Raw genomic sequence first — 115343 nt, forward strand, 5'->3', positions numbered from 1 at the left:
TTACTAGGCTCAATAATAAAAGAAAAAATATTTAAATTAAACAATATATCCATCCTTCTTTTTCTTCTTTTGACATTCTTTACATTAAGTAATATGCGAATAATTTCAGAGATGGGTATGTCATTCAGTCGATATCCGTATGGATTTATAGTGCACACTATTGGAGCGATGCTCGGGATAGCTATTGTATTCAGTATATCAAGTATTTTATCATCATCAACTTATAGTAAGACACTTGGATTAATAGGTGGGAAAAGCAAAGACATTATGACATTCCATATGCTTTCATTTACTATGATTGATATTTTCTTTATTATCTTTAATGTATATAAGCAACCAGAAGCACCTGCCATAACCTCTCATTTCCAAGATAATTATACCTTTCCTATATACCTGTTTGGATCAATTATCATTTCAATATTAATAGGCTATGTAATCAAGAAAATAACATTTTCATATATTACATAAAAAGGTATAACGGTCTCACTTAACTAAGTTATATATAACGCCCAGCGAAATGGGCATTATATATTTATTTTTTTAAAATCATTTAACTCAAATATTATAAAACTTCTGGACACCGTAAACTGAAATAAGAATATAGCCAGTTTACTCTCGCTGAGTATAACACGGTATTTCATTCATAATATAGCTTGTCATGGTGCGATGATATTACATTGGATGCTTGGGACTTTACGGCATAAGGGCTCATTAACCTTAATCTGACCGCACGGTTCATTTCAGGGCATACTGGAAGAGATTCATATGCAAGTTGGTTCTTATCAGAACATAATATAAGCGAGATCTTGGAGAAGCTAATCAACGAATTAAGCTAAGTTGGCTTATCATTACAGATAACGAAAGAAATTGGTCTCCCAGATGTTCCTTGCAACATCCCTGGCTAATACTGTTTTCATTCATTGGGAATAAATTATAACTGAGGGATTGGACAAAATCCCTCAGTTAAATAAAGTCTGAACTTACCAGTCAGGACTTCGTACTGTAATTGCGAAGTGCGTTACGTCCCAATACAAACCCCGCGCCAATGGCACCACCGAGTAAAATAGAAAGAATCATTATAATAGTACGTTTAGGGCTATCGCGGCGAATAGGTAGATCTGGTTTCATTACATAACGATAAACATGAATGGTCGCGGGATCAACATTTAGATTCTGGATGTCCAGAAGATTCTGTTTGGTCTGATAATAGGTTGAAGAGAATACCAGTGGGCGTGTAGACTCATGTTGAATCATAGAGTTAAGTGCCTCACTACCTAAAAGGAACATCGTTTCCTGCGTAACATCTTGGGTTTGCTGAACCTGCGGAGCAGTAATTTTAGCCGCCTGAGCGAACTTCAAAGCTTCGCTTATCTGTTTGATACGTAGATCTTTTTGTTCCTGAGATACTTTTTCCTGGTTTTGTAGAGAATCATTCAGTGTAATTATTTGTAGTTTAATATTGTCTTTAAGATCAATATCAAGCTCTTTCGCGGTCTGTTCATCGACCTGCTGAATGTATTGAGCCAGTTGTTTCTGCGCGGCTTCAGCGGTTTCCCCTGCATAGGTAACAACCAAGGGCAAAGACTGTCCCTTTACTGCTGAATCAATAGTTAACTTTTCCGGTTCTTGTTGATTGTCCAGAGATTGTGCCAATGCAGAAAATGCTGAGTTGAAACGTGCTACTACACGCAGTTGGGATTCCAGCATCGACGGCGCCGCATTACCGTAAAGAATGTTAAGAGCAGTGGTGTAGGTAGCAATTTGAGCGGCATCGGGCTGAGTGATAATCGCAGTAGAGGTCCATTTCTCCTTTGCAAAGGTCAAATAAACGCCAGCGAGAACAATAGCGACAGCGATAAATGCAGCAATCGTCCACTTCCCACGCCAAAGCTGCATTACTAAATCAATGAAATCAATCTGATCCGGGTCATTTCGGTTAATGACCTCGTTATGGCTATTCTGGGACATAAAATCCTTCAACAATAAAATCACAAAAAATATTATCTAGATAGTGTATCGCTTGCTGGCAATTTTTCTATAAGAATCCGATGAGAATCTGTCGACTGGTGAAGTTTTGCTTACTCCACGCTTAGAGGTATGATGTGCGCCATAGGTTTTACGCTTAACAGATAGCAGTTTTTGATTCTAAAGAGGATGGATATGAAATTTCTGGTCACTGGTGCAGCGGGTTTTATCGGCTCACACGTCAGTAAGCGTCTTTTAGACGCAGGGCATCAGGTTGTCGGTATCGACAATCTCAACGACTACTACGATGTCAACCTGAAGCAGGCGCGCCTGGATCTGCTGACATCCGGGAATTTCAGCTTTCACAAACTCGATCTGGCCGACCGCGAAGGCATGGCAGCCCTGTTTGCCGACGAGAAGTTTGACCGCGTCATCCATCTTGCCGCTCAGGCAGGCGTGCGTTACTCGCTGGAAAACCCGCATGCGTATGCAGATGCCAACCTGACCGGCCATCTGAACGTACTGGAAGGTTGCCGCCATAACAAGGTTCAGCACCTGCTGTACGCCTCCTCGAGTTCGGTCTATGGACTTAACCGTAAAATGCCCTTCTCCACCGATGATTCTGTAGACCATCCGGTTTCACTTTACGCTGCGACCAAAAAAGCCAACGAGCTGATGTCGCATACCTATTCGCATCTTTATAACTTGCCTACCACCGGCCTGCGCTTCTTTACGGTGTACGGGCCGTGGGGCCGTCCGGATATGGCGCTGTTTAAGTTCACCAAAGCGATGCTCGAAGGCAAAAGCATTGATGTGTACAACTACGGCAAGATGAAGCGTGATTTCACCTACATTAACGACATTGCCGAAGCCATTATTCGTCTGCAGGATGTTATTCCACAGGCAGATGAAAGCTGGACCGTTGAAGCAGGCACACCAGCAACCAGCTCCGCTCCCTATCGCGTCTACAACATCGGTAATAGCTCGCCTGTTGAACTGATGGATTACATTACAGCGCTGGAAGAAGCGTTAGGCATTAAAGCAGTTAAGAATATGATGCCGATTCAGCCGGGTGATGTACTGGAGACCAGCGCGGATACCAAAGCGCTGTACGAGGTGATTGGCTTTAAACCTCAGACCTCTGTGAAAGAAGGCGTGAAGAATTTCGTCGACTGGTATCGTGATTTTTACAAGGCTTAAAACAACAATGCCCGGCAGTGCCGGGCATTTTCTCGATGCGTTTAGCAACAAAGCTTAATCACTTCCGAACAGATCGCGGGTATAGACTTTATCCGCCACGTCCGCCAGCTCTTCTGCCATACGGTTTGAAATAATTACATCGGCGTCTTTCTTGAAAGCGTCCAGATCGCGAATGACCCGTGAATGGAAGAACTCGTCTTCTTTCATCGCCGGTTCATAAATAATTACCTGCACGCCTTTCGCTTTAATACGCTTCATGATCCCCTGGATGGAGGATGCGCGGAAGTTATCTGACCCGCTCTTCATGATCAGACGATACACGCCCACCACTTTCGGCTGACGCGCCAGAATGGAGTCAGAGATGAAATCTTTACGCGTACGGTTTGCTTCCACAATCGCGGAAATCAGGTTGTTTGGCACCGTCTGGTAGTTCGCGAGCAGCTGCTTGGTATCTTTTGGCAGACAGTAACCGCCGTAGCCGAATGACGGGTTGTTATAGTGGTTGCCAATGCGCGGGTCCAGACAGACACCTTCAATGATCTGTTTGGTGTTCAGGCCAAGGCTTTCCGCGTAGCTGTCCAGCTCGTTGAAGAAGGCCACACGCATCGCCAGATAGGTATTGGCGAAAAGCTTGATAGCCTCAGCTTCAGTGGTGTCGGTGAACAGTACATCAATATCTTTCTTGATCGCCCCCTCCTGCAACAGCGCCGCAAAGCGCTCAGCACGTGCGGAACGCTCACCAATAACAATACGCGATGGATACAGGTTGTCGTAAAGAGCCTTGCCTTCACGCAGGAATTCTGGAGAGAAGATCACGTTATCGATGCCCAGTTTCTCTTTAATTGACTGGGTGAACCCGACAGGGATAGTCGATTTGATGATCATCACGGCTTCAGGATTCAATGCCACTACATCTTTAATCACTGCTTCTACGCTGGAGGTATTGAAGTAGTTGGTCTTCGGATCATAATCCGTTGGAGTGGCGATAATCACATAATCTGCACCGCGGTATGCGTCTTCTTTATCGGTTGTTGCACGGAAGTTGAGCGGCTTGTTGGCCAGGTATTCCTCGATTTCTTTGTCAGCAATCGGGGAGATCTTCTGGTTAAGCATATCCACTTTGGCCTGCACGATATCCAGCGCCACCACTTCATGATTTTGTGCGATCAGAATACCGTTAGATAGACCGACATAGCCTGTTCCGGAGATTGTAATTTTCATTCGTTCAACTTCTTCAAGTATGAGTGTCAGGAGGCATCTACAATGCCACCGCTGTAAACAACTGTTGAGGTTTTTACCTCTTATGTTTATGCACTGTCAAGGCAAAGACCTTGCTACCGTAGCGGGATAACAGTGTCAATTATTCGGCAATTTTCGCATGAGACTGTGGAAAGCGAGGAGACACGGGGAAAGGAACAATAAAAAAGCCCGGTAACGATAACCGGGCCTTGCTATCAGACTGAGTTAAATCAGATTAATCCAGCCATTCGGTATGGAACACACCTTCTTTGTCAGTGCGCTTATACGTGTGTGCACCGAAGTAGTCACGCTGCGCCTGAATCAGGTTCGCAGGCAACACCGCTGCACGGTAGCTGTCGTAATACGCAACTGCAGCTGAGAAAGTCGGAACCGGAATACCGTTCTGGACCGCGTATGCAACAACATCACGCAGTGCTTGCTGGTAGTCGTCAGCAATTTTCTTGAAGTACGGTGCCAGCAGCAGGTTAGCAATGCCTGCGTTTTCCGCGTAAGCATCGGTGATTTTCTGCAGGAACTGGGCGCGGATGATGCAACCGGCGCGGAAGATCTTGGCGATCTCACCGTAGTTCAGATCCCAGTTGTTCTCGTCAGATGCAGCACGCAGCTGAGAGAAGCCCTGTGCGTAAGAGACGATTTTGCCCAGGTACAGTGCGCGGCGAACTTTCTCGATGAACTCAACTTTGTCAGCGGCAGGTTTAGCCTGTGGGCCAGACAGCACTTTAGAGGCTGCAACGCGCTGCTCTTTCAGAGAAGAGATATAACGTGCAAACACGGACTCAGTAATGAGAGACAGTGGCTCACCAAGATCCAGAGAGCTCTGGCTGGTCCATTTACCGGTACCTTTATTCGCCGCTTCGTCCAGAATCACATCAACCAGGTATTTACCCTCTTCGTCTTTCTTGGTGAAGATGTCTTTGGTGATGTCGATCAGGTAGCTGTTAAGCTCGCCAGTGTTCCACTCAGTGAAAGTCTGCGCCAGTTCTTCGTTGGAAAGATTCAGGCCGCCTTTCAGCAACGAGTAGGCTTCAGCAATCAGCTGCATATCGCCGTATTCAATACCGTTGTGAACCATTTTCACATAGTGACCCGCACCGTCTGGACCGATGTAGGTCACGCACGGTTCGCCATCTTCTGCAACAGCGGCAATTTTAGTCAGAATAGGCGCGACCAGCTCATACGCTTCTTTCTGACCGCCAGGCATGATAGATGGGCCTTTCAGGGCGCCCTCTTCACCGCCAGACACGCCGGTACCGATGAAGTTGAAACCTTCAGCAGAAAGCTCACGATTACGACGAATGGTGTCGTGGAAGAAGGTGTTACCGCCATCAATGATGATGTCGCCTTTATCCAGATACGGCTTCAGGGAATCGATAGCAGCATCAGTACCCGCACCTGCTTTCACCATTAACAGGATACGACGCGGCGTTTCCAGGGATTCAACAAACTCCTGTACCGTATAGAAGGGAACCAGCTTCTTGCCAGGGTTCTCGGCAATCACTTCTTCGGTTTTTTCACGGGAACGGTTGAAAACGGAGACGGTATAACCACGGCTTTCGATGTTGAGCGCCAGGTTGCGCCCCATCACTGCCATACCGACAACGCCGATCTGTTGTTTGGACATTACATACTCCTGTCAGGTGTGGTCACCGCGCAAGGTATGCGCGGCTTGAAATGTATGCCTGATGTTAACTCAGGAAACTCGATTTTGGATAGTAGCGTATTTAACCCACTGTGCCATTAATGATTTGGTGTATAAAAATCGTCCAACATCTGCGAATAAACTAGCCTTGACGGTTTCTAACAATCTGATACAAAGCTTTTTTCATTCTTCCAGGGGTGATACGGAAAACTGTTCGCAATAATGCGAATTTCAAAAATTGCGCTGTTGTAATAAAGTTAATGTTTCGCTGGAAACTCATAACCTGAAGCTCATATTTCAGATAGGAAATTCCACGGCGAGCCATCAGATCACGTCCGGATCTCATCTTTAGCAATACTTCCGGGATATTAGCAAATTTAGCATTATTGACGAGCAATAGACTCCACAACGCAAAATCCTGAGATTTTCGAAAGGATGGATAACCCCCAACTGAAAGTACTGTACTTTTTTTAAACATGACTGACGGATGACTAACGGCACTTCTCTTTTTGGCAAAGATAACAATATCTTTATGACTCAAAGGGACCTTGCGTGTTGAAATATATTCTTCAGAAGTGGTATCTATTTCATCAATATAGGTTCCACATACATCTATGTCTGGATGATGTTGAAAAAAATCAATTTGTCTTTCAAAACGAGCAGGCAGTGAAATATCATCTGCGTCCATTCGCGCGACATACTCATTACGGCAACAGTGGAGGCCAGCATTCAGAGCAGCAGCTAAACCAACGTTTTGTGGAAGTTGCACAAAAGTAATAAGCCTTTCTGATACCTCTTTCCCAAAACTTTCAATCACATCAATTTGTGCTTGCGCTAGCTGCCCGTCTGCAACAATAACAATTTGCTCAGGTTTACGAGTTTGAATGTCATATATTGATCTTAACGCAACCTCAAGATAGCGAGGTTCATCATCTTTGTAGATGCTGATTAATACTGAAAATTGTTCTGTCACTAGACTCATTTCATTATTCCACTACGCCCAGCAATACCATCAGATATTCCTTTGATGAAAAATTTTAAGCGTTCTTTGCCTTTTGGTAAGAACATTGGATAAAATATAACTTTCCCAGAAAGCTTAATTAGACTTGAAATTTTCCAAAAAAATGGCACATGCTTTTCATTTAATAAAAGGAAAATATTACGTGTAGCATAGTAATGCCTGAAAGGACTTGGCATACCAACGGATACTACATTCATTATTTTAAAACGGCCGTCACCTAATCGATGTGCAAGTAACGCATTTTTATTACGAATTACCTTGAAACCGGCATACCTAAGTCTCCAACAGTACTCATGGTCCACCGCATCTATGAAGAGATCGTCGCGCATGCCACCAATAACTTCCCAAGCTTTTTTTGGTATAAGACTACCTGAACTTAGCGTACTATCAACATCGAAATAGCTATCAGTGATAGGGGTACCTTTTTTTACTCGAGCCTGATTCACTTGCCCTGTTATTTTATCATAATCTTGTACACCAACCAAACCGGGATTTTCACCTGCAGAAACCATTTCGTTATAACAGTTAATCAGTTCTTGAACCATATTTTCATGCGGTGTACTGTCTTGATCCATTTGTAAAACAAAATTAGCGCCGTTTTCAAATGCCCATTTCATCCCAATAGTCTGAGCCTCAGCAATACCGAGATTTTTACCGAAGTTGATAATATGCAGTGATAAGCTTGTATTAATTTCATCCACTGAAATATCAAAATTTGAATTATTGGAAATAACTACAAAATCAGTTTGCCTTAATAAGTTATCAACTAAAACTCTCAGACTTTCAATTTCCGGTTGATATGTAGTAATTAAAGAAAATACCTTATCCATTAATAGCTCTCGGTTTTTGACTAGCAAATGCCATGAATCGTGAAATTCCATACAGGGGCAAATACACCATCATAATTGATATTAATTGCCCTATTGCATAGGTCATATCCTGCTCCATGTAAATAGTATTCGAAGCGAGCAAAACATAAAATATTAGCCCCAAAAAATCGGGTTTTGTTTTCAATAAAATTTTATTCCGAATAAAACTAAAGAGATATCCAATTACAAAAGAATAAAAAACAGACAATACAGGACCTAAATAAAATAATCCAAAAACATTATGTCTTGGATTCGGCCCGGAAACCATGTCAGTATTATAATGACTCCAAAACACCTGTAACCCGAGGTTAACTGGCAGTTTATCCCAATCTAATATCCTGAAAGCTCCAAAAAAATCCTTAAATAATGCCAGGAAAAAGTTACCAGATTCCATGTTTTCAATTTGCCCATACGGATAGGACATATAATATATATCCCCCGTATTAATAAATCTCATTGCAAGTACAGAAACAGCTGTGTTTAGATCAGAGTTCCCTGTTTGATATATGATAGTAATTACACCACCAAAAAAACCAAGAATGAATAAGACAAATGAAATTGTATTTATTTTTTTGAATACTCGCGGTGATACTGCGAACCTATGTGAAAAAATTGCAACGTAGCTTAGACTGAATATTATAAAGAGTACTGCAGCTTTTGATCCACTTAAAACAGCAACAAGTAAACCAAACATAATTACAATGAAATCAGTCATTTTATACAAAACTCCTTTATTAATAAAAAGGAGTCGATAGAATGCGACGGCTATAGCAATGACTTGTGTTACCTGTATCACACGGTTCACCATGCCAAACCCACCACCACCAGAAAATATTTCTAGCCGAGAAGCCATTAATAACGGAATACCACTGGTATAGTACACAACAAATTGACACACGATGAATAATATAACGGAAAGTGGATAAATTACTGTTATAAATCCAGAATACGTAGGCAGTGGAGCTAATTGAGAAGATCGAATTTTTTTCGCTGGAATTTTTCTATTCGATAATACTCCAAAAAAGAAAGCGATCTGAGTGGCAAGGAAAGAATAGAAATAGTAATCGGAAATATAACCAAGAGAGTACAAAAAGAAGACAACTGAATACCCTGAACCACCAGCAATGATCAGGAAATTTATTGGATCAAATAAGCTATAAATTTGTTTTCTTAATAAGAAATAAACAGAAAATATTGTTATTAATGTAATAGGTAAACCAAAACCAAGATGACTTGCATATAAATCCGCGAAAGTAGCCTTATCCATATAAACCTCGTAGAATATATAACATCTTAATAATCTTACGGATTTTAGAGGTTATAAACACAGGATATTTTTTCAAATCAAGCCAATAAGTTTTAAGATATATTCTTGCAAGGCCATTATATAAAACACTTGCAGAATAGTTTACTTTATTAAATTCTGCATTAGCTACTTTTAGATAGTCACCACTGCGGCTAGCATTATGCAAATGCACCCGATATCCAGCAATGCACCGTTTATTGAAAATAACTTTTTTATCTGCTAATAATCTAAGAAAATAATCCCGGTCCTCTGCTCTTAATGTCTCATTGTATCCACTCAATTCAACATATGTGGATTTTTTTTGCAATAATGCAGGCCCAGGAACAACCCAATTGAAAACTAGCTCTTCCGCTATATTTTTTTTCAGCCTTTTTATGGATGCATTCCGATATTCAAAAAAGGCACTTTGACAGATTACCGCATTATTTCCATCCACCACGATGCAATCGCTTATAACTGCATCTGCACGTGCTTTAAGCAACAACTTCATAGCCTGAGTTAAGCCACCTTCAAGGAGGTAATCATCGCTGGCAATTACATAAATATACTCAGAAGTAGCATAACCAGCACAAATATTTAATGTTTTTGTAACTCCCATGTTTACATGGTTTTTAATAAAAATAAAAGAAATATGACTATTATTATGAATGTTAATGTAGTTATCAATTATTTTAACGGAGTGATCTTTTGACTTATCATCGCAGATGATAACTTCAATTTCCCCGGAATACGACGCTCTAACACCGTCAAGACATTGTGCAATATATTTTTCATGGTTATAGCATGGTATCAATACGCTTACTTTAGGTAGATTCATAACTATCTTTTTTATCCCGGATAATATATTTCATGGCAAAAAAAACAAAAACTAAATAGATGATGTAATTTATTGCATACGCAATATTAGCGCCATTTGTTTCAAAATGAGGAACCAAAGCAGAAGTTAATAGCACTAATGACCCAGCAAAAAACACCTCACTACTTACAAACCATTTTGTGGCACCGCGGGATATCATCGGATAAGCATAAAGCCAACTTGTGATCTTCAGAACATCGCCTACAAGCTGGATAGCAAAGAGCTCTCGCGCAGCGCGAAATTTTTCAGTAAAAAGAATAGTGATCGCCAGGTCGCGAAACAAATACACACCGACAGCCATTAGAATAACAATTGGTATAATTATTATGGCAGTATTATTAATCTCAGCTCGTATATCGTTGTACGATTTGAGTTTCGCTAGCTGTGGTAAAAAATAAATCCCCAAAGCCATCGTCATTACACTGAGATAGACTTCTGAAATCTTCCACACTGCTTGCCATTGTCCGGCAGCATCCCAACCTACATGAGAAATAATAATTTTCCTAACAGCTATTAACGCCAATGGCATGCTAACTGCAGATGCAATTGCAATTAAAATATATCCACCGACTTTTTTTCTATTCTCTGATTCAGTTTCTCCCCACCAATATGTCAGCTTTAACCACGGTTGCCTTAAACAGGAGATAAGCATCACGATGCCAATAAGCCCTGACTGTACAGATGCAGCAATAAGTGCACCATTAACACCCCACATAATGATCAGAGCAACCATAATGGTTGTTGACATAATAACCGATATAATACCAAGTGTTACAAATCGTTTGTAATGTTGATGACCATTAATCACAGAATTTATTAACGTTGCCATTGCAGAAAATGGTAGCGTCAAAAACATTACGCAGATTAACCAGCCATAATTAGGAACTTCGAATAACCAGTTTGAAATATGCTTTGAGAGTAATAATCCAACAGGAACAAGAGAAACACAAAATACGGCCACCCATTGCACTGATGCTCGCCACCATGGCGAGCATGCAGTATAACCACTATCGCAATTTTCAGATGTATATCTTACAATGGCATTGCTTGTAGGTGCGTTGATAATTCCGTTGAGCATAGTAATCAGATTTTGCGCCTGACCCAACAATGCCATTCCGGTTGTTCCTGTATACACTGCAATGATTTTCGATACCAAAAATCCGGCCATCATTCTGCTTAAAGTAAGTAACCCCGTAAAAAAGGTTACACTCAACAGTTTTTTCATGCCTGAAACTCATTCAGTTTTTCAATGACATAATTTATTTGCGCATCATCCATAGTTGGATCGATCGGTATTGAAATTACTTCTTCATGAATGGATTCAGTCAGAGGGTAACTTAAATCATTATATTCTGAATACGCTTTTTGCTTGTGTGGTGGAATTGGATAATGAATTAAAGTCTGAATGCCAAGTTTAGCTAAGAAATCAGAGAGCTGTTTTCTAAATTTTGTTTTAATAACAAAAAGATGCCAGACGCTTCGCTCTTCAATATCATTAAGTGGCAACTGTAAATAAGGGTTTTTAATACCTGCTATATATTTCTCTGCAATTTTCTTTCGAATATCGGTATCTTCATCCAGGTATTTGAGTTTTACACGTAACATTGCAGCCTGCATTTCATCGAGGCGACTGTTAACACCCTTGAAAATATTCTCATATTTTTTGTGGGAGCCATAATTACGTAATGCACGCAGGACCTGATTAAGCTCATCGTCGTTAGTTGTTATTGCACCAGCATCCCCAAGAGCTCCCAAATTTTTACCAGGATAAAAACTAAAACCGCTAGCATGTCCCCATGAGCCTGCACGCTTGTTGCCGATGCTAGCACCATGAGCCTGTGCTGAATCTTCAAGAACCAGCAAGTTATTTTCTTTTGCAAAAGCCATAATTTCATCCATCGGGCAAATTCGACCATACAGATGAACAGCAATGATTGCTTTAGTTCTAACCGTTGCAGCTTTCTCTATACCGGCCAATGTCAGATTATATGTACTGGCGTCAGGCTCCACAAAAACTGGCTTAAGGCCATTCTCACTTATCGCTAATACTGTAGCAATATAAGTATTAGCTGGTACCAGAATCTCATCGCCTTCATGCAATTTACCGAGTAATTTCCATGCACGAATTGTCAGTATTAATGCATCCAGGCCATTGGCAACACCAACACAATGCTTTGAACCACACCATTGGGCAAATTCTGTTTCAAAGGAATCCAACTCCTTTCCTGCGATATACCAACCCGAATCGATGACCCTCGCGCAAGCGTCTTTTAATTCAGCATTAAAACGAGAATTTACATTTTTAAGACTCAGAAATTCAATTTCCATTTTTAGATATACCCATTATTTTAGCTGGATTACCATATACGATAGAATAATCTGCAACATCTTTTGTAACAACAGAACCTGCTCCGACCATACACTTTTCTCCTAAGGTAATTCCCGGAAGAATAGTGACATTAGCTCCGATGGAAGCGCCTTTTTTTACATGAATAGTGTCAAACTCTTTACTATGATTTTTGGAACGAGGATATTTGTCATTGGTAAAAGTGACACATGGGCCAATAAAAACGTCATCTTCAATAACGGTATTATCCCAAATATAGACCCCAGATTTAACTGTCACACGGTCACCTATTTCAACCTTACCTTCCACCAAGGTATGGGCACAGATATTGCAATCTTTACCGATTTTAGCGCCAGCTAAAATAACAGAAAATTGCCATATCCTTGTTCCTTCACCGATATCATTGGTCTGAACATCACTTAAGGGATGAACATACATTTTTGTTTACCTTATCCAGGAACGCATCGTAATCTCGAATATAGTCATTCTCATCATAGTGACTGTCTGCCAATACCATTAGCACGCAGTCCTCCGAAAAATCATACATTTCACGCCACATACATGAGTCGATAAGTAAACCTTGCGCTGGATTATCCAACAAAATTTCTACACGCTCCTTTCCATCATCTAAAACAAATCGACATGATCCACGCATCGCGATAGCAACCTGCTTAAGTTTCCGATGCGCATGCAACCCACGTCTTACACCTTCTTTGGTGTTGAACATGTAATAAACACGCTTGATTTCGAAAGGAATATTATTTTCTTCCTCTAAGGCAATCAGTGAACCTCGATCATCTCCATGAGCCTGGAGTGGGATAATTTTGATGTCCATTTTAGTTCCTGAATATTTGTGCTTCGTTAAAGAAACATGCCTGATTGTCTTTTTCTGAAATGATCAGTGGATCAATTGGCCATTCAATTGCTAATTGACTATCATCCCAACGAATTGCTCTTTCATTTTCTTTAGAGTAATAGTTATTTGTTTTGTACAAAATTTCCGAGTCATCCTTGAGAGCAATGAAACCATGTGCAAAACCTTCAGGAATCCAAATCTGCTTTTTGTTTTCAGCGCTGAGTTCTACACCAACCCAATGCCCAAAAGTTGAAGACCCTTCTCGGATATCGACTGCAATATCATAAATTGCGCCATGTAAACAGCGGACCAATTTTGCTTGTGCAGAAGGCGAAAGTTGATAATGCAGCCCCCGTAAAACACCTTTGGATGATCTAGAATGGTTATCCTGAACGAAATTTATTTGCCTTCCAACAGCTTGCTCAAAGACCCTTTGATTAAAACTTTCAAAGAAAAAACCGCGATCATCACCAAATACTTTCGGTTCAAAAATCAAAACATCTGGAATATCAGTCTTAATCACATTCATTAATTAATAACCTTTAATCATTTTCAGCAGGTACTGACCGTATGCATTTTTCTTCAACGGCTCTGCCAGTTTCTTAACCTGATCAGCGTCGATAAAACCTTTACGATACGCAATCTCTTCCGGGCAGGAAACTTTCAGCCCCTGACGCTCTTCAATTGTCGCAATAAAGTTACTTGCCTCGATCAGGCTCTGGTGTGTACCGGTATCCAGCCAGGCATAACCGCGTCCCATCATGGCAACTGAAAGACGCCCCTGCTCCAGATAAATACGGTTGATATCCGTGATTTCCAACTCACCGCGCGCAGAAGGTTTCAGGTTTTTCGCCATTTCTACAACATCGTTATCGTAGAAATAGAGACCCGTTACGGCATAGTTACTCTTAGGCTCCAGCGGTTTTTCTTCCAGGCTGATGGCCGTACCGTTTTTATCAAACTCCACAACGCCATAGCGTTCGGGGTCGTTAACGTGATAGGCAAATACCGTTGCACCAGCATCTTTATTCAACGCAGCTTCAAGTTGTTTTGGCAGGTCATGACCATAGAAAATGTTATCGCCCAGCACCAGCGCGCAGCTATCGTCACCAATGAACTCTTCGCCAATAATAAAGGCCTGCGCCAGACCATCAGGACTAGGCTGCACTTTATATTGCAGGTTCAGCCCCCACTGGCTGCCATCGCCGAGCAGTTGCTCAAAGCGCGGCGTATCCTGCGGTGTACTGATGATCAGAATATCTTTAATTCCCGCCAACATCAGTGTCGACAATGGATAATAAATCATTGGTTTATCATAGATAGGCAGCAATTGTTTACTTACCGCCATTGTCACAGGATAAAGACGAGTGCCAGAACCACCAGCCAGAATAATACCTTTACGCGTAGTCATCATTTTTCTCTATAAACGCAAAATGCCCTCTAAAGGGCATTTAAAATAATTAAATAGATTGAGCGGTAAACAGCTCAGCGAGCATACGTTTCACGCCAATATCCCAGGACGGCAATACTAGATCAAAGTTCCGTTGGAACTTTTCGGTGTTCAGGCGTGAATTTTGCGGTCGTTTTGCCGGAGTCGGATACGCTGATGTCGGAACGGCATTCAATTTTTCGATTGCCAATTCAATACCCGCTTCTCGAGCTTGTTCGAACACCAGTGCGGCGTAGTCGTACCAGGTTGTGGTATTTGATGCTACAAGATGATACAGCCCCGCCACTTCGGGTTTTGCCAGCGCCACTCGAATAGCGTGCGCGGTACAATCAGCTAACAGCTCAGCTCCCGTCGGGGCACCAATCTGATCGTTGATCACTGACAGCTCAGTCCGCTCTTTTGCCAGGCGCAGCATCGTTTTGGCAAAGTTGTTCCCTTTACCGGCGTATACCCAACTGGTGCGGAAAATTAGATGTTTAGCACAATTCGCCTGCAGCGCATTTTCGCCGTTAAGTTTAGTCTGACCATAAACGTTCAGCGGTGCCGTTGCATCGGTTTCCTGCCAGGGCGTCTCGCCGTCGCCAGGAAAGACGTAATCAGTGGAGTAATGAACAACCCAGGCACCAATCTTGGCAGCTTCTTTTGCAATCGCTTCAACACTTGTTGCATTCAGTAGCTCAGCGAAATCTCGCTCGGATTCGGCCTTGTCCACCGCGGTATGTGCGGCTGCGTTGACGATCACATCAGGCTTAATCGCACGCACCGTCTCGGCAATACCTTCAGGATTGCTAAAATCACCACAATAATCTTTGGAATGGACATCCAGGGCGATGAGATTACCAAGGGGAGCGAGGGCGCGCTGTAATTCCCAGCCCACCTGACCTGTCTTACCAAACAGGAGAATGTTCATTACTGACGCTCTCCATAATTCTGCTCAATCCAGGTTTTATAAGCGCCACTTTTCACGTTATTCACCCAATCCTGATTGCTGAGATACCATTCCACTGTTTTGCGGATCCCGCTCTCGAACGTTTCTTGCGGTTTCCAGCCCAGTTCTTCACCAATTTTATGGGCATCGATTGCATAGCGGCGGTCGTGTCCCGGACGGTCGGTCACATAAGTGATCTGATCGCGATAGGAGCCGTCTTTCGGTACGATTTCATCCAATAAATCGCAGATGGTATAAACGACATCAAGATTTTGTTTCTCGTTATGGCCGCCAATGTTGTACGTCTCACCAGGCTTACCCTGAGTGACAACGGCATAGAGAGCACGGGCATGATCTTCAACATACAGCCAGTCACGGATCTGATCGCCTTTGCCATAAATCGGCAATGCTTTACCGTCCAGAGCGTTGAGGATAACCAGCGGGATCAGTTTTTCCGGGAAATGATAGGGACCGTAGTTGTTAGAACAGTTAGTCACAATTGTTGGGAAACCATAAGTACGCAGCCATGCGCGAACCAGATGATCGCTTGACGCTTTGGACGCAGAATACGGGCTGCTCGGCGCATAAGCCGTTGTTTCAGTGAACAGCGGCAGCTCGGTGGAAGCCAGGTGCTCATCAGGATGGGGCAGATCGCCATACACTTCGTCAGTCGAAATGTGGTGGAAGCGGAATGCGGCTTTTGCATCTTCATTCAACGCAGACCAGTATGCGCGCGCGGCTTCCAGCAGGACATAAGTCCCGACTATATTGGTTTCGATAAATGCAGCAGGCCCCGTAATGGAACGATCCACGTGGCTTTCAGCAGCCAAATGCATGACAGCATCAGGTTTGTGCGCAGCAAAAATGCGCTCCATCGCCGCTTTATCGCAGATGTCTGCCTGCTCAAACGCGTAACGCTTGCTGTCACTCACTTCTGCAAGTGATTCCAGGTTACCGGCATAGGTCAACTTATCAACGTTAACCACTTCATCCTGGGTATTTTTAATAATATGCCGCACAACTGCAGAGCCAATAAAACCAGCTCCGCCAGTAACAAGAATTTTCACGTTAGCTATTCCGTTGATTGAATATATCGGGATATTGATGTTCTGAATTCAGAGTAATATGAGCGAAAACAGAAAATATGCACGCTACCGCCCCTGGCTTAACAGCTACCAGTGCACTGAGTAGATTCGCAAGATGTGTTCACTTATGGTCATTTTTTGGGCGTCAGACGCCACTGGACAACCATAGAAGTCCGTTAATTGTCGTCCTTATCGGCGTTAGAAACAAGTAGAAATCCTTATCAAGTCGCCCAAAAAAACATCAGCTAACTTATTGTAATATGAGAACTTTAAAAACAAAAAACGGCAACGAGCATTCTTGAGGATTTGCCTTCACTCAGAATGATCGGTTGCCGCTACTTTCGTGCTGCGCGCTTACGTGGCCTGTAGAATCACTCGCTCGTCAGCAGTTTCTCAATGCTCTTACGGAACTTCGCCCCTTCCTTCAGGTTGCGCAGCCCATAGTTTACAAACGCCTGCATATAGCCCATTTTCTTACCGCAGTCGTAGCTGTCACCGGTCATCAGCATCGCATCCACCGACTGTTTTTTCGCCAGTTCTGCAATGGCATCCGTCAGCTGAATACGGTCCCAGGCACCGGGTTCCGTTTTTTCCAGCTCGGCCCAGATATCAGCGTTCAGTACATAGCGGCCTACTGCCATCAGGTCAGAAGCCAGTGTCTGCGGCTGATCGGGTTTTTCGATGAATTCAACGATACGGCTCACCTGCCCTTCTGAATCCAGCGGCTCTTTGGTTTTAATCACAGAGTACTCAGACAGATCGCCTTTCATGCGTTTTGCCAGCACCTGGCTACGGCCCGTTTCATTGAAACGCGCTACCATAGCGGCGAGGTTATAGCGCAGCGGATCGGCTGAAGCGTTGTCCAGAATGATGTCTGGCAGCACCACGATAAACGGGTTGTCACCGACAACCGGACGCGCGCAGAGAATGGAATGTCCAAGACCCAGCGGCTGTGCCTGGCGCACGTTCATGATAGTCACCCCTGGCGGGCAGATAGACTGCACTTCGGCCAGAAGCTGACGCTTAACGCGCTGCTCAAGCAGCGCTTCGAGTTCGTAAGAGGTGTCGAAGTGGTTCTCTACCGCATTCTTGGAAGAGTGAGTCACCAGAACGATTTCTTTGATCCCTGCAGCAACAATCTCGTCGACGATGTACTGGATCATCGGCTTGTCAACGATCGGCAGCATCTCTTTAGGAATCGCTTTTGTGGCTGGCAGCATATGCATGCCCAAGCCCGCTACCGGAATGACTGCTTTCAAATTAATCATTATTTCTTCCACCTTAAAATGGTTGACGAATTATAGACTCTTACCGGAAAACAGCCTAGCTGAAGAGTCCTGATAAACGTCGCATGCGAATCACATTCTAACGAATACTCACTTAACTTACCCTTTACACGATAAGGTGAGAGCCAGAATTATCGGAATCCTGCAGGATAGATGTTACTCCACCTGTTTTTCCGAATAATCGTAGCTACAAGCCACTCATTCAGATACAAATGTGATGTCATCCTTTTTCTCGTGGACGAACTCGTGTTTCAACGTACGATCGAGACCCTGAGAAAGGGTGTAGGGTGCTCTAAAGCCAGAACTATGCACTTTCGTTGCATCGAATTGCGTTGTGGCACAGAACTTCTTAACACGAACAGAACTGATAGCGTACTTTTTGCCCGTAATTTTGCTCAATACGTCAAAGCAATACCCGCCTAACATACCTAATGGGTAAGGTAGATGAACCGACGGGATTTTTTTGCTCAGACTTTTCTCAACTTCTGCTACTAGCTGATTCATATTCAGATCAGGCTTGTCGACATAGTTATATACGTCATAGCCAGGCTTGACATTCGTGAGCTTAAATTTAATAAACTCAACGATGTTGCCAACATAAGCCATCGATTTATAATTCGTCCCTGCTCCAACCATGGCAAATTTACCCCCTGCAATTTGCTTCAGCAGATTGTAGACATTACCGCGGTTGCGCTCGCCGAAGATCACAGTTGGTCGAACAATGGTCAGAGAGCGTTCCTGAGGCGCTTTATCGAACCATTCACGCAACACCTCTTCCGCCTGCCATTTGCTCTTTCCATAATGGTTGAACGGGTCTTGCTGATGAGTCTCATCCGGATTCACTTTATTGAGTCCGTAAACGGCGACGGAACTGGTAAAAATGATGTTGTTTACATTATTTTTTTCCATTGCTGCTAGTACGTTACGCGTCCCCTGAACATTGACATCATAATAAAGTGACGTCGGGCTAACGTCATCGCGGTGCTCAGCAGCAAGCAGCACAACGGTGTTAAATCCAGCAAGCGCCAGGTCGAGTTGTTCCTGATTGCGAACATCACCAGACACAGTGATCTCAGGGTAAAAATGACTTTGTTGCTTGTCGAAATTGGTCACATCGAAATTTGCCTGAGAAATCTCAATCAGACGGGTCCCAACAAAACCAGATGCGCCAATAAATAAAACTTTATCGTTCATAAACCACTCAATAAGTTAGATGTAGAGCGTCCTCTGGTCATTTATACATCTATTCCCTGAGGTGCCAGCCTGTAGACCAGATAAACTTCAAACAGTAATGGCACGGATTATAGCCCCTAAGAAGAGTGACTTCAGTAACAAATTCTTAGGGGCTACGGTATTTTTGATGCAGCAGAAAAGTTATCTTTGCTTATGAGGAAGTGAAAAATTCAGCCTCTCCACATTCACCACCTGCTGATCCACCCGGTCGATATCCACCGAACTCTGCCCTTTTTCATTCACCGCATGGATATTTGCCAGTGAAAGCAAGGTCTCATCTTTCGCCATAAACTTGCCGCGCACGTCTTTGCGCAGGTCAAAATTCATCTTCAGCGCGGGCCCGACTGTCGCCTGCTGCATCACGTTGATGTTGCGTAAAAACAGGTGCTGCGGTTTGTTGTGCAACTCAAGCGTCGCGCGCTGCATCTCCACGTTGGTGATGGCGACAAATGAGGTCGCGTTGCCCGATGAAATCTGTATGCCGCGCAATTTGTACGCCAGCTGTCGATTATCCAGGCGGATATTGTTGAGCCTGAAGTTTTGCGGAATCGACAGGTAATCGCCCTTAACCACCCCGTAGCCGATCAGCATCCCGGCGCTGTTGACCATATCAACATTATCGATGACAAAGTTATCGCAGCCATAAATCGCCACCGTGGCGTTATCAATCCCGGCTTTTTTACTAAAATCCGGGGTGATGTTTTTGGCTTTCACATTACGAATAATAAAGTGCTTACCGTTTTCCACATGCACCAGTTGCCGACAGTTACTGCCCGTAATGTTCGCCACCACAAAGTTCTTCACGGTCTGCTTTTCCGGGTAGTCGTTATCGTAGGTACTCCCGGCGAGGCCAATACCGATGCCCCAGTTAATCTTGCCGTTGGTACAGTTGATATTGTCGATCACATGGTCAGAGATCAGGATATTGCGGTCGTTAATGGCGACGTTCCATTCGATCGCATCGCCTTGCAAATGGCTGAAACGGCTGTTCGTGATCCGCGCGCCGTCGACCTGATTATGGAATCCCTGACGCAGAATGGCGTAGTTGGCCTGCGACACGCTGATGTTATCGATCAGCAAATTCCGCATCACCCGCGGTTTTTTACCGCCGATGTAAATCTGCGTCACCGGGCCAAAGCCGCTCATCGCCAGCCCCTGAATCACGCAGTCAGAGCCGCGCACATCCAGGGTGATGTTTTCCGTGCGGCCCTTCCCTTCGCCGATCACTTTGCTACCCTCTTGTAACACAAAGCGCCCACGCCCGTTGCCGGTGAGCGCCCCGCGAATCAGCAGGGTTTTACCATCGGGGATAAATATTCCGGTGTTGATGTTCTCGCAGGTGAGTCCCGCCGGAACCACCACCGTATCGCCGTCGACAAAGGCCTGCTTAAAAGCAGCGATCCAGTCCTTGCGATTGTACTGACTGACATCGACCGTGCCGCTGCCCGCCGCGCGTGCGAGACGTGACGTGAGCAACGGCGTCGCGGCCAGCAGCGAGCAGGCGGTCACAAAGTTGCGTCGGGTTATTTTTTTCAGCATACCACCTCGGCTTATAGCGTTTGTAACAGGCTCGCTAACTGACGATTTATTACCTGCTGATTAAATTCGGTTTCGACTTTTTGCCGCGCGTTATGCAGCACCGGCGCCAGCTCCTGCTGGTCGATATCGCTGAACGCGGCCAGCCTGTCGGCAAGCGCGACCGCGTTATTTTCCGGCACCAGCCAGCCGGAATGGCCAGGCTCAATCAGCTCCGGGATGCCGCTGTGCACGGTGGAGACCACCGGAATACCCACCGCCATCGCCTCCATCAGGGCCACAGGAATGCCCTCCATATCGCCATCCGCACCGGTCACGGACGGCAGCAGGAACACATCGGCGTCGTCGAGCATGGCTTTGACTTCATGACTCGGCTTAAAGCCCGGCATCTCAACAAAACCTTCCAGTTGGTATTGCTCAATCAACGTGCGCAGGCGACGCTCCCACGGGCCAATCCCGAGAATACGGTAGTGAAAATCCACCCCACGTGCCCTGAGCTGACGGCAGGCTTCAATCGCCACGTGCAACCCTTTTTTCTCGGTGAGACGCGCCACAGAGATAATTTGCAGCGGTTTACCCGGCACTTTCACCGGGCGCTGGGTAAAGCGCTCCATGTTCACGCCCATCCGCGACACGGTAATTTTATCGGACGGACAGCCCATGGTTTTCAGCCGTCCGGCCCAGAGTTCGCTGATCGGCAGCATCATGTCGCCGCGACGAAACAGCTGCTGATATTCACCGGTGTAATGGTTCAACACTTCATGGCTGGAGATGTCGATCCCGTGGAAAATGGTCGCGATTTTGCCGTCAATCACCCCCAGCTCGCGCAGTTTTGCTGCCGTCACGCCTGCCGGGCCAAAGTGGGCGATAAACACATCGGCGCGAAATGGCCGGGCCGTTTGCCCGCGAATCGAGGAGAGGATCAGGTTGCGCGCTTCAGCGCCGTAGCGGGAAACGTTGAGCGCCCGCCAGGTTGATGTGCGATGCAGCCCGCGCAGCGTCTGGCCTGCACGAAAGCGCAGCTTCGCCAGGCGGCCCTGTGGCTCATCCTGCAGCCAGCGGGTTTTCGCCGCAAGATCATACTGCGTCCAGGCCGCATGGGTATTCTGCGTATCGCCCTTTTGCAGGGCGACAATCTCCACGTCATATCCCATATCGATAAACGCGGTGATTTGGTTCAGCACAAAGGTCTCCGACGAGAGCGGGAATTTCAGCAAGAAGAAACCAACCTTCATTTGCCCTCCCCGATGCGGTCGAGGACGGATTTGACCATATTGATCCCGTTTTCCCGCTCGGCTTTCACCGCGTGCGCCAGACGTTCATTGATTGCCGGAAGCTGGCCGAGCGTATCGCCCACCATCGCGCCCAGGGAACCGTCCAGCAGATGGCGAATATCCACTGCCATCTCCGGCATGCCCAGCTGCTGCATAATGCCCGCCGATTTGTGTTCATAGTTGATGGCGATAGCCGGTGTGCCAAAGTTCATGGAGATAATCGCAGAGTGCAGGCGCGTGCCCACCGTCAGGTCACAGGCGGAAAGCAGCTTGCCCATCTCCAGATCGTTAAGCTCATCCATCACCACGTGGTAGCGCGACGGATCGTTTACGAGGTTGCGCAGGTTCAGCGCCACCATCCGGTCATCTTTGTTGTAGCTGTCGATCCCGGTACAGGTGGAGAGCGCCAGCACCTGATAGCCGCTGTCGAGCACGCGATTCACCACGTCGGCAAACGCCTGCTCGTACGCCGCCTGAGTCGTGCCCAGACGCTTATCGAACGGCGCCAGTTCACGCAGGGTAATAGCGACGGTTTTCTGTTTGGCCGCCACGTTCAGCCAGTGCTGAACCGCATAGCTGGCCTCAAAGTTATCGTTCTGATGATCCACCAGCCAGGCCGTATCCACCCCGTGCTCAACTTTCGAAGTATCAATTTCGCTGCGCTTCATCAGATCCAGACTCACGGATTCGCGCAGGATTAACGCATCACAGTGGCCAAACACATAGTTCGCCAGCTGGTTAAACTGCGGGTCCTGGAATGGCCCGACGCTGTGACCAATCATAAACAGCGGCTTTTTCGCCATAAAGGTGCAGAGCGCATGTTCGAACTGCGGCACGCCGTACAGATCGACAAAGAACGACCCGCCAACCTGAATAATGGCGTCATAGCCCGACAGCAGGCGCACAAAATCGGTAAACCCCTGGGCGATAGCAATGTTGCGCAGCTTGCCGGTGTCGGTGACACGCGACAGCAGCACCTGATGCTGATAGCGGCGACGCAGCACTTTTTTCACGCGGCCCACAACGCCTGCGGCAGTGTTGTGCTGTTTCATCTGGCTGTAGAGCGGATCGCCCATCACCGGGCGGTTGAGTAACCACGACGAGCTCACCGGATAGCGGCTCATCACATCCACTTCTGTCTCAGGCTCGAGTGTGTTAATGGCATCCAGCAGACCGCGCAGAATGGCGCTATCGCCACGGTTGCCGCAGGTATGGTTGCCCAGAATCAATAATTTCATAATGACCTCTTAAAAAAAATCAGCCTGCACGAAGCAATGTTTTCATTTTTTCGCTGCGACAAAACTGGCGCTTCATCTCAACCACCAGCGCATTACGGGACAGCACAATCATCACCACAAACGCCAGCGCACCGGCGGCGATCTGCACCGCCAGCAACGCGCCCAGCGGCAGATGTCCGTTGAGCACAAACCCTAATCCGTAACTCACAGCCAGCGTCGGCAGCGACAGATAAAACGGCAGCCACAGGCTCAGGATGTACTGGCGATAGCTGGAGCCAAGCACCGGTTTAATCATCACGAAGTAGCTCAGCACGGTGTTGATTATCTGCACCAGCAGGAAGCCAAGCGTTACGCCAATCGCGCCCGCCATGTGCCCACCGACGATAATCGCCGGAATAAACAGGAACGTTTTAAAGACGTTGAATTTGAAGCTGATATCGACGCGCGCTTTGGCCATCAGCAGTGAACCAATCGGGTTACCGACGGAACGCAGCAGGCCCACCACGCACAACAGCTGCAGGATCGGGATAATCCCGCTCCACTTCTCGCCAAACACCAACGGAACAAAATTATTGGAGACCACCATCAGCCCGAGCAGCGCCGGGAAGTTAATAATCCCCACCACCGACAGCAGCTTGTAGAAGTTCACGCGCAGCTTGTCCGTGTCGTCCTGAATTTTGGCGAACGCCGGAAACAGCACGCGGGTAATGATCGGGTTGAGTTTCATTGGCGGAACAACCGCCACGTTGTACGCCAGGTTATAGCCACCCGCGACGCTGGCACCGAGAATACGTGCCAGCACCAGCGTGGAGAGATTGGTATTCACATAGTTGATAATGCTGTCGGCAGTCAGCCACGCGCCGAAACGCAGATTGGAGGAGACAGACGCCAGCGAAAAGTGAAAACCGGGACGGTAAATCTTTCGGCCAAAGAAGCCGAACAGCAGCGTACGCACCGCCGTATTGACCAGATACCCGAGGATCGCCGTCATCGCCAGCGGCCAGAAATGGGCGCTGACCACGGTGAAGGTAAAACCTGCCAGCACCGAGGTAGTCTCGATCATGCCGATCTTGTTGAATTCCAGCTCTTTTTGCATCAGCGCGCGGAACTGCTGACCGTGCGGGATCACCACAAAGGCAAACGACAGGGTGCGGATAAGCGGCGCGAGATCCGGGTTGTTCAGCACATCGCCGATAACATCACTCAGCAGAAACACCACCACAAACACCGCAATCCCCAGCCCAACGTTCAGCCAGTAAAGCGTCGTGAGTTCAAGATGACTGATCTCTTTGCGCTGAATAATCGAGTTGGCAATGCCGAAGTCCGACAGGGTATCCGCCAGCGCGATAATCACCAGCGAGACCGTCAGCAGGCCAAACTGGTGATTATCAATAATCCGCGCCAGCACCGTCATCTGCACCAGCCCGAGGCCGATGATGATGATGGTGGCCATCGCCGACCACTTGGCCCCGCTGATGGTTTTTTCACGTAAACTCATGACCACTCCTTTAAGCCTGTTCCATCAGGCACTTAATACGCGGCTTTATTGACAAAGCCCTTAAAGATGGTCAGAAACACGATTTTGATATCGAACCAGACGCTCCACTCGCGGATGTATTCCAGATCGAATTCAATGCGTTTTTCCATTTTTTCCAGCGTATCGGTTTCGCCGCGCCAGCCGTTGATTTGCGCCCAGCCGGTAATGCCTGGCTTCACTTTGTGACGCAACATGTAGCCCTCGATCAGCGCACGGTACTGCTCGTTATGCGCCACCGCATGCGGACGTGGCCCAACAATCGACATTCCGCCGGTCAGCACGTTGATAAACTGCGGCAGTTCGTCGAGGGACGTGCGGCGCAGGAAGTTGCCCACACGGGTGACGCGCGGATCGTTCTGCGTGGCCTGAGTCACGACCCTGTCGTTTTCCATCACCTTCATCGAGCGGAATTTCCATACCATGATCGGCTTGCCGTCCATCCCGTAGCGGGTCTGGCGGAAGATCACCGGGCCTGGCGAGGTGATTTTGACCGCCAGCGCAATGCCGCACAGCACCGGGGAGATCAGCAGCAAAATCAAAGAGGAGAGCACGATATCTTCTGCGCGCTTGAGCAGACGGTTGATCCCGGAGAGCGGCGTGTCATACAGCGGTACCACCGGCACGCCGTTCACTTCTTCAATACGCGAGTGCAGAATGTTGAAGGTAAACACGTCAGGGATCAGGATCACCGAGCAGGTGGTGTCGGCCAGCTCACGCATCAGGTGTTTGATACAAGACTCTTCGCTCATTTTCAGGGCGAGATAGACGTTGTGAATTTTGCCCGCGCGCGCATCTTCGATCAGCTGGTCGTAGTTACCCGCCCAGTCCGACGTCACGCCGCCCGGTTTGGCATCGTGATACACCCCCACCACGTCGAAGCCCAGCCACGGCTCTTTGCGAAAACTGTCCAGCAGCGCCTGCCCCACGGGCAGATCCCCGGCCACCGCCACGTAACGCTTGTTATAGCCGCGGTTACGCAGCCAGCCTGCGATAAAGCGGATCAGGGAACGGCAGACCACCATCCCGACGCTGGTTAACGCGTACCAGCAAAGATAGGTTTTCAGGCTGTTATCAAAGTCGCTGCTGAATGCCACCAGCCCGGCGCTGAAAATCAGGCTTAAGGTCCAGTTTTGCAGAAGTAACATCAGCTCGGTGGTGATTTTGACGCCACGGTAAGAGCGATAAAAATCGGTCATCCCGCCGATCATCTGAAAGACCACCAGCGCCAGCAGCGCCATCAACAGATGCATGTATAAAAACGACAGGTCGCTTAGCTGACACACCACCCACAGCCCACCGAACATGATGGTGATATCAGAAAAACGCTGCACCATAGAGATTAACGATGCATTCGTTTTGGCTCGCTCGCGCTTTTTTAGATTTGTCATCGTTGTTCCTGTTATCGGGTTCCCTCTCCCATCGGGAGAGGGCAATGATCACTGTTTCAACAGCGCCAGAATGTCCTGCGTTCGTGCCTCCATCAGCGGAACGTCGGCACGCGACTCCACGTTCAGGCGTACCACCGGCTCGGTGTTCGACGAGCGCAAATTAAAGCGCCACTGCGGGAACGACATGCTGATCCCGTCCGTACGGTCGATTTCGAGGGCGTGCAGGGCAAAATGCTGCTCGACGCGGGCGATAGACTCGGCAGGCTGTTCCAGCTTGCTGTTGATTTCGCCGCTCGCCGGGAACGCCGCCATGCGGTCGCGCACCAGTTCGCCCAGGGTTTGTCCCTTCAGGCACAGCAGCTCGGTCACCAGCAGCCACGGGATCATCCCGCTGTCGCAGTATGCAAAATCACGGAAGTAATGGTGGGCGCTCATCTCGCCGCCATAAATGGCGTCTTCTTCGCGCATGCGCTCTTTAATGAACGCGTGACCGGTCTTCGACATCACCGGCGTGCCGCCCGCAGCGCTGACCACATCGACGGTGTTCCAGGAGAGACGCGGGTCGTGAATGATTTTCGCCCCCGGGTTTTTCTCAAGGAAGGCTTCAGCCAGCAGGCCGACAATGTAATAGCCCTCGATAAACTGGCCTTTTTCATCGAACAGGAAGCAGCGGTCGAAATCGCCGTCAAAGGCAATCCCCATATCCGCACCGTGCTCGATTACCGCGTTGCGGGTATCGTCGCGGCACTCTGGCAGCAGCGGGTTCGGGATCCCGTTCGGGAAGTTGCCATCCGGGGTGTTGTGGACTTTCACAAAGGTGACCGGCACGTTCAGCGCCTTAAAACGGGCTTCAAGGGCGTCCACTACCGGACCCGCCGCGCCGTTGCCGGAGTTAATCACCAGCTTCAGCGGCTTGAGGTTTGCCACGTTGATATACCCCAGCAGATGGTCGATATACGCGTTGCGCAGATCAATCTGCTGATAGCTGCCGCGTGCGGCCTCGTTCACCGGGGGGAAGTCGTTGGCTTCCGCCAGACGCTGCACGTCGCGAAGCCCAGTGTCGCCGCTGATCGGGCGCGCGCCTTCGCGCACCAGCTTCATGCCGTTGTAATCCATCGGATTATGGCTGGCCGTGACTTCGATGCCGCCGTCCACGCCCAGGTGGAAGGTGGCGAAATAGATCTCTTCGGTGCCGGACAGACCGATATCAAGCACATCCACACCGGCGTCCTGCAGCCCTTTCGCCAGCGCCAGTTTCAGCGCTTCACTGGTGAGACGCACATCGCCGCCGAGCACAATGGTTTTCGGTTTCAGGTATTCGCCGTACGCGCGGCCAATGCGCCACGCGATATCTTCATTCAGCTCTTCACCCAATTTGCCGCGAATATCGTAGGCTTTGAAACAGGTTAACTTATTCATGTTTTTACCCTTCTTCAGGCAACAGTCGGCCCTGACCAGAAAGTGGCCAAAAATTATCGTTGTCGTTATTTGCCGGATGGCGCAGTGCCACCGGGCATTGTTAACCGGTGCTAAACCCGCCCGTACCGATCCTGGAACCGGACAATATCGTCCTCTTCCAGATAGGAGCCGGATCGCACTTCGATCAGATCGAGAGGAATTTTCCCTGGGTTTTCCAGACAGTGCGTCGCGCCCAGCGGAATATAGATAGATTCGTTTTCGCCAAGCAGTTTGATCTCACCATCAATGGTGACTTTCGCCGTCCCCGCGACCACCACCCAGTGTTCGGCGCGATGATGATGCATCTGCACAGAAAGCCCCTCGCCCGGTTTCACGGTAATGCGCTTCACCTGATAGCGCTCGCCCGCGTCGATGGAGTCATATTTGCCCCACGGACGGTACACTTCGCGGTGAATGTGATGCTCATGACGGCCATCAGCTTTAATCTGCTCAACGACTTTTTTGACGTCCTGGACGGAGTTTCGGTCGGCAATCAGCACCGCGTCTTTAGTCTGTACCACCACCAGATCTTTGACGCCGACAGTGGTGACCAGGCCGGATTCCGCATAGACATAGCTGTTTTCGGTTTTGTGGCTGATGACATCGCCATGATGGACGTTGCCTTCCGCCGTATGGGCGCTGATTTCCCACAGAGAGGACCAAGAGCCGACATCGCTCCAGCCCGCATCCATCGGCACCACCACCGCGTCCGCCGTGCGCTCCATTACCGCGTAATCCACGGACTCTTCCGGGCAGGCGAGGAACGCCGCTTCATCCACGCGGATAAAGTCGAGATCCGGGTCTACCACCGCCATCGCTTTTTCGCAGGCGCGGAGAATATCCGGGCGATATTTTTCCAGCTCTTCCAGATAACGCCCTGCACGGAACAGGAACATCCCGCTATTCCAGTAGTATTCGCCGCTGCCGACATAGGCCTGAGCAGTTTCCAGATTCGGTTTTTCGACAAACTGCGCCACGTTAAAGGCCACGCTGTCGCCTTCTCCGGTTGTTACGTCGCCGCGACGGATATAGCCGTAGCCGGTTTCCGGGAGATCCGGCACGATGCCGAAGGTCACCAGTTTGCCGCTTTCCGCGTAAGGAATCGCGGCGCGCACCGCGTTACGGAAGGCGTCTTCCTGCTGAATCACATGGTCAGCCGCCAGCACCAGCATCAGCGGATCGCAATCGGGGCTGCTGCGTCGCGCGGCCAGTGCCGCCAGAGCGATCGCCGGGGCGGTATTACGGCCTGCCGGTTCCAGAATGATGTTCTCCGTCAGCTTATTCAGCTGACGCAGCTGTTCGGCGACAATAAAGCGGTGCTGCTCGTTGCAAATCACCACCGGACTTTCGCACTCCACGCCGTTCAGACGAGACACCGTCGTTTGCAGCATGGTGAGTTCCCCTTTCAGGCAGAGGAACTGCTTGGGATAGAGCACGCGGGACAGCGGCCACAACCGACTACCGGAGCCACCCGCCATCACGACCGGGTACAATTTATTCTGACTCATTATTCATCCCCGTATATCTGCAATAAATTGGCTAAGCACGTTCTCTTTTTCGAGCGTGCGTTCGGCATAATCACGTGCCACCGTATTCTCTTTAGGCATCGCAAGAGCCTGTTCAATCCCGGCGACCAGCGCCGTTACCGACTCCGGCTCAACGCAAACGGCGATCCCCGGATAGCTGTCGCACAGCTGGCCTAACTCGGTCTCCGGCTCGGCGGTGATGACCGCATTGCCGCCGACGGCCAAAATGTTGGTCAGCTTGGAGGGCAGAACCGCATCTGCGGCGCCGCGCTTTTGCACGACCAGGTGGCAATCGCCCATCTTCAGCAGGGCTGGCAGCGCTTCATAAGACTGAAGCGGGAAAAATTTCACGTTGTTCAGGCCGCGTTCGCTGACCATTTTCTCAAGCCGGGCTTTGCCACCGCCCTGCCCGACAATCACAAACATCCACGGGTGATTGCGAAGCTGCTGCGCGGCGTCGATAACGCTTTCCAGCCCCTGTTTTTCCCCGATGTTGCCTGAGTAAAGAATGATTTTTTGATCAGAAGGCAGACCGAGCTGGGTACGTAACGCCAGCGCATCGCTCTCCGTTACGTCGCGAAAACGCGCCACTTCGGACCAGTTCGGGAAAAAGATCACTTTCTGCGCCGGGACGCCCTTCTCCTGCGCTTTGTTCATCATCGAGCGCGAGATGGTTGAGACGTAATCGACGTTATGCAGGCCGCTGCGTTCAAAGGCGCTGGCCAGTTTCGCGACTTTTCCGCCTTTGCCTTTCCCGGCCATACCGAGGCCGAGCATCGCGTCGACTTCATAATCCTGAATGTGCAGCAGGGTGCGTGCGCCCGATAGTTTGCCCAGCAGGCGCATGCCTGGCGTACAAAACAGCGTCGGCACCACGCCAATAATGCGATCCGGCTTCCAGCGACGCTGGGCCATCAGCGGGAAGAAACTGCTCAGTGCAAAGCTTCCCAAATGCAGCAGGCGTTTTAGCGTCGAGGGCTGTTTCGGCACATACAGCGGGCAGCGCCAGACGGTCGCGTCCCCCTGCTCGCGGCGATAGCGCCAGCTGGAGTAGCGCTCGCCAACTTTCCATTCCGGGTAGTAAGGCGGGGCCGTAATGACCCGCACCTCGTGACCCTGACGGGTCATCCATTCGACCATCTCACCGGTGTACTTACCGATACCGGTTAGCTCCGGCGAGTAGTTGATGCCGTAGACCAAAATCTTCATAGTCCCGGCACCTCAGCCTGATGTTCCGCCAGGAAGTAGGCGCGACTGTTGTCGTGAACGTTGTCACTGGCCAGCAGCGCGGCCTGTTCCAGCCAGCGGTAATCGTCGTGCTGAGAATCAGGCAGACGCAGGTCTGCCTCACTCACCTTCAGGCGAAAACCGAGCACCACGTAATGGGTGCTGAAACCGGTGCCGGAAAAGTTATCGTCATAGAAGTGCTGCCAAACCCCGTAAAACTGGCCTGCCGCCATCGGCAGACGCAGCCCCAGCTCCGCCAGGGTGAGACGTTCAAACGCAGTGTCTAACATCTCATCCTTTTGCACGCGTCCTCCCGGAACAAACCAGAACCCTTGTGCCGGGCGATTGGTGCGTTTACCGAGCAGAAACTCACCGCGTTCGTTCTCCACGATCAAATCGATGGAGATCAGCGGAGTGGAGCGGACTACCGTGGCAAAATCTTCCTGACTTAAAAACATGATTACCCCCGGAAGCGATGCTGGTTTTCCAGGAACCACTGGTACGTACTCGCCAGTCCCTGTTCGAGCGACACTTCGTGATACCAGCCGAGCTGGTGCAGACGCGTCACGTCCAGCAATTTACGCGGTGTGCCGTCGGGCTTAGTGGCGTCGAACACCACGCGGCCTTTGTAGCCCACCACCTGGGCGATGGTCTGCGCCAGTTCGCGAATGGTGCAATCCACGCCGGTGCCAACGTTGATGTGCGACAGCATCGGCTGGGTGTTTTCAGCCCACACCTCGCGATCCAGTTCCATCACGTGAATGCTGGCGGCAGCCATGTCATCCACATGCAGGAATTCGCGCATCGGCGTCCCGCTGCCCCACACCACCACATCAGGCGTGTTGGCGGCGGTCGCTTCGTGGAAGCGGCGCAGCAGCGCCGGGATCACGTGCGAGTTACTCGGGTGGAAGTTATCGTTCGGGCCGTACAGATTGGTCGGCATCACCGAGCGATAGTCGCGGCCATACTGGCGGTTATAGGACTCGCACAGTTTGATCCCGGCAATCTTGGCGATGGCATACGGCTCGTTCGTCGCTTCCAGCGTACCCTGCAGCAGCTCGCTCTCGGCGATCGGCTGTTTGGCCAGCTTCGGGTAGATACAGGATGAGCCGAGGAACAGCAGCTTATTCACGTTGTGCAGATGCGCCGCGTGAATGATGTTGCTCTCAATCATCATGTTTTCGTAGATGAAATCCGCTGGGTAGCTGTTGTTGGCGACAATGCCGCCCACTTTCGCTGCCGCCAGATACACCTGGTCAATGCGTTCGTTAGCAAAGAACTGCTGCACCGCCTGGCTGTCCAGCAGGTTCAGCTCGTCGCGGGTGCGAAGAATCAGCTCTGCATCGCCGCGCTGTTCCAGCTGGCGAACGATGGCCGATCCCACCATTCCACGATGACCGGCGACAAAAATACGTTGTTTGGTCATGACTCAGGACTCCAGCGCGATGGCAACCTCGTAGCCATGGGACTTCAGCAGGGAGTGTTTTTTCGCTGCTTCGAGATCGTGGGCAACCATTTCAGAGACCATCTCCTGCAGAGTGATTTCCGGTTTCCAGCCCAGTTTTTCGTGCGCTTTGGTTGGGTCGCCGAGCAGGGTTTCCACTTCCGCAGGACGGAAGTAACGCGGGTCAACCTGAACAATCACGTCGCCCGGTTTCACGCCCGGTGCATCGTGACCGGTCACAGAAACCACCACACCACGCTCTTCAACGCCGGTGCCTTCAAAGCGCAGTTTGATACCGAGCTGTGCGGCTGCCATTTCAACGAACTGACGCACGGAGTACTGCACGCCGGTGGCAATCACGAAATCTTCCGGTTTGTCCTGCTGCAGCATCATCCACTGCATTTTCACGTAGTCTTTCGCATGGCCCCAGTCACGCAGGGAGTCCATGTTGCCGAGGTGCAGGCAGGATTCCAGGCCCTGAGCGATGTTAGCGATCGCACGGGTGATTTTACGGGTCACGAAGGTTTCGCCACGGCGTGGGGATTCGTGGTTGAACAGAATGCCGTTACAGGCGTACATGCCGTAGGATTCGCGGTAGTTCACGGTGATCCAGTAAGCGTAGAGTTTGGCGACAGCGTAAGGAGAGCGCGGGTAGAACGGCGTGGTCTCTTTCTGTGGGATTTCCTGCACCAGGCCGTACAGCTCAGAGGTGGATGCCTGGTAGAAACGGGTTTTCTTTTCCAGACCCAGGAAGCGGATGGCTTCCAGCAGGCGCAGCGTGCCCATACCATCGACGTCTGCGGTGTATTCCGGGGATTCGAAGGAGACAGCCACGTGGCTCATTGCGCCCAGGTTGTACACTTCATCCGGCTGCACTTCCTGCAGGATACGGGTCAGGTTGGAGCTGTCGGTCAGGTCGCCGTAGTGCAGATGGAATTTCGGGTTTGCAGCATGCGGATCCTGATAGATGTGGTCCACACGCTCGGTGTTGAACGAAGAAGCGCGGCGTTTAATGCCATGAACTTCATACCCTTTCTCCAGCAGAAACTCCGCCAGATAAGAACCATCCTGCCCGGTAACGCCGGTGATGAGAGCGACTTTAGACATGTTTATATTCCTCTACTTATCGAATTTAATCAGTTTCAACGCGTTCGCGTATCACCACTGCGGGGTTGCCACGGCAAATCTTATTTGCCGGTAGCGATTTAAAAACGCTGCTGCGGGCGCCAATAACGGTGCCATCGCCAACAGAAACACCAGGTGCAACAAAAACATCTGTCGCCAGCCAGCATTTTTCGCCAATCACAATAGGCGTGGCGTTAATATCGAAATGCTGACTCATAAAATCGTGACTGCCGGTGCACAAATAACACTTTTGTGACACCACAGAGTGGGCGCCAATCGTAATATCGCCCAGGGTATATAACACCGCGTCATCACCCACCCAGGCGTAATCACCGAGGGTTAATTTCCATGGATAGGTAATTTTCACGGACGGGCGAATAACCACATTTTTGCCAATTTTTGCGCCAAATAAACGCAACAAAAAGGCTCGCCAGCGATACAGCACCTGCGGTGACCAGGCAAATAATGTTGCCTGAACCGCCCACCACAGCTGCACTTTTATTCCATTTCCACCGCGAAAACCTTTCGGGACGGTAAAACCACTGAGATCCTGCATCACCTTTCCTTATATTCAGGCTTTGTTATATAAGGCTTTCGTTTTGCCCGTCGTTTTCAGACGTAATAAATAGGATAATTCCGCCCAGAAGCCGGGTACGCGCAATATGTTGCGCTGGACTTTTTTAGCATCCTGGCATAATTCCAGATTATTCGAGGTTGACACCCCCCCCATCGAGAATTCCGATACCAGCCCTTTAATTCGACGGAACGGATAACCGGATTTATACAGACTGGCGGCCAGTGCATAATCAGATGACACTTTGTATTGCAAATCGTACGGGTGTTTTTTCAGGCCCGCCGTCGGGAAGAAAATCGCCTGATGGCTGGCAGGCAAACTGTGGTAGATATACCAGCCGCTTTTGGCGCTACGACGAATTTTAGTGCCATCGCCGAAATCGAGCAGCGCATCACCGATAAACATGGCTTCTTCTTTCTGGCGCGACAGCTGACGGGCAAACAGCGCCACATCGTCGTGGAAAACATCACCGGAATTGAGGAAGATCGCATAGCGTCCTTGCGCCATGTCGATGCCTTTATTCATCGCATCGTAAATGCCTTTGTCTTTCTCGCTGATGTAACGTAAGTTGAACTCACCGTTGAGTTTTTCCAGAAACTCCGCTGTGCCATCGTCAGAGCCGCCGTCGACCACAATCCATTCAAACGTGAGGCTGGGATCGCGGGCCAGATTGCGCAGCGAGCGCCAGGTTTTGACAACCCCTTCGTGATTGCGAAAAGCGACTGTAATGACGCTAAGAAACATAAACCACCTCGTTTCGTCATACGTTCGTAATATTAAGCGCTTTGCGCAGAATAAACGGACAGACAATTAAGAATGCATATTCCGGGCTAAATATTGACCCGGTAAAAAACAGCGACACCGGCGTAAAAAGATAAAGCTGCACACGGAAATTCTGATTATCACCAAACGCGTTAATCATCATTTTGAACACTTTAAACAGGTACCATGCTGTTAACAGTACAGCGAACCAGGAAAAGTAAATAATTAACAGATACAGCCCATTGTCTATGGTTTTACCGACATCCGCACCGTTAAAGATTCCGAATGATGCAACATATTCGTAAAGTGAGCCAAATCTGACTACGCCATCAATATGGGTTAATGAATACCCCACCATCACCAGTGGCCCAATGATACGATAATATGATGACGAACCTTCCGTGCCTAAATCACCGAGACGCGTGGCGATGTAGGGGAATGCAAAAACAATACCCACTAAAAATACGGCTAATGAAATGATAGCCAAGGGTAGTTTTTTCTTAATCGCGTCTTTATTCAGGTACTGAAAGGCCCACTCCAGCAGGTAAAACAAGATAAATGTCATTACCCCGGAGAAAGAGCCTGACAGAACAATCCCTGCAAGAATCATAGCATCGGTCTTAGGGGTTTTGATACCAAACTGTTTGATGCTGAGCCAAATTGAGATTAGTGCCAGAGCAAAAAACGCCGGTTCAAAATAAAGCGCAGTGGTGCGTTTGCCACCAAATTTAATGAAGTTCAGAACATAGCTATTACTGTAAATCAGATATTTCGAAATCATCTCCATCAGGCTACTGCCGCCGGTCAAAATAATTTGCGCCATTTCCATGGCGGCAAGCATAACAATGAACGCAACGGCAATATAAAAGAACCTAAGGATTTTCCGATAATTGTGCGGCGAAATAGTTTTAAACCGAATACTCCACACCATGCCAATAATAATGACGATATAGACAAATAACATGGTGGAGGTGACGTACTTGCTGGCATCCAGCGACTGACCAAAGATGTAGTTAAATGCCGTTAAGCCAAACCCCAGCCCCAGGGCAATCATCAGTTTCTTCACGCTAATTTTGTCGACATAGAGCAGCAACAAAAGCGGTAAGAAAGTCACGATGGTGATCGGGAAGCTTTCGCCGAGCTGGGCAATTTTGACGTTAACCAGCAGATAGATCAGCGGCAACAGCAGGTAGCTACAGATTCTGATAGAACGAGACATACTCCTCCAGCATCTGTTCACCGCTGTAAGCCTTGCGGCTGCGGTTGCGGAACGATTCCAGGCTGGTGTTAAAAACAGCCTGCGCGATCTCGGCTTTTGATCGTTGCACCAGCGGCAGCACCTCGTGCTCGCTGAAGGTTTTGCCGCCTGATTTCTCCAGCACTTCGCGCGCGGCGTCGCTGTGGGTGGCGATCACCGGCACGCCGATGGAGAGCGCTTCGCACAAAATCAGCGGGTAGTTGTCCACGCGAGAGCTAAACACCAGCGCGTCCATGCCGTTCAGGGCGCTCATCAGCTTGCGTTTATCCGTCTCAAAGCCGTGATTAATCACGTTCGGCCCTTCAAACGGCGAGAATTTGCCGAAGGTGTGCAGCTCAATTTTGTCGCCGAGCGCCATCATGTCGCGCACCAGCTGTTGATTGGTTTTGCCGTCATAGCGCAGATCGTGTGCAACCACCGCAATTTTCGGCTTACCCGGCGTTACTGCAACCGGTGTGAGTTCCGCCAGAATGTCTTCGGTCGCCACATCAATGCCGTTATTGATAATTTTGCAGCGCCCGACGCCATACAGGCTGTTAAAGGCATCCGCCACGTGCTGGCTCGGAGAGATAAAGTGGCAGCCGAGGGCCATCATATCGCGGAACAGCTGACGTTTTCCCGCCACCAGCTGGTGCGCGCGATCCACTTTCACCGGCGGATAGTTGCTGAGCGTCGGGCATTTCTGACAGTGCGTTTTCCAGCCTTCGCAGCCATCGGTGAACGCGCAGCGTCCGGTAACGCTCCAGTGATCGTGCAGGGTCCAGACAAACGTGGTGTCCGGCTTGTGCGCCTGCACGTTCTCACAAAAGGCAACCACCTCTTCGAGTTTCAGCCAGTAGCTGTGCATAACGTGGAAATGCAGAACCACCGGGCCGGGGGTGCGCGTCACGGTGCGGTAGAGGTTATTCAGATTGCCGAACAGATCGCGGTTGAACAGACGAAACAGCGCGATGTTGGCCACCGATGTCAGACGCGGGGTCTGCTTCAGGACGTGCGGATAGTTATCATGACTGACGCTTTTTTTACCGCCCTTGCCGTAGCCATACACAAAGCGGGACTTGAACCCTTTTTGTAGCGCACGCTGATGCAGATCCAGCGCCACACCGGCCGCCCCGCCTTCGGCAAGACGGACGTTAAATTGCAGAATATTCATTTCAACACCTTCACGCGGGCTTTTTCACCCACCACCAGCGCGTTATCCGGGATGCTGTCCAGCACCACGCTCCCCGCGCCAATAGTGACGTTGTTGCCAACGGTAATCTCACCAATCATCACCACATTGGCCCCCAGCTCGACGTTGTTGCCAATCACCGGGCAGGCCAGGCTGTCCGGGCCACGGTTACCAATAGTGACGCCGTGGCGAACGGTGAAATCATCACCCGCGACCACGAATTTATTGATAACGATGGCGTAGCCGTGGTGAATGGTAAAACGTCGTCCGATGGTGGCCGCCGCCTGGATTTCATAGCCAAACAGGCATTCAGTGATGATGCGGTACAGCACCAGAACCGGCGCTGCCCACAGGTTATTGAGCACATTCTTCTTGCGCCAGACGGAGCAGAAATGGGCGATGCGATACGCCAGAACCATGCAGCACGGGCGCAGGCTCCAGCTGTTTGCGCGGCAATCTTCCAGAATCATTATTTCCCCCGCAGCCCGTCGGCCAGACGCTTAGTGTTTCGCACGGAAAAGAGCGTCAGCAGCGTGCGCCAGTTCATGCGCTTATTGCGGATCTGATAGAGGGTAAACAGCTGATATTTACGGCTGGCACGGTCGAACTTGTCCTTGTGCTTGCGATAAAAGTGGAAGTAGCCGGAGAATTTTTTCGGCGATGAGGTGATCTGCATTTCACCGTGATTGATGTGCAGAATTTGCGTGGCGTCATCCACTTTCCAGGGTTCGCCATACTCCACCACCATGCGCAGGAAAATGTCGTAGTCCTGCGCCGCTTTCAGTTCCGTATCGAACAGGCACTCTTTGAAGCGCCATGCCCAGGTAAAGACCTGGTTGCCGATGATATTGCGTTTGTAAAACAGACGGCGCGAGTACGGTGATTTCGGGTACAGCGGCAGGCTGGCAGGCTGGGAGTAAACTTCGCCCTGGCAGACATAGTCGTTGGCATACAGAAACGCGTGGGTGACCAGCTGATGTTTATGCGCCAGAAAGGTCGACAGACGGTTGGGCGTCCACTCGTCGTCGTCATCGATTCCGGTCAGGAACTCCCCTTTCGCCTGCAAAATCGCCTGGTTGCGCACCGCGCACGCCCCGGAGTTGATGGCGTTGTGGGTATACATCACACGCGGGTCGTTCAGCTCGGTGACAAATTTTTGCAACTGCTCGAAGGATGACGAGCAATCATCCACGATGATCAATTCCCAGTGGTCATAGTCCTGACGTAAAACCGATTTAATCGCGCGGATCGCCAGCTGCTGACGATTCCAGGTTGGCATATAGATGGAGATCAAAGGGCGTGGTGTTGTCATTTTATTCCCCGGATGGCTTGTTGCCCTCACCCCTGCCCTCTCCCACTGGAAGAGGGAATTAAGGATAGGGTGAGGGAAAACGATTATTTACTGTCAGACTTATATTCGTACTCGTAATACCCGTAATCCTGGTACCCGGTTGCGCGGCGGAAGATAGAGTTCAGAATCACCCCTTTCACTTCGATGCCGTTCTGCTCGAAGCGACTCAGGCTGGTTTCCACCTCTTTCAGGGTGTTCACCGCATAGCGCGCCACCATCAGGGTGGTCCCGGCGTGGCGGCCCACAATCGCGGCGTCGGTGACGGCCAGAATTGGCGGCGTATCAATCAGCACCAGGTCGTAGTGTTCACTCGCCCATTTCACCAGTTGCGCGAAACGTTCGCTCATCAGCAGTTCGGACGGATTCGGTGGCACCTGGCCGCGCGGCACAAGGTCAAAATTGGTAATGGAGGTCGGCTTGGCGCACTGGCTGATCTCCCCTTTGCCGAGCAGAATTTCCGACAGACCGTTGACGTTGTTGGTGCCAAGCAGTTCGTGGGTGTAACCCTTGCGCATATCGCAGTCGATCAGCAGCACACGTTTGTTGGTCTGACTGATTACCGCCGCGAGGTTGGCACACACGAAGGTTTTACCAATCGACGGGCTGACCCCGGTGAGCATCAGGACGTTATTTTTGGCCTGCATCATGGCGAAGTGCAGGCTGGTACGCAGGCTGCGCACCGCTTCAATCGCCAGATCCGTTGGGTTACCCACGGCCAGCAGCTGGCTCTGTTTGTATCGTTTGACCCCTTTGACCGTTTTGACGCTATCGCGCGACTTCTGCCATTCCGACAGCGGAATGCTGGCATAGACGCTGATACCGTTCTCTTCGAGGACCTGCGGGCTTTCGATACCGCGGTTAAACAGGGAGCGCAGCAGCACACCGACGATGGAGAGCATCAGGCCGAGAATAATGCTGCCGAAAATGATCAGCGCTTTCTTCGGTTTCAGCACGCCAGGCTGGGTGATAGCGGAGTCAACGATGCGCACGTCACCGACGGTACTGGCTTCGGTGATTTTCAGCTCCTGCTGTTTATTCAGCAGCTGCATGTACACCTGCTGGCCCGACTCCACATCGCGCGTCAGACGCACAATTTCCTGCTGGGTTTTCGGCATCGCGGTGACGCGGTTGTTGAGTTTCGATTTCTCATCTTCCAGCGCCTGGCGTTTTTCCAGCAGCGTGCGGTAAGCCGGGTGGCGTTTGGTGTAAAGCTTGGAGATTTCCGCTTCTTTGAAGGTCAGCTCGTTTAACTGGGCATCGATGTTAACCATCGAATCGAGCACCGATTTCGCTTCCAGTGGCAGATCGACGGAGTCTTTCTGCTGGCGATAGGCGTTAAGTTTGTTCTCCGCGTCATCCAGACGGGTACGCACTTCCGGCAGCTGTTTCGCGAGGAAAGCGAGGCTCTTCGCCGCCTCTTCCGACTTGCGCTCCACGTTCTGCTCAAGGTAGTTACGGGTAATGCTGTTCAGGACGTTGCGGATCATCTCCTTATCTTCACCGGTAAAGCTCAGGCTCAGCACGCCCGTGTCTTTACCATTTTCGGTGACGGTCAGGTTGTTTTGCAGATTGTTGATCATGCCAAGCGTTGAAAATTTGCTGACGGTAAATTCACCGCCCTCAGCCGCCTGAATGGCGCTGACCATCATGGTGACACCGTTTTTAGACAGCAACTGCCCCACTTCGCCGCGTGCGCTAAAGCCCGCATCGCTGGTCAGTTCATACTGTTTGGGGCCGAGCACCGTCAGGGTGAACACCTGATCCGCCGAACCTTTTGGCAGGGTAAAGGTGGTGACTTTAACGGTATCGTTTTGACGCCCCATCAGTCGGTCCCAACCGGCACCAAACACCGGGAAGGTGTTTTTGCTGACGGCGATATCCAGGTCGAGATCGTCAACGGTTTTTCCGAGGACCATGCGCGACTGAATCAGCTGGATTTCCGCATCGGACGCCGGTGGCTTATTCGCCAGCGCTGAACCGATATCCTGCACCAGTGAGTTACCGGAGTTTTGCTCGATCTGCACCAGCGCATCGGCACTGTAGATAGGCGTAGCAAACAGGGTGTAGATCACGGCGGCGATCGCAAAAACCGCGGTAATGCCCAGCACCCACCAGCGCGCCTCGACCACCGTCCCGATCAGACGGCCAATATCAATTTCATCACTGCCCGAGATCGGGGCGGCAGAAGGTTTTGTTTTTTCTGTCATTGTTATCCCTGCTGAGCTTTCAGTGCCTGCGCCCACTGTTGGGCAGACTGGTCTAGTAAGGTATAAACCGCCTCAAATGCCTCACGGCTCTTGCGATACGGATCGGGAATTTCGCGCTCACTGTCCCAGTGACCAAACAGCATCACTTTGCCGCGCATCTCCGGTGCGATTTCGCACAGCGCACTAATGTGGCGTTTTTCCATCGCGAGGATCAGATCGTACTCCCGGCACATCCGGCCAGAGACCTGACGGGCCACGTGCCCGTCCAGGGAGAGGTTATGCGACTTCGCCACGCTCGTTGCGCGCTCATCCGCCCCCTTCCCCACCAGCGCCCCCAGCCCTGCGGAGTCCACCACCAGATCGGGCTGATAATTTTTCAGCAACCGTTCAGCCGTTGGGGAACGGCAAATGTTCCCCACGCACACCACCAGAATTTTGTTAAACATCGCGGGTTACCAGGTATGAATGTCGCGCGCCGTGTCCGTCATGTAGCGAACGCCACTGATGGTTGGCAGCAACTGGTTGATCAGACGGTTCCAGCGTGTGACTGGCGCGGTAGTGACATAGACCACATCGTATGGCTGCAGACGGAATTCCGTCGCCATCACCAGGGAGGTCGCATCGGACATATCCAGCTGATAGATGTTGGCAATCTTGCCTTTCGCACTGCCCTCGCCTTTCAGCGGACGGATCACGAAGATGCCGCTGGCGTTAGACGACGTCAGATCCAGACCTTCTGCATTCCCCAGCGCTTCAGTCAGGGTCATGCCGCTGAAGTCCATTTTGAGGGTGCTCTGTTTTTTAACTTCGCCCATCACGAACACTTTCAGATCGTCGTTGCGCGGCACAAACAGAATGTCGCCCGGATAGAGCAGACGGTTTTGGCTCAAATCGCCGTTCTGCATCAGCGCCTGGAGCGAAATGCGCTCCTCTTTGCCGTTATGCGTCAGCACCACGTTGCGCCAGTCGGCCGCGTCCGTTAACCCGCCCGCGGTGTTGATGGCGTCGAGAATGGTCAGCGGTACGTTGGTGATCGCCTGCTGGCCTGATTTATTGACCTGGCCGGAGACGTAGGCTTTCTGCGAACGGAATGCGGCGATATTAACGTCCACCTGCGGGTCAGCGATGTACTGCGCTAAACGGCCGGTAATATCACTACGAATTTCTGCGAGGGTTTTCCCCACGACGTGCACTTTACCGATGTATGGATAGAACATGGTGCCATCAGGCTGCACCCAGTTACCGGTGTCGCTGGAGCTGCGGTATTGCCCTGCGGGAGTGGTCAGTTCCGGGTGATCCCAGACGGTGACGCTCACAACGTCGCCCGGCCCCACGCGGTATTGATAAGAGGCAATTTCCTGATCCAGAGACATATTCGGCTGCGCAACATTCGGACGCGGGCGTAATTGTTCGACGATACGCGGCGTTAATGGATAAACATTCACCATTTTGTCGAGATCAAAATCAGCATCCTGTTGCTTGATCACATCCTTGCCCATTGTTGACATATTGCTGCCGGGAAAGACCGTACAACCACTCATCAAGGTCACAGACACCAATAATGGCATCAATTTCATTTTGGATTTCATCATTGATTATTTATCACTTTGGCAGAGTAATTATCCTGTGCAATTTAAATAAGCGCGGGTTGTTTAGGCAATCAGAATGCAGTTAATAAAATAGAAATATAACTGGCATCAATCCTAAAAAACGCTTATTCATCCATTGGCTATTGACAGAATAATCGAGGCTGATTCACACGCTTTCAGGCACGCTACCGCCCTTGGCTTTCAGTTACCAATCCACTGACGAAACAATGTATTATGGATAGACACCCTCTAAAATTAGGTCTTGCAGGATAAATATATCCGGCATTTTCAATGCCTGAGCGGTAATGAATGTTCGCTCTTAAGACCGTTACATAAATAGCAGCAAGAAGATTTAACATTTGATGCCTGGAGAATTGTTGCAGCTAACCTAATAGCAGGCAAGGAGACAACTGTCCTATTATTGGTTTTTAAGAATAATATTAAGCGCAAAGTTTTATGGTTTTAGGAATTTCTTTATATTGACAAAATTCAGACATAAAACATTTCATGCGATATTTCCTAATTATCCACATAACCGGATAATTTCACTTTCTTATAGAAATAACAGGGTTATTCGCCGTGACTATTTCCCGCGCTTTCATTAAGAGAAATCTCAAGCAGTCATTGCAATTTTTGCCAGCTTTATCCATGATCGAAGTGTGACAAATGTCATATCTTCAGAGGTACTGCTATTACTATGGAATGGATTGCCGATCCATCAATCTGGGCCGGGCTGGTGACGCTGGTCGTCATCGAATTAGTGCTTGGCATCGATAACCTGGTCTTTATTGCCATCCTCGCCGAAAAATTGCCCCCGGCGCAGCGCGACCGCGCACGCGTTACCGGTTTGCTGTTGGCGATGGTGATGCGTTTGCTGTTACTGGCGTCGATCTCCTGGCTGGTCACCCTGACCACTCCCCTCTTCTCGTTCCACGGCCTGAGCTTTAGCGCCCGTGACGTGATCATGCTGTTTGGCGGCCTGTTCCTGCTGTTCAAAGCCACCGTTGAGCTGAACGAACGGCTCGAAGGGAAAGACAGCGAGAACCCCACCCAGCGTCGAGGGGCGAAGTTCTGGCCCGTGGTCGCGCAAATCGTGGTGCTGGACGCGGTCTTCTCGCTGGATTCCGTGATTACCGCCGTGGGGATGGTTGATCATCTGCCTGTCATGATGGCGGCGGTGATTATTGCCATCACGCTAATGGTGATGGCGAGCAAGGCCCTGACGCGCTTTGTGAACAGCCATCCGACGATTGTGATTTTGTGTCTGAGCTTCCTGCTGATGATCGGCTTTAGCCTGGTCGCAGACGGCTTTGGCTTCCATATTCCAAAAGGCTATCTGTACGCGGCGATCGGTTTCTCGGTGATTATTGAATCCCTGAACCAGCTGGCGATTTTCAACCGCCGCCGTTTTCTCTCTGCCAATCAGACCTTGCGTCAGCGCACGGCGGAGACCGTTCTGCGTCTGCTTAGCGGTAAGAAAGAGGACGCCGAGCTGGATGCAGAGTCAGCGTCACTGCTTGCCGATCACGACGACAGCCAGATCTTTAACCCACAGGAGCGGCGGATGATTGAGCGCGTGCTCAATCTTAACCAGCGCTCGGTCAGCAGCATCATGACGTCGCGCCACGATATCGAACATATCGACCTGAATTCGCCGGAAGCGCAGATCCGCGCCCTGCTGGATAAAAACCAGCACACTCGCGTGGTGGTGACCGGGGGTGATGATGAGGAAGGTCTGCTTGGGGTGGTGCACGTCATTGACCTGCTCCAGCAGTCCCTGCGCGGTGAGCCACTGGATTTACGTGCGCTGATCCGCCAGCCGCTGGTGTTTCCGGAAACCCTGCCGCTGCTTTCGGCGCTGGAACAGTTCCGCAACGCGCGCACCCACTTTGCCTTTGTGGTCGATGAGTTTGGCTCCGTTGAAGGACTGGTGACGCTGAGCGACGTGATGGAAACCATCGCCGGTAATTTGCCTAACGAAGTGGATGAGATTGACGCCCGCCACGACATCCAGAAAAATGCCGATGGGTCCTGGACTGCCAACGGTCATATGCCGCTGGAAGATCTGGTGCAGTACGTTCCATTGCCGCTGGATGAGAAGCGCGAATACCACACGATCGCCGGTCTGCTAATGGAATACTTACAGCGTATTCCGCAGCCGGGTGAAGAGGTTCAGGTCGGGGACTATGTGCTGAAGACGCTGCAGGTGGAGAGTCATCGCGTGCAGAAAGTGCAGCTGATCCCCCTGCGCGGAGAGGATGATTTGGATTTTGAGGTTTGATCTCCAATCATCCCCCTCTCCCGTTCAAGGAGAGGGGGATGATTGGATCAGAGCTTATCTAAAAGCTTCTTCACATCTTTGCTGTTCTGCGAATCTTTATTCTTATCCGCCCACTCATTCAGACGGCGTTTTGCTTCATCCTGCAGATGTTTACGCAAGATCTGGTCAACCTGAAGACTGTAATTCAGCTCCTGCCATCTGCCGTAAACGTTGAGCGGGATAGCCGTCTCTTTCAGGACATCAATCAGCGGGCCTTCGCCTTCCCAGCCGGACATCACGCGGACGTTAAAGCGCGTATCCGTCGTCTCTTTCACCAAGTCCATCGTGCCTTTGCCCGTGACCGCCAGCATCGAGGATTGCCCCTGCATGTCATCGAGTGTGAGCTGCCCGTTGTCCAGCGTCAGATCGGTGGTAAAGGTGTCGAGTTTCGTCGCGCTGTCGAAGTTCTCTTTGGCTTTGATATTGCTGCTGCGCTCGACGGCCTGCTGCACCAGCTGTTGGAAGTTCAGCCCTTCCATGCGGCTGTTGGCGAGGTCAACGTGTGCCTGCCCCTGCCAGCTGTGACGGAAGGCGTCAGCGTCAATCTTATCGCCAGAGAAATCTCCCGCCATGGTCAGATTACCGGTCAGCGCGATAGGGTAATCGAAGGCTTTGAGGATAGTGCCAATCTCGATGTTCTCAAGACGCGGCTGGAACTCGGCCTTCGCCATATCCTTACGCACGTCCAGCATGCCAGGCAGAGAGATATGCCCCGCCCCCATCTGACCGCTTAGCTCGGAAATGACCAGTAAACCGTTGTGGTTCAACATTTGGCTACTGACGTTCGTGAAGTCGATGCCCCGCCAGCGCACCGCGTTGGCTTTAAGCAGAATATCCGCCGTAAAGCTGCGCAGCCCGTTGTAGTCTGGCGCGTCGACGTTTGACGCAATAACCGGTCGCATCTGTTTCGGCAGCCCGGGTGCCTGAGCGTCGTCACCCTCTTTCGCCGGGACCGGCTGCGGAGGCAACAGATTTTCCAGGTTGAGCTTGTCGAACTGAAGATCAAAGACCCATTTCGGCTCTTCGCCCAGCAGCACGCTGGCACGACCTTTTAATGAACTGTCATTCGCCTGCAGGTTGAGATTATTCAGCTCGAGCTGTTTTTGCTCTTCGCGCCACATCGCCTGCAGCGTGCCCTGGCCGGTGATCCCTTGTGTCGGGAGATCGGCGCCAGAGAGTTGCCAGTTCAGCTGTTGAATATCGGCGGTAAGTTGATGCGGGTAGTCCGACGCGTTGACGCGGGCATTTAGCGACAGAGTCAGGTCACGCTGATTGCGATTAATGCGACCTGAAAAATCAACCGTCGCCAGATGATGCGGGTCCTGTTCCATCGTCAGATTAATATTGCGCACGGTGACCTGGTCGTCATCCTCATGCTGGAAGACCAGCACGCTGTCCGCGACTTTCAGACTGGCGATATCAAATGACCAGCCCGCATCTTCGGGGACGTCGGGGAGTGAATTTGCGCGAGGGGCAACAGGCTCACCCGGTTTACGGACGGCTTCTGTTTGCGGCGTCAGCTGAATGACGGCACCTTTCAGCATCACCTGGCGCACCTGCAGCTGGTGCGAAAGCAGCGGCATTAAGGCGACGTCCAGACGCATATTGTCAGCAGAGACCACCGGCAAAGCGGCGCCCGGTGCAGTCAGTGACATGCGGCCAGACAGAATGCTGAGCTGCGGCCAGACATGCCAGCGAAGAGGCCCATCCAGCTTCAGTTCATACCCGCTTCGTGCTTCGACCTGGCGGACCATGTAGGCGCGGAAATCATTGGGGTTAACCAGCAGAACCAACGCTGAAAGGCCAGCAACCAGCACCACCAGCAAAATCATCAGCGTTGTAAGAACTCTTCTCATGGCATCCTCGATGAAGCCTAAATCAGTCTTTATCAATACGACTGGCAACCGCACCCTGCTGGTCGCGGTACTTCGCGTCCTGACGGCGGTTGTAAGGGCGCTCGGCCGGGCCGGTCAGCGGCTCGAAGCTCAGCGCACCAATCATCATGCCAGGGCGCAACGCCAGCGGTAATTTACCGGCATTAAAGAACTCAAGCACGATACGGCCAGACCAGCCGGGATCGATACGGTGCGCGGTGACGTGCACCATCAGCCCCAGACGCGCCAGAGACGAGCGGCCATCGAGCCAACCGACCAGATCGGCAGGCAGCGTGACGGATTCATAGGTCACCGCCAGCGCCAGTTCGCCCGGGTGCAGATAGAAAGCGTCGCCTTCCGCCAGCACAATTTCATCGCTCATGACGCGATCGAGCGCGGCGCTGACTTCGTCTTTCGGTCCGCTCAAATCAATAAAAGGTGCGGTGTGGCCGCTGAAAGTACGGAATTTATTGCCCAAACGCACATCAACGGTGACACCGTTAATGCGTTCTACTGGCGGACGCGGGGTGATAGACAGACGCCCTTCATCCAGCCAGGCTTCTATATCTCGGTCACAAAGACGCATGACACTTTCTCCTTTCGTGCATCAAACCCTGAAACCGCACTGGCTTCAGGGCAAACCCGGTTATCTCTGAACGGTACACAATTCGGGCGTATTATTCAAAAAACTGGCTAATTTTCGCTTTCAGGATATCGATAGCAATGCGGTTTTTACCCCCGCGCGGCACGATGATATCAGCGTACTGTTTGGACGGTTCAATAAACTGCAGGAACATCGGACGTACGGTTTTCTGATACTGCGCCATCACGGAGTCCATCGAACGACCACGCTCGTTCACGTCGCGCTTGATACGACGCATCAGACAGATGTCCAGCGGCGTGTCGACGAAAATCGAGAAGTTCATCGCTTCACGCAAGCGCGCATCGGTCAGCAGCAGGATGCCTTCCAGAATGATGACCTTTTTCGGTTCAATGTGAATCGTTTCTTGCGTACGCGTGTGGTCGACATAGCTATAGACCGGCAGATCGATAGGCGTGCCGCTTTTGATCATTTGCAAATGCTGGAACAGCAGGCTGTGATCCATGGCATTAGGATGGTCGTAATTCGTTTTTACGCGTTCTTCCATCGACAGATGGGATTGATCTTTATAGTAGCTGTCTTCGGGAATGACGCCGATGTGCTCATCACCAACTTGTTCGCGCAGTTCGCGATAAAGCGTACTGGCAATAAGACTTTTACCTGAAGCTGATGCGCCGGCGATGCCTATGATGACGCACTGATGAGACTTATCAGTCATAAATTTAGCGACCTGATTAACCTGGATGTAAAGGAAGGACGACGCCTGAGCGTCAAACGCGGCAATTATAGGGATTTCGCGTGCCTGATACTAGTGGAAAGGGCAGGTAATGCGAGAGTCATTCCAAATCCCTCTTTTCGCCCTGACCGAAATTTTAACGGTCATTTTTAACGCGTTAAACCTGAAATTTCTGCTGACTAAGTATTTAATAACTCTATGATGACAAATTATGAGCAGTCGGCATATGAATTGTAAATTGTTTGTACTAGCATAATCCAAATTAAAATTCTCATTCGTGCGGACCTTGTTCCTGGCAGCATGGCGTCTCTGGATAAAGCGGTAATGAATAAACAATACCAGCATGTTTTGGTGACTACCCCACATCCTTTACTACGGCTTGTCAGTCTTGGTCTGGTGACCTTCATCTTCACCCTTTTCTCGCTCGAGCTGACGCGTTTCGGTACTTTACTGGCACCGTTATGGTTCCCGACATCGATCATGATGGTCGCCTTCTACCGCCACGCCGGAAAGATGTGGCCGGGAATCGCCCTCGCCTGTTCGTTTGGTAACATTCTTGCCTCGTGGATGCTGTTTTCCTGGGAAACCCTCAGTTTCTGGTACACGGCCATCAACGTGATCGAAGCGTGCGTCGGCGCGCTGCTGCTGCGTAAATTATTGCCCTGGTATAACCCGCTCAAAAATCTTAGCGACTGGATTCGTCTGGCGATAGGCAGCGCCGTGGTGCCGCCGCTGTTGGGCGGTGTTCTGGCCTGGCTGCTGGTCCCCAGCGCCGAGCCGCTGCGTAACTTTTTTGTGTGGGTGCTTTCAGAATCTATCGGCGCGCTGGCGTTGGTCCCACTCGGTCTGCTGTTTAAACCGCACTATTTACTGCGCCACCGTAACCCGAAACTGCTGCTGGAAACCCTGCTCACCATGGCGGTCACGCTGGTGCTGTGCTGGGTGTCGATCACTTTCCTGCCCTGGCCGTTTACCTGCGTAATTGTGTTACTGATGTGGAGCGCGGTGCGTCTGCCGCGCATGGAGGCGTTCCTCGTCTTTCTGGTGACGGTGATGATGGTGTCGCTGATGATTGCGACCAAACCGGCGCTGCTCACGCCCCAGAGTACCGACGTGATGCTCAACGCCCCGTGGCTGCCTTTCCTGATGATGCTCCTGCCGGCGAACGTGATGACCATGGTGATGTACGCCTTTCGCGCCGAGCGCAAGCACATCACCGAGAGTGAAGAACGCTTTCGTAATGCGATGGAGTATTCCGCCATCGGGATGGCGCTGGTGGGCATTGAAGGGCAGTGGCTGCAGGCAAACAAGGCGCTGTGCCAGTTCCTTGGCTACTCGCAGCCTGAGCTGCAGGCCCTGACTTTCCAGCAGTTGACCTGGCCGGAAGATTTAAATTCCGACCTGAAAAGCCTGGAAGATTTGGTACGTGGCGACATCAACAGCTATTCGATGGAAAAGCGCTACTACACCCGCAACGGCGAGGTGGTCTGGGCGCTGCTGACCGTCTCCGTGGTGCGTCATACGGACGGCTCCCCGCTCTATTTCATCGCGCAAATCGAAGACATCAACGACCTCAAGCACACGGAGTGGGTCAACAAGCGCCTGATGGAGCGTATTACGCTCGCGAACGAAGCGGGCGGCATCGGTATCTGGGAGTGGGATTTACAGCCGGATGTGATCAGCTGGGACAAACGTATGTTCGAGATGTACGAGATCCCGTCGCATATCAAACCGACCTGGCAGCTGTGGCACGAGAGCATGCTTCCGGAGGATCGCGAGCATGCCGAACAGGTGATCCGCGATGCCCTGATGGCGCGCGTGCCGTTTAAGCTCGAATTCCGCATACGCGTTAAAGAGGGGGTGCGACATATCCGCTCGCTGGCGAATCGGGTGCTCAACAAGCAGGGCGAAGTCGAACGCCTGCTCGGCATCAATATGGACATGACCGAAGTTAAAGAACTTAACGAAGCCCTGTTCCAGGAAAAAGAGCGCTTGCATATCACCCTCGATTCTATCGGCGAGGCGGTGCTGTGTACCGATATCGATATGCACGTCACCTTTATGAACCCAGTCGCGGAGAAAATGAGCGGCTGGACGCAGCAGGAAGCGATGGGACAGCCCATCCTCAACGTGCTGCACATTACCTTCGGCGAAAACGGCCCGCCGATGGAAAATATTCACAGCGGCGATATGTCACGTTCTGATATTAATCAGGATGTGGTCCTGCACAGCCGCAATAGCGGCAGCTTCGATATTCACTACAGCATCACGCCGCTGAGCACCCTCGACGGGCAGAATATCGGCTCGGTGCTGGTCATTCAGGACGTCACCGAGTCGCGCAAAATGCTGCGTCAGCTAAGCTACAGCGCCTCTCACGACGCCCTCACCCACCTGGCGAACCGCGTCAGCTTTGAAAGCCATCTCAAGCGTCTGCTGCAAACCGTGCATGACACCCATCAGCGCCACGCTCTGGTCTTTATCGATCTCGACCGCTTCAAAGCGGTGAACGACACCGCAGGCCACGCGGCGGGTGACGCCCTGCTGCGCGAACTGTCGTCTCTGATGCTGAGTATGTTGCGCTCAAGCGACGTGCTGGCGCGACTGGGCGGCGATGAATTTGGCCTGCTGCTGCCGGACTGTAACGTCGAGAGCGCACGCTATATCGCGGGCCGAATTATTCATGCCATCAACGATTACCACTTCATGTGGGAAGGTCGCCTGCACCGCATCGGCGCCAGCGCCGGGATCACGCTGATTGACGACACCAACAGCCTGGCCGCAGAAGTCATGTCCCAGGCCGATATCGCCTGTTACGCCTCGAAAAACAACGGTCGCGGCGTAGTGACGGTATACGAACCGCAGCAGGAGAGAATTCACAGCGCGCGCAGCATGATGTCGCTGGATGAGCAATGGCACATGATCAAAGACAACCATCTGCTGATGATTGGCCGCAGCGTCGCGTCGCCGCGCATTCCGGAGAGCAGCAACTTCTGGCTGGTCTCCCTGCGGCTGTGGACCAGTCAGGGCGAAGTGCTCGAAGAACACGCGTTCCGCTCGGGGCTGGCAGAGCCGGATCTGCTGCATGCCCTCGACCGCCGTATTTTCCAGGAATTTTTCCGCGCCTTTGCCGTTCAGGTAGCCAATAAAGGGATGGGTGTGGCGCTGCCGCTCTCACCGGAAGGGATGTCCAGCTCAACGCTGGTAAATGAACTGCTCGATTTGCTGGAGAAAAGCCCACTACCGGGGCGTCTGCTGCATCTTGTGATCCCGGTCGAAACCCTGCAAAACCAGGATGCGACGATTCAGGACGGGCTGCAAAAACTGCGTCAGGCCGGTTGCCGCATTATTCTGAGCCAGGTCGGGCGCGATATGGACATATTTAACCACCTCAGCGCCCACATGGCGGATTACCTGCTGCTGGACCCGGAGCTGGTGACTAACGTCCACGGCAATCTGATGGACGAAATGATGGTGACCATTATCCAGGGCCACGCCCAGCGACTGGGGATGAAAACCATTGCCGGGCCGAGCAATCAGCCGCTGATGATGGATACCCTGTCCGGCATTGGCATCGACTTCATCTATGGCGATTCCATTGCCGAACCGCAGCCGCTGGAACTACTGCTGAACACCAGTTATTTCGCTATCAACTGAGGGTGCCCAGTTTTCCGTATACCAGATATGGAGCAGCGCATAAGACCGCCACGGCTGCCAGCGCAGCGCATACTTGCGGATCTGCGCCGGCGTCATGCCGGCGAAGCGCTGTTTGATCAGATAATCATCCGGCAAGAACACATCTTTCGCCTGCCAGCCCCGCAGGGCTAAGTAGTTAGCCGTCCAGCGCCCGATCCCGGGCCGCGCCTGAAGCGCCTTCATTCCGCTCTCAATATCTTCCGGCGGCTGGAGCGGAAAAGTGCCGTCAACGACCGACTGCGCAAGGTCAATCAGCGACTCCGCGCGTTTCACCGGCATCCCCAGCGCCTTGAGCGCCAGCGGATCGGCAGCAGCCAGTGCCGCCGGGGTCGGAAAGCAGGTGTAATCCGGGAATCCCTTCAGCGGTTCGCCGCAGAGCGCGACCACGCGCGCCGCGAGTTTCGCCGCCATCGACACACTCACCAGCTGCCCGAGAATCGCCCGCACACCTTGTTCGTACGCATCCATCGCCCCCGGCAGGCGTAATCCTGGACGTGCTGCGCCCAGCTCACCCAGCGTGGCAGCGATGTGCTGCGGATTGCAGGAGAGATCGAACAGGCGTTCGATACGCGCCAGGCAGTTCTGCGCGACCGGCACCAGCCCTTCGCTGAGCGTGACCTGCAGGGTGCAATCCGCCAGCGATGGCGTGACCCGAAACAGCCCCTGATGGCCGTCGCAGGTGAAACTGCGCTCGTAATAGGTATCGGTCACGGTCTCCACGCCCGCGACCGCACGCGCGCCAAGAAAGCCAAACATCCATTGCCAGTCGTAGGGGGGTTGCCAGTTCAGGGTGTACATCATCGCTCCTTTTGTTGTCTTCACAGCATAACCCGACCTTACGCGGCGTGCCTTGCTTTCATATTCCTGTTGTCGTGAGCGAGACATTTCGCTAAAGTCTCGCCCCTTCTCAACGGCATGGGGATTACGTCAGTGTTTATTGGTTTTGACTACGGTACGGCAAACTGCTCTGTGGCGGTGATGGATGACAACACGCCACGTCTGCTGAAAATGGAAAAAGAGAGCTCGCTGCTGCCGTCGATGCTGTGCGCGCCGACGCGCGAAGCCGTGAGCGAATGGCTGTATCGCCACCATCAGGTTCCGGCGACTGCCACAGAGACGCAGGCATTGCTGCGTCGTGCCGTGAATTTCAACCGCGACGAAGATATCGACGTCACGCCGTCCAGCGTACAGTTTGGCTTGTCCTCTCTGGCGCAGTACATTGAAGATCCGGAAGAAGTTTACTTCGTTAAATCCCCCAAATCCTTCCTCGGTGCCAGCGGGCTTAAGCCGCAGCAGGTAGCCCTGTTTGAAGATCTGGTGTGCGCGATGATGCTGCACATTCGCAACCAGGCGCAGACGCAGGTGTCAGACGCGATCACCCAGGCCGTCATTGGCCGCCCGATTAACTTCCAGGGGCTGGGCGGCGATGAAGCCAACCAGCAGGCGCAGGGTATTCTTGAGCGCGCGGCCCATCGCGCCGGTTTCCGCGACGTTGTGTTCCAGTATGAGCCGGTCGCTGCGGGTCTGGATTTTGAAGCGACGCTGCGCGAAGAGAAACGTGTGCTGGTGGTGGATATCGGTGGGGGGACTACCGACTGCTCCCTGCTGCTGATGGGGCCTCAATGGCAACAGCGCCGCGACCGGGAAAACAGCCTGTTAGGGCACAGCGGTTGCCGCGTAGGCGGTAACGATCTGGATATCGCCCTGGCATTTAAAAGCCTGATGCCGCTGCTCGGCATGGGCGGGCAAACGGAAAAAGGGACCGCCCTGCCGATTCTGCCATGGTGGAATGCCGTCGCGATTAACGACGTTCCGGCGCAGAGCGATTTCTACAGCACCGCTAACGGACGCTTCCTGAACGACCTGGTGCGTGACGCCCAGGATGGCGACAAAGTGGCCCTGCTGCATAAAGTCTGGCGTCAACGTCTGAGCTACCGTGTGGTGCGCAGTGCGGAAGAGAGCAAAATTGCCCTCTCCGATGCGACCGAGCACGCCGTCACGCTGCCGTTTATCAGCGACGAACTGGCGACCGCCATTTCTCAGCATGGGCTTGAGACGGCGCTGTCGCAGCCGCTGCAGCGCATTCTGGAGCAGGTCCAGCTGGCACTGGAAAACGGTAACGAGAAGCCGGATGTGATCTACCTGACGGGCGGTAGCGCACGTTCACCGCTGATCAAGAAAGCGCTGGCAGAACAGTTGCCGGGCATTCCGATTGCCGGTGGCGATGATTTTGGCTCCGTCACCGCCGGGCTGGCACGCTGGGCGAAGGTGATGTTCAGCTGATATTTGTCGGGATCTGTGTGGCCTGATGCTCTCCCCCCGCGCTCTCCCGGTGCCCGGTGAGAGCGAGAAATCCTCAAAACGGCAGCTCAGGTTGCCGTTTTGCTTTTATCTCTCAGACAAATCCAGACAGTCTTTCATATTTCCTCCATTATTCCACTGCGTTGCCTGACTAAACTAGTATCATTCCCCGAAGTGTTTCAGGAAGAGAACGTATAACGATGAAAGGCAGCAAAAAATTCCGCTGGGCAATCGCCGCCGGTGTCATTGTGGTGGCCCTTGCCGCCGCGTGGTACTGGCACAATCAATCGGCGCAGAGTGCCGCTCCGGCAGGCGCTAACGGCCAGACACAACGCCCTGCGGGCGGTGGACGCCACGGCATGCGCGGTGGCGCGCTTGCTCCGGTACAGGCCGCGACCGCCGTCAGCAAATCGGTTCCTCGTTATCTCACCGGTCTTGGGACGGTTACCGCCGCAAACACAGTGACTGTGCGCAGCCGCGTCGATGGACAACTGATGGCGATCCACTTCCAGGAAGGCCAACAGGTCAAAGCTGGCGATCTGTTGGCCGAAATCGATCCAAGCCAGTTCAAAGTGGCCCTCGCACAGGCGCAAGGCCAGCTCGCCAAAGATAAAGCAACGCTTGCCAACGCCCAGCGCGATCTGGCGCGTTATCAGCAACTGGTGAAAACCAATCTCGTTTCCCGTCAGGAGCTGGACACGCAGCAGTCGCTGGTGAGCGAAGCCCAGGGCACCATTAAAGCGGATGAAGCCGCCGTCGCCAGCGCACAATTGCAGCTCGACTGGAGCCGCATTACCGCGCCGATTGACGGACGCGTCGGCCTGAAACAGGTCGATATCGGCAACCAGATTTCCAGCGGCGACACCACCGGCATCGTGGTGCTCACCCAAACGCATCCGATTGATCTCGTCTTCACCCTGCCGGAAAGCGAAATCGCTACCGTCGTTCAGGCGCAAAAAAACGGCCAGACCCTGGCGGTAGAAGCCTGGGATCGCGCGAACAAAGCCAAGCTGAGCGACGGCCAGCTGCTGAGCCTGGATAACCAGATCGATACCACCACCGGCACCATCAAGCTTAAAGCCCGCTTTACCAATCAGGATGACGCCCTGTTCCCGAACCAGTTCGTCAACGCACGGATGCTGGTCGCTACCGAAGAGAATGCGGTGGTGATCCCAACGGCGGCGCTGCAGATGGGCAACGAAGGCAACTTTGTTTGGGTACTGAACAGTGACAATAAAGTCAGCAAACATCTGGTGAAACCGGGCATTCAGGACAGCCAGACCGTCGTCATCAGTGCGGGCCTTTCCGCAGGCGATCGTGTGGTAACGGACGGGATCGACCGTCTGACCGAAGGGGCCAAAGTCGAAGTCGTTGAAGCACACACGGATACGGCCACCAGCGAAAAACCGGCTAAACGTGAACACGTGAAACAGGGAGCGGCGTCCTGATGCAGGTATTGCCACCCAGCTCCACAGGTGGGCCATCACGCCTGTTCATTTTACGCCCCGTCGCCACCACGCTGCTGATGGTGGCGATCCTGCTGGCAGGGATTATCGGCTATCGCTTCCTGCCCGTGTCGGCCCTGCCCGAAGTGGATTACCCAACGATTCAGGTCGTCACCCTCTATCCTGGCGCCAGCCCGGATGTGGTGACGTCGGCGATCACTGCCCCGCTGGAGCGCCAGTTTGGGCAGATGTCGGGCCTGAAACAGATGTCATCGCAAAGCTCCGGCGGCGCGTCGGTGGTGACGCTGCAGTTCCAGCTCACCCTGCCCCTCGACGTGGCCGAGCAGGAAGTGCAGGCGGCGATTAACGCAGCCACCAATCTGCTGCCCTCCGACCTGCCCAATCCACCGGTTTACAGCAAGGTCAATCCGGCGGATCCACCGATCATGACCCTCGCCGTCACCTCCTCCGCCATGCCGATGACACAGGTGGAAGATATGGTGGAAACGCGCGTGGCACAGAAAATCTCTCAGGTCTCCGGCGTCGGGCTGGTGACGCTCTCCGGTGGTCAGCGTCCGGCCGTGCGCGTGAAACTGAACGCCCAGGCGATTGCCGCCCTCGGATTGACCAGCGAAACCATCCGCACCGCCATCAGCAGCGCCAACGTCAACTCGGCAAAAGGCTCGCTGGACGGCCCAACGCGCGCCGTCACGCTCTCGGCTAACGACCAGATGCAGTCCGCCGACGAGTATCGTCAGTTGATTGTGGCTTACCAGAACGGCGCCCCCATTCGCCTCGGCGATGTGGCCACCGTAGAGCAAGGCGCAGAAAACAGCTGGCTCGGCGCATGGGCCAACAAACAGCAGGCGATTGTGATGAACGTCCAGCGCCAGCCGGGCGCGAACATTATCGACACCGCCGACAGCATTCGCACCATGTTGCCGCAGCTGATCGAAAGCCTGCCGAAATCGGTGAGCGTCAAGGTCCTGTCGGATCGCACCACCAATATCCGCGCCTCCGTCAGCGACACCCAGTTCGAGCTGATGCTGGCGATTGCGCTGGTGGTGATGATTATTTACGTCTTCCTGCGTAATGTTCCGGCGACCATTATCCCTGCCGTCGCCGTTCCGCTGTCGCTGGTCGGGACCTTTGCGGTGATGGTGTTCCTCGATTTCTCCATCAACAATCTCACCCTGATGGCGCTCACCATCGCCACCGGGTTCGTGGTCGATGATGCAATCGTGGTCATCGAGAACATTTCGCGCTATATCGAAAAAGGCGAGAAGCCGCTGGCCGCAGCGCTAAAAGGCGCAGGCGAGATCGGCTTTACCATTATCTCACTCACCTTCTCGCTGATTGCGGTGCTGATCCCGCTGCTGTTTATGGGCGATATTGTTGGCCGTCTGTTCCGCGAATTTGCCGTTACCCTGGCGGTGGCGATTCTCATCTCCGCCGTGGTCTCTCTGACGCTGACGCCGATGATGTGCGCCCGCATGCTGAGCGCGGAATCCCTGCGCAAGCAAAACCGTTTTTCTCGCGCCTCCGAGCGCCTGTTTGAACGCGTGATTGCGGCCTATGGCCGAATGCTGACCAAAGTGCTCAATCACCCGTGGGCGACGTTGAGCGTCGCGCTGGGAACGCTGGCCCTGAGCGTGCTGCTGTGGGTGATGATTCCGAAAGGCTTCTTCCCGATTCAGGATAACGGCATTATCCAGGGTACGCTGCAGGCACCGCAGTCCGTCTCCTTCGCCAGCATGGCCCAGCGCCAGCAGCAGGTGTCCGAGGTGATCATGAAAGATCCGGCGGTCGAGAGCCTGACGTCGTTTGTCGGCGTGGACGGCACCAATCCGTCGCTGAACAGCGCTCGCCTGCAGATCAATCTCAAACCGCTGGACGACCGCGACGATCGCGTGAATACCGTGATCGAACGGCTGCAAACTGCGGTGGCAAGAGTGCCAGGCGTCGAGCTGTATCTCCAGCCGACTCAGGATTTGACCATCGATACCACCGTCAGCCGCACCCAGTACCAGTTCACCCTGCAGGCCACCAGCCTGGAGGCGCTTAGCACCTGGGTTCCACAACTGGTCAGTAAGCTCCAGGAACTGCCGCAGCTGTCGGACGTGAGCAGCGACTGGCAGGATCAGGGGCTGGCGGCCTACGTCAACGTTAACCGTGACACCGCCAGCCGTCTGGGCATTTCCATGGCCGATGTGGATAACGCGCTGTACAACGCCTTCGGCCAGCGCCTGATCTCCACGATTTACACCCAGGCCAACCAGTATCGCGTGGTGCTGGAGCACAACACTGAACAGACGCCGGGCCTTGCGGCGCTGGATTCGATTCGCCTGACCAGCAAAGACGGCGGGATGGTGCCGCTGAGCGCAATTGCCACCGTCGAGCAGCGCTTTACGCCGCTCTCCATCAACCATCTCGACCAGTTCCCGTCCACCACCATTTCGTTTAACGTGCCGGACAATTACTCCCTCGGGGAAGCGGTGGAGTCCATTCTCAACGCCGAGAAAACCCTCAGCTTCCCGACGGATATCCAGACCCAGTTCCAGGGTAGCACTCTGGCGTTCCAGGCCGCACTCGGGAACACCATCTGGCTTATCGTTGCGGCGGTGGTGGCGATGTATATCGTGCTCGGCGTGCTGTATGAGAGCTTTATCCATCCTGTCACGATCCTCTCCACCCTGCCCACGGCGGGCGTGGGCGCGCTGCTGGCGCTGATGCTGTCGGGCAGTGAGCTGGATGTGATTGCGATTATCGGCATTATTTTGCTGATCGGCATCGTCAAGAAAAACGCCATCATGATGATCGACTTCGCCCTTGCCGCCGAGCGCGAACAGGGCATGGCCCCGCGCGAGGCCATTTTCCAGGCCTGCCTGCTGCGTTTTCGCCCGATCCTGATGACCACCATGGCCGCCCTGCTCGGCGCACTGCCGCTGATGCTCAGTACCGGCGTCGGTGCGGAATTGCGCCGTCCGCTGGGGATCGGTATGGTCGGCGGTTTGCTGGTAAGCCAGGTGCTGACGCTGTTCACCACGCCGGTGATTTACCTGCTGTTTGACAGCCTGGCGCTGAGGCTCAAAGCGCGCTTCCCGAAACGTGAAGAGGAGGCGTAAGTGAAGTTTTTCGCCCTCTTCATTTACCGCCCGGTGGCAACGATTTTGATCTCCCTCGCCATCACTCTGTGCGGCGTGCTCGGCTTCCGGCTGCTGCCGGTGGCCCCGCTGCCGCAGGTGGATTTCCCGGTGATCATGATCAGCGCCTCCCTGCCCGGCGCGTCGCCAGAAACGATGGCCTCGTCGGTGGCCACGCCGCTTGAGCGCTCTCTCGGGCGCATTGCGGGCGTCAGTGAAATGACCTCCAGCAGTTCCCTCGGCAGCACGCGAATCATTCTGGAATTCAACTTTGATCGCGATATCAATGGCGCCGCCCGCGACGTGCAGGCCGCCATCAACGCCGCGCAAAGCCTGCTGCCCAGCGGCATGCCGAGCCGGCCGACCTATCGCAAAGCCAACCCGTCCGATGCGCCGATCATGATTCTGACGCTGACATCAGACACCTACTCTCAGGGCGAACTGTACGATTTCGCCTCAACGCAGCTGGCGCAGACCATCGCCCAGATCGACGGCGTCGGTGACGTTGATGTCGGCGGTAGCTCCCTGCCCGCGGTGCGCGTGGGCCTGAACCCGGAAGCGCTGTTTAACCAGGGGGTCTCGCTGGATGATGTGCGCAGCGCCATCAGCAATGCCAACGTGCGCAGGCCGCAGGGGGCGATTGAGGACAGCAGCCATCGCTGGCAGATCCAGACCAACGACGAGCTAAAAACCGCGGCGGAATATCAGCCGCTGATTATTCACTACAACAACGGCGCGGCGGTGCGTTTAAGCGATGTGGCCAGTGTCACCGACTCGGTGCAGGACGTGCGTAACGCCGGGATGACGAACGCCAAACCGGCAATTTTGCTGATGATCCGCAAACTGCCGGAAGCCAATATCATCCAGACGGTGAACAGCATTCGCGAGCGCCTGCCGGAACTGCAGGAGACGATTCCGGCGGCGATCGATCTTCAAATCGCCCAGGATCGCTCCCCGACTATTCGCGCCTCGCTGGAAGAGGTCGAGCAGACGCTGATTATCTCCGTCGGGCTGGTTATCCTGGTGGTGTTCCTGTTCCTGCGCTCCGGTCGCGCGACGCTGATCCCTGCCGTGGCGGTGCCCGTATCGCTGATTGGCACTTTCGCCGCCATGTACCTGTGCGGATTTAGTCTTAACAACCTGTCGCTGATGGCCCTGACTATCGCCACCGGATTCGTGGTCGATGACGCCATCGTGGTGCTGGAAAATATTTCGCGCCATCTGGAAGCGGGGATGAAACCGTTGCAGGCCGCGCTTCAGGGGACGCGCGAAGTGGGCTTTACGGTGCTCTCCATGAGCCTGTCGCTGGTGGCGGTATTTCTGCCGCTGCTGCTGATGGGCGGACTGCCGGGGCGGTTATTGCGCGAGTTCGCCGTCACGCTTTCTGTCGCCATTGGTATTTCGCTGGTGATCTCCCTGACCCTGACGCCGATGATGTGCGGCTGGATGCTTAAGCGCAGCAAGCCCCATTCCCAGCCGCGTAAAAAAGGCGTTGGCCGCCTGCTGGTGGCGATGCAGGAGGGTTACGGCAAGTCACTGAAATGGGTGCTGAACCATACGCGAATCGTCGGTTTTGTGCTGGTGGGCACCATCGCGCTTAACGTCTGGATGTACATCAGCATTCCGAAAACCTTTTTCCCCGAGCAGGACACAGGCGTGCTGATGGGCGGGATTCAGGCGGACCAGAGCATTTCATTCCAGGCGATGCGTGTGAAGCTGCAGGATTTCATGAAGATCATCCGGGAAGATCCTGCTGTTGATAACGTGACGGGCTTTACCGGCGGTTCGCGCGTTAACAGCGGGATGATGTTTATCACCCTGAAAGCACGCGGCGAGCGCAACGAAACGGCGCAGCAGGTGATCGACCGCCTGCGCGTGAAGCTCGCCAAAGAGCCGGGCGCGAATCTGTTTTTGATGGCCGTTCAGGATATCCGCGTCGGTGGGCGTCAGGCTAACGCCAGCTATCAGTACACCCTTTTGTCAGACGATCTGGCCGCCCTGCGCGAGTGGGAGCCGAAAATCCGCAAAGCGCTGGCGGCCCTGCCAGAGCTGGCTGATGTGAACTCGGACCAGCAGGATAACGGCGCGGAGATGAACCTGACCTATGACCGTGAAACCATGGCGCGGCTCGGCATTAACGTTGAAGCGGCCAACAGTTTGCTCAACAACGCCTTTGGTCAGCGCCAGATTTCCACTATCTACCAGCCGATGAACCAGTACAAAGTGGTGATGGAAGTCGATCCGCGCTACACCCAGGACATCAGCGCGCTGGATAAGATGTACGTTATCAACAACGACGGTAAATCGATCCCCCTCTCCTACTTCGCCAGCTGGCAGCCCGCCAACGCGCCGCTGTCGGTAAACCATCAGGGGCTGTCGGCAGCGTCAACGGTATCATTTAACCTGCCAACCGGCTCGTCGCTATCTGAGGCCAGCGATGCGATCAACCGCGTCATGACCCAGCTTGGCGTGCCGTCGACCGTGCGCGGCAGCTTTGCAGGCACCGCGCAGGTGTTTCAGGAGACGATGAACTCACAGGTGATTTTGATTCTGGCGGCGATTGCGACGGTCTATATCGTGCTCGGCATTCTGTACGAAAGCTACGTCCATCCGCTGACGATCCTCTCCACTCTGCCGTCAGCGGGCGTCGGCGCGCTGCTGGCGCTGGAGTTATTTGGCGCGCCCTTTAGCCTCATTGCGCTTATCGGGATCATGCTATTAATAGGCATAGTGAAGAAAAACGCGATCATGATGGTCGATTTCGCCCTCGACGCGCAGCGCAACGGCAATATGTCGCCGCAGGACGCCATTTTCCAGGCCTGCCTGCTGCGCTTCCGCCCGATTATGATGACCACGCTGGCGGCGCTGTTTGGCGCACTGCCGCTGGTGATTTCCGGCGGTGATGGCTCTGAACTGCGCCAGCCGCTGGGGATCACTATTGTCGGCGGGCTGGTGATGAGCCAGCTGTTGACACTTTATACAACACCGGTGGTGTATCTGTTCTTCGACCGCCTGCGGGTGCGTTTTTCACGTAAAAACAGAGAAACGGTAAGCGAGTAAATGACTGATCTGCCCAACAATGTTCGCTGGCAACTGTGGATTGTCGCCTTCGGCTTCTTTATGCAGTCGCTGGATACCACCATTGTTAACACCGCCCTCCCCTCGATGGCGAAAAGCCTGGGGGAGAGTCCGCTGCATATGCACATGGTCATCGTCTCCTATGTGCTGACGGTGGCGGTGATGCTGCCCGCCAGCGGCTGGCTGGCGGACAAAGTTGGGGTGCGCAATATCTTCTTCACCGCCATTATTCTGTTCACCCTCGGTTCGCTGTTTTGCGCGCAGGCCGACACGCTGAACGAGCTGGTGATGGCGCGCGTGTTGCAGGGCGTCGGCGGAGCGATGATGGTGCCCGTCGGCAGACTGACGGTGATGAAAATCGTGCCACGCGAGCAGTATATGGCGGCGATGACCTTCGTGACGCTGCCCGGCCAGGTCGGGCCATTGCTCGGCCCTGCCCTCGGCGGGATTCTGGTGGAGTACGCCTCCTGGCACTGGATTTTCCTGATTAATCTTCCGGTCGGGGTTGTCGGCGCAATCGCCACGCTGTGGCTGATGCCGAACTACAAAATGCAGACGCGGCGCTTTGATCTCTTCGGTTTTGTGCTGCTGGCAGCGGGCATGGCGACGCTGACCCTGGCGCTGGACGGGCAAAAAGGGCTGGGGATTTCCACCCTGACGCTGGCGCTGCTGGTGACTATCGGCGTTCTGTCGGTGCTGTGGTATCTGTGGCACGCCAGGGATAACGACCAGGCGCTGTTCAGCCTGTCGCTGTTTCGCAATCACACCTTCCGCCTCGGGCTGCTCGGCAGCTTCGCCGGGCGTCTTGGCAGCGGCATGTTGCCGTTTATGACGCCGGTGTTCCTGCAGATCGGACTGGGCTTTTCGCCGTTCCACGCCGGTTTGATGATGATCCCGATGGTGCTTGGCAGCATGGGCATGAAACGCATTGTGGTGCAGGTGGTGAACCGCTTTGGCTATCGCCGGGTGCTGGTCGCCGCAACGCTGGGACTGGCGCTGATTAGCCTGCTGTTTATGGCCGTGGCGCTGATGGGCTGGTATTACGCTCTGCCGCTGGTGCTGTTCTTCCAGGGGGTGATTAACTCCACGCGTTTCTCGTCGATGAACACCCTGACGCTGAAGGATCTGCCCGACGAACTGGCGAGCAGCGGCAACAGTTTGCTGTCGATGATCATGCAGCTCTCCATGAGCGTGGGGGTGACCGTCGCGGGCCTGCTGCTCGGCATGTACGGTCAGCATCATCTGGGCGCTGATACCGCTGGCGCGCATCAGGTCTTCCTTTACACCTATCTCAGCATGGCAGTGATTATCGCCCTGCCCGCCTTAATTTTCGCCCGGGTCCCGGATGATACCAGCAAGAACGTCGTCATCAGCCGACGTAAAAGGAGTGAGTCATGAAATTCTGGCGCCCCGGCATTACTGGAAAACTGTTTCTGGCGATTTTCGCCACCTGTATCGTGCTGCTTATCACCATGCACTGGGCCGTGCGGGTCAGCTTCGAACGGGGTTTTATCGACTACATTAAGCGCGGAAACGAACAGCGACTGCAGGGCTTGAGCGACGCGCTGGCCGATCAGTATGCCCTGCACGGCAACTGGCGCTTCCTGCGTAATAACGACCGCTTTGTGTTCCAGATCCTCAAATCGCTTGAGCACGATAACGACGACGATCGTCCGGGACCGGGTATGCCGCCACACGGCTGGCGCACGCAGTTCTGGGTGATCGACCAGGATAAATACGTGCTGGTCGGGCCTCGCGCGCCGGTTCCACCTGACGGTACCCGGCGGGCCATTATGTTTAACGGTGCCACTGTCGGCTGGGTGATCGCCTCTCCGGTCGAACGGCTGACGCGCAACACGGATATCAACTTTGATCGCCAGCAACGCCAGACCAGCTGGCTGATTGTCGCCCTCTCCACCCTGCTTGCGGCACTGGCGACGTTCCCGCTGGCGCGCGGCCTGCTGGCACCCGTCAAACGGCTGGTGGAAGGCACGCACAAGCTGGCGGCAGGAGACTTTACCACCCGCGTGGATACCCGTAGCCAGGACGAACTGGGCAAACTGGCGCAGGACTTCAACCAGCTCGCCAGTACGCTTGAGAAAAACCAGCAGATGCGCCGCGATTTTATGGCTGATATTTCCCACGAGCTGCGCACGCCGCTGGCGGTGCTGCGCGGTGAACTGGAAGCCATTCAGGACGGCGTGCGTCAGTTTACGCCTGAGTCCGTCACCTCGTTGCAGGCAGAAGTGGGCACCCTGACCAAGCTGGTGGACGATCTGCATCAGCTTTCCATGTCCGATGAGGGCGCGCTGGCCTATCAAAAAGCGCCTGTCGATGTGATCAATATTCTGGAAGTGGTTAGCGGCGCGTTCCGCGAACGCTTCGCCAGCCGGAATCTGAAAATTGAACTCTCCCTGCCGGATAGCGCCGTGGTCTTCGGCGATCCGGACCGTCTGATGCAGCTGTTTAATAACCTGCTGGAAAACAGCCTGCGCTATACGGACGGCGGCGGCGCACTGCGCATTTCTGGCCGCGTCGAAGACGGGCGCTTCGCCCTTACCTTTGCCGATTCCGCGCCGGGAGTGCAGGACGCGCAGCTGGAGAAACTGTTCGAGCGCTTTTACCGCACCGAAGGCTCCCGCAATCGTGCCAGCGGCGGTTCGGGTCTGGGGCTGGCGATTTGCGTTAACATCGTCGAGGCGCACGGCGGCACTATCCGCGCCGCCCATTCGCCTTTTGGCGGGGTTAGCATTACAGTAGAGTTACCGCTGGAACGCGATTTATCGAGAGAAGTATGACTGAGTTACCCATTGACGAAAACACGCCGCGCATTCTGATCGTGGAGGACGAGCCTAAGCTTGGGCAGTTATTGATCGACTATTTACGCGCGGCAAGCTATGCCCCCACGCTGATTAATCACGGCGATCAGGTGCTGCCCTATGTGCGCCAGACGCCGCCGCATCTGATCCTGCTGGATCTCATGCTTCCCGGCACCGACGGCCTGACGCTGTGCCGGGAAATCCGCCGTTTTTCCGACGTGCCGATTGTGATGGTGACGGCGAAAATCGAAGAGATCGATCGCCTGCTGGGGCTGGAAATCGGCGCTGATGATTACATCTGTAAACCCTACAGCCCGCGTGAAGTGGTCGCCCGCGTGAAAACGATTCTGCGCCGCTGCCGTCCACAGCGCGAACTTCAGGTGCTCGACGCCGAAAGCCCGCTGATTGTCGATGAGAGCCGCTTCCAGGCCAGCTGGCGCAGCAAACTGCTGGACCTGACACCGGCGGAATTCCGCCTGCTGAAAACCCTCTCTCACGAGCCGGGGAAAGTGTTCTCCCGCGAACAGCTGCTGAATCATCTCTATGACGATTACCGCGTGGTGACGGACCGCACCATCGACAGCCATATCAAGAACCTGCGCCGTAAACTGGAGGCGCTCGACGCCGATCAGTCGTTTATCCGCGCGGTGTACGGCGTGGGGTATCGCTGGGAGGCGGATGCCTGTCGGATAGCGTAAAAGAATTTCCCCCATCAAATCTGACCCGCCTGTTGGCGGGTTTTTCTTCACTAGAAAGTCTCACATTATCATCCATACTCTTCTTGTCGGTGCGTTTAGCTGTCGCCTGTTTCTCGTTAACTTTCCTCAAGGAGTGTTTTATGGCTGGTTGGTTCGAACTAAGCAAAAGCAGTGACGGGCAGTTCAGGTTTGTTCTGAAAGCAGGAAACGGAGAAATTATCCTCACCAGTGAGCTGTACACCACCAAATCCGCAGCAGAAAACGGCATTGCCTCCGTGCGTACCAATAGCCCGCACGACGAGCGCTATGAGAAAAAAACGGCGACCAACGGGAAATATCACTTCAACCTGAAGGCGGCAAACCACCAGGTGATTGGTTCAAGCCAGCTTTATGCTTCCGAGCAGACGCGGGAAAGTGGTATCGCCTCGGTGAAAAATAATGGCACCAGCCAGACGGTGAAAGATTTAACCTGACCCGCCAGACCCGCCGGGCAGGCTTTGCAGCCAACCGGCGCTTTACCTCCCTCCCCCGCAGCGCTACAATGCCCGCCCTTAAAGTAGGGGATCTCCCCTTACCGCTGCACCAGGTGCACGCGGATCTGACCTGTCATCAGAACGAGAACAAACATGTTTAAACCAGAACTCCTTTCCCCGGCGGGAACGCTGCAGAATATGCGTTACGCTTTCGCTTACGGTGCCGATGCGGTGTATGCGGGCCAGCCGCGTTACTCTCTGCGCGTGCGTAATAACGAGTTCAACCACGAGAATTTGCAGCTCGGCATCAACGAAGCGCATGCCCTGGGCAAAAAATTCTACGTGGTTGTGAACATCGCGCCGCACAACGCCAAGCTGAAAACGTTTATTCGCGATCTGAAGCCGGTTGTGGAAATGGGTCCTGATGCGCTGATTATGTCCGATCCCGGTTTAATCATGCTGGTGCGTGAGAATTTCCCGGAGATGGATATCCATCTTTCCGTGCAGGCCAACGCCGTCAACTGGGCGACGGTCAAATTCTGGAAACAGATGGGCCTGACGCGTGTGATTCTGTCGCGCGAGCTCTCTCTTGAAGAGATCGAAGAGATCCGCACTCAGGTGCCGGAAATGGAACTCGAAATCTTCGTTCACGGCGCCCTGTGCATGGCCTACTCTGGCCGTTGCCTGCTCTCCGGCTACATCAACAAGCGCGACCCGAACCAGGGAACCTGCACCAACGCCTGCCGCTGGGAATATAACGTCCAGGAAGGGAAAGAAGATGATGTGGGCAACATCGTGCACAAGCATGAACCGATTCCAGTGAAAACCGTGGAGCCGACGCTGGGCGTGGGCGCACCAACCGACAGCGTGTTTATGATTGAAGAGGCTAAACGTCCGGGCGAATACATGACGGCGTTTGAAGACGAACACGGCACCTATATCATGAACTCCAAAGACCTGCGCGCGGTTGCGCACGTCGAGCGTCTGACGCAGATGGGCGTGCACTCGCTGAAAATCGAAGGCCGCACCAAGTCTTACTACTACTGCGCCCGTACCGCACAGGTGTACCGTAAAGCCATCGACGACGCCGCAGCGGGAAAACCGTTTGATACCAGCCTGCTGGAAACCCTTGAAGGCCTGGCCCATCGCGGCTACACCGAAGGCTTCCTGCGTCGTCATACTCATGACGATTATCAGAACTACGAGCACGGCTACTCCATCTCCGAGCGCCAGCAGTTTGTCGGCGACTTTACCGGCGCGCGCAAAGGCCCGCTGGCGGCAGTGGCAGTGAAGAACAAATTCACCAAAGGCGACAGCCTGGAGCTGATGACCCCGCAGGGCAATATCAACTTCACGCTGGAGCATCTGGAAAACGGCAAAGGCGAAGCAATCACCGTCGCCCCTGGGGATGGTCACACCGTGTGGCTGCCGGTACCGGAAGAGGTGGAGCTGGAATACGCGCTGCTGATGCGCAATTTTGCTGGCGAAAGCACCCGTAATCCGCACAGTAAATAGTCAACTGTCGGGATTTTTTCAGCATGGGATAATTCTTAGAATCGGATCACATACCGCTTCGTTCAATACGGGTATTATCCCCTGCGCTGAAAAACATAACCCATAAATGCTAGCTGTACCAGGAACCACCTCCTTAGCCTGCGTAATCTCCCTTACGCAGGCTTATTTTTTGCCCTTTCATCCTGTTCTTACCCGCTTTTTCCCTCGCTGGGATACACTCTTGTTAGTGCTAAAAAAGGGAGCAACGCTGAATGGCGACATATCCGGATAGTTTATTGATCCTCAACGGCAAAAGCGCAGGCAACGACCTTCTGCGCCAGGCGATTGCCGACCTGCGTGATACTGGCGCGAACATTCACGTTCGCGTGACCTGGGAAAAAGGCGATGCCGCGCGGTATATCGACGAAGCCTGTCGGCTCGGGGTGGCGACGGTGATCGCCGGGGGCGGCGATGGCACCATTAACGAAGTCGCGACGGCGCTGATTGAACACGATAGTGCTCAGCGCCCGGTGATGGGCATTTTACCACTCGGTACCGCCAATGATTTCGCCACCAGCGCAGGCATTCCGGAGACGCTGGACAAGGCGCTCCAGCTGGCTATTGTCGGGAAACCGGCAGCAGTGGATATTGCCCAGGTGAACGACAAAACCTGTTTTATCAATATGGCGACGGGCGGATTTGGTACGCGCATTACCAGCGAAACGCCGGAAAAACTGAAAGCCGCCCTTGGCGGCGTGTCGTATCTGATTCACGGTCTGATGCGCATGGATATGCTCAAGCCCGATCGCTGTGAAATTAACGGTGAAAACTTCCACTGGCAGGGCGATGCGCTGGTGATCGGTATCGGAAACGGGCGTCAGGCGGGCGGCGGACAGCAGCTGTGTCCTGACGCGTTGATCAACGATGGGCTGTTACAGCTGCGTATCTTTACCAGCGACGGTATGCTGCCTGCCCTGTTCACCACACTGACCCGTCCGGAAGAGAGCCCGAACGTGCTCGACGGACAGTCCGCGTGGTTTGAAATTATCGCCCCACACGGTATGACCTTTAATCTCGACGGCGAGCCGCTCAGCGGGGAGCATTTCCGTATTTCCCTGCTTCCCGGTGCGCTGGAGTGCCGTTTGCCGCCGGATTGTGCGCTTCTGCGGTGATCGTTTTGCCTGGCGGCGCATCGCTTGCACGAGCCTGCACACCCGTAGGCCCGCAAAGGTGCAGCTCCCCCCGGCACCCACGCCACTCAATACGCCGCCACCTCGCGCGCCATCTCCCGGCTGTACTGCTGGCTGGCATTGACCAGCATCCGCGTATAGTCGGTTTTGGCGTTTCCGGCGACCAGTTCATCCACGCTCAGGGTCTCCAGGATCTTGCCGTACTGCATCACCGCCACTTTCTGGCACAGGTGCGCAATCACGCCCAGATCGTGCGTCACCATTAAATAGGTGAGATTCGATTCGCGCTGGAGTTCCGCCAGTAAATTCAGGATCTCCGCCTGCACTGACACGTCCAGCGCCGACGTCGGTTCATCGAGCAGCAACACCTGCGGCTCCAGAATCAATGCTCTGGCGATGGCCACGCGCTGACGCTGTCCACCGGAGAGCTGATGCGGATAGCGATCGCGAAACGCCCGGTTCAGCCCCACTTTATCCAGCAAACCGTGGATACGTCGGTCGCGATCCTGAATACCGTGGATTTGCAGCGGCTCTTCCAGAATATCGCCGATTGTATGACGCGGATGCAGCGATCCGTACGGGTCCTGAAAGACCATCTGCACGCGACGGCAACGCTCAGCGTTAATCTTTCGCCCCAGCGGTTTCCCGTCGATGGCAAGTTCGCCGTCCCAGTGGGTGAACAGCCCGGCCAGACATTTCAGCACCGTGGTTTTGCCGGAACCCGACTCCCCCACCAGCCCGTAAATTTCCCCTTCGCCGACGTGAATATTCACATCGCTCAGCACCTGATTGCGCTTTTCACCCTCGCCAAAGGCCAGGTTGAGGTTGTTAATCTCGATCATCTCTGCTCCTTACTCCGTAAGCCAGCTGGCCTGACGCTGCAATACCGGCAGCACCGGACGGCGGTGGTTAAGTTCCGGCAGGGCACTGATTAACCCCTGGGTATAAGGATGCTGCGCCTTGTGCAGATCGCAGGCGGCGATGGATTCCACCACTCGACCGGCGTACATCACCAGCACCCGGTCGCAGAAACTGCGCACCAGGTTGATATCGTGGCTGATAAAAATCAGCCCCAGCCCGCGGGATTTCACCAGATCGTCCAGCAATCCCAGCACCTGCAAACGCACAGAGACGTCCAGTGCCGAGGTCGGTTCATCGGCGATCACAAGCTCAGGATCGGTGATCAGCATCATGGCGATCATGATGCGTTGCCCCTGCCCGCCGGAAATTTCATGCGGATAGAGGTGATAGACCCGCTCCGGCTGGCGAATACGCACCACGTCGAGCATCTCCAGCACTTTGGCTTTGGCCTCGGCTTTGCGCCCTGGATGATGCGTCAGCCAGGCTTCGGCAATCTGATCGCCTACGCAGACGACCGGATTGAGAGAGTATTTTGGATCCTGCATGATCATTGAGATGCGCTTACCGCGAATGCCGCGCATTTGCGCCTCGCTGACGCTGCGCAGATCGACATCGCCAAACTGCATCCTGGTTGCGCCGATCCGCGCTTTTGCCGGGTGCAGGCGCAATAGCGCGCGCCCGACGGTGGATTTCCCGGAGCCGGACTCGCCGACAATCGCCAGCTTTTCGCGTCCGAGCTGGAAGGAGACGCCGCGCACGGCATGGGTCACCGCGCCGCCGTTGATAAAATCGACGTGCAGATCGCGCACATCGAGCAGTGGAGCGTTATTCGCTGCGAGGATCGAGGATGTCACGTAGGCCATCTCCTAAGAAATTGAACGCCAGGCTGTTGATCAGAATCGCCAGCCCCGGAATAGTCACTACCCACCAGCACTCCATCATGTAGGTGCGCCCGCTGGAGATCATCGCGCCCCACTCCGGCTCCGGCGGCTGCGCGCCCAGGCCGAGGAAACCCAGACCGGCAGCGGTCAGGATGATCCCCGCCATGTTCATGGTGATACGGATAATCACCGACGGCAGACACAGCGGCACGATATGACGCCACAGCACGCGGACGGGGGACGCGCCCTGCAGGCGTACCGCCGAGATAAAATCGGCCTGGCGCAGAGAGAGCGTTTCCGCACGCGCCAGGCGCGCTATCGGCGGCCAGGCGGTGAGCGTAATGGCAATCACCACGTGCTCCAGCCCCGGACCGAGCGCCGCCACGAACGCCAGCGCCAGCACCAGGCTCGGGAACGAGATAAAGATATCCGTCACCCGCATCAGCACCGCATCCACTTTGCCACCGAAATACCCGGCGGTGACGCCCAGCAGCAAACCGAGCGGCCCGACGGTGACCGACACCAGCAGCACGATATAGAGCGTGATACGCGAGCCGTACACAAGGCGGCTGAAAATATCGCGGCCAAACTCGTCGGTGCCGAACCAGTGCTGCGCATTCGGCGCGACCAGCGCATTGTTGAGGTCCTGCACCAGCGGGTTGTAGGGCGCAATCAGCGGCGCAAAGGCGGCCACGATCAGCAGCAGCAGAACAATTCCGCCGCCGATGGCAGTCAGCGGATTGCGCGCCATTTTGCCGACAAAACCGCCCGCCCGGTTCAGGGTGCGTTTAATACGCTGGCGACTTTCGCTGTTGCGCGCCCCCAGCGGCGTATCCAGAGAAACGGTCATGATTTCGTCCTCGGGTCAAAGAGTTGATACAGCATGTCGGAGAGCAAGTTGAGCATCACGAAGATCAGCCCGACCAACAGCACACAGCCCATCACCGCATTCATGTCGCCGAGCAGCAGGCTGCCGGTGAGATAGGAACCAAAGCCCGGCCAGGAGAAGACGGTTTCAATCAGCACCGCCCCTTCCAGCAGCGAGCCGTAGGCCAGCGCCACGACCGTTAACAGCTGAACGAGGATATTGCGAAACGCGTGATTCCAGATCACCTGACGCTCGGTTAAGCCTTTCACCCGTGCGGTGATGATGAACTCCTGGGATAGCTGCGCCAGCATAAAGCTGCGCGTCATGCGGCTGATGTAGGCCAGCGAATGGAAGCCCAGTAACGATGCGGGCAGGACCAGGTGGTTGATCGCATTCCAGAGCACAGCGCTGTTTCCGGCCAGCAGCGCATCGATGGTCATAAGCCCGGTCCGACGCGGCACAATACCGTCCAGCCCTAAATCGAGCCGTCCCGCGCCGCCCACCCAGCCGAGCCAGGCGTAGAACAGCAGCAGCCCCATCATCCCGACCCAAAAGATCGGCGTGGAGTAGCCCGCAAGGCTGATAATGCGCACCACGTAATCGGAAAGACTGTTGCGACGCGCCGCCGCCAGCACGCCAAGCGGAATGCCTAACCCCGCGCCGACGATAATGGCCATCGTCGCCAGCTCCAGCGTTGCCGGGAAGACGCGCAGAATATCGTCTGTGACCGGTTTACCCGTCAGCAGCGCGTTACCCAGATCGCCGTGCAGCAGGTTGTTCAGATAGATGCCAAACTGCGTCAGCAACGACTGGTCGAAGCCCAACTGGTGGTACACCTGCTGATAGGTGCTGTGGTCGGCATCCGGGCCGACAATCGCCAGCACCGGATCGACCGGCATCACGCGGCCGATAAAGAACGTCAGCAGCAGCAGGCCAAAAAGCGTCACCAGCACCTGCGTCAGTCGCTTTGAGAAACGGCGGGTCCGGGAGCCGGGAGAGAGGATTGCGACGCTCATTTTTCACCTCCGGTTTTGTAGACTTCACGCAGGAAAGTGGTGGCCGACGGGTGCGACTGGAAGTTTTTCACTTCATTACGCACGACAACGGAATCCACCATCTGCGACAGCGGGACCATCGCCGGAATGAGTTCGTCGTAGCGCACCTGGATTTGCTGATAATCCGCCACTTGCTTCTGCGGATCGCGCTCCAGCAGCGCTTTGTCGATCATCTCGTTCAGCGGCTTGTCGTAGAAACTGGTACGCCAGCCCTGGAAGTTGGTGAGCCGCGCTTCATCGCTGTTGTCCGGGTTATAGACCAGCGCACGCAGGCTGGAGTGCGGGTGCGGTTCGACGCCGCTCCCGCCGCGCCCGACCAGCATGTCGAACTTACGCTCGCGCATGGCGCCGTAGATCTGATTGCCGGTACCGGTGATGATTTTGGCGTTGATCCCCGCCTGCATCAGCGTCGACTGCACCGCGATGGCAATATTGAGGAACGGCTGATCCGCCAGCACGCGCAGGGTGGTGTCGAAACCTTCCGGATAACCCGCCTCTGCCAGCAGCTTTTTGGCGCGCGAAATATCCAGCTGGTAACCCGGATCAGGGAGCGTCGACGGCATACCGGCTTTGATTGGGCGCTGATGCAGCACACCGTAGCCCGGCATCAGGGCTTTGTTGATGCCCTGATAATCAATCAGATAGCGCACCGCTTCGCGCACTTTCGGGTTGGCGAAGTGCGCCTCTTTCATGCTCATCGCCACGTAATAGACCGTCCCCTTCTGCACGGCTTCAACCGTAAGCTGAGGGTCTTTGCGCAGGGCGTTGATATCCGATACCGCCATGTTACTGGCAATATCCAGATCGCCTTTCTCAATCATCAGGCGCAGGGTTTGCGACTCCTGGAAGTGGCGCAGCACGACGCGATTCATTTTCGGTTCATCGCGCCAGTAGTGCGGGTTGCGCTGCATGCGCAGCACATCTTTCGCCTGCCAGGTTTCCAGCATAAACGGGCCAGAACCGGCCTCGTTGGTGGTCAGCCAGCGGTTACCCCAGTCGTTATTTACCTCATGGGACTGCACCGTTTTGCTGTCGAGCACGCCCAGATTGCCGAGCGCCCCGAGAGAGTAAATCACCAGCTGCGGATCGTTAGGCTTGGGCAGCACGATCTGCACGGTGTAGTCGTCGGTCGCGCGGATTTGCTGGTCGATGTTTTTCTTCGAAAAGCCGTAGGATTTCCAGACGGACGCCTGCGCCAGATTGAGGTGCAGCAAACGGCGCATCGACCACACCACATCCTGCGCCGTGAGCGGATTGCCCGAGTGGAATTTGACGTTATCGCGCAGATGGAAAGTCAGGGTTTTGCCGTCTGGCGCAATATCCCAGGATTTCGCCAGCGCGGGCCTGACGTGGGTGAGTTCGTTCGGATCCAGCTCCACCAGCGAATCGTAGAGATTCACCACGATGCCAACCACTTCGTTGCCGGTCATCGCCGCCGGGTCGAGGGTCAGCAGGTTGTTCATGTTCATGCCGATGATGAGCTGGTCGGGCGGCGTTTTCGCGTACGCCGCACCGCTCCCCATCATCAGCGAGAGCGCGAGTACACACGCTCTGCACAGCGGAGTTTGTTTCATGTATATATCGCCTGTAGGGTACGTTTTTATGTGTCAGTCGTGGCTGACGATATTGGCTTCGATATACGCAAAATTAATGTCTTCGCCGAGTCCAGGGCGATTCGGCAGGCTGACCATGCCATGTTCATCCATCGGGTCGACCAGGCTGTGGAGATACGCCGCCGGTTGGTCGTAATCAAGGAACGGGTGCAGCAGGCCGCGTTCATACCAGCGGCAGTTTTTAATGGCGCCGATCACCGCGAGGCTTGCCGCGCCGTTACCGTGCACTTCACAGTCCATGCCGAAGGACTCCGCAAGGTTCGCCACTTTCAGCGTCGGTGATATCCCGCCCACGCCGTTAGCGCCCGCGCGCAGAATGTCGCACGCCCCCGCTTTCACCCAGTCGGCGCGGCTGTGGTGTTTTCCGCCCAGGCTTTCCGGGCCGATAATCGGGATCGACAGGTTTTCCGCAAGCCAGGCGTAGGAGGCCATGCTCTCCTCTTCCATCGGCTCTTCGAACCAGGCGAAGTTGAGTTTTTCCAGCTCTTTGCCGATATACAACGCTTCAGTACGGCTGTACCAGTGATAGCCGTCGATCATCAGATCGATATCCGGCCCGACCGCTTCACGCACGGCGGCGCAGGCTTTGACGTCCATTTTCGGGTTTGGCGCAAACGAGACGGGTGGCATCCAGGTGTGAAGTTTGATGGCTTTGTATCCGCGCGCCACCAGGGTTTCAGCGAAGCTCGCGTACTCATCCGGCGTCGACAGGCCGCCTGGCAGATCGTCGCCACACATTGTGCTGCCGTAGGCCGGAACTTTATCGCGATAGCCGCCAAGCAGTTTCCAGACCGGCATATTCAGTTTGCGACCAATCAGATCCCACAGCGCCTGCTCGACGAACCCAAGCGCGCGCTCGGTGAGCTGGTGCGCGCTCCCGCGCTGCCAGTGCGCCAGCTCCTGCCAGATTTTCTCGCGATTGAACGCATCCTGGCCGACCAGCACTTTGCGAAAGAAGGTATTGACCACAAAGGGGCGCACCACTTCCGGCGGCGCGAAAGAGTACCCTTTGGTGCCATCGTCTGCCGTGATCGAGAGCATCGCCATTTTGGCCATACTTTCCGGGCCAGGGTGCGAGTGCCCGGCGCTGTCGGAAACCCGGCGCGTCGGGTACTGGAAGACGGTGACGTTTACAGATTCAATTTTCATTATCAGTCCTTAAAACAACAGAGGTTCAGAGCGACTTCGTAATTTGAAAAGCTGTTTCGAAAGTAACTTTAAGCGCAAAATTCGTCCGCTGCCTTAGACAAATTCCGCTAAGCATCGACCATTTATTGGGCATATGCACGGTGAGAAGTGACAGTTTTCACAAAAGAGAGGGGAAGTGTGAAGTTGATCGGGATAAGGGTTTGGCTGAAATGAAACGGAGTTTTGGGTTATCTCTTTTCCCATAGAAATGAGAGGGAAATTATCGGATCTGATAAATCCCCTCTCCGTTCGGAGAAGGGATTGCAGTAAACCTACGCGATAGTGACTTTGGTATCCAGATACACGTCCTGCACCGCGTTGATCAGCTTAACGCCTTCGGTCATCGATTTTTTAAACGCCTTACGGCCCAGAATCAGGCCCATACCGCCCGCGCGTTTATTGATCACCGCCGTGCGTACCGCATCGGTCAGATCCGTTTCGCCGCCTGCCGCACCGCCGGAGTTAATCAGCCCCGCGCGGCCCATGTAGCAGTTGGCGAGCTGGTAGCGCACCAGATCAATCGGGTTTTCGCTGGTCAGCTTGCTGTAAACACGGTCGTCGGTGTAACCGAAGTTTACCGCCTTATAGCCGCCGTTATTTTCTGCCATTTTCTGCTTCACGATATCCGCGCCAATGGTCGCCGCCAGATGGTTCGCCTGGCCGGTGAGATCCGCAGAAACGTGGTAATCCACGCCATCTTTCTTGAAGGCGTTATTGCGCAGATAGGCCCACAGCACCGTGACCATCCCCAGCTCGTGGGCACGCTCGAACGCCGCGGAGATCTCCTCAATCTGACGACGGGACTGTTCAGAGCCGAAGTAAATCGTCGCCCCTACCGCCACCGCGCCCATGTTAAACGCCTGCTCGACGCTGGCGTACAGCGTCTGGTCGTATTCGGTCGGGTAGCTGAGGGTTTCGTTATGGTTCAGTTTTACGAGGAAGGGAATGCGGTGCGCGTAGCGGCGCGACACGGAGGCCAGCACGCCGTAAGTAGACGCCACGCAGTTACAGCCGGCTTCAATCGCCAGCTCAACGATATTCTTCGGATCAAAATAGAGCGGATTGGCGGCAAACGACGCTCCCGCAGAGTGCTCGACGCCCTGGTCAACGGGCAGAATGGACAGATAGCCTGATCCGGCGAGGCGCCCGGTGTTGTAAAGCGTCTGCATGTTTCGCAGAACCGCAGGCGGGCGATTGTTATCAATCATTACCCGATCAACGTAGTCGTGGCCCGGCAGGTAGAGCTGATCGGCTGGAATAGTCATACAACGATGCTGTAAAAGGCTGTCGGCGTCTTTGCCAAGCAGCTGCGCAATATCAGTCATAGCGATGCTCCCGTAAGTTCCGACATCGTGTCGGAGCGTGATATCCATACCCACATTTTTGTGAGCAGACTAAGCCTGGACCCGTCTTAGCCTATTTTCCAGCCTGAGTCTTTTTTTTCAGCACAATCTGCTGGCTCGTTTCGTGTACAACAAAACTGTTACATTGATCAAACAATCACCGCAAAGGTATTTAAAAGGTATTATTGAGTGGTATGTTAAAGGCGTACCCTCTCTGACATGCAGGATTAAACAATGAAAACGAAAGTCCAACTGTCATTCATGATGTTTGTTGAATGGTTTATCTGGGGCGCGTGGTTTGTGCCGCTGTGGCTGTGGCTGAGTAAAAGCGGCTTTACCGCCGGGGAAATTGGCTGGTCGTATGCCTGTACCGCTATCGCCGCGATCCTCTCGCCGATCCTCGTTGGCTCGCTGACAGACCGCTTCTTTGCCGCGCAAAAAGTGCTGGCGGTGCTGATGTTTGCCGGGGCAATTCTGATGTACTTTGCCGCTCAGCAAACGCAGTTCAGCGCCTTCTTCCCGCTGCTGCTGCTCTACTCTCTGACCTACATGCCGACCATCGCCCTGACCAACAGCATTGCCTTTGCGAACGTCGACGACGTGGAGGCCGATTTTCCGCGCATCCGCGTGATGGGGACGATTGGCTGGATCGCCTCAGGCCTGGCCTGCGGGTTCCTGCCGCAGATGCTCGGCTACAACGATATTTCTGACACCAATATTCCCCTGATGATGACGGCGGCCAGCTCTGCGCTTCTGGGCGTGTTTGCCCTGTTCCTGCCGAACACGCCGCCGAAGAGCACCGGCAAGCTGGATATCAAAGTGATGCTGGGGCTGGATGCGCTGATTTTGCTGCGCGATAAAAACTTCCTCGTGTTCTTCTTCTGCTCGTTCCTGTTCGCGATGCCGCTGGCGTTCTACTACATCTTTGCGAACGGATATCTCACGGAAGTGGGCATGAAAAACGCCACCGGCTGGATGACCCTCGGCCAATTCTCTGAAATCTTCTTTATGCTGGCGCTGCCTTTCTTCACCAAGCGCTTTGGTATTAAAAAGGTCTTGCTGCTGGGCCTGATTACCGCCGCCATCCGCTACGGCTTCTTTGTCCTCGGTGGCGCAGATCAGTACTTCACCTACGCCCTGCTGTTCCTGGGCATTTTGCTCCACGGCGTAAGCTACGACTTCTATTACGTCACCGCGTATATCTACGTGGACAAAAAAGCGCCAGTGCATATGCGTACCGCAGCGCAAGGGCTGATCACACTCTGCTGCCAGGGCTTTGGCAGTCTGCTGGGCTACCGTCTGGGCGGCGTGATGATGGAAAAAATGTTTGCTTATAAAGAGCCTGTGAACGGGTTGACCTTCAACTGGGCCGGAATGTGGGCGTTCGGCGGCATTATGATCGCCGTTATCGCCGTGCTGTTTATGCTGTTTTTCCGCGAATCGGATAAAGAGATCACCGCCATTGAGGTGGATGATGCCGATACTGCGCTGACACGAGGGGAAGTAAAATGAAAGCAGAACGTATTCTCGGTGCCCTGTACGGGCAGATGTTGGGGGATGCGATGGGCATGCCGTCAGAGCTGTGGCCAAGAAGCCGCGTGAAAGCCCATTTTGGCTGGATCGACCGCTTTTTGCCCGGCCCGGCAGAGAATAATGCCGCCTGTTATTTTGGCCGGGCGGAGTTTACGGATGATACCTCCATGGCCCTGAGCCTGGCGGATGCCATTATCGAATGCGACGGGCAGATTGATCCCGATGCCATCGGCAGGCATATCCTGCTGTGGGCCGAAGAGTTTGATGCTTTTAATAAGAATGTGCTCGGCCCGACGTCAAAAATTGCCCTGAACGCCATCCGCAGCGGTAAACCGGTGAGCGAGCTGGAAAATAATGGCGTTACCAACGGCGCGGCGATGCGCGCCTCACCGCTCGGCTGCCTGCTCCCGGCCACCCGCCTTGAGCATTTTGTTGAGCAGGTGGCGCTCGCCTCCAGTCCAACGCATAAATCGGATCTGGCGATTGCCGGTGCGGTGGTAATCGCCTGGGCAATCTCCCGCGCCATTGACGGGGAAAGCTGGCAGAACATCGTCGACGCCCTGCCCGGCATCGCGCGTTATGCCCAGGAGTCCAGATCCACCACGTTCAGCGCTTCTCTGGCTGCGCGTCTGGAACTGGCCCTTAAAACCGTGCGCGAGGCCAACGGCATCGACTCCGCAAGCGAGCAGATTTACCAGCTCGTCGGCGCAGGCACCAGCACCATCGAGTCCGTTCCGGCGGCGATTGCGATGGTGGAACTGGCCGGGACAGACCCGAACCGCTGCGCAATTTTATGCGCAAATCTCGGCGGGGATACGGACACTATCGGTGCGATGGCGACCGCGATTTGCGGCGCGCTGCACGGCGTGCAGGCGATTGATCCGGCCCTGAAAGCCGAGCTGGATGCGGTGAATCAGCTGGACTTTGGCTACTACTGCGAGCATCTGCTGCACTATCGGGAAGAAAGAGAGGGCGCATGAGAACCGAACTTTCTCACCAGCTTGAAACCTTAACGGCCCAGCGTCCGGTGACGGTACTGGGTGCGGCGGTCATCGACGTGATCGCCGATGCCTACGCCCTGCCCTGGCGCGGGTGTGATATCGAATTAAAACAGCAGGGCGTGAACATTGGCGGCTGTGCGCTGAACATCGCTATCGCCCTGAAACGCCTGGGGATCACGGCGCAAAACGCGCTGCCGGTCGGACACGGCGTGTGGGCCGATATCATTCGTAACGCCATGGCGAAACAGGATCTGCACAGCGCGGTGGAAGCCGAAAGCGGTGATAACGGCTGGTGCCTGGCGCTGGTGGAGCCGGACGGCGAGCGCACCTTTATGTCTTTCAGCGGCGTGGAAAACCAGTGGCAGCAGAGCTGGCTGGACGCGCTTGTGGTGCCGCCTCACAGCCTGGTATCGCTCTCAGGCTACCAGCTGGCCTCGCCGTGCGGGGACCTGCTGACACACTGGCTGGAAGGGCTTAAAGACGTAACGGCGTTTATCGATTTTGGGCCACGCATCGCGGATATTCCTGATGCATTGATGGCACGTATCATGGCCTGCAAACCGATTGTGTCGCTGAATCGCCAGGAAGCCGTTATTGCGGCGGAGCGTCTAGGTGTGTCCGTGGAAGCCCTCGGCAAGACGTGGCAGGCGCATTACAGCTGCCCGCTGATTGTGCGGCACGATAAAGACGGCGCAGAGTATTACGACGGTGAAAATGCCGGGCATGTTCCGGCATTTCCCGCCACGGTGGTGGATACCATTGGTGCGGGTGACAGCCACGCAGGCGGAACGCTGGCCGGGCTTGCGGCGGGTTGGGCGCTCCCGGACGCCGTATTACTCGGTAATGCGGTGGCCGCGTGGGTAGTTAGTCATCGCGGCGGCGACTGTGCGCCGACGCGCGAGGAACTACTCCTCGCACACAAAGACGTATAAATCGCTACGGCAGTAGCTAATGCTGTACTCAATCGGCCGGTGTTGCTGGTCAAGCGCGACTTGCTTGATCACCAGCACCGGTATTTTTTCGTCCATTTTGATGTGCATCTGGAATTCGCTGTCCGGCATCCGGGCGCTGACGCGCGAGCGGGTACGCTGCGGGAAAATGTTCTGGCTGCGGAAATAGTCGTACAGAGAAATACCGATGGCATCGGGGTCGTGGATCAGCCCAACCGGCACCCAGGACTCTTCAATCGACACGGCGTCGTCGTCGACGTAACGAATGCGTTTGAGCATAAACACATCGCTTTGCGGTGCGATTGATAGCTCCGACGCCACTTCATCCGGGCATTTGACGATCCGTTTGTTCACCCACAGGGTGTCAGGCTTTTTGCCGCGCAGGACCACCTGCTGAGAAAACCCGCGCGCCTCCTTGAGGGAATACTCAAAGATGTTATTAATCTGCGTGCCATAGCCCTGAGAACGCGTCACCACGCCCTCCTCTTCCAGCGCCTGCAACGCTTTGCGCACGGTAATGCGCGACACCCCGGTCAACTGGCTCAAATCGCGTTCGCCCGGCAAAATGTTGCCATGCTCCAGCATTCCGCTGCGCACGGCGTTTTTTACCGTCTCGGCAAATCTCAGATAAAGCGGGGTATTATCCACCGCCGCAAACCGTTCATTCAGTTGAGCAATTAACCGGGTATGCGCTTGTTCCATCTCTGTTTTCCTGGCAGAAAGTCCTTAATCAGTATACTCCTTCAGCGCTTTACCACCATGCATGAAAATGGTGAACCGGGCCAATACCGTGACCGACTTCCAGAGTATCGGCTTTGGCGAGCGCCAGTGAGAGCCAGGCTTTGGCGTCTTGCACCGTATCGGCCCAGTTTTCATGACGCGGACGCAGTGCCGCCAGTGCCGCCGACAGGGTGCAGCCGGTGCCGTGGGTGTTTTTGGTGATGACGCGCGGGGCGGTAAATCGCTGCGCACCGTCGCGGGTAAAGAGCCAGTCCGGGCTTTCGGCGTCGTCCAGATGACCGCCCTTTATCAGCACCGCTTTACAGCCCAGCGCCAATAATGCACGGCCCTGCTCTTTCATCTCCTGTTCGCTGCGGGCGTGCGGCGCATCGAGCAGCGCTGCCGCTTCCGGCAGATTCGGCGTAATGAGCGAAACCTGCGGCAACAGCTTTTTACGCAGGGTTTCAACGGCAGACGTTGAAAGCAGCGGGTCGCCGCTTTTCGCCAGCATCACCGTATCGAGCACCACGTTTTGTACCTGATAGCGCTTCAGCCGCTCGGCCACCGCTTCAACGATATCGGTTTCGGCCAGCATGCCGATTTTGGTGGTATCAATGCGTACGTCGCTGAACACAGAATCGAGCTGTGCCGCGACAAAATCTGGCTCAATGCGATAGACCGACTGCACGCCACGGGTATTTTGCGCCACCAGCGCGGTGATGACCGAGCAGCCATAAGCCCCGAGAGCGGAGAACGTTTTGAGATCGGCCTGAATACCCGCGCCGCCGCTCGGATCGGTCCCTGCGATGGTTAGTGCGTTGATACGTTTCATGCCTGCGCCTCCAGATTCCAGAGGGCGTCGATAAAGGCGCTCGCAAAACTGCCCGGCCCGGCGCTGTGTGCGGCGGCTACGTCTCCCGCGCGCTTCATCCATCCACAGGCGGCAGCCACATTATCCAGCCGATCGCCCGGCAGCGAGCAGCTTGCCGCAACCACCGCCGACAGGGCACAGCCGGTGCCGACCACGCGGGTCATCATGAGATCGCCGCCAGCGATGGTTTTCGTTCGCTGCCCGTCGGTGACGTAATCCACCTCCCCCGTGACCGCAACAATGGCGTTGGTCTGGCGTGCCAGTGCCTGGGCTGCGGGCAACGCGCTGGCAGCGGTATCGGTGGTGTCTACCCCGCGACCTCCCGCGCTCATGCCGGCAAGGGCAAGGATTTCTGAGGCATTCCCACGGATGGCGGCGGGTTTCAGAGTGAGAATTTGCTGGCAAAAGCGGGTGCGAAACGCCAGCGCACCGACCGCCACCGGATCGAGCGTCCAGGGCTTCCCTGCGGCAACCGCACGTTCAATTGCCCGGCGCATGGCCTGCGCGCGCGGCGAGGTGAGCGTACCGACATTGATTAACAGCGCATCGGCTATCCCGGCAAACTGCTCCGCCTCTTCGGCTTCGATAACCATCGCCGGAGAGGCCCCGAGGGCCAGTAAAACGTTCGCGGTAAAGGCCTGCACTACATCGTTGGTCATGCAGTGAGTAAGCGGAGAACGGGTACGGAAGTGGTGTAAGACGTGTAAATCGAGCAGGTCAGGCTGCATGGTTTCGCTCCTGCCTTGCGTCAAGAAGCGATAGCCGTGGGGGGCATCTGACTTCCCTACGCTGGCATTATCCAGATCAGGTGGTACGGGTATTTCTCAGCCTTCACAAAGAAGGGCACCCCGAGTCAACTTACTGAGCAGTTCAGTAATTTTAGCAGGGTAGAGCAAGCCATCGCCTCAGGCAAGCCTTCGCGAGCCGATTTCTGTCGTGCGTCAGGGAAAAAATATTAAAAAAATAGCCTCAACATTCATTTACTGTGTATACATTTAATCTCTTTGATTATTCAGATTTAATGTTTTTAACTCTCCGCTTCTCTTCGCACTACCACCTCGCAAACCAGGGTAACAATACAAATAAAAACAACGCTTTATGCAAAATTAATGTTTACTTTCAGCAACTTAGATATATGCATTGCACGTGATCTGCGTCAAAGTTCACACGCGTCAGTTAGACGATAGTTCAGCCCGGTTAATAAGATTGTGACCATCAAAAAAATACATCCTCTGGAGCAGACCTACTCGACTCGATTTTTCGCGTCGGTTTTTAGCTGCGTTATATCTAAGAATTATGCATTTATTGTTGAGATTGAGATCGTGAAATTAATGCTTACTCGTAAAACCCCTGTCGCTGTATTTGCGTTGACTCTCATCTGCGCCGGAAGCGTATTTGCTGCACCAATAGATTATTCTCAAGCGTGGGGTGATACCGTTGAAGCCGATCACCAGGCGGCTATCGGTCTTATCAACGATCATCAGAACCAGATTACCCAAAATAAAGTCGATAGCGAACAGGCTTTTCAGGGACTGAATACGCGTATCAGTGGCGTAGATGACGATCTGAATAGCACTAAAGATGCAGTACTGGTGGTCAACTATGATTTACAGCAGACGCGAGCAGATTTAAACACGCAAATTGATAATACGAATAATGCGGTCACTCAGCAGAAAATCGACATCGATAATGCACTGCAGCAGACAAACACGAACATCACTAACCAGATTACGACGGTAACAAATACCACCACGCAGCAAACAACCAATATTGAAAAAGATCTTCAGCAGACTAAGCAAGATGTGAATCAGCAGATTACGACGGTGAAGAACGCCAGCACGCAGCAGTCGACCAGCCTGAATAAAGATCTTCAGCAGACTAAGCAGGATGTGAATCAGCAGATTTCGACGGTGAAGAACACCAGCACGCAGCAGTCGGCCAGCCTGAATAAAGATCTTCAGCAGACTAAACAGGATGTGAATCAGCAGATTAACCATCTGCAGAGTGCCGCTGCCCAGCAGTCGGCGAGCGTCGAGAAAGACCTGCAAGACGCGAAACAGTCGTTTGCTCAACAGCAGTCCGCCAGTAATAGTCAGTTCAAAAACCTGAAAGATGAAGTGGACGATAACAAGAAAGAGTCCCGCAGCGGGGCGGCATCGGCCATCGCCATTGCATCGATGCCTCAGGTGCAGGTGGGCCAGCAGGTGATGTTTTCCGCAGGCGTCGGGACATTCAAAAATGAGCAGGCGCTGAGCGTGGGCGCATCATTCCATGCAGGCGACGCAACCGTGATTAAAGCGGGTGTCAGTGATTCCACCAACAACGATTTCGCGATGGGCGCGGGTATCGGAATTGGCTTCTGATAAATCTGCTCATCGTTATTAAAGAGTGATTTTGTACCTGTTGATGATAGCCATCATGATAAAAATAATAATATTTTCAGCTGTGCTTTATATTTTATTAATACTGACCGGATTTTGGCTCGGGACGATGTACAGAGATTATTTCTCCTGTCGCGATCTCATCTCATCTTTAAATTGTATCCAATGTGTTAGAGGTTATTAAATGAAGAAATTAATGATGGTCGCCATTGCTGTCTCTGCGCTTTCGGCCTGTTCCTCTCCGGCTGAGCGTATGGCGAAGTGTGAAGCGCAAGGCGTCAGCCGCGACACCTGTTATTTAGCGGAGCAAAACCGCACCACGACGATGAACGCCGTGGCCGAAAAACAGGCGCTTGAGAATGCCGCCAACGCCGTGCAACACGGTCAGAGCGCCAAAGTGCATGACCCGCTGCGTGAAGCTTCGTTCACGGCCAACGGGATCAAAGCCAGCGTCAGCAACGGCTTTTTCACCGCCAAAATCAACGGTAAGCAGGCGACGATAAAGCGTTTTAATGCGAATAGTTATGAGATTAAAGGCGCGGGTTACGTACTCTCCATCACCCTTGATGAAGACGGTATTACCGATGCGTCATGGAATAAAACCCATGGCCGCGATCATGGCTTACTGCAGTTCACGCAGAAGTAATGTTAAGGCGGCTAACGTGCCGCCTTTTTTGTATTGCGCGGGGTGAGGGCTTTTTGCGTCGAAGCGGCAGATTTTTGTTATCAAAAACATCGGGTTATTGAACGCTCTTTAACCCCCCTCTTTTGTAACAAAACAGTAAACAAATTAACCATTGAGCCACGCGCCAAAAGGCTCTATATTGGCCGCGTTTTTTACTCGCCCTATCCTTTACTAACTATTTATTCAATCGAGGCGCATAAGGCTGCCCCGGTTGTGGGAGTGATATGATGACGGATAAAGTCCGTATTGACACCGCAGATGCCCGCAAAAGCAACGAAACCTATCTGGCCCGTCAGGCCGAGTTTGAATCGAACGTCAGGAGTTATCCTCGCAAACTGCCTTTAGCGATCGCTAAAGCAGATGGCGTGTGGATTACCGATGCAGATAATAAAGAATACCTTGACTGTCTTGCCGGCGCTGGCACCCTCGCGCTTGGCCATAACCATCCTGATGTGCTGAAAAGCATCCAAAATGTCATTACCAGCGGCTTGCCGTTACATACTCTCGATCTGACAACACCGTTGAAAGACGAGTTCTCTGAGTATCTGCTCTCCCTGCTGCCAGGCCAGGGCAAAGAATATTGCCTGCAGTTCACCGGCCCATCCGGTGCCGATGCGGTAGAAGCCGCGCTGAAACTGGCGAAAAAAGTCACCGGTCGCAGCAGCATTATCAGCTTCTCCGGCGGCTATCACGGGATGACCCACGGCGCGCTCTCTGTGACAGGTAACCTGTCACCAAAAGAAGCGGTCGATAACATGATGCCAGAAGTGCAGTTCATGCCTTACCCGCACCAGTACCGCTGCCCGCTGGGTATCGGCGGTGACGCGGGCGTGAAAGCGCTGACCTACTACTTTGATAACCTGATCAACGACGTCGAAAGCGGCGTGCGTAAACCTGCAGCCGTGATTCTGGAAGCGGTTCAGGGCGAAGGCGGCGTGAACCCGGCTCCGGCTGAGTGGCTGCAGCGCATTCGTAAAGTGACTCAGGAACACGGCATTCTGCTGATCCTCGACGAAGTTCAGGCTGGCTTCTGCCGTACCGGCAAGCAGTTTGCCTTCGAACACGCGGGTATCGAGCCAGACATCATCGTAATGTCTAAAGCTGTCGGCGGCGGTCTGCCACTGGCTGTTCTTGGCATTAAAAAACAGTTCGATGCCTGGGCACCAGGTCATCACACCGGCACCTTCCGTGGCAACCAGCTGGCGATGGCAACAGGTCTGACCACGCTGAAAATTCTGAAAGATCAGAATATCGCTGACAAAGTGGCCGCTCAGGGCGAATGGCTGAAAGGCCAGCTGGTTGAGCTGCAGCAGCGTTATCCGGTGATCGGCCACGTGCGCGGTCTGGGCCTGATGATCGGCATCGAGATCGTGAAACCGAACGAAGCGGCAGATCACATGGGCTGCTTCCCGGGCGACGGCGATCTCTCTGCCCTGATCCAGAAGAAATGCTTCGAAGCAGGCCTGATTCTGGAGCGCGGTGGTCGTAACGGCGTGGTTCTGCGTCTGCTGCCATCCCTGCTGATTAGCGATCAGGAACTGAAAGTCTTCCTGGATAAATTCGAGCAGGCGCTGCTTGCTGCGGGCGTTCGCCCGGTCTAACGGAGTTAGGAAAAAGATGTCTGAGTCAAACCCAATTCTGTCGTCGTCGGCGCAAAGCATCGAGGCCTATCAGCAGGCCATCGAGCAAAGCTCTCAGGCGGTGATGCAGTGGCTGCAGCAGTCTGAGATGTATCAGGGGAAAACCGTCGCCGAGCTGCGCGAGAATATCTCCCTGAACTTCGGTCAGAAAGGCCTCGGCAACGAAGCGGCGATTGCCCGCGCGGTCGAGTACTTCCTGAAAGACAGTCTGTCGGTTCACCACCCGCAGTGTGTGGCGCACCTGCACTGCCCGAGCCTGGTTGTGAGCCAGGCGGCGGAAGTGCTGATCAACGCCACCAACCAGAGCATGGACTCCTGGGATCAAAGCCCGTCAGCAACCATCATTGAGATGAAGCTGATCGACTGGCTGCGTACCCGCGTGGGTTATCAGGCCGGGGATGCGGGTGTGTTCACCAGCGGTGGCACCCAGAGCAATCTGATGGGCCTGATGCTGGCACGTGACGCGTTCTTCGCGCGTCAGGGCCACTCCATCCAGCAGGACGGTCTGATCGGTGATCTGCGTAAGATCCGCGTACTCTGTTCTGAAAACGCGCACTTCTCCGTGCAGAAGAACATGGCGCTGCTCGGTCTGGGCTATCAGTCGGTCATTCAGGTGAAAACCGACGAGTGCTCACGCATGGATCTGAGCGATCTGGCGGCGAAAATTGCCCAGTGCAATGCCAACGGTGAGCAGATTCTGGCGATCGTCGCGACTGCCGGGACCACCGATGCGGGTGCGATCGATCCGCTGCGCGCTATCGCAGAGATGGCCGCAGAGCAGCAGATTTGGGTACATGTGGATGCAGCCTGGGGCGGCGCACTGCTGATGTCCGATAAGTATCGCGACTATCTGGACGGTATCGAACTGGTGGATTCCATCACCCTGGACTTCCACAAGCAGTTCTTCCAGACCATCAGCTGCGGCGCATTCCTGCTGAAAGAAGCGCGCCATTACGAGCTGATGCGCTACCAGGCGGCCTACCTGAACTCTGAGTTTGACGAAGAAGCGGGCGTGCCGAATCTGGTCTCCAAATCACTGCAGACTACGCGCCGTTTCGACGCGCTGAAGCTGTGGATGAGCCTGGAAGCGCTGGGTCAGGAGCAATACGCGGCCATTATCGATCACGGTGTGACGCTGGCGCAGGACGTTGCCGCGTACGTGAAAGATCAGGCGGTGCTGGAGCTGGTAATGCAGCCTCAGCTGGCGAGCGTGCTGTTCCGCTTCCGCCCTGAGCAGGCGCTGAACGATGCAGCTATCGCGCTGCTGAACCAGAAAATTGGTGACGCCCTGCTCGACTCCGGCCGTGCAAACGTCGGCGTGACCGAGCACAACGGCGTGACTTGCCTGAAACTGACGCTGCTGAATCCAACGGTAACGCTGGACGACGTGAAAGTCCTGCTGTCGCTGGTTGAACGCACTGCGTACGAGATTCTGGCGAAGTAAGTCCTTGCTCCCCGCACCCTCTGGTGCGGGGACAATTTTGCTATTCCGCTTTTTCCTTTGCCACTGCGATTTTCCCCGACCAGCTTACCCATAAATTCGCACACCTCTAATTCGTTATTTTCTCTGAATATTGAGATGCGATATGTCATTCAGCGACGTGGTTAAGAATTCGTGGGCAAAGCTGTTCAGATTTGTTACATTTTTTTTCAAACAAGTGCGACTGTGCCCCCTAAAATGGGCTGCTTGCCACGCTGTGACGCCACAGCGGGCTGAAGCATCAGCAAAACGGTTTAACTGGAGAAAAAATGGCTAAGAGTAAATTGCTGCTTCTGGGTGTGTTGATGTCACTGGCGGGTGCCGTATACGCCGCGCCGCAGCCTGCCGCTGCCCCTTCTGGTATCCAGGCATACGAAGAACAAGAGTTCATTGCCGATTTCACCAAATTCAAAATTGGCGACACCGCACCAGCTCAGTATCAAACGCCTGAATACACCATTAAACAGTACCAGCTGCGTAACCTCCCAGCGCCTGACGCGGGTACACACTGGACTTACATGGGTGAGAACTACGTTCTGATTGGTGATGCCGACGGTAAAATCCGTAAAGCCTACAACGGAGATATCTTCTATCACCGCTGATCCCCTCATCGTCCGGGCCTGGCAGGAAAGCGATCGCCCTTTCCTGCGCACCCTCTACTTACACGCCCGACGTGAAGCCTGGCCGTGGCTGGACAGCAGCGACTGGCAGCTAGAGGATTTCGACGCGGCAACGCGTGACGAGCAAATCTGGGTGGCGATGCAAGACGGCCATCGCGTCGGGTTTGCGTCGGTCTGGAGCAACGATAATTTTCTGCACAATCTGTTTGTTGACCCGCAGTATCAGCGTGCGGGCGCTGGCAGCCTGTTGCTCAAACGTGTGCAAGAGACGTTCACCAGCACCGGTTCGCTGAAGTGTCTGGTCAGAAATGAACGCGCGGTGGCATTTTACCAGCGACACGGCTGGCATATTGAGGCGACGGGAGATTCTCCGGACGGAGAGTATTACCTGATGCATTACGTTTTGCGGTAATAGCCCGCAGGCGCTGCGCTTGCGCAGACCCACGGAACAGCCTGTTGCAGGCCGGGTAAGCGAGTGCCCCCGGCCCATTACGGCTAATGCTTAGACTGCGCGGAACGCGATCTCGCTCGGAATCACTTCACCCTGCCAGTACAGCTGCGCGGCCACGCGCCCTGCCAGCTGGCGGTACATTCCCGCAAATTCACTCTCCGGACGGCCCACCACGGTCGGCTTACCACGGTCGAGATCTTCACGCAGGGTGATATGCAGCGGCATCTGCCCCAGCAGCTGAGTGTGATACTGCGCCGCCAGTTTCTCTGCGCCACCGGTGCCAAAAATCGGCTCGTGGTGACCGCAGTTGCTGCAAATATGCACGCTCATGTTCTCGACCACGCCGAGCACCGGCACCTCCACTTTCTCAAACATCACGATGCCTTTTTTGGCGTCGATCAGCGCGATATCCTGCGGGGTTGTGACCACAACCGCTCCCGTCACCGGGATATTTTGCGCCAGCGTCAGCTGGATATCGCCCGTGCCTGGCGGCATATCCAGCACCAGGTAATCGAGATCCGGCCACATGGTCTCCTGCAGCATCTGCAGCAGCGCCTTGCTGGCCATCGGGCCACGCCAGACCATCGCGTTATCGTCAGTCACCAGATAGCCGATGGAGTTAGTCGCCAGGCCGTAGGCCATGATTGGCGCCATGTGGGTGCCGTCCGGGGAGGTTGGACGTTGGTTTTCCGCACCCAGCATGTTGGGAATCGACGGGCCGTAGATATCGGCATCCAGAATACCGACTTTGGCCCCTTCTGCGGCCAGCGCCAGCGCAAGGTTCACGGCGGTGGAGGATTTCCCCACCCCACCCTTGCCGGAGCTGATGGCAATAATATTCTTCACGCCGTTAATGCCCGGCTGATTTTTCACGCGTTTGAGCGTGGCGATGGTGTGCGTCAGTTTCCAGTCAATCGCCTTCGCCCCGGTAATACGCAGCAGATCGGAACTGCACTGCTCTTTCAGGGTTTCGAAGGCGCTGGTCCAGACAAACGGCATCTGCAGTTCTACGTGCAGCGTGTCATCCAGCCATGCCACGTGGTGCAGCGCTTTTAGCGTGGTCAGATTGTGCTTCAGGGTTGGATGCTGAAAATTAGCCAGCGTCCCGGCAACCATTGCTCGTAAGGCTTCCGGTGATTTGGCCTGGGATTGAGAACTCATCCCGACTCCTTTGTTCTTGTGAATAAGACCTTAGTTGAACAAGTTTACCTGAAAGGCCGTGGTTTGTGCTTACTTAATAATGGCCCTTTTGTTACTATCAAAAACCCTTTTTACTGTTAAAGAAGTAATGCCCACTATGACTCAAGTCGCGAAAAAAATTCTGGTAACGTGCGCTCTGCCGTACGCAAACGGTTCAATCCACCTCGGCCACATGCTGGAGCATATCCAGGCTGATGTCTGGGTCCGTTACCAGCGAATGCGCGGCCACCAGGTAAACTTCATCTGCGCGGACGATGCTCACGGCACGCCAATTATGCTGAAAGCACAGCAATTGGGGATCTCCCCGGAGCAGATGATTACCGAAATGAGTCAGGAGCATCAGACTGATTTTGCTGGCTTTGACATCAGCTATGATAACTATCACTCGACGCACAGCGACGAGAACCGCGAGCTGTCGGAGCTTATCTACACCCGCCTGAAAGAGAACGGTTTTATCAAAAACCGCACCATCTCTCAGCTGTACGATCCGGAAAAAGGCATGTTCCTGCCGGACCGTTTTGTGAAAGGCACCTGTCCGAAGTGTAAATCCCCGGATCAGTACGGCGATAACTGCGAAGTGTGCGGCGCGACCTACAGCCCGACCGAGCTTATTGAGCCGAAATCCGTGGTGTCCGGCGCGACGCCTGTCATGCGCGACTCCGAACACTTCTTCTTCGATCTGCCGTCCTTCAGCGAAATGCTGCAGGCGTGGACCCGCAGCGGCGCGCTGCAGGAGCAGGTGGCGAATAAAATGCAGGAGTGGTTCGAATCCGGTCTGCAGCAGTGGGATATCTCCCGCGATGCGCCGTACTTCGGTTTCGAAATCCCGAACGCGCCGGGCAAATATTTCTACGTCTGGCTGGATGCGCCAATCGGCTACATGGGTTCCTTCAAGAACCTGTGCGACAAGCGCGGCGACACTCAGAGCTTCGAAGAGTACTGGAAAAAAGACTCCGACGCCGAGCTGTACCACTTCATCGGCAAAGACATCGTCTATTTCCACAGCCTGTTCTGGCCTGCGATGCTGGAAGGCAGCGGTTTCCGTAAGCCAACCAACCTGTTCGTGCACGGCTACGTGACGGTGAACGGCGCGAAGATGTCCAAATCACGCGGCACCTTCATTAAAGCCAGCACCTGGCTGAACCACTTCGACGCCGACAGCCTGCGCTACTACTACACCGCGAAGCTCTCTTCCCGCATCGACGATATCGACCTGAATCTGGAAGATTTCGTGCAGCGCGTGAACGCAGACATCGTGAATAAAGTGGTCAACCTGGCGTCCCGTAACGCGGGCTTTATCGCCAAGCGTTTCGACGGCGTAATGGCAGCTGAACTGGCCGATCCAGAACTGTATAAAACCTTTACCGACGCGGCCGTCACTATCGGCGAGGCGTGGGAAGCGCGCGAGTTCGGTAAAGCAGTGCGCGAAATCATGGCTCTGGCCGATCTGGCAAACCGCTATGTGGACGAGCAGGCACCGTGGGTTGTCGCGAAGCAGGAAGGCCGCGATGCGGATCTGCAGGCGATCTGCTCCATGGGCATCAACCTGTTCCGCGTGCTGATGACCTACCTGAAGCCGGTTCTGCCGCAGCTGACGGAACGTGCAGAAGCCTTCCTGAACACCGAGCTGACCTGGGATGCTATCCAGCAGCCGCTGCTCAGCCATAAAGTGAACACCTTCAAAGCGCTGTATAACCGCATTGAGATGAAACAGGTTGAAGCGCTGGTTGAAGCGTCGAAAGAAGAGGTGAAAGCCGCCGCTGCGCCAGTCACTGGCCCGCTGGCAGACGATCCGATTCAGGAAACAATCACTTTTGATGATTTCGCCAAAGTTGATATGCGCGTTGCGTTGATTGAAAACGCGGAGTTCGTTGAAGGCTCTGACAAACTGCTGCGCCTGACGCTGGATCTGGGCGGTGAGAAACGTAACGTCTTCTCTGGCATTCGCTCTGCGTATCCGGACCCGCAGGTGCTGATCGGTCGCCAGACGGTGATGGTCGCCAACCTTGCGCCGCGCAAAATGCGCTTCGGCATCTCGGAAGGGATGGTGATGGCCGCCGGTCCTGGCGGGAAGGATATCTTCCTGTTAAGCCCGGATGACGGGGCGAAACCGGGTCAGCAGGTGAAATAAACAAAAAAGCCGGAGCGTTCTCCGGCTTTTTTTATGCCTTGTTTACCGGCTCCCGGCCTACAAAGCGTAGCGTAACGCCAACAAACTTAGGCTGACGGCTTCGCGCTATGCACACGGTGAGTCAGCCCGCGCAGGAAGTAACGCATAAACTGATCGCCGCACTCACGGTAGTTCTTATGATCCGGCGCGCGCATCATGGCGGTGATTTCCGGCATCGACACGCGGAATTTTTGCTCGGTCATGATCGCCAGCACATCGTCAGATTTGAGGGAAAACGCGATACGCAGTTTTTTCAGCACGATGTTGTTATTCACGCGACGCTCAGGCGACAGCACCGGGGCAGACTCATCCTTGCCGCGTTTATCGTAAATCAGGCCATTCAAAAACGAAGAGAGAATGATATCCGGGCAGCGAACAAAGCCCTCTTCGTCCTCTTTGGTGATCCAGCTGGCGATATTCGCCGGCGTGGTCTCGACCTCGGCCAGCGCCAGAATACGAACCAAATCGTTATTGTTGGATTTCAGGATGTAGCGCACGCTACGAAGAATATCGTTACTTAACATAGAGCCTTCAGCTGTCGGTGATGCGATGGGGCGCAGTGTACCAGTTTTACAGTCCAATCGCCTCTTTCAGGCTCTTCAGATAGCGCCGACTCACCGGCACCGTCTGCCCGGCACGCAGCACCAGCTCCGCCTGACCGTTCTCTTCAAGACGAATTTCTTTCAGATGCGCCATGTTCACCAGATACTGGCGGTGACAGCGGATCAGCGGCGTACGGCTCTCCAGCGTGCGCAGCGTCAGCTCTGTAAAGCCCTCCTTGCCTTCAGCGCTGGTGACGAACACCCCGCTCATGCGGCTGCTGACAAACGCCACGTCGTCCATCTGCAACAGGTAGATGCGGCTATGGCCGGTACAGGGGATAAATTTCAGCGCCTGCTGGTTTTCCGGCAGAAGCGAAACGTCCTGCACGCTGCGCTCCTGGCGCAGGCGGTTGAGGGTTTTCTCCAGCCGCTTCTCTTCGATGGGTTTTAGCAGATAATCGAACGCATGCTCTTCAAACGCTTTCACCGCATATTCATCAAACGCCGTCAGAAAAACGATGTACGGACGATGCTCCGGGTCGAGCATTCCGACCATCTCCAGGCCGCTAATGCGCGGCATCTGGATATCGAGAAACAGCACGTCAGGGCGCAATTTATGCACCGCACCAATGGCTTCGATGGCGTTGGCGCACTCTCCCACCACCTCAATGTCGCTCTGTTCCTGCAACAGAACCCGCAGGTTTTCCCGCGCTAACGGCTCATCATCGACAATCAGCACTCTTAGCATGCGTTTTCCTCCAGGGGCAATCGTAAGGTAATACGGGTAAAACTGTCCGGCTCGCAGTCGACGGTGATACCGCAATCATCACCGAAATGCGCGCGCAGACGTTTGTCGACCAGGCTCATCCCCAGCCCGCCCGACTCGGCGCCAGGCTGATAAAGCCCGGCGTTATCTTCAATGTCCAGCACCAGATGGTGATTAAAACGGCTGGCAGAAATATGGATTTCGCCGGTGCCCAGCAGCTGCGAGGTGCCGTGTTTAATGGCATTTTCCACAATCGGCTGCAGGGTAAACGCCGGGAGATGCTGATGGGCCAGTTCGTCCGGCACGGACAGTGACACCTGCAGTCTCGACTGGAATCGCGCCTTTTCGATTTGCAGATAGGCATTCACATGTTCGATCTCATCGGCGAGGGTCACAATCTCTGAAGGGCGCTTCAGGTTTTTGCGGAAAAAGGTCGACAGAAACTGCACCAGCTGCGTCGCCTGATCGCTGTCGTGGCGGATCCCCGCCTTGAGCGTGTTCAGCGCATTAAACAGAAAATGCGGATTCACCTGGGCGTGCAGGAGTTTGATTTCCGACTGTGTCAGCAGCGCCTTTTGCCGCTCGTACTGCCCCGCCAGGATTTGCGCCGACAGCAGCTGGGCGATCCCCTCCCCCAGCGTGCGGTTGATGGAGCTGAACAACCGGTTCTTGGCTTCGTAGAGCTTAATCGTCCCCATCACCCGCTGATTCTCACCGCGCAGCGGGATCACCAGCGTTGAGCCGAGTTTGCACTGCGGGTGCAGCGAGCAGCGGTACGGCACTTCATTCCCGTCGGCATACACCACTTCGCCCGTTTCTATGGCGCGCAGTGTATACGTCGAAGAGATCGGTTTGCCGGGCAGATGGTGATCGTCACCGGTGCCGGTAAACGCCAGCAGCCGTTCCCGATCGGTGATCGCCACCGCGCCGATATCCAGCTCCTGATAGAGCACCTGAGCCACTTTCATGCTGTTCTCTTCGTTAAAGCCCTGGCGCAGAATGCCTTCCGTCGAGGCGGCGACCTTAAGCGCCGTGGCCGAGAACGCCGAGGTGTATTTTTCAAACATCGCGCGCTTATCTAACAGGATACGCATAAACAGCGCCGCGCCGACGGTATTGGTGACCATCATCGGCGCGGCGATGCTGCTCACCAGATGCAGAGCATCTTCAAAGGGACGCGCAATCAGCAGGATAATCAGCATTTGCGCCAGCTCTGCCACCAGAGTTATTGCCCCGGCGGTGAGCGGGCTAAAGACTTTATCCGGGCGGCCACGCTTGATCATGTAGCTGTGAACCAGGCCGCCGAGCAGCCCTTCGACAATCGTCGAGATCATGCAGCTCAGGGCCGTCATGCCGCCCATGGAGTAACGATGCAATCCGCCCGTTAACCCGACTAAACCGCCGACCACCGGGCCACCCAGCAGCCCGCCCATCACCGCGCCGATAGCGCGGGTGTTGGCGATCGAGTCTTCAATGTGCAGGCCAAAATAGGTGCCGAGAATGCAGAAAATCGAGAAGGTGACGTAGCAGAGAAGTTTGTGCGGCAGGCGTACCGTCACCTGCATTAGCGGAATGAACAGCCGCGTTTTGCTCATCAGCCACGCGATGACCAGAAAAACGCACATCTGCTGAAGCAGCAGCAACACCAGATTAAATTCGTACATGACCGCAAACCGCACTTTCTAAAAACGCGTAACATACACTGATACACATTAACTTTCTTTGAAGCATTCCAAAAAAGCTGCAATTCGTGCCCGTCATCACATCGTTTAGCGCAAGATATTCCACCCTTCGCATTATTTGTTCAAAAAACGGTCGATTCTTCCTGGTTCGCGAATCAACGACTACAGTTACTCTGGGGATGCGCAAGCCAGGGGGCGAACATGGCGCTTTACACGATAGGTGAAGTGGCACTGCTTTGTGATATCAATCCTGTGACGCTGCGGGCATGGCAGCGGCGGTACGAGCTGCTTAAACCGCAGCGAACGGACGGAGGGCACCGCCTGTTTAACGAGGCGGATATCGATCGCATTCGCGAAATCAAAAGCTGGATCGACAACGGTGTGCAGGTCAGTAAGGTCAAATCGCTCTTATGCGAACACGATCCCGACAGCCTGGCCGAGTGGCGCGAACATCAGGAAACCCTGCTTCGGCTGTTGCAGGCCGGTAACTTTCAACGTCTGCGAACCTGGATCAAGGAGCAGGGTCGGGATTATCCCGCCCAGACGTTAATCGCTCATCTTTTTATACCGCTTCGCCGCCGTCTGCAGTCTCAGCAGCCGGCATTACAGACGCTGCTAAGCATGCTGGATGGCGCGTTAATCAATTACATTTCCGTGTGCCTGTCGACGGCACGCAAGAAGAGCGGAAAGGACGCGCTTGTGGTCGGCTGGAATATTCACGACACCACCCGCTTATGGCTCGAAGCCTGGATCGCCACGCAGCAAGGCTGGCGAGTAGACGTGCTGGCACATTCATTAGCGCAGTTTCGCCCGGAGCTTTTCGAAGGGCAAACCCTGCTGGTCTGGTGCGGAGAAATCCCCACTGCCGCCCAACAGCAGCTTCTGAGCGAATGGCGCGAACACGGCTACCCCGTCATTACCCTCGGCCCGTAAATGTCTTAACGGCATTTAATGGTTCATTAACAGGTGTGCTTCACCGTATAATTGGGCGGTTAACAAAAGGAGCACATTATGAAGGCAACCAAAGTGGCCGTAATTACCCTCTTCGCCTTAATGGCCATCAGCGGCATTGGCGGCGTAATGCTGGCTGGCTACTCATTTATCGTACGTGGCGGTGTCGGCTGAGATACTGCGCCAGCCGTTCAAATCCGCGATCAACCACGATCGCCGCCAGCGCAACCAGCACCGCGCCCTGCACAATATAAGCCGAGTTAAACCCGCTCAGGCCGATAATGATCGGCGTGCCTAAGGTATTGGCTCCGACCGTTGAGGCAATGGTCGCCGTCCCGATATTGATAATTACCGACGTGCGCACACCCGCCAGAATCACCGGCGCGGCAAGCGGCAGCTCAACTTTACGCAGACGCTGCCCCGCACTCATCCCCATGCCTTCCGCCACGCTGCTCACCGCCGCCGGAACCGCTGTCAGCCCGGCCAGCGTCGCCTGTAAAATCGGCAGGACGCCGTACAGAATCAACGCAATGATCGCCGGTTCCTGACCAAAACCGATCACCGGCACCGCAATCGCCAGCACCGCCACCGGCGGGAATGTCTGCCCGATAGCGGCAATGGTCTCCACCAGCGGGCGAAACTCTCGGCCCGCCGGGCGCGTCACCGCAATCCCGGCCCCGACGCCGATCACAATCGCCACAGCGCTTGAAATCCCCACCAGCCAGAAATGGGCCAGCGTCAGGCTGATAAAACTCTCCTGCAGATAAACGGGGCGCGGGAGGCCTGGAAACAACGCGCCAAACAGCCCGCCGCTGTAGGGCATCAGCCACAGCAGCGCGACAAACAGCAGCACCAGCCACAGGAGCGGATCACGTAGCCATTTCACGTTCCACCTCCCCGGCCAGTAAATCGCGAAAATGCAGGGTGCCGCAGGGCGCGCCGTGCTCATCGACCACCGGTAACACCTCGCACTGCCGCGCGACAAACGCAGAGAGCGCATCGCGCAGGCTCATTTGTGCCTGAAGGGGTTCGCCGTTAACGGCAGGATCTTCCCGGCGCAGATACTCCCCGACCGTGCGCAGCGACAGCAGGCGTACGCCCAGTTCGCTGCGGCCAAAGAATTCGCGCACAAAATCCGTCGCCGGATGGGTTAACAGCTCAAGCGGCGTCCCCTGCTGCACCACTTCGCCGTTGTCCATCAAAACCAGGCGGTCGGCGAGGCGCAGGGCTTCGTCGATATCGTGAGTCACCAGAATAATCGTGCGTCCCAGAATGCGGTGGATGCGGGTCATCTCCGTTTGCAGCGCGCTGCGGGTAACCGGGTCCAGCGCGCCGAAAGGCTCATCCATCAGCAGCACTTCAGGATTCGCGGCCAGCGCGCGCGCCACGCCGACGCGCTGCTGTTGCCCGCCGGAGAGCTGATGCGGATAGCGCTCGCGCAGGGCAGGCTCCAGCCCCAGCAGCGCCATCAGTTCGTCCACGCGATCCGCAATCTTCTGCCGCGACCATTTTTGCAGCTGCGGCACGGTGGCGATATTCTGCGCCACCGTCCAGTGCGGGAACAGGCCGATGGACTGAATGGCGTACCCCATCCGGCGGCGCAGTTCCAGCACCGGCAGGCTGCGGATCTCCTCGCCAGCAAAACGAATTAGCCCGCTATCATGCTCCACCAGCCGGTTGATCATCTTCAGGGTGGTCGATTTTCCCGAGCCGGAGGTGCCGATCAGCACCGAAAAGGCCCCTTCTTCAAAACGCAGATTCAGGTTGCTGACAGCCATCTGCCCGGCAAATTTTTTGTTCACATCGTGAAATTCAATCATCATTTTTCCCCTTCAGCAGGGCCAGCCACAGGGCAAAAAGCGCATCCACCACCACCGCCAGCGCGATGGTAGGAATCACACCGAGTAAGACCAAATCCAGCGCGCTGCTCAGCAGGCCCTGGAATACCAGTGCCCCAAAGCCGCCAGCGCCGATCAGCGCTGCAATCACCGCCATGCCGACGGTTTGCACTGCCACCACCCGCAGGCTGCGCAGCAGCAGCGGCAGTGCCAGCGGCAGTTGGATTTTCCAGAATCGCTGGCGGGCGCTCATCCCCATCGCGCTGGCACTCTCCAGCACTTCAGGGGAAACCTGGCTTAGCCCCGCCAGCACGCCGCGCGCCAGAGGCAGCAGCGCGTACAGCACCAGCGCAATGAGCGCGGGCGTCAGTCCGGTTCCGGCGATACCGAGCGAGGCGAGCGCAGGAAAGCTTTTCACCAGCCCGGCGAGCGGCGCAATCAGCAAGCCGAAGAGCGCCACGGAAGGGATTGTCTGAATCACGTTCAGCACGGTAAATACCGGTCCCTGGCGCGTAGGGTGGCGGTAGCACCACAGGCCGATGGGCACGCCGATAAGCAGCGCAGGCACCAGCGTGCCAAACAGGATAGTCAGATGTTGCAACAGCGCATCGTTAAAAATCTCCTGGCGGTTAGCGTACTCTTTGAGCAGAGAAAGGGTATTCAGTTCGCCGCTGAACAGCAGCGCCAGCGGCAGAACCCAAATCTGCGCGTGGAGCAGCCAGCGCCAGAGCGGGTGTTGCGTCAGACGGCGGATCGCATCGCTACAGGCGAGCAGGCACAGGGCCATCCACAGCCACAGCCCGCTGCCTGCCGAGGTGCGCGCCAGCGGTGTTTCGGCGGTGGCGAGATGCGTCGCCGCCTGCCCGGCACTCCAGGTCAGCAGCACAACTAACGCTTCGCAGAGGATCAGCGTGAAAATGAGCGGCAAGCGCCCACGGCAAAAGGCCAGCACGGCAGCCAGTAGAAGGGACAGGGCCAGCAGGAGGGGCGAAAACGCCCACACCTGCCAGACGGACAGCCCCTCGCCGGACACCAGCCGATTAGGGGCAAAGTTCACAAACGGAAGCGCGCACGCCGCCAGCGCGACAAACGCGAGCAGCAGCAGTACGCGGTTATGACAGGTTATCGGCACAGCATTATCCTGTTACTTCACAAGTCCTTTTTGCTTCAGATAATCTGCCGCCACTTTTTTGGCATCCAGCCCTTCCACCGCTATGCTCGCATTGAGCTGTTGCAGGGTTTTCTCATCGAGAGTTTCAAACACCGGCTTCAGCCAGTCGCCGATCTGCGGATAGGCTTTCAGCACCGCTTCACGCACCACAGGCGTAGGGGCATAGATCGGCTGAACGCCTTTCGGATCGGTCAGGGTTTGCAGACCGAGCGCCGCCACCGGGCCGTCAGTGCCGTAGGCCATCGCCGCATTTACGCCGGAGGTTTTCTGAGCAGCAGCTTTGATCGTCACCGCCGTATCACCGCCCGCGAGCGACAGCAGCTGGCTCTGGTCGAGTTTAAAATCGTAGGCTTTTTCAAAGGCCGGAAGCGCGTCCGGACGTTCGATAAATTCCGCCGAGGCCGCCAGTTTGAAATCGCCCTTCTCTTTCAGATAGCGACTTAGATCGTCAAGAGAGGTCAGCTTGCCTTTCTCAGCGATATCCTTGCGCACGGCGATGGTCCAGGTGTTGTTGGCGGGCGCAGGGGTCAGCCAGATAAGCTTGTTCTGCTCGGCGTCGAGTTTTTTCACTTTCTCGTAGCCTGCGCTGGCATTTTTCCACGCCGCATCGTTTTCATCTTTAAAGAAAAACGCGCCATTACCGGTGTATTCCGGGTAGATATCCAGCTCGCCGGAGGTGATGGCCCCGCGCACCACGGGCGTGGTACCCAGCTGGACTTTATTGACTGTTTTCACCCCGTGGCTTTCCAGCACCTGCAGGATGATATTGCCGAGCAACGCCCCTTCCGTATCGATCTTAGACCCCACCTTTACCGGCTCTGCCGCCTGTAAAGGCAGGCTCAGCGCCGCCAGTAACGCCGCTGAACCCCATATCCCCTTTGTGATTGTCATTCTGCTTTCCTCATTAATTTGCCGCCTTTATCAGGGGCTTGAGAGAAAAGCGTAGCCTAAAATTGAGGAATCATCCTTCTTCCGGCAACCTCAGCGGGACGGTTAGCAGGCTGGCGGCAAAATAGAGCAGCGCGATCACCCACAACGTCCCCTCCGCACCAAACGGCGAAACGCAGAGCGTGACGATAAGTGGACCGGCGAAATTGCTCAGCCCCGACCCAAGATTCAGGCAGGAGATGGCAGCGCCTTTGTTCTCCGGCAGCAGGGACGGAATCAGCGCGCTCAGCGGGCCAAAAGCACCCAGCCCGATGGCGTAAAGGGCCAGAGCCAGAAACAGCGCCGTTTCGCTGTCACCGAACAGTACCGGCGCGTAGCACACCGCCAGCATCGCCAGACCGCACAGGGTGCCGGAGAACCAGGCCACCGTCTTGCGCCAGCCGATGGTATCGCCGAGCCAGCCGAAGAAGTAGTTAGCGAAGATATTGACCACGTTCACCAGCCCCCAGATGGTCAACCACTCGGCGATGCTAAATCCGAAACGCGGCAGGTAGACCGGCATCAGGATCACCAGCGAAAACTTGCCGATATCGTTGATGGTTTTGACGATCACCGCCAGACGCATTTTCGGCTCGCGCACCAGCACCATCATCCCTTCGGCAAAGGCTGCGCCGAGATGCCCGTTGCTTTGCACGTGCGGGCGATCGCGGTTGAGCACCAGCGCGCAGAATGCGCCGAGTGCCACAAAGATAAACCCGCTCAGCAGCGTCGAGGTTTCGCCGATCAGGGGCAGCATCAGGCTTGAGTACCACGGCCCGACGATGGTCATGCCTACGCCAAACGCAATCCAGAACCAGGAGACGGCGCGCCCGAGAATACCTGGCTCGCAGCGCTGGTTAATCCACACCAGAAACGAATAGGCGAACAGCGGATACGCCACGCCGCGCAGGGCGTAGCTCGCCACCATCAGGGGATAATTGCCCTGCGGCAGCGCGTAAGCGATAAAGGGAATTGAACCGATAAAGTAGAACAGCGTCGCCGCCCACATCAGGCGGCGCAGGCCGAGTACGCCCGCCCCTATTCCGGAAAACCACGATACCGCCGCGACACACAGCCCAAACACCGATGACAGCAGGCTGATGTGCATGGCATCAAAACCGCGATGCTGAAGCATCGACGCCAGCCAGCTTTGCTCGATGGTGGCGCCGGTGATAAACAGGAAAATCCCGACAAAGCCCCAGCACAGTTCACGAGGCAATCCCAGCCTGGCCCACAGGCCCTGCTGGATAAATACGCTCTGCTCCGTCATGCCATTTTGTCTCGCAGTGCGCGCACATTCATGCGTTTACGATTCAGATAGCCGACGCTGTTTTCCCCCCAGCAGTGGTCGTACGGCATACCGGTGAGGCTTTCGATCACCGCTTTGTTTTCCGCGCTGACGGTCGCCTTGCTGCCGCCCTGTTTCAGACGCGCCACTTCTTCGTTCAGAATCGCGTGGGTACGGCTGTTGACCTTAAACTGGAACGCCGACCAGATCCCCCACAGCGTCAGTGCGACCGGCAGCACAATCATGATGATTAAAATCATGTTGATGGCCGACTGCGGCTGGGCGTTTTGCCCGGAGACAAACCCGGACATCTGCAGGGCCACGCCGACGAGGAAAATCGACAGGGCCTGCGACGCCTTTCGCAGCAGGCTCATAAAGCCCGCGAAAATCCCCTCGCGACGACGGCAAGTGAGGATCTCATCCACGTCGGCGACAAAGGTGTAGTTATTCCACGGAATAGCGTAGATACCGCCGCGCGCCAGCCCGGCGACCGCCGCACCGACGTACAGCAGGGTCATCCCGCCGGTGCCGCTAAAGTACGCGGACACAAACAGGGCAAACGCCACCAGCGCCATCGTGGCCTGGGTCGCAAAGGCGCGCGACGGGGAGTAGCGCAGGGTCAGCCAGGTGGCAATCCCCACACCAAAGAACTGCAGACCGTTTACGACGCCCAGCAGATTGGAGGCCATTACAGACGAGGTCATCAGGGCGAAGACCACAAAGTAGGTAAAGACCGAGTTAAAAATGTCCTGCGCCACCGAGCCGCCGAGATACATCCCCAGATGCGAGCGGAAGGTTTTGATTTTTAACGTTGAGACGAAATCGTAATAGATATGGTATGCGCGCGTGGCGAATGGCTCTTTTTCGTCGTCTTCGTCGTGGTGCTCATTCTGCTGGATCTCTTCCAGCGAGCGCTCCCAGGTGCCGAAATAGACAAAGAACAGCACAATCATAAAGGAGACGGTGAAAATCGCCCCGGTATAGAAGAAGGAGTCGGAAGAGTCCGGGCCGAAGTACGCCACCAGACGCCCCGGCAGGAACGCCGCCGCAAATCCCGCGAGCTGGGCGATATACATACGGGCGCTGGTCAGTTTTGAGCGCTTTTTGAAATCCGACGTCATCTCAGCCGAGAGCGTGTCGTACGGAATAATGATCATGGTGTAGACGATTTCAAACAGGATGTAGAACAGCAGGTACATCCAGTAGTTGAACCCTTCCACCCACAGCAGGCTGTAGACCGACACCAGCGGAATACTGGCCAGCAGGAAGAAACGGCGACGGCCAAAGCGGCGCCCCAGGCGCGTTTTGTGGAAGTTATCAGAAACGTAGCCGATCACCGGACACATGATCACATCGACAATTCTCGCCACCGCAAACAGGGACCCGGCCTGGATCGGCGTCAGGCCACAAAAGGTGGTTAAGAAAAACAGCAGCCAGGCGCTGACCAGGGTAAAGGCCCCCGAGCCAATCACATCCGCCAGCCCGTAGCACACGTAGTTCCGCAGCTTTATTTCCCGCACTTTTTTGATCATTTTGCACTCCGGATTTTTTCACTATCCCAGCCCGCAGGCAGCGGCGACGGGCGCGTAATGGTGATGGCATGCAGATGCAACCCTTCGACGCCGCAGGCGTAAAGGGCCGGCAGCCCGTGCGGATATAACTCCACGCCGTGAGCGCGCCCGGTTTGCGTATTCACACGATAGGCATTGTCCAGCCCCATTCCGGTCGGGCGCTCTGGGTTACACGGCGGGCGAACGTCGTAGCAGCCCTGTTCATCGGAACGGGAGGCAAGCTGGCTGAACGCCAGGCCGTTGAAGGTGATATCGCGTATCGCACCGGGCGTTTCGCTGTGCAGATTTATCGCCCCCTCCCCCGTCCCGTTCAGGCCCGAGAAGGTGATCTGGCTGATCGTGCCTGGCGTGATGTCCGGCGCGCGATGGCGTACGGAGATAAACACCGGGTCAGCTTTGCCCCAGTGACACGGATGGCCGTGGCGGCAGTCGAAGAGAATGTTGCTGAAGCTCATCTTGCTGAATTGGCCGCCGTCGCGGGAGATCAGGCCGATGCCCCGGTTAGAATCGAAAATCACGCAGTTGCTGACCGTCAGATGGGTGATGTCGGCGAAGGTTTCGGTCCCGACTTTAATTGCGCAGCTTTTGGAGCGAATGATGCAGTTACTGATCGTGACGTTGTAGATAGGCTGCTGGAGTTCGGGCGCTTTGGCCGTGGTCTTCAGGCAGATGCCGTCGTCGGCGGCGCTGAAGTAGCTGTCGCTGATGAGCACATGCTGACAGCTGTCGATGTCCAGCGCGTCGGTGTTAGCCAGCGCCAGATCGTTATCAATGGTGATATTGCGGATGAAAACATGGTTGCAGCTCACCAGATGCGCGGTCCACATCGGCGAGTCGCACAGTGTGATATCCGTCAGCCGTACCTGTTCGCACCCTTCCAGCACCAGCAGGCGTGGGCGCTGGGGTTTTGGCTGACGATACCCCTGGTCATCCATCTCTGCGGCAAACCAGGCCGTGGCGTTGCCGTCGATCCAACCCGCGCCGCCGAGCGTCAGGTTGCGCGCATCGCGGGCGTAGATGAGTGCCATGCGCGACAGCTCGGCTGTGCTCTGGGTTTCTGCGGCGCGGTAATCATCCACATTCTGGCTGGCGAGCAGGCGCGCGCCCGCTTCCAGATGCAGGGTGAAATTCGACGGCAGCACCAGCGTTCCGGTCAGGTAGATGCCTGGCGTGACCACCAGCGTGCCTCCTCCGTTCACGGCAAGCGTATCGATGAGTTCCTGCAGCGCGGTGGTGACGGGGGTCGACCCGCTTCGATCGAGGGAGATGTTTTCTAATGAGAGCTTCATGTGATTACCTGTCAGCTGTGATGTGACAGGCATTACACGGCTTTTCTGCGGCGTGTTTGTGGCGTGTTTACCGGGCTTTTTCGCGAAGAGTGAAGAGAGTCACGCCTGCCGGGTGTGGCGGGAGTGAGTTTTGATCGTCCTCACGATTTCATCTGCGGGATAAAAATGAACTGTGAAAAAGGTCACATTTAACGGCGAGTAAGAGACAAGAAAAGAGGGAATCAAAGCAATCAGGCAGGAAAGGCGCGAAACCTTGCGGGATACGTCACGAAACCCGCACAACGGCGGGTTTCGTCTCTTGTCGTTAAAGCAGGTCGAACTCGCCTTTATTCACTCGCGCAGAGTCCACGCCGATAAAGACGTTAAACTTCCCTGGTTCCGCGTCATATTTCATCTGCTGGTTCCAGAACTTCAGCGCATCGACGTCAATCGGGAAGCTCACGGTTTTGGTCTCGCCCGGCTTCAGGTCAACCTTCTCGAAGCCGCGCAGCTGTTTCACCGGGCGGCTCATGGAGGCCGTCACATCCTGCACGTACATCTGGATGACCGTGGCACCGTCGCGTTTACCGGTGTTGGTCACTTCCACGCTGGCGGTGACTTTGCCGTCACGCTTCAGGGTGGGTGCAGACATTTTCACGTCAGAAACCTTGAAGGTGGTGTAGCTCAGCCCATAACCAAACGGATAAAGCGGACCATTGGCTTCATCGAAATAGCGTGAGGTGTACTTGTTCGGCTTATCGGCGTTGTATGGGCGACCGGTATTCAGGTGGCTGTAGTAAACCGGAATTTGGCCGACTGAGCGCGGGAAGGACATCGGCAGTTTGCCAGACGGGTTGTAATCGCCAAACAGCACATCAGCAATGGCGTTACCGCCCTCGGTCCCGGCGAACCAGGTTTCGAGCAGCGCATCAGCCTGCTGATCCTCTTTCACCAGCGCCAGCGGGCGGCCGTTCATCAGCACCAGCACCAGCGGTTTACCCGTCGCTTTCAGGGCGCTGATCAGATCGCGCTGGCTCTGCGGGAGGGTGATATCGGTACGGCTCGACGCTTCATGGGCCATACCCTGCGCTTCACCGACGACCGCCACCACCACATCAGCCTGTTTCGCCGCGTTGACCGCTTCGTCGATCATCTCTTTCGCCGAACGCGGATCAACCTTCACCGCCTCTTCGTACTGGTTCAGGAAGGTGACGATATCCTTGTCGTTAGTGACGTTAGCGCCTTTGGCGTAAATCACTTTGCCCTTTTCACCCAGCGCATTTTTGATCCCCGTGAGCACGGTGACGGACTGATCGGCCACGCCCGCAGCGGACCAACTGCCCATCACGTCACGCTTGCTGTCGGCCAGTGGGCCAACCACGGCGAGGGTGCCGGATTTTTTCAGCGGCAGCGTTTCGAGACGGTTTTTCAGCAGCACGAGACTTTCGCGCGCCACTTCACGGGCCTCTTTACGATGCAGACGGCTTTCGGCATTGGTATCCGCCGGGTCGGACTCTTTCGGCCCTAAGTGGCTGTACGGATCGTTAAACAGCCCCATGTCATATTTCACGTTCAGCACATGGCGGGTGGCGTCGTCCAGCTCTGCCATGGTTACTTTGCCGGTTTTCACCAGGTCCGGCAGGTATTTGCTGTAATACTCGTCGCTCATGCTCATGTTGATACCGGCTTTGAGCGCCACGCGCACGGCGTCTTCCGGATCGGAGGCGGTGCCGTGTTTGATCAGCTCTTTAATCGCGCCGTGATCGGACACGGTAATGCCTTTAAAGCCCCACTGGTCGCGCAGTACGTCTTTCAGCAGCCAGGAATCGGAGGTCGCCGGGGTACCGTTGAGGGAGTTCAGGGCCACCATCACCGCGCCGCTGCCCGCGTCCAGCCCGGCTTTGTAAGGCGGCATGTAGTCGTTGAACAGGCGCTGCGAGCTCATGTCGACGGTGTTGTACTCTTTCCCGCCCTCTACCGCGCCGTAGGCGGCAAAGTGTTTGACGCTGGTCATCACCGAGTAGCGATCCGCCGGGCTTTTGCCCTGCATCGCTTCGACCATGGTTTTGCCGAGGGTGGCGGTTAAATAGGTGTCTTCACCAAAGCCTTCTGAGGCACGGCCCCAGCGCGGATCGCGCGAGACGTCGACCATCGGCGCCCAGGTCATGTTCAGACCGTCATCGGCGGCTTCATAGGCCGAAATGCGCCCGACGGTTCTGACCGCATCCAGGTTAAAGGAAGAGGCTAAACCGAGGCTAATCGGGAAGACGGTACGCTGGCCGTGGACCACGTCGTAGGCGAAGAAAAGCGGAATTTTCAGGCGGCTGAGCTGCATCACCTGGTCCTGCATTTTGCGGATATCTTCGCGGGTGACAGTGTTAAAAATCGCCCCGACCTGGCTCTCCTTGATCATCTCGCGGATCGCCTCTTTCGGGTTATCCGGCCCGACACTGATGAGACGCAGCTGGCCGATTTTTTCATCGACCGTCATTTTGGTGAGCAAGTCCGTGACGAAGGCGTCGCGGGCTTCCGGGGTTAATGGGTGGTTGCCAAACAGATCTTCAGCCAGCGCGGGTTGCAGCGCCAGGCTTACTGCGACAGCTACAGAACAAAGCCATTTCATGTGTTGTACTCTCTCATCATTAACCGCCGGAAAACTCGGCCAGACCGTGCGAAAAGCGCAGTGTGCCACAAACCCTTTCAACCTTGCAGGGTTATTCTCTGATTTTTCTCATGAATACTTGTTCGCTTAACAGTTAATCGCGCTATGCTTTACAGCGAGAAATTTGCCCCACCACAAGGAGTGGAAGATGACTTCTGTTCGCACACAAAATAACAACACTTTTATTAACGAACTGTCTCGCCTGGTCGGTCACTCACACCTGCTGACGGACCCGGAAAAAACCGCCCGCTATCGCAAGGGCTTCCGTTCCGGCCAGGGTGAAGCGCTGGCGGTAGTCTTCCCCGGCACGCTGCTGGAGCTGTGGCGTGTGCTGAGCGCCTGCGTTAACGCCGACAAAATCATTCTGATGCAGGCGGCCAATACCGGCCTGACGGAAGGCTCGACGCCAAACGGCAATGATTACGACCGGGATATCGTCATTATCAGCACCCTGCGTCTCGATAAACTGCATCTGCTGGACAAAGGTGAGCAGGTGCTGGCCTATCCTGGCACGACCCTTTATTCGCTGGAAAAAGCGCTCAAGCCGCTGGGTCGCGAGCCGCACTCGGTGATTGGCTCCTCCTGCATTGGCGCGTCGGTGATCGGCGGGATCTGCAACAACTCCGGCGGGTCGCTGGTGCAGCGCGGCCCGGCGTACACGGAAATGTCCCTGTTTGCACGCATTGATGAGAACGGAAAATTACAGCTGGTGAATCATCTGGGGATCAACCTGGGTGTCACGCCGGAGCAGATCCTGAGCAAGCTCGACGATGAGCGCGTGAACGACGCCGACGTGCAGCACGATGGCCGTCACGCCCACGATCACGATTACGTCGAACGCGTGCGCGACATTGAAGCCGATACCCCGGCGCGCTATAACGCCGATCCGGATCGTCTGTTTGAATCTTCCGGCTGCGCGGGCAAACTCGCGGTGTTTGCCGTACGTCTGGACACCTTCCCGGCGCAGAAAAATCAGCAGGTCTTTTATATCGGCACCAACCAGCCGGAAGTGCTGACCGAGATCCGTCGTCATATTCTGGGCGAGTTCACAAATCTGCCGGTCGCGGGTGAGTACATGCATCGCGATATTTACGATATCGCCGAGCGCTACGGCAAAGACACCTTCCTGATGATCGACAAGCTCGGCACCGACAAAATGCCGTTCTTCTTTACGATGAAAGGCCGCGCCGACGCCATGCTTGGCAAAGTGTCCCTGTTCAAACCGCACTTCACCGATCGCTTTATGCAGAAGCTGGGCACGGCTTTCCCGGCGCACCTGCCGCCGCGCATGAAGAGCTGGCGCGATAAGTACGAACACCACCTGCTGCTCAAAATGTCGGGCGACGGGATTGCCGAGGCGCAAATCTGGCTGGCGGAATACTTTAAAACAGCCGAGGGCGATTTCTTTGCCTGTACGCCGGAAGAAGGCAACAAGGCGTTCTTGCACCGCTTCGCCGCGGCGGGCGCCGCGATTCGCTATCAGGCGGTTCACGCCGACGAAGTGGAAGATATTCTGGCGCTGGATATCGCCCTGCGTCGTAACGATACGGAGTGGTTTGAACACCTGCCGCCGGAAATCGACAGTAAGCTGGTGCATAAGCTCTACTACGGCCACTTTATGTGCCACGTTTTCCACCAGGATTACATCGTCAAAAAAGGCGTTGATGCGCATGCCCTGAAGGAGCAGATGCTCGAACTGCTGCGCGCGCGCGGGGCACAATACCCAGCCGAACATAACGTCGGGCACCTGTATGAAGCGCCAGAAACGCTTAAACGTTTTTATCGCGAGAATGACCCGACAAACAGCATGAATCCCGGCATTGGTAAGACGACGAAGCATAAATACTGGAAAGAAGCGGTCCAGACAGAGCGCGACGAGACGCAACCCTCTGATCAAACACTATAGCCACACTGAAATTATTGTTAAGCCAGTAACAATCGTACTAGAGTAATCTCACCCCGCCGGAGAACCGCTTCTCCGGCTTTTTTTTCCTGAGGAGCCCGCTCATCATGTCGGCCGTTGATATCCTGTCCGCTTCCGAAGTCGAGGTGCGCGACGCCCAACCTGACGACGTACATGCCATTGCCGCGATCTACGCCTGGCATGTGCTTAACGGGCGTGCATCGTTTGAAGAAGTTCCCCCCACCATCGAAGAGATGCGCCAGCGCATGAGCACGATTGCCGCCGAAGGGTTGCCGTGGCTGGTGGCGCTCTATCGCGGGGTGGTGGTGGGATACTGCTATGCGGCGCTGTATCGCGCGCGCCCTGCCTATCGCTATACGCTTGAAGAGTCGATCTATGTGGATGCCAGCGCCACCGGACGTGGTTTTGGCAGCTCGCTGATGGATGCCCTGATTGAACGTTGTGAGCAGGGTCCGTGGCGGCAGATGATTGCCGTGGTCGGCGACGGGCATAACAATGCCGGTTCAATTCGGCTGCATAAAAAGCATGGGTTCGAGGTGGCCGGGCAGTTAAGAAGCGTGGGCTATAAGAAGGGAAACTGGCGGGATACGCTGATTATGCAGCGCCCCCTGAACGACGGTGACTGGACGCTGCCGGAGTAATTCGCGAGGCAAAACGTTTTGCCGGGCAGCACTGCGCCTGCCCGGCCTGCAAACCGTGGATTCACCTGCCTCACGATCAGTCGTTCTGTGCGGTTTCCATCTGCGCCGCTTTTTGCTTTTTATAGCTCAAGGCCGCCGCCGGAACTGGCATCACTTTTCCGGTTTCAATCCAGGTACGCAAACGGCTGGCATCAGCGAAGTGAGTGTATTTGCCAAACGCATCCATCACCACCAGCGCCACCGGTTTGCCGTTAAACACGGTACGCATCACCAGACAGTGACCAGCCGCATTGGTAAAGCCGGTTTTCGTCAGCTGGATGTTCCAGTTTTCGCGATACACCAGATGGTTAGTATTGCGGAACGGTAAGGTGTACGCCGGATTCGCAAAGGTCGCCATCTCTTCACGCGTGGTACTCAGCTGACCGATCAGCGGGTACTGTTTGCTGGCGATCAGCAGGTGGGTCAGGTCGCGTGCGGTGGAGACGTTGTGAATCGACAGCCCGGTTGGCTCGACAAAACGGGTGTTGGTCATGCCCAGGGATTTGGCTTTGGCATTCATCGCCCGGATAAATGCGTTGTATCCGCCCGGATAGTGGTGCGCGAGGCTCGCGGCAGCACGGTTTTCCGAGGACATCAGCGCCAGCAGCAGCATATTTTTACGGCTGATTTCGCTGTTCAGACGCACGCGGGAGTATATCCCTTTCATCTCTGGCGTCTGGCTGATATCAACTTTCAGTTTCTCATCCAGCGGCAGTCGTGCATCGAGCACCACCATCGCGGTCATTAATTTGGTAATCGACGCGATCGGACGCACCAGATCCGGGTGACTGGAATAGATCACCTTGTTGGTATTCAGATCGACAATCATCGCGCTTCCGGAGGCGATTTCCGGCTGAGCGGCAGTGGTCACTGCGGTTGTTTTGGCAATCGCTGGCGCGGCAACGGGCACAGCCAGGATCAGCGCAAGGCTAAGTAAAGAAACTCGGAATTTCAGCATGGTGAGACTTCTGATAATTATTCATGCACGTGATGACGTACGCCTCCCGTTACAACGAGCGAAACAGGCTGGCAAAGGCATCATAGCTGCCCTGCTGAGTTGTCGCCAGCGGAGAATCGTGAACAGATGCTGCATTGCTGGCATTTACGCCAGCAATGCATTTACCTCAGAAGAGACGATAGCCGTAGCCCCACAGGATCACCGTGAGCGCCAGCAGCGCCTCCAGCACCAGCACGCCAATCGCGAGGGTTGAACTGGAGAAACTTAAGCCTTCTTCTTTGTTAATGTTGAGGAAGGTCGGAATCCCCACATACAGCAGATAGCCGGTGTAAAACAGCGCGATGGTACCCACCAGCGCACACAGCCAGACCAGCGGATAAAGCGCCACGATGCCGCTCATGAAAAGCGGTGTTGCCACGTATCCGGCAAAAACCATGCACAGGGTGAGCGAGGGACGCTGAGGATAGTTTCGCGCCATCCAGTAGATCACCCGCCCCATCACCGCCACGCCTGCCAGCATTAAACCGTAGAAGACCACCGCCAGTGCCAGCCCCGTCATCCATGAGAGCGTCACGACGTTGCCATCGCCAAAATTCCAGCCGATTTGTGTTGTGCCAATAAACGCGCAGATCACCGGTACGGCAGCCATGAGCAGGACATGGTGCGTGTAGTGATGCGCGACCGTTTCGTTCTCGCTTCTGATGACATGCATCTCACGATCGGGATGGGAAAACAGCCCCCAGACATGGTTCATACAGCCCCCTCATTGTCGGCCCGCAAGGCGATACTGTAAGTATAATGCAGCTTTAGATTATTTTATGACCAGCGGCAAAATTGCCGCTTCGGGGAAATCGTCCTGGTTGCCACACCATTGATTCACAGGGTGTATGCTTAAGGAAGGTTTACACAGGGAGACACCGCTGAACTCATGGATATCAATAGTCTGATTGAACAGTACGGATATGCGGCGCTGGTGATAGGGAGCGTGGCGGAAGGGGAAACCATCACCCTGCTAGGCGGGGTGGCCGCACATCAGGGGCTGCTTCGTTTCCCGCTGGTGGTCGCCGCGGTAGCGCTGGGTGGGATGATTGGCGATCAGTTGCTCTATCTGCTGGGATTGCGCTTTGGCCCCACGCTGCTCAAACGTTTTGCCCGACATCAGAAAAAAATCAACCGCGCGCAGCGGCTGATTCAGCGTCACCCTTATCTGTTTGTGATCGGTACCCGGTTTATGTACGGCTTTCGCATCATCGGCCCGCTGCTGATTGGCGCCAGCCGCCTGCCGCCGAAAATCTTTCTGCCGCTAAACATCATCGGTGCCATCGCCTGGGCGCTGATATTCACTTCGCTCGGCTATGTGGGCGGCGAAGTGATTGGCCCCTGGCTGCACAACCTCGACCAGCATCTGAAGCACTGGATCTGGCTGGTGCTGGTGGTGGCAGGCGTCATTATCTGGCGACTGTGGCGCAAGCATCGGGAAAACGATCGCGACTAGCGTCGTTACTCCGCCGGTTTAAACTGCGGATTCGCCAGCATAAAGCCGCCGTCGACAATAAACGATTGCCCCGTGGTGTAGCTGGCGTCCGTGTCGCACAGCCATGCGACAAGGCTTGCGATCTCATGGGTTTGCCCAGGTCGACCGAGAGGGATCTCGGGCATGGAGCCTTCTTCGACTTCGCTGTCATCCATGCCGTTCATCGGCGTGGCGATAGCGCCAGGGGCAACCGCATTGACCAGGATCTTGTGCTGCACCAGCTCAAGGGCCATCGATTTTGTCAGGCCACCCAGCGCGTGTTTCGCTGCGGTATAGGCGCTGGCCTCCGGTAGCGGGGTGTGCTCATGCACCGAGGTAATATTCACAATCCGCCCACCCTGCCCCTGCTTCACCATCTGCCGGGCGGCAAGTTGTGAGCAGAGAAACGCGCCATCCACATCCACGGTAAAAATCCCGCGCCAGTCGTCAAACGTCATATCAAGAAACAGGGCTTTGGCCATCGCGCCAGCGTTGTTGACTAGCGCATCCAGCCGACCAAAGCGGGCGATAAGCGTCTCAATGGCTTTCGCCCCCTCGGGCAGGTGGCTAAGATCCAGCTGTATCGCCTCGGCGCGACGCCCCAGGGCTTCTATTTCACGACAGGTCTGGAGTGCCCCCTCTTCATCCGAATGCCAGGTCACGCCAATATCAAACCCGCGCTCCGCCAGAAGTAGCGCCGTTGTTTTACCGATTCCGGAATCTGATGCCGTAACAATGGCCACGCGCTGAACTGATGCCATACCTACCTCCGCCATAACGCAAAAAGGTAAGTATAGATAACGTCCTGTTAACCGTGGTGATACCCGCCACCCAGGGCGGAGGTCAGCTGCAGGGTGGCGTCCACATATTGCCCCTGAAGCGTCAGGCTCGCGATGTGCTCCTGCAACGCCGGTATTTTCGCTTCGCTCACGCGTGAGCCGGCGATGATCCCCGCACGAAAACGGGCCTGCGCCTGGGCCACCACCCGTGCGGTATCGGCTTCAACCTGCTGCTGTTGCTGATTTTTGTTCATCAGCGTCTCCACTTCGCTGGCCGTGCGCGCCACCTGATTCACTGCATCGACCACCGCTTTGTTGTAGTTCGCGACGGACAGATTGCTCTGCGCCTGGGCGATGTCGAGATTCGCGTTGAGGCGACCGCTGTCGAAGATCGGCAGCGTCAGTCCGGCAGTGACCCCCATCTGCTGGGCCGATGAGCGGAACAGATCGCTTAAGTGCAGGGCGTCCTGCTGCAGGAAAGCCATCAGATTAACATCCGGATAAAATGCGGCTTTCGCTGCATCCACGTCATTCATGGACGCCTCAATGTACCAGTGCGCCTCCTGAAGATCGGGACGACGGGCCAGCAGGTCATAGCCCAGCGTCGGCGGTAGCGAAGCGTCGATTTTCGGCAGCGGGTGCGGTGTGAGCGTCACTAAGGTGGTATTGGTCAGCGCCTGCAACCGCGCCTCAATGGCTTTCATTTTGCCACTGACTTCCGCCCTCTGTTCCTGCGTTTTGCTGGCATTGATATCGGTGACGACACCTTCTACGGAGGAGGTAATGCCGTGCTGGTAGAGTTCACGATCGACGGCAATAATCGACTCTTGTTCCTGTTTGATGTCCGTCAGCACATGACCAATCTCGGCCTGCGTTTGCCACTCCCAGTACAGGCGCGCCACGCTGCTGGCGAGAAGCTGGCGGGTCTGTTCCATCTCCGCTTTCTGCGCATTGACTTTGCCGATCCGGGCCTCGACCTGGGAGCGGTTTTTCCCCCACAAATCCAGATCCCATCCCGCCGTCAGACCGAAGGTGCCGTTGGTGTACCACGGCCCGGTGGTGCCCGCCGCAGGATCGGTCTCGGCAAACGGACCCATCAGCCCTTCTGCCGACATTTTTTGCCGCTCGGCGTCCGCCGAAAAATCAATCTGCGGGCCGCCCGCAGCCACAGCCATTTTGGCCTGAGCTTCCGCAAGGGCGATACGCTGGTGGGCAATCTGCATATCCGGCGCATCGGCCAGCGCTTTGGCAATCAGGGCGTTCAGCTCCGGGTCGTGGAAATCTTTCCACCACTCATTTTTCGGCCACTGGGTGTGGGCCAGCTGAGTGTTGATTTTCGCCACGGGAGCCTGCTGATGCAGAGACGCCGCCGTGTCGTGGCCCGGCGCACAGGCCACCAGCAATAAAGAGAGAGGTAAGCTAAAAGAGAAAATAACTGAAGGTTTCATTACGCCATTCACGCAAAAAAGAAAGGGGCAAATTACGCCTGCTGCTTTTCTTTTTTTTAGTAACGCGTGGCAACCCTTACTTTGTCATACATTCACACACTCAGAAAAATATTCCCCTTACGAATTAGATAATTACATTCATTCACAGCACTTATTAATTAAGCCTTTGATGCGGCTGCTACACTTAAATAGACGTAAGCCCAATAGCAAAGTTGAAGGAGAAGGGAATGAAAATATTACTGTGGGTTATTTTGATTATTTTCTTAATAGGTTTACTGGTGGTGACGGGCGTATTTAAAATGATTTTCTGATGATTTGCCCGACCGATTTTTACCGGTCGGGCAAAGAGTAGTGTCATTACGCTTTTAGCGAAGCGCCTTTGGTCGAAATGACCTCTTTGTACCAGTAGAAGCTTTTCTTACGGCTGCGGGCCAGCGTGCCATTACCGCTGTCGTCACGATCGACGTAAATAAAGCCGTAGCGTTTGGACAACTCAGCTTTCGACGCGCTCACCAGATCGATAGGTCCCCAACTGGTGTAACCCATCACCTCTACGCCGTCTTCCATTGCCTCACGCACCTGCACCAGATGATCATTGAGATAGGCAATACGGTAGTCATCCTGCACGACACCGTCGGCATCGGGTTTATCTTTCGCGCCCAGACCATTCTCGACAATAAACAGCGGCTTCTGATAGCGATCCCACAGCACATTCAGCAGAGTACGCAGGCCGACCGGGTCAATCTGCCAGCCCCACTCTGAGCTTGCGAGATGCGGGTTTGGCACCATGCTTAAAATGTTGCCGCGCGCCTGCTGGTTTAACTCTTCATCCGTGGTCACACAACCGGTCATGTAATAGCTGAAAGAGATAAAATCTACGGTCGATTTCAGCGCCTCGCGATCGGCATCGGTTACGTCAAGCTGGATACCGTTATCGCGGAAGAAACGCAGCATGTAGCCCGGATAAGCGCCACGGCACTGCACATCACCGAAGAACTGCCATGCACGGTTCTCCTGCAAGGCTTCAAGCACATCGTCCGGCTTGCAGGTGAGCGGATAGACCAGCCCTCCCAGCAGCATATTGCCAATTTTGCCTTCCGGGACAATCTCATGACAGGCGTTAACCGCCAATGCGCTGGCCATCAGCTGATGATGGATTGCCTGATAGACTTCCGCTTTACTGCTGGTTTCCGGCAGGCCGACGCCCGTCATTGGCGCATGCAGGGACATATTGATTTCGTTAAATGTCAGCCACAGCTTCACCTTCTCTTTGTAGCGGGTAAACACCGTGCGCGCATACCGCTCGAAGAAACCAATCACCTGACGACTGCCCCAGCCACCATACTGTTTCACCAGGCCCCACGGCATCTCATAGTGCGACAGCGTTACCAGTGGAGTGATATTGTGCGCGGCCAGTTCGTCAAACAGTTTGTCGTAAAACGCCAGACCCGCTTCATTCGGCTGCGGCTCATCCCCGTTCGGGAAAATACGCGTCCAGGCGATAGAGACACGCAGGCAGCTAAATCCCATTTCAGCAAACAGCTTAATATCGTCCGGGTAGCGATGATAAAAATCGATCGCCACATCCTTAATTCCGCTGTCGCCCGGAACGCGCTCTACCACCGGGCCAAATACCCCTTTCGGCTGGACGTCCGACGTTGACAGGCCTTTGCCATCTTCAAGGTAAGCGCCTTCTACCTGGTTGGCAGCAACCGCGCCGCCCCATAAAAATGTATCCGGGAAAGTTTTCATCACGTTCTCCTGTTATTGATGGCTGACGGTCAGCAGCGGCGAACCGGCGTTGACGGCGCTGGCCGCCACGGTGATCACCTCTGCATAACTGTCGCTGTTACTGATAATAATCGGGGTGGCCAGATCGTATCCGGCGTCAAGAATGGCCTGTCTGTCGAATTCCAGCAGCAGATCGCCAGGCTTCACTTTATCGCCCACGTTCACGTGAGCGGTGAAATGCTTGCCGTCGAGCTTGACGGTGTCGATACCGACGTGGATCAGCACTTCAATGCCGCTGTCGC

At 54.5% G+C, this 115343-nt stretch carries 98 protein-coding genes and 1 riboswitch (2 of these 99 running past the window's edge); of the genes, 29 read left to right on the forward strand and 69 right to left on the reverse strand.

Annotated features, from left to right (window positions below; genetic code table 11):
* On the forward strand, nt 1–468 hold the 3' portion of the coding sequence (locus tag F153LOC_RS12885; RefSeq protein ID WP_102104068.1) for an acyltransferase family protein. 582 nt of this gene lie to the left of the window's left edge; 468 of the gene's 1050 nt are visible here — the last part of the coding sequence; the start codon falls outside the window, past its left edge; it ends in the stop codon at nt 466–468.
* Between the two features lie 519 nt (nt 469–987).
* Here F153LOC_RS12885 and wzzB read toward each other — a convergent pair.
* Complete coding sequence (wzzB, locus tag F153LOC_RS12890; RefSeq protein WP_102104069.1) at nt 988–1968, reverse strand: LPS O-antigen chain length determinant protein WzzB; 981 nt, start codon at nt 1966–1968, stop codon at nt 988–990.
* 192 nt (nt 1969–2160) lie between these two features.
* Here wzzB and F153LOC_RS12895 point away from each other — a divergent pair, with 192 nt between their 5' ends.
* The gene (locus F153LOC_RS12895) at nt 2161–3165 is read left to right on the forward strand and encodes an NAD-dependent epimerase (RefSeq protein ID WP_102104070.1); all 1005 of its coding nucleotides are present in this window, start codon (nt 2161–2163) and stop codon (nt 3163–3165) included.
* A gap of 54 nt (nt 3166–3219) precedes the next feature.
* Here F153LOC_RS12895 and ugd read toward each other — a convergent pair whose 3' ends face one another.
* From ugd to F153LOC_RS13075, 36 genes are all read right to left on the reverse strand, one after another.
* Nucleotides 3220–4386: a UDP-glucose 6-dehydrogenase gene (gene ugd, locus F153LOC_RS12900; protein ID WP_102104071.1), complete on the reverse strand. Its 1167-nt coding sequence runs from the start codon at nt 4384–4386 to the stop codon at nt 3220–3222.
* A 253-nt stretch (nt 4387–4639) separates the two neighbouring features.
* A complete protein-coding gene (gndA, locus tag F153LOC_RS12905; RefSeq protein ID WP_100779638.1) occupies nt 4640–6046 on the reverse strand; it encodes an NADP-dependent phosphogluconate dehydrogenase in 1407 nt (468 codons plus the stop codon).
* A 160-nt stretch (nt 6047–6206) separates the two neighbouring features.
* A complete protein-coding gene (locus F153LOC_RS12910) occupies nt 6207–7046 on the reverse strand; it encodes a glycosyltransferase (RefSeq protein WP_102104072.1) in 840 nt (279 codons plus the stop codon).
* Nucleotides 7043–7915: a glycosyltransferase family 2 protein gene (locus F153LOC_RS12915; protein WP_102104073.1), complete on the reverse strand. Its 873-nt coding sequence runs from the start codon at nt 7913–7915 to the stop codon at nt 7043–7045. The genes F153LOC_RS12910 and F153LOC_RS12915 overlap by 4 nt, the downstream gene beginning before the upstream one ends.
* On the reverse strand, nt 7908–9221 hold the full coding sequence (locus F153LOC_RS12920; protein ID WP_146003466.1) for an O-antigen polymerase: 1314 nt from the start codon (nt 9219–9221) through the stop codon (nt 7908–7910). The genes F153LOC_RS12915 and F153LOC_RS12920 overlap by 8 nt, the downstream gene beginning before the upstream one ends.
* Nucleotides 9214–10077, reverse strand: a complete 864-nt coding sequence (locus F153LOC_RS12925) for a glycosyltransferase (RefSeq protein ID WP_102104075.1) — start codon at nt 10075–10077, stop codon at nt 9214–9216. Before F153LOC_RS12925 ends, F153LOC_RS12920 begins: the two co-directional genes overlap by 8 nt.
* Nucleotides 10064–11341 (reverse strand): O-antigen translocase, encoded by a 1278-nt coding sequence (locus F153LOC_RS12930; protein WP_102104076.1) that lies wholly within the window; start codon nt 11339–11341, stop codon nt 10064–10066. Before F153LOC_RS12930 ends, F153LOC_RS12925 begins: the two co-directional genes overlap by 14 nt.
* Nucleotides 11338–12444, reverse strand: a complete 1107-nt coding sequence (locus F153LOC_RS12935; protein WP_102104077.1) for a DegT/DnrJ/EryC1/StrS aminotransferase family protein — start codon at nt 12442–12444, stop codon at nt 11338–11340. The genes F153LOC_RS12930 and F153LOC_RS12935 overlap by 4 nt, the downstream gene beginning before the upstream one ends.
* Entirely contained in the window at nt 12434–12901 is a 468-nt protein-coding gene (locus F153LOC_RS12940) for an acyltransferase (protein ID WP_102104078.1), read from the reverse strand. The genes F153LOC_RS12935 and F153LOC_RS12940 overlap by 11 nt, the downstream gene beginning before the upstream one ends.
* Complete coding sequence (locus F153LOC_RS12945; protein ID WP_102104079.1) at nt 12879–13298, reverse strand: FdtA/QdtA family cupin domain-containing protein; 420 nt, start codon at nt 13296–13298, stop codon at nt 12879–12881. Before F153LOC_RS12945 ends, F153LOC_RS12940 begins: the two co-directional genes overlap by 23 nt.
* Before the next feature lies 1 nt (nt 13299).
* Nucleotides 13300–13848 carry a dTDP-4-dehydrorhamnose 3,5-epimerase gene (gene rfbC, locus F153LOC_RS12950; protein ID WP_102104080.1) on the reverse strand — a complete coding sequence of 183 codons (549 nt, stop codon included), beginning with the start codon at nt 13846–13848 and terminating at the stop codon, nt 13300–13302.
* Nucleotides 13849–13851: 3 nt separating this feature from the next.
* Entirely contained in the window at nt 13852–14730 is an 879-nt protein-coding gene (gene rfbA / locus F153LOC_RS12955) for a glucose-1-phosphate thymidylyltransferase RfbA (protein WP_102104081.1), read from the reverse strand.
* 49 nt (nt 14731–14779) lie between these two features.
* Nucleotides 14780–15679: a dTDP-4-dehydrorhamnose reductase gene (gene rfbD, locus F153LOC_RS12960; protein WP_102104082.1), complete on the reverse strand. Its 900-nt coding sequence runs from the start codon at nt 15677–15679 to the stop codon at nt 14780–14782.
* Nucleotides 15679–16764 carry a dTDP-glucose 4,6-dehydratase gene (gene rfbB, locus F153LOC_RS12965; protein WP_102104083.1) on the reverse strand — a complete coding sequence of 362 codons (1086 nt, stop codon included), beginning with the start codon at nt 16762–16764 and terminating at the stop codon, nt 15679–15681. The genes rfbD and rfbB overlap by 1 nt, the downstream gene beginning before the upstream one ends.
* A 389-nt stretch (nt 16765–17153) precedes the next feature.
* Nucleotides 17154–18050 carry a GalU regulator GalF gene (gene galF / locus F153LOC_RS12970; protein ID WP_102104084.1) on the reverse strand — a complete coding sequence of 299 codons (897 nt, stop codon included), beginning with the start codon at nt 18048–18050 and terminating at the stop codon, nt 17154–17156.
* A 216-nt stretch (nt 18051–18266) separates the two neighbouring features.
* On the reverse strand, nt 18267–19262 hold the full coding sequence (locus F153LOC_RS12975) for an NAD-dependent epimerase/dehydratase family protein (protein ID WP_102104085.1): 996 nt from the start codon (nt 19260–19262) through the stop codon (nt 18267–18269).
* A gap of 180 nt (nt 19263–19442) precedes the next feature.
* Nucleotides 19443–20840 carry a colanic acid biosynthesis protein WcaM gene (wcaM, locus tag F153LOC_RS12980; RefSeq protein WP_102104086.1) on the reverse strand — a complete coding sequence of 466 codons (1398 nt, stop codon included), beginning with the start codon at nt 20838–20840 and terminating at the stop codon, nt 19443–19445.
* 11 nt (nt 20841–20851) lie between these two features.
* Nucleotides 20852–22072, reverse strand: a complete 1221-nt coding sequence (wcaL, locus tag F153LOC_RS12985) for a colanic acid biosynthesis glycosyltransferase WcaL (protein ID WP_102104087.1) — start codon at nt 22070–22072, stop codon at nt 20852–20854.
* The gene (gene wcaK / locus F153LOC_RS12990) at nt 22069–23349 is read right to left on the reverse strand and encodes a colanic acid biosynthesis pyruvyl transferase WcaK (RefSeq protein ID WP_102104088.1); all 1281 of its coding nucleotides are present in this window, start codon (nt 23347–23349) and stop codon (nt 22069–22071) included. Before wcaK ends, wcaL begins: the two co-directional genes overlap by 4 nt.
* A gap of 19 nt (nt 23350–23368) precedes the next feature.
* On the reverse strand, nt 23369–24847 hold the full coding sequence (gene wzxC / locus F153LOC_RS12995) for a colanic acid undecaprenyl disphosphate flippase WzxC (RefSeq protein ID WP_102104089.1): 1479 nt from the start codon (nt 24845–24847) through the stop codon (nt 23369–23371).
* A 32-nt stretch (nt 24848–24879) separates the two neighbouring features.
* Nucleotides 24880–26274 carry an undecaprenyl-phosphate glucose phosphotransferase gene (wcaJ, locus tag F153LOC_RS13000; protein ID WP_100779619.1) on the reverse strand — a complete coding sequence of 465 codons (1395 nt, stop codon included), beginning with the start codon at nt 26272–26274 and terminating at the stop codon, nt 24880–24882.
* Nucleotides 26275–26322: 48 nt separating this feature from the next.
* Entirely contained in the window at nt 26323–27693 is a 1371-nt protein-coding gene (gene cpsG / locus F153LOC_RS13005; protein WP_102104090.1) for a colanic acid biosynthesis phosphomannomutase CpsG, read from the reverse strand.
* Nucleotides 27694–27803: 110 nt separating this feature from the next.
* Complete coding sequence (gene cpsB, locus F153LOC_RS13010; RefSeq protein WP_102104091.1) at nt 27804–29240, reverse strand: mannose-1-phosphate guanyltransferase; 1437 nt, start codon at nt 29238–29240, stop codon at nt 27804–27806.
* Nucleotides 29241–29243: 3 nt separating this feature from the next.
* Nucleotides 29244–30467, reverse strand: coding sequence for a colanic acid biosynthesis fucosyltransferase WcaI (gene wcaI, locus F153LOC_RS13015; RefSeq protein WP_102104092.1), 1224 nt, complete (start codon nt 30465–30467; stop codon nt 29244–29246).
* Nucleotides 30464–30943, reverse strand: coding sequence for a GDP-mannose mannosyl hydrolase (locus tag F153LOC_RS13020; protein ID WP_102104093.1), 480 nt, complete (start codon nt 30941–30943; stop codon nt 30464–30466). Before F153LOC_RS13020 ends, wcaI begins: the two co-directional genes overlap by 4 nt.
* Before the next feature lie 2 nt (nt 30944–30945).
* A complete protein-coding gene (locus tag F153LOC_RS13025) occupies nt 30946–31911 on the reverse strand; it encodes a GDP-L-fucose synthase (RefSeq protein ID WP_102104094.1) in 966 nt (321 codons plus the stop codon).
* Nucleotides 31912–31914: 3 nt separating this feature from the next.
* Nucleotides 31915–33036: a GDP-mannose 4,6-dehydratase gene (gmd, locus tag F153LOC_RS13030; protein WP_100779613.1), complete on the reverse strand. Its 1122-nt coding sequence runs from the start codon at nt 33034–33036 to the stop codon at nt 31915–31917.
* 25 nt (nt 33037–33061) lie between these two features.
* Nucleotides 33062–33610 carry a colanic acid biosynthesis acetyltransferase WcaF gene (gene wcaF, locus F153LOC_RS13035; RefSeq protein WP_102104095.1) on the reverse strand — a complete coding sequence of 183 codons (549 nt, stop codon included), beginning with the start codon at nt 33608–33610 and terminating at the stop codon, nt 33062–33064.
* Nucleotides 33611–33625: 15 nt separating this feature from the next.
* Nucleotides 33626–34372 (reverse strand): colanic acid biosynthesis glycosyltransferase WcaE, encoded by a 747-nt coding sequence (gene wcaE, locus F153LOC_RS13040; protein ID WP_100779611.1) that lies wholly within the window; start codon nt 34370–34372, stop codon nt 33626–33628.
* Between the two features lie 16 nt (nt 34373–34388).
* Complete coding sequence (gene wcaD, locus F153LOC_RS13045) at nt 34389–35609, reverse strand: colanic acid polymerase WcaD (protein ID WP_100779610.1); 1221 nt, start codon at nt 35607–35609, stop codon at nt 34389–34391.
* On the reverse strand, nt 35584–36801 hold the full coding sequence (wcaC, locus tag F153LOC_RS13050) for a colanic acid biosynthesis glycosyltransferase WcaC (protein ID WP_102104096.1): 1218 nt from the start codon (nt 36799–36801) through the stop codon (nt 35584–35586). Before wcaC ends, wcaD begins: the two co-directional genes overlap by 26 nt.
* Complete coding sequence (wcaB, locus tag F153LOC_RS13055) at nt 36798–37286, reverse strand: colanic acid biosynthesis acetyltransferase WcaB (RefSeq protein ID WP_102104145.1); 489 nt, start codon at nt 37284–37286, stop codon at nt 36798–36800. Before wcaB ends, wcaC begins: the two co-directional genes overlap by 4 nt.
* Before the next feature lie 2 nt (nt 37287–37288).
* On the reverse strand, nt 37289–38131 hold the full coding sequence (gene wcaA, locus F153LOC_RS13060; protein WP_100779608.1) for a colanic acid biosynthesis glycosyltransferase WcaA: 843 nt from the start codon (nt 38129–38131) through the stop codon (nt 37289–37291).
* Between the two features lie 83 nt (nt 38132–38214).
* A complete protein-coding gene (gene wzc, locus F153LOC_RS13065; protein WP_100779607.1) occupies nt 38215–40377 on the reverse strand; it encodes a tyrosine-protein kinase Wzc in 2163 nt (720 codons plus the stop codon).
* Between the two features lie 2 nt (nt 40378–40379).
* Nucleotides 40380–40823 carry a low molecular weight protein-tyrosine-phosphatase Wzb gene (gene wzb / locus F153LOC_RS13070; RefSeq protein ID WP_100779606.1) on the reverse strand — a complete coding sequence of 148 codons (444 nt, stop codon included), beginning with the start codon at nt 40821–40823 and terminating at the stop codon, nt 40380–40382.
* 6 nt (nt 40824–40829) lie between these two features.
* The gene (locus F153LOC_RS13075; protein WP_100779605.1) at nt 40830–41969 is read right to left on the reverse strand and encodes a polysaccharide export protein; all 1140 of its coding nucleotides are present in this window, start codon (nt 41967–41969) and stop codon (nt 40830–40832) included.
* 694 nt (nt 41970–42663) lie between these two features.
* Between F153LOC_RS13075 and F153LOC_RS13080 the strand changes: the two genes are divergently transcribed.
* The gene (locus F153LOC_RS13080; RefSeq protein ID WP_102104097.1) at nt 42664–44247 is read left to right on the forward strand and encodes a TerC family protein; all 1584 of its coding nucleotides are present in this window, start codon (nt 42664–42666) and stop codon (nt 44245–44247) included.
* Nucleotides 44248–44294: 47 nt separating this feature from the next.
* Here the strand turns inward: F153LOC_RS13080 and asmA are convergent, their stop codons facing one another.
* From asmA to udk, 3 genes are all read right to left on the reverse strand, one after another.
* The gene (gene asmA, locus F153LOC_RS13085; RefSeq protein ID WP_102104098.1) at nt 44295–46142 is read right to left on the reverse strand and encodes an outer membrane assembly protein AsmA; all 1848 of its coding nucleotides are present in this window, start codon (nt 46140–46142) and stop codon (nt 44295–44297) included.
* 22 nt (nt 46143–46164) lie between these two features.
* Nucleotides 46165–46746 carry a dCTP deaminase gene (dcd, locus tag F153LOC_RS13090; protein ID WP_100779602.1) on the reverse strand — a complete coding sequence of 194 codons (582 nt, stop codon included), beginning with the start codon at nt 46744–46746 and terminating at the stop codon, nt 46165–46167.
* Nucleotides 46747–46837: 91 nt separating this feature from the next.
* A complete protein-coding gene (gene udk, locus F153LOC_RS13095; RefSeq protein ID WP_100779601.1) occupies nt 46838–47479 on the reverse strand; it encodes a uridine kinase in 642 nt (213 codons plus the stop codon).
* A gap of 342 nt (nt 47480–47821) precedes the next feature.
* Between udk and F153LOC_RS13100 the strand changes: the two genes are divergently transcribed.
* On the forward strand, nt 47822–51151 hold the full coding sequence (locus F153LOC_RS13100; RefSeq protein ID WP_102104146.1) for a diguanylate cyclase: 3330 nt from the start codon (nt 47822–47824) through the stop codon (nt 51149–51151).
* Here F153LOC_RS13100 and alkA read toward each other — a convergent pair.
* Nucleotides 51116–51988, reverse strand: coding sequence for a DNA-3-methyladenine glycosylase 2 (alkA, locus tag F153LOC_RS13105; protein ID WP_102104099.1), 873 nt, complete (start codon nt 51986–51988; stop codon nt 51116–51118). The genes F153LOC_RS13100 and alkA overlap by 36 nt on opposite strands.
* A gap of 132 nt (nt 51989–52120) precedes the next feature.
* Here alkA and yegD point away from each other — a divergent pair, with 132 nt between their 5' ends.
* From yegD to yegS, 10 genes are all read left to right on the forward strand, one after another.
* Nucleotides 52121–53473, forward strand: a complete 1353-nt coding sequence (gene yegD, locus F153LOC_RS13115; protein ID WP_102104100.1) for a molecular chaperone — start codon at nt 52121–52123, stop codon at nt 53471–53473.
* 218 nt (nt 53474–53691) lie between these two features.
* Nucleotides 53692–54939, forward strand: coding sequence for an MdtA/MuxA family multidrug efflux RND transporter periplasmic adaptor subunit (locus tag F153LOC_RS13120; protein WP_102104101.1), 1248 nt, complete (start codon nt 53692–53694; stop codon nt 54937–54939).
* Nucleotides 54939–58061 (forward strand): MdtB/MuxB family multidrug efflux RND transporter permease subunit, encoded by a 3123-nt coding sequence (locus F153LOC_RS13125; protein ID WP_102104102.1) that lies wholly within the window; start codon nt 54939–54941, stop codon nt 58059–58061. Before F153LOC_RS13120 ends, F153LOC_RS13125 begins: the two co-directional genes overlap by 1 nt.
* The gene (gene mdtC, locus F153LOC_RS13130; RefSeq protein ID WP_102104103.1) at nt 58062–61139 is read left to right on the forward strand and encodes a multidrug efflux RND transporter permease subunit MdtC; all 3078 of its coding nucleotides are present in this window, start codon (nt 58062–58064) and stop codon (nt 61137–61139) included.
* On the forward strand, nt 61140–62555 hold the full coding sequence (locus tag F153LOC_RS13135; protein ID WP_102104104.1) for an MFS transporter: 1416 nt from the start codon (nt 61140–61142) through the stop codon (nt 62553–62555). It abuts the gene before it with no gap.
* Nucleotides 62552–63955, forward strand: coding sequence for a two-component system sensor histidine kinase BaeS (gene baeS, locus F153LOC_RS13140; RefSeq protein ID WP_100779593.1), 1404 nt, complete (start codon nt 62552–62554; stop codon nt 63953–63955). Before F153LOC_RS13135 ends, baeS begins: the two co-directional genes overlap by 4 nt.
* A complete protein-coding gene (gene baeR, locus F153LOC_RS13145; RefSeq protein ID WP_100779592.1) occupies nt 63952–64674 on the forward strand; it encodes a two-component system response regulator BaeR in 723 nt (240 codons plus the stop codon). The genes baeS and baeR overlap by 4 nt, the downstream gene beginning before the upstream one ends.
* A 140-nt stretch (nt 64675–64814) precedes the next feature.
* Nucleotides 64815–65147, forward strand: coding sequence for a YegP family protein (locus F153LOC_RS13150; RefSeq protein WP_100779591.1), 333 nt, complete (start codon nt 64815–64817; stop codon nt 65145–65147).
* A gap of 153 nt (nt 65148–65300) precedes the next feature.
* Nucleotides 65301–66662, forward strand: coding sequence for a tRNA 5-hydroxyuridine modification protein YegQ (yegQ, locus tag F153LOC_RS13155; protein ID WP_102104105.1), 1362 nt, complete (start codon nt 65301–65303; stop codon nt 66660–66662).
* A gap of 251 nt (nt 66663–66913) precedes the next feature.
* On the forward strand, nt 66914–67813 hold the full coding sequence (gene yegS / locus F153LOC_RS13160; protein ID WP_100779589.1) for a lipid kinase YegS: 900 nt from the start codon (nt 66914–66916) through the stop codon (nt 67811–67813).
* Between the two features lie 86 nt (nt 67814–67899).
* Here the strand turns inward: yegS and F153LOC_RS13165 are convergent, their stop codons facing one another.
* The 7 genes from F153LOC_RS13165 to fbaB all read right to left on the reverse strand — a co-directional run bounded on the left by F153LOC_RS13165 (nt 67900) and on the right by fbaB (nt 75622).
* Nucleotides 67900–68673, reverse strand: coding sequence for an ABC transporter ATP-binding protein (locus tag F153LOC_RS13165; protein WP_102104106.1), 774 nt, complete (start codon nt 68671–68673; stop codon nt 67900–67902).
* A gap of 9 nt (nt 68674–68682) precedes the next feature.
* Entirely contained in the window at nt 68683–69546 is an 864-nt protein-coding gene (locus F153LOC_RS13170) for an ABC transporter ATP-binding protein (RefSeq protein ID WP_102104147.1), read from the reverse strand.
* Entirely contained in the window at nt 69518–70423 is a 906-nt protein-coding gene (locus tag F153LOC_RS13175; protein ID WP_100779586.1) for an ABC transporter permease, read from the reverse strand. Before F153LOC_RS13175 ends, F153LOC_RS13170 begins: the two co-directional genes overlap by 29 nt.
* Nucleotides 70420–71457: an ABC transporter permease gene (locus F153LOC_RS13180; protein ID WP_102104107.1), complete on the reverse strand. Its 1038-nt coding sequence runs from the start codon at nt 71455–71457 to the stop codon at nt 70420–70422. Before F153LOC_RS13180 ends, F153LOC_RS13175 begins: the two co-directional genes overlap by 4 nt.
* Nucleotides 71454–73070, reverse strand: coding sequence for an ABC transporter substrate-binding protein (locus F153LOC_RS13185; RefSeq protein ID WP_102104108.1), 1617 nt, complete (start codon nt 73068–73070; stop codon nt 71454–71456). Before F153LOC_RS13185 ends, F153LOC_RS13180 begins: the two co-directional genes overlap by 4 nt.
* A gap of 33 nt (nt 73071–73103) precedes the next feature.
* Complete coding sequence (locus tag F153LOC_RS13190; protein WP_100779583.1) at nt 73104–74258, reverse strand: mandelate racemase family protein; 1155 nt, start codon at nt 74256–74258, stop codon at nt 73104–73106.
* Nucleotides 74259–74569: 311 nt separating this feature from the next.
* Entirely contained in the window at nt 74570–75622 is a 1053-nt protein-coding gene (fbaB, locus tag F153LOC_RS13195; protein WP_102104109.1) for a class I fructose-bisphosphate aldolase, read from the reverse strand.
* Nucleotides 75623–75874: 252 nt separating this feature from the next.
* On the opposite strand from fbaB, the gene F153LOC_RS13200 reads away from it, so the two are divergent.
* The 3 genes from F153LOC_RS13200 to F153LOC_RS13210 are packed head-to-tail and all read left to right on the forward strand — an operon-like array spanning nt 75875 to nt 79106.
* The gene (locus tag F153LOC_RS13200) at nt 75875–77152 is read left to right on the forward strand and encodes a nucleoside permease (RefSeq protein WP_102104110.1); all 1278 of its coding nucleotides are present in this window, start codon (nt 75875–75877) and stop codon (nt 77150–77152) included.
* Nucleotides 77149–78153, forward strand: a complete 1005-nt coding sequence (locus tag F153LOC_RS13205; protein ID WP_102104111.1) for an ADP-ribosylglycohydrolase family protein — start codon at nt 77149–77151, stop codon at nt 78151–78153. The genes F153LOC_RS13200 and F153LOC_RS13205 overlap by 4 nt, the downstream gene beginning before the upstream one ends.
* Entirely contained in the window at nt 78150–79106 is a 957-nt protein-coding gene (locus tag F153LOC_RS13210; protein ID WP_102104112.1) for a PfkB family carbohydrate kinase, read from the forward strand. The genes F153LOC_RS13205 and F153LOC_RS13210 overlap by 4 nt, the downstream gene beginning before the upstream one ends.
* On the opposite strand, the gene F153LOC_RS13215 is transcribed toward F153LOC_RS13210, so the two are convergent.
* Genes F153LOC_RS13215 through thiM form a run of 3 tightly spaced genes read right to left on the reverse strand, consistent with a single transcriptional unit; the run spans nt 79080 to nt 81443 of the window.
* Nucleotides 79080–79826, reverse strand: coding sequence for a GntR family transcriptional regulator (locus F153LOC_RS13215; RefSeq protein ID WP_100779578.1), 747 nt, complete (start codon nt 79824–79826; stop codon nt 79080–79082). The genes F153LOC_RS13210 and F153LOC_RS13215 overlap by 27 nt on opposite strands.
* A 49-nt stretch (nt 79827–79875) precedes the next feature.
* On the reverse strand, nt 79876–80676 hold the full coding sequence (gene thiD / locus F153LOC_RS13220) for a bifunctional hydroxymethylpyrimidine kinase/phosphomethylpyrimidine kinase (RefSeq protein WP_102104113.1): 801 nt from the start codon (nt 80674–80676) through the stop codon (nt 79876–79878).
* Nucleotides 80673–81443, reverse strand: coding sequence for a hydroxyethylthiazole kinase (thiM, locus tag F153LOC_RS13225; RefSeq protein ID WP_102104114.1), 771 nt, complete (start codon nt 81441–81443; stop codon nt 80673–80675). Before thiM ends, thiD begins: the two co-directional genes overlap by 4 nt.
* Before the next feature lie 36 nt (nt 81444–81479).
* Nucleotides 81480–81576, reverse strand: a riboswitch (TPP riboswitch).
* Between the two features lie 470 nt (nt 81577–82046).
* On the opposite strand from thiM, the gene F153LOC_RS13230 reads away from it, so the two are divergent.
* The 6 genes from F153LOC_RS13230 to F153LOC_RS13255 all read left to right on the forward strand — a co-directional run bounded on the left by F153LOC_RS13230 (nt 82047) and on the right by F153LOC_RS13255 (nt 87933).
* Entirely contained in the window at nt 82047–83078 is a 1032-nt protein-coding gene (locus tag F153LOC_RS13230) for a YadA-like family protein (RefSeq protein WP_102104148.1), read from the forward strand.
* A 202-nt stretch (nt 83079–83280) separates the two neighbouring features.
* On the forward strand, nt 83281–83742 hold the full coding sequence (locus F153LOC_RS13235; RefSeq protein ID WP_100779562.1) for a hypothetical protein: 462 nt from the start codon (nt 83281–83283) through the stop codon (nt 83740–83742).
* Nucleotides 83743–84005: 263 nt separating this feature from the next.
* A complete protein-coding gene (locus tag F153LOC_RS13240) occupies nt 84006–85382 on the forward strand; it encodes a diaminobutyrate--2-oxoglutarate transaminase (RefSeq protein ID WP_102104115.1) in 1377 nt (458 codons plus the stop codon).
* A 16-nt stretch (nt 85383–85398) separates the two neighbouring features.
* Nucleotides 85399–86865 (forward strand): aspartate aminotransferase family protein, encoded by a 1467-nt coding sequence (locus tag F153LOC_RS13245; RefSeq protein WP_100779560.1) that lies wholly within the window; start codon nt 85399–85401, stop codon nt 86863–86865.
* A gap of 305 nt (nt 86866–87170) precedes the next feature.
* Entirely contained in the window at nt 87171–87503 is a 333-nt protein-coding gene (locus F153LOC_RS13250) for an RcnB family protein (RefSeq protein ID WP_100779559.1), read from the forward strand.
* Entirely contained in the window at nt 87448–87933 is a 486-nt protein-coding gene (locus F153LOC_RS13255; protein WP_100779558.1) for a GNAT family N-acetyltransferase, read from the forward strand. The genes F153LOC_RS13250 and F153LOC_RS13255 overlap by 56 nt, the downstream gene beginning before the upstream one ends.
* Nucleotides 87934–88023: 90 nt before the next feature.
* Here the strand turns inward: F153LOC_RS13255 and apbC are convergent, their stop codons facing one another.
* Nucleotides 88024–89133, reverse strand: a complete 1110-nt coding sequence (apbC, locus tag F153LOC_RS13260) for an iron-sulfur cluster carrier protein ApbC (RefSeq protein ID WP_100779557.1) — start codon at nt 89131–89133, stop codon at nt 88024–88026.
* A gap of 136 nt (nt 89134–89269) precedes the next feature.
* Here apbC and metG point away from each other — a divergent pair, with 136 nt between their 5' ends.
* On the forward strand, nt 89270–91303 hold the full coding sequence (gene metG, locus F153LOC_RS13265; RefSeq protein ID WP_102104116.1) for a methionine--tRNA ligase: 2034 nt from the start codon (nt 89270–89272) through the stop codon (nt 91301–91303).
* A gap of 86 nt (nt 91304–91389) precedes the next feature.
* On the opposite strand, the gene F153LOC_RS13270 is transcribed toward metG, so the two are convergent.
* From F153LOC_RS13270 to F153LOC_RS13280, 3 genes are read right to left on the reverse strand one after another with little or no spacing between them, the layout of a single operon-like run.
* A complete protein-coding gene (locus F153LOC_RS13270; RefSeq protein ID WP_100779555.1) occupies nt 91390–91866 on the reverse strand; it encodes a DUF1456 family protein in 477 nt (158 codons plus the stop codon).
* 46 nt (nt 91867–91912) lie between these two features.
* On the reverse strand, nt 91913–92632 hold the full coding sequence (btsR, locus tag F153LOC_RS13275) for a two-component system response regulator BtsR (RefSeq protein ID WP_100779554.1): 720 nt from the start codon (nt 92630–92632) through the stop codon (nt 91913–91915).
* Nucleotides 92626–94314 (reverse strand): sensor histidine kinase, encoded by a 1689-nt coding sequence (locus F153LOC_RS13280; protein ID WP_102104117.1) that lies wholly within the window; start codon nt 94312–94314, stop codon nt 92626–92628. Before F153LOC_RS13280 ends, btsR begins: the two co-directional genes overlap by 7 nt.
* Nucleotides 94315–94533: 219 nt before the next feature.
* Here F153LOC_RS13280 and mlrA point away from each other — a divergent pair, with 219 nt between their 5' ends.
* Together mlrA and F153LOC_RS13290 are read left to right on the forward strand one after the other, a co-directional pair.
* Nucleotides 94534–95265, forward strand: coding sequence for an HTH-type transcriptional regulator MlrA (gene mlrA, locus F153LOC_RS13285; RefSeq protein WP_100779552.1), 732 nt, complete (start codon nt 94534–94536; stop codon nt 95263–95265).
* 78 nt (nt 95266–95343) lie between these two features.
* Nucleotides 95344–95457 carry a protein YohO gene (locus F153LOC_RS13290; protein WP_100779551.1) on the forward strand — a complete coding sequence of 38 codons (114 nt, stop codon included), beginning with the start codon at nt 95344–95346 and terminating at the stop codon, nt 95455–95457.
* Here the strand turns inward: F153LOC_RS13290 and F153LOC_RS13295 are convergent.
* The 8 genes from F153LOC_RS13295 to bglX all read right to left on the reverse strand — a co-directional run bounded on the left by F153LOC_RS13295 (nt 95432) and on the right by bglX (nt 105969).
* Nucleotides 95432–96169, reverse strand: coding sequence for an ABC transporter permease (locus tag F153LOC_RS13295; RefSeq protein WP_102104118.1), 738 nt, complete (start codon nt 96167–96169; stop codon nt 95432–95434). The two genes, F153LOC_RS13290 and F153LOC_RS13295, sit on opposite strands and share 26 nt — an antisense overlap.
* Nucleotides 96153–97103: an ABC transporter ATP-binding protein gene (locus F153LOC_RS13300; protein ID WP_102104119.1), complete on the reverse strand. Its 951-nt coding sequence runs from the start codon at nt 97101–97103 to the stop codon at nt 96153–96155. Before F153LOC_RS13300 ends, F153LOC_RS13295 begins: the two co-directional genes overlap by 17 nt.
* On the reverse strand, nt 97096–98253 hold the full coding sequence (locus tag F153LOC_RS13305; protein ID WP_102104120.1) for an ABC transporter permease: 1158 nt from the start codon (nt 98251–98253) through the stop codon (nt 97096–97098). Before F153LOC_RS13305 ends, F153LOC_RS13300 begins: the two co-directional genes overlap by 8 nt.
* A gap of 12 nt (nt 98254–98265) precedes the next feature.
* On the reverse strand, nt 98266–99183 hold the full coding sequence (locus F153LOC_RS13310; protein WP_100779547.1) for an ABC transporter substrate-binding protein: 918 nt from the start codon (nt 99181–99183) through the stop codon (nt 98266–98268).
* 70 nt (nt 99184–99253) lie between these two features.
* Complete coding sequence (locus tag F153LOC_RS13315; RefSeq protein ID WP_102104121.1) at nt 99254–100489, reverse strand: MFS transporter; 1236 nt, start codon at nt 100487–100489, stop codon at nt 99254–99256.
* Nucleotides 100486–102039: an MFS transporter gene (locus F153LOC_RS13320; RefSeq protein WP_102104122.1), complete on the reverse strand. Its 1554-nt coding sequence runs from the start codon at nt 102037–102039 to the stop codon at nt 100486–100488. The genes F153LOC_RS13315 and F153LOC_RS13320 overlap by 4 nt, the downstream gene beginning before the upstream one ends.
* Nucleotides 102036–103367 (reverse strand): glycoside hydrolase family 28 protein, encoded by a 1332-nt coding sequence (locus F153LOC_RS13325; protein WP_102104123.1) that lies wholly within the window; start codon nt 103365–103367, stop codon nt 102036–102038. The genes F153LOC_RS13320 and F153LOC_RS13325 overlap by 4 nt, the downstream gene beginning before the upstream one ends.
* A gap of 304 nt (nt 103368–103671) precedes the next feature.
* Nucleotides 103672–105969, reverse strand: coding sequence for a beta-glucosidase BglX (gene bglX, locus F153LOC_RS13330; RefSeq protein WP_102104124.1), 2298 nt, complete (start codon nt 105967–105969; stop codon nt 103672–103674).
* 187 nt (nt 105970–106156) lie between these two features.
* Here bglX and dld point away from each other — a divergent pair, with 187 nt between their 5' ends.
* Both dld and F153LOC_RS13340 read left to right on the forward strand, forming a co-directional pair.
* Nucleotides 106157–107914, forward strand: coding sequence for a D-lactate dehydrogenase (gene dld / locus F153LOC_RS13335; protein WP_102104125.1), 1758 nt, complete (start codon nt 106157–106159; stop codon nt 107912–107914).
* A gap of 104 nt (nt 107915–108018) precedes the next feature.
* Nucleotides 108019–108573 carry a GNAT family N-acetyltransferase gene (locus F153LOC_RS13340; protein WP_102104126.1) on the forward strand — a complete coding sequence of 185 codons (555 nt, stop codon included), beginning with the start codon at nt 108019–108021 and terminating at the stop codon, nt 108571–108573.
* A 76-nt stretch (nt 108574–108649) separates the two neighbouring features.
* Here the strand turns inward: F153LOC_RS13340 and pbpG are convergent, their stop codons facing one another.
* Both pbpG and F153LOC_RS13350 read right to left on the reverse strand, forming a co-directional pair.
* Nucleotides 108650–109570 (reverse strand): D-alanyl-D-alanine endopeptidase, encoded by a 921-nt coding sequence (gene pbpG, locus F153LOC_RS13345; protein ID WP_100779540.1) that lies wholly within the window; start codon nt 109568–109570, stop codon nt 108650–108652.
* Nucleotides 109571–109736: 166 nt separating this feature from the next.
* Nucleotides 109737–110324, reverse strand: coding sequence for a Yip1 family protein (locus F153LOC_RS13350; RefSeq protein WP_100779539.1), 588 nt, complete (start codon nt 110322–110324; stop codon nt 109737–109739).
* A 174-nt stretch (nt 110325–110498) separates the two neighbouring features.
* Here F153LOC_RS13350 and F153LOC_RS13355 point away from each other — a divergent pair, with 174 nt between their 5' ends.
* The gene (locus F153LOC_RS13355) at nt 110499–111065 is read left to right on the forward strand and encodes a DedA family protein (RefSeq protein ID WP_100779538.1); all 567 of its coding nucleotides are present in this window, start codon (nt 110499–110501) and stop codon (nt 111063–111065) included.
* A 5-nt stretch (nt 111066–111070) separates the two neighbouring features.
* Here F153LOC_RS13355 and F153LOC_RS13360 read toward each other — a convergent pair whose 3' ends face one another.
* The 4 genes from F153LOC_RS13360 to bglF form a co-directional block, all read right to left on the reverse strand.
* Nucleotides 111071–111844, reverse strand: coding sequence for an SDR family oxidoreductase (locus F153LOC_RS13360; protein ID WP_102104127.1), 774 nt, complete (start codon nt 111842–111844; stop codon nt 111071–111073).
* Between the two features lie 47 nt (nt 111845–111891).
* Complete coding sequence (mdtQ, locus tag F153LOC_RS13365) at nt 111892–113310, reverse strand: multidrug resistance outer membrane protein MdtQ (RefSeq protein ID WP_102104128.1); 1419 nt, start codon at nt 113308–113310, stop codon at nt 111892–111894.
* Nucleotides 113311–113667: 357 nt separating this feature from the next.
* Nucleotides 113668–115062, reverse strand: a complete 1395-nt coding sequence (locus F153LOC_RS13370) for a glycoside hydrolase family 1 protein (protein WP_102104129.1) — start codon at nt 115060–115062, stop codon at nt 113668–113670.
* A 12-nt stretch (nt 115063–115074) separates the two neighbouring features.
* Nucleotides 115075–115343, reverse strand: partial view of a PTS beta-glucoside transporter subunit IIABC gene (gene bglF / locus F153LOC_RS13375; protein WP_102104130.1) — the end only. Its footprint extends 1594 nt past the window's final position; the window shows 269 of its 1863 coding nt (coding positions 1595–1863); its start codon lies off the right edge, out of view — the gene reads right to left on this strand; the stop codon is at nt 115075–115077.

The organism is Lelliottia sp. F153 (assembly GCF_002870005.1).
GTDB lineage: Bacteria > Pseudomonadota > Gammaproteobacteria > Enterobacterales > Enterobacteriaceae > Enterobacter > Enterobacter nimipressuralis.

What these genes read in the sequence shown, in the direction of transcription:
- F153LOC_RS13075 (WP_100779605.1), bottom strand. Translation starts at nt 41,969, where the DNA reads ATGATGAAATCCAAAATGAAATTGATGCCATTATTGGTGTCTGTGACC.
- wcaL (WP_102104087.1), bottom strand. Translation starts at nt 22,072, where the DNA reads ATGAAGGTTGGTTTCTTCTTGCTGAAATTCCCGCTCTCGTCGGAGACC.
- rfbD (WP_102104082.1), bottom strand. Translation starts at nt 15,679, where the DNA reads ATGAACATTCTCCTGTTTGGTAAGACAGGTCAGGTGGGCTGGGAATTA.
- F153LOC_RS13360 (WP_102104127.1), bottom strand. Translation starts at nt 111,844, where the DNA reads ATGGCATCAGTTCAGCGCGTGGCCATTGTTACGGCATCAGATTCCGGA.
- rfbC (WP_102104080.1), bottom strand. Translation starts at nt 13,848, where the DNA reads ATGAATGTGATTAAGACTGATATTCCAGATGTTTTGATTTTTGAACCG.
- wzzB (WP_102104069.1), bottom strand. Translation starts at nt 1,968, where the DNA reads ATGTCCCAGAATAGCCATAACGAGGTCATTAACCGAAATGACCCGGAT.
- F153LOC_RS13200 (WP_102104110.1), top strand. Translation starts at nt 75,875, where the DNA reads ATGAAAACGAAAGTCCAACTGTCATTCATGATGTTTGTTGAATGGTTT.
- bglX (WP_102104124.1), bottom strand. Translation starts at nt 105,969, where the DNA reads ATGAAATGGCTTTGTTCTGTAGCTGTCGCAGTAAGCCTGGCGCTGCAA.
- F153LOC_RS13370 (WP_102104129.1), bottom strand. Translation starts at nt 115,062, where the DNA reads ATGAAAACTTTCCCGGATACATTTTTATGGGGCGGCGCGGTTGCTGCC.
- alkA (WP_102104099.1), bottom strand. Translation starts at nt 51,988, where the DNA reads ATGTACACCCTGAACTGGCAACCCCCCTACGACTGGCAATGGATGTTT.
- wcaF (WP_102104095.1), bottom strand. Translation starts at nt 33,610, where the DNA reads ATGCAGGATCTCAGTGGTTTTACCGTCCCGAAAGGTTTTCGCGGTGGA.
- metG (WP_102104116.1), top strand. Translation starts at nt 89,270, where the DNA reads ATGACTCAAGTCGCGAAAAAAATTCTGGTAACGTGCGCTCTGCCGTAC.
- wcaM (WP_102104086.1), bottom strand. Translation starts at nt 20,840, where the DNA reads ATGCTGAAAAAAATAACCCGACGCAACTTTGTGACCGCCTGCTCGCTG.
- F153LOC_RS13270 (WP_100779555.1), bottom strand. Translation starts at nt 91,866, where the DNA reads ATGTTAAGTAACGATATTCTTCGTAGCGTGCGCTACATCCTGAAATCC.
- F153LOC_RS13230 (WP_102104148.1), top strand. Translation starts at nt 82,047, where the DNA reads ATGCTTACTCGTAAAACCCCTGTCGCTGTATTTGCGTTGACTCTCATC.
- cpsB (WP_102104091.1), bottom strand. Translation starts at nt 29,240, where the DNA reads ATGAGTCAGAATAAATTGTACCCGGTCGTGATGGCGGGTGGCTCCGGT.
- F153LOC_RS13135 (WP_102104104.1), top strand. Translation starts at nt 61,140, where the DNA reads ATGACTGATCTGCCCAACAATGTTCGCTGGCAACTGTGGATTGTCGCC.
- F153LOC_RS13310 (WP_100779547.1), bottom strand. Translation starts at nt 99,183, where the DNA reads ATGACAATCACAAAGGGGATATGGGGTTCAGCGGCGTTACTGGCGGCG.
- galF (WP_102104084.1), bottom strand. Translation starts at nt 18,050, where the DNA reads ATGATTAATTTGAAAGCAGTCATTCCGGTAGCGGGCTTGGGCATGCAT.
- F153LOC_RS13255 (WP_100779558.1), top strand. Translation starts at nt 87,448, where the DNA reads ATGCCGACGGTAAAATCCGTAAAGCCTACAACGGAGATATCTTCTATC.
- wcaJ (WP_100779619.1), bottom strand. Translation starts at nt 26,274, where the DNA reads ATGACAAATCTAAAAAAGCGCGAGCGAGCCAAAACGAATGCATCGTTA.
- yegQ (WP_102104105.1), top strand. Translation starts at nt 65,301, where the DNA reads ATGTTTAAACCAGAACTCCTTTCCCCGGCGGGAACGCTGCAGAATATG.
- mdtQ (WP_102104128.1), bottom strand. Translation starts at nt 113,310, where the DNA reads ATGAAACCTTCAGTTATTTTCTCTTTTAGCTTACCTCTCTCTTTATTG.
- baeS (WP_100779593.1), top strand. Translation starts at nt 62,552, where the DNA reads ATGAAATTCTGGCGCCCCGGCATTACTGGAAAACTGTTTCTGGCGATT.
- wcaA (WP_100779608.1), bottom strand. Translation starts at nt 38,131, where the DNA reads ATGACAACACCACGCCCTTTGATCTCCATCTATATGCCAACCTGGAAT.
- F153LOC_RS13350 (WP_100779539.1), bottom strand. Translation starts at nt 110,324, where the DNA reads ATGAACCATGTCTGGGGGCTGTTTTCCCATCCCGATCGTGAGATGCAT.
- F153LOC_RS12895 (WP_102104070.1), top strand. Translation starts at nt 2,161, where the DNA reads ATGAAATTTCTGGTCACTGGTGCAGCGGGTTTTATCGGCTCACACGTC.
- F153LOC_RS13280 (WP_102104117.1), bottom strand. Translation starts at nt 94,314, where the DNA reads ATGTACGAATTTAATCTGGTGTTGCTGCTGCTTCAGCAGATGTGCGTT.
- wzb (WP_100779606.1), bottom strand. Translation starts at nt 40,823, where the DNA reads ATGTTTAACAAAATTCTGGTGGTGTGCGTGGGGAACATTTGCCGTTCC.
- F153LOC_RS13240 (WP_102104115.1), top strand. Translation starts at nt 84,006, where the DNA reads ATGATGACGGATAAAGTCCGTATTGACACCGCAGATGCCCGCAAAAGC.
- asmA (WP_102104098.1), bottom strand. Translation starts at nt 46,142, where the DNA reads ATGAGAAGAGTTCTTACAACGCTGATGATTTTGCTGGTGGTGCTGGTT.
- F153LOC_RS13320 (WP_102104122.1), bottom strand. Translation starts at nt 102,039, where the DNA reads ATGATCAAAAAAGTGCGGGAAATAAAGCTGCGGAACTACGTGTGCTAC.
- F153LOC_RS13290 (WP_100779551.1), top strand. Translation starts at nt 95,344, where the DNA reads ATGAAGGCAACCAAAGTGGCCGTAATTACCCTCTTCGCCTTAATGGCC.
- pbpG (WP_100779540.1), bottom strand. Translation starts at nt 109,570, where the DNA reads ATGCTGAAATTCCGAGTTTCTTTACTTAGCCTTGCGCTGATCCTGGCT.
- F153LOC_RS12940 (WP_102104078.1), bottom strand. Translation starts at nt 12,901, where the DNA reads ATGTATGTTCATCCCTTAAGTGATGTTCAGACCAATGATATCGGTGAA.
- ugd (WP_102104071.1), bottom strand. Translation starts at nt 4,386, where the DNA reads ATGAAAATTACAATCTCCGGAACAGGCTATGTCGGTCTATCTAACGGT.
- F153LOC_RS13210 (WP_102104112.1), top strand. Translation starts at nt 78,150, where the DNA reads ATGAGAACCGAACTTTCTCACCAGCTTGAAACCTTAACGGCCCAGCGT.
- wcaE (WP_100779611.1), bottom strand. Translation starts at nt 34,372, where the DNA reads ATGTTTCTTAGCGTCATTACAGTCGCTTTTCGCAATCACGAAGGGGTT.
- apbC (WP_100779557.1), bottom strand. Translation starts at nt 89,133, where the DNA reads ATGAGTTCTCAATCCCAGGCCAAATCACCGGAAGCCTTACGAGCAATG.
- F153LOC_RS13245 (WP_100779560.1), top strand. Translation starts at nt 85,399, where the DNA reads ATGTCTGAGTCAAACCCAATTCTGTCGTCGTCGGCGCAAAGCATCGAG.
- wzxC (WP_102104089.1), bottom strand. Translation starts at nt 24,847, where the DNA reads ATGAGTTTACGTGAAAAAACCATCAGCGGGGCCAAGTGGTCGGCGATG.
- gndA (WP_100779638.1), bottom strand. Translation starts at nt 6,046, where the DNA reads ATGTCCAAACAACAGATCGGCGTTGTCGGTATGGCAGTGATGGGGCGC.
- F153LOC_RS13355 (WP_100779538.1), top strand. Translation starts at nt 110,499, where the DNA reads ATGGATATCAATAGTCTGATTGAACAGTACGGATATGCGGCGCTGGTG.
- F153LOC_RS12915 (WP_102104073.1), bottom strand. Translation starts at nt 7,915, where the DNA reads ATGGATAAGGTATTTTCTTTAATTACTACATATCAACCGGAAATTGAA.
- thiM (WP_102104114.1), bottom strand. Translation starts at nt 81,443, where the DNA reads ATGCAGCCTGACCTGCTCGATTTACACGTCTTACACCACTTCCGTACC.
- thiD (WP_102104113.1), bottom strand. Translation starts at nt 80,676, where the DNA reads ATGAAACGTATCAACGCACTAACCATCGCAGGGACCGATCCGAGCGGC.
- F153LOC_RS13185 (WP_102104108.1), bottom strand. Translation starts at nt 73,070, where the DNA reads ATGAAACAAACTCCGCTGTGCAGAGCGTGTGTACTCGCGCTCTCGCTG.
- F153LOC_RS12910 (WP_102104072.1), bottom strand. Translation starts at nt 7,046, where the DNA reads ATGAGTCTAGTGACAGAACAATTTTCAGTATTAATCAGCATCTACAAA.
- F153LOC_RS13215 (WP_100779578.1), bottom strand. Translation starts at nt 79,826, where the DNA reads ATGGAACAAGCGCATACCCGGTTAATTGCTCAACTGAATGAACGGTTT.
- F153LOC_RS13025 (WP_102104094.1), bottom strand. Translation starts at nt 31,911, where the DNA reads ATGACCAAACAACGTATTTTTGTCGCCGGTCATCGTGGAATGGTGGGA.
- yegS (WP_100779589.1), top strand. Translation starts at nt 66,914, where the DNA reads ATGGCGACATATCCGGATAGTTTATTGATCCTCAACGGCAAAAGCGCA.
- F153LOC_RS13150 (WP_100779591.1), top strand. Translation starts at nt 64,815, where the DNA reads ATGGCTGGTTGGTTCGAACTAAGCAAAAGCAGTGACGGGCAGTTCAGG.
- baeR (WP_100779592.1), top strand. Translation starts at nt 63,952, where the DNA reads ATGACTGAGTTACCCATTGACGAAAACACGCCGCGCATTCTGATCGTG.
- gmd (WP_100779613.1), bottom strand. Translation starts at nt 33,036, where the DNA reads ATGTCTAAAGTCGCTCTCATCACCGGCGTTACCGGGCAGGATGGTTCT.
- F153LOC_RS12925 (WP_102104075.1), bottom strand. Translation starts at nt 10,077, where the DNA reads ATGAATCTACCTAAAGTAAGCGTATTGATACCATGCTATAACCATGAA.
- F153LOC_RS13235 (WP_100779562.1), top strand. Translation starts at nt 83,281, where the DNA reads ATGAAGAAATTAATGATGGTCGCCATTGCTGTCTCTGCGCTTTCGGCC.
- F153LOC_RS13190 (WP_100779583.1), bottom strand. Translation starts at nt 74,258, where the DNA reads ATGAAAATTGAATCTGTAAACGTCACCGTCTTCCAGTACCCGACGCGC.
- F153LOC_RS13120 (WP_102104101.1), top strand. Translation starts at nt 53,692, where the DNA reads ATGAAAGGCAGCAAAAAATTCCGCTGGGCAATCGCCGCCGGTGTCATT.
- F153LOC_RS13205 (WP_102104111.1), top strand. Translation starts at nt 77,149, where the DNA reads ATGAAAGCAGAACGTATTCTCGGTGCCCTGTACGGGCAGATGTTGGGG.
- F153LOC_RS12945 (WP_102104079.1), bottom strand. Translation starts at nt 13,298, where the DNA reads ATGGACATCAAAATTATCCCACTCCAGGCTCATGGAGATGATCGAGGT.
- F153LOC_RS13180 (WP_102104107.1), bottom strand. Translation starts at nt 71,457, where the DNA reads ATGAGCGTCGCAATCCTCTCTCCCGGCTCCCGGACCCGCCGTTTCTCA.
- F153LOC_RS13315 (WP_102104121.1), bottom strand. Translation starts at nt 100,489, where the DNA reads ATGACGGAGCAGAGCGTATTTATCCAGCAGGGCCTGTGGGCCAGGCTG.
- rfbA (WP_102104081.1), bottom strand. Translation starts at nt 14,730, where the DNA reads ATGACTACGCGTAAAGGTATTATTCTGGCTGGTGGTTCTGGCACTCGT.
- F153LOC_RS13300 (WP_102104119.1), bottom strand. Translation starts at nt 97,103, where the DNA reads ATGATTGAATTTCACGATGTGAACAAAAAATTTGCCGGGCAGATGGCT.
- F153LOC_RS13125 (WP_102104102.1), top strand. Translation starts at nt 54,939, where the DNA reads ATGCAGGTATTGCCACCCAGCTCCACAGGTGGGCCATCACGCCTGTTC.
- F153LOC_RS13165 (WP_102104106.1), bottom strand. Translation starts at nt 68,673, where the DNA reads ATGATCGAGATTAACAACCTCAACCTGGCCTTTGGCGAGGGTGAAAAG.
- F153LOC_RS13020 (WP_102104093.1), bottom strand. Translation starts at nt 30,943, where the DNA reads ATGTTTTTAAGTCAGGAAGATTTTGCCACGGTAGTCCGCTCCACTCCG.
- mlrA (WP_100779552.1), top strand. Translation starts at nt 94,534, where the DNA reads ATGGCGCTTTACACGATAGGTGAAGTGGCACTGCTTTGTGATATCAAT.
- F153LOC_RS12920 (WP_146003466.1), bottom strand. Translation starts at nt 9,221, where the DNA reads ATGGATAAGGCTACTTTCGCGGATTTATATGCAAGTCATCTTGGTTTT.
- btsR (WP_100779554.1), bottom strand. Translation starts at nt 92,632, where the DNA reads ATGCTAAGAGTGCTGATTGTCGATGATGAGCCGTTAGCGCGGGAAAAC.
- wcaD (WP_100779610.1), bottom strand. Translation starts at nt 35,609, where the DNA reads ATGTCTCGTTCTATCAGAATCTGTAGCTACCTGCTGTTGCCGCTGATC.
- F153LOC_RS12930 (WP_102104076.1), bottom strand. Translation starts at nt 11,341, where the DNA reads ATGAAAAAACTGTTGAGTGTAACCTTTTTTACGGGGTTACTTACTTTA.
- F153LOC_RS13325 (WP_102104123.1), bottom strand. Translation starts at nt 103,367, where the DNA reads ATGAAGCTCTCATTAGAAAACATCTCCCTCGATCGAAGCGGGTCGACC.
- F153LOC_RS13100 (WP_102104146.1), top strand. Translation starts at nt 47,822, where the DNA reads ATGAATAAACAATACCAGCATGTTTTGGTGACTACCCCACATCCTTTA.
- F153LOC_RS13250 (WP_100779559.1), top strand. Translation starts at nt 87,171, where the DNA reads ATGGCTAAGAGTAAATTGCTGCTTCTGGGTGTGTTGATGTCACTGGCG.
- F153LOC_RS13340 (WP_102104126.1), top strand. Translation starts at nt 108,019, where the DNA reads ATGTCGGCCGTTGATATCCTGTCCGCTTCCGAAGTCGAGGTGCGCGAC.
- F153LOC_RS13175 (WP_100779586.1), bottom strand. Translation starts at nt 70,423, where the DNA reads ATGACCGTTTCTCTGGATACGCCGCTGGGGGCGCGCAACAGCGAAAGT.
- F153LOC_RS12975 (WP_102104085.1), bottom strand. Translation starts at nt 19,262, where the DNA reads ATGAACGATAAAGTTTTATTTATTGGCGCATCTGGTTTTGTTGGGACC.
- dcd (WP_100779602.1), bottom strand. Translation starts at nt 46,746, where the DNA reads ATGCGTCTTTGTGACCGAGATATAGAAGCCTGGCTGGATGAAGGGCGT.
- F153LOC_RS12935 (WP_102104077.1), bottom strand. Translation starts at nt 12,444, where the DNA reads ATGGAAATTGAATTTCTGAGTCTTAAAAATGTAAATTCTCGTTTTAAT.
- fbaB (WP_102104109.1), bottom strand. Translation starts at nt 75,622, where the DNA reads ATGACTGATATTGCGCAGCTGCTTGGCAAAGACGCCGACAGCCTTTTA.
- wcaC (WP_102104096.1), bottom strand. Translation starts at nt 36,801, where the DNA reads ATGAATATTCTGCAATTTAACGTCCGTCTTGCCGAAGGCGGGGCGGCC.
- wcaK (WP_102104088.1), bottom strand. Translation starts at nt 23,349, where the DNA reads ATGAAATTATTGATTCTGGGCAACCATACCTGCGGCAACCGTGGCGAT.
- F153LOC_RS13080 (WP_102104097.1), top strand. Translation starts at nt 42,664, where the DNA reads ATGGAATGGATTGCCGATCCATCAATCTGGGCCGGGCTGGTGACGCTG.
- dld (WP_102104125.1), top strand. Translation starts at nt 106,157, where the DNA reads ATGACTTCTGTTCGCACACAAAATAACAACACTTTTATTAACGAACTG.
- udk (WP_100779601.1), bottom strand. Translation starts at nt 47,479, where the DNA reads ATGACTGATAAGTCTCATCAGTGCGTCATCATAGGCATCGCCGGCGCA.
- cpsG (WP_102104090.1), bottom strand. Translation starts at nt 27,693, where the DNA reads ATGAATAAGTTAACCTGTTTCAAAGCCTACGATATTCGCGGCAAATTG.
- wzc (WP_100779607.1), bottom strand. Translation starts at nt 40,377, where the DNA reads ATGACAGAAAAAACAAAACCTTCTGCCGCCCCGATCTCGGGCAGTGAT.
- wcaI (WP_102104092.1), bottom strand. Translation starts at nt 30,467, where the DNA reads ATGAAGATTTTGGTCTACGGCATCAACTACTCGCCGGAGCTAACCGGT.